General features: G+C 50.4%; 95 protein-coding genes, 3 tRNA genes and 3 pseudogenes. 30 read left to right on the top strand and 71 right to left on the bottom strand.

Annotated features, from left to right (window positions below; translation table 11 throughout):
• Nucleotides 1–69 precede the first annotated feature (69 nt).
• The 17 genes from QMN38_RS06980 to QMN38_RS06900 form a co-directional block, all read right to left on the bottom strand.
• The gene (locus QMN38_RS06980; protein WP_323604742.1) at nt 70–600 is read right to left on the bottom strand and encodes a DNA circularization N-terminal domain-containing protein; all 531 of its coding nucleotides are present in this window, start codon (nt 598–600) and stop codon (nt 70–72) included.
• A 67-nt stretch (nt 601–667) separates the two neighbouring features.
• The gene (locus QMN38_RS06975; RefSeq protein WP_323604741.1) at nt 668–2,473 is read right to left on the bottom strand and encodes a transglycosylase SLT domain-containing protein; all 1,806 of its coding nucleotides are present in this window, start codon (nt 2,471–2,473) and stop codon (nt 668–670) included.
• 141 nt (nt 2,474–2,614) lie between these two features.
• Entirely contained in the window at nt 2,615–2,893 is a 279-nt protein-coding gene (locus QMN38_RS06970; RefSeq protein WP_115601864.1) for a phage tail assembly protein, read from the bottom strand.
• Between the two features lies 1 nt (nt 2,894).
• Complete coding sequence (locus QMN38_RS06965) at nt 2,895–3,266, bottom strand: phage tail tube protein (RefSeq protein ID WP_115643072.1); 372 nt, start codon at nt 3,264–3,266, stop codon at nt 2,895–2,897.
• 3 nt (nt 3,267–3,269) lie between these two features.
• Entirely contained in the window at nt 3,270–4,772 is a 1,503-nt protein-coding gene (locus QMN38_RS06960) for a phage tail sheath subtilisin-like domain-containing protein (protein ID WP_323604740.1), read from the bottom strand.
• A complete protein-coding gene (locus tag QMN38_RS06955) occupies nt 4,769–4,966 on the bottom strand; it encodes a DUF2635 domain-containing protein (RefSeq protein ID WP_000497745.1) in 198 nt (65 codons plus the stop codon). Before QMN38_RS06955 ends, QMN38_RS06960 begins: the two co-directional genes overlap by 4 nt.
• A 3-nt stretch (nt 4,967–4,969) precedes the next feature.
• A complete protein-coding gene (locus tag QMN38_RS06950) occupies nt 4,970–5,515 on the bottom strand; it encodes a hypothetical protein (protein WP_001083242.1) in 546 nt (181 codons plus the stop codon).
• On the bottom strand, nt 5,512–5,871 hold the full coding sequence (locus tag QMN38_RS06945; protein ID WP_000537794.1) for a head-tail joining protein: 360 nt from the start codon (nt 5,869–5,871) through the stop codon (nt 5,512–5,514). Before QMN38_RS06945 ends, QMN38_RS06950 begins: the two co-directional genes overlap by 4 nt.
• 4 nt (nt 5,872–5,875) lie before the next feature.
• Nucleotides 5,876–6,256: a hypothetical protein gene (locus QMN38_RS06940; protein ID WP_001118869.1), complete on the bottom strand. Its 381-nt coding sequence runs from the start codon at nt 6,254–6,256 to the stop codon at nt 5,876–5,878.
• A gap of 1 nt (nt 6,257) precedes the next feature.
• Nucleotides 6,258–7,307, bottom strand: a complete 1,050-nt coding sequence (locus QMN38_RS06935; RefSeq protein ID WP_000427679.1) for a major capsid protein — start codon at nt 7,305–7,307, stop codon at nt 6,258–6,260.
• A 97-nt stretch (nt 7,308–7,404) separates the two neighbouring features.
• Nucleotides 7,405–7,809, bottom strand: a complete 405-nt coding sequence (locus QMN38_RS06930; protein ID WP_001472189.1) for a head decoration protein — start codon at nt 7,807–7,809, stop codon at nt 7,405–7,407.
• Entirely contained in the window at nt 7,809–8,399 is a 591-nt protein-coding gene (locus tag QMN38_RS06925; RefSeq protein ID WP_001472856.1) for a hypothetical protein, read from the bottom strand. Before QMN38_RS06925 ends, QMN38_RS06930 begins: the two co-directional genes overlap by 1 nt.
• A gap of 1 nt (nt 8,400) precedes the next feature.
• Nucleotides 8,401–9,267: a S49 family peptidase gene (locus QMN38_RS06920; protein ID WP_001052909.1), complete on the bottom strand. Its 867-nt coding sequence runs from the start codon at nt 9,265–9,267 to the stop codon at nt 8,401–8,403.
• Complete coding sequence (locus QMN38_RS06915; RefSeq protein ID WP_001045359.1) at nt 9,264–10,901, bottom strand: phage portal protein; 1,638 nt, start codon at nt 10,899–10,901, stop codon at nt 9,264–9,266. Before QMN38_RS06915 ends, QMN38_RS06920 begins: the two co-directional genes overlap by 4 nt.
• Complete coding sequence (gene gpW / locus QMN38_RS06910; protein ID WP_000483309.1) at nt 10,901–11,164, bottom strand: gpW family head-tail joining protein; 264 nt, start codon at nt 11,162–11,164, stop codon at nt 10,901–10,903. The genes QMN38_RS06915 and gpW overlap by 1 nt, the downstream gene beginning before the upstream one ends.
• 8 nt (nt 11,165–11,172) lie before the next feature.
• Nucleotides 11,173–13,296: a phage terminase large subunit family protein gene (locus QMN38_RS06905; RefSeq protein WP_151237313.1), complete on the bottom strand. Its 2,124-nt coding sequence runs from the start codon at nt 13,294–13,296 to the stop codon at nt 11,173–11,175.
• Nucleotides 13,238–13,807 (bottom strand): hypothetical protein, encoded by a 570-nt coding sequence (locus QMN38_RS06900; RefSeq protein WP_000210383.1) that lies wholly within the window; start codon nt 13,805–13,807, stop codon nt 13,238–13,240. Before QMN38_RS06900 ends, QMN38_RS06905 begins: the two co-directional genes overlap by 59 nt.
• Nucleotides 13,808–14,097: 290 nt before the next feature.
• On the opposite strand from QMN38_RS06900, the gene QMN38_RS06895 reads away from it, so the two are divergent.
• Complete coding sequence (locus QMN38_RS06895; RefSeq protein WP_032652440.1) at nt 14,098–14,601, top strand: hypothetical protein; 504 nt, start codon at nt 14,098–14,100, stop codon at nt 14,599–14,601.
• Nucleotides 14,602–14,611: 10 nt separating this feature from the next.
• Here QMN38_RS06895 and QMN38_RS06890 read toward each other — a convergent pair whose 3' ends face one another.
• Nucleotides 14,612–15,250, bottom strand: coding sequence for a hypothetical protein (locus QMN38_RS06890; RefSeq protein ID WP_072667361.1), 639 nt, complete (start codon nt 15,248–15,250; stop codon nt 14,612–14,614).
• Between the two features lie 177 nt (nt 15,251–15,427).
• Between QMN38_RS06890 and QMN38_RS06885 the strand changes: the two genes are divergently transcribed.
• A complete protein-coding gene (locus tag QMN38_RS06885) occupies nt 15,428–15,667 on the top strand; it encodes a DUF1883 domain-containing protein (protein WP_088902173.1) in 240 nt (79 codons plus the stop codon).
• Here QMN38_RS06885 and QMN38_RS06880 read toward each other — a convergent pair.
• The 8 genes and pseudogenes from QMN38_RS06880 to QMN38_RS06850 all read right to left on the bottom strand — a co-directional run bounded on the left by QMN38_RS06880 (nt 15,648) and on the right by QMN38_RS06850 (nt 18,462).
• Nucleotides 15,648–15,875 (bottom strand): hypothetical protein, encoded by a 228-nt coding sequence (locus QMN38_RS06880; protein WP_088902172.1) that lies wholly within the window; start codon nt 15,873–15,875, stop codon nt 15,648–15,650. The genes QMN38_RS06885 and QMN38_RS06880 overlap by 20 nt on opposite strands.
• A 117-nt stretch (nt 15,876–15,992) precedes the next feature.
• On the bottom strand, nt 15,993–16,157 hold the full coding sequence (locus tag QMN38_RS26970; RefSeq protein WP_213090494.1) for a YnfU family zinc-binding protein: 165 nt from the start codon (nt 16,155–16,157) through the stop codon (nt 15,993–15,995).
• 441 nt (nt 16,158–16,598) lie between these two features.
• Nucleotides 16,599–16,772, bottom strand: a complete 174-nt coding sequence (locus QMN38_RS06875) for a GnsA/GnsB family addiction module toxin (RefSeq protein WP_001100119.1) — start codon at nt 16,770–16,772, stop codon at nt 16,599–16,601.
• A gap of 204 nt (nt 16,773–16,976) precedes the next feature.
• Complete coding sequence (locus QMN38_RS06870) at nt 16,977–17,207, bottom strand: hypothetical protein (protein WP_000756041.1); 231 nt, start codon at nt 17,205–17,207, stop codon at nt 16,977–16,979.
• A 73-nt stretch (nt 17,208–17,280) separates the two neighbouring features.
• On the bottom strand, nt 17,281–17,469 hold the full coding sequence (ymcF, locus tag QMN38_RS06865) for a cold shock small protein YmcF (protein ID WP_057069020.1): 189 nt from the start codon (nt 17,467–17,469) through the stop codon (nt 17,281–17,283).
• 10 nt (nt 17,470–17,479) lie between these two features.
• Nucleotides 17,480–17,692: a cold shock protein CspG gene (gene cspG / locus QMN38_RS06860; protein ID WP_000066494.1), complete on the bottom strand. Its 213-nt coding sequence runs from the start codon at nt 17,690–17,692 to the stop codon at nt 17,480–17,482.
• A gap of 379 nt (nt 17,693–18,071) precedes the next feature.
• A pseudogene (locus QMN38_RS06855) lies at nt 18,072–18,236 on the bottom strand (DUF2514 family protein); the annotation flags it as partial.
• A gap of 28 nt (nt 18,237–18,264) precedes the next feature.
• Nucleotides 18,265–18,462, bottom strand: a complete 198-nt coding sequence (locus QMN38_RS06850) for a hypothetical protein (protein WP_024174517.1) — start codon at nt 18,460–18,462, stop codon at nt 18,265–18,267.
• A 141-nt stretch (nt 18,463–18,603) separates the two neighbouring features.
• Here QMN38_RS06850 and QMN38_RS06845 point away from each other — a divergent pair, with 141 nt between their 5' ends.
• Complete coding sequence (locus QMN38_RS06845) at nt 18,604–18,777, top strand: YnfU family zinc-binding protein (RefSeq protein WP_213083834.1); 174 nt, start codon at nt 18,604–18,606, stop codon at nt 18,775–18,777.
• Between the two features lie 75 nt (nt 18,778–18,852).
• Here the strand turns inward: QMN38_RS06845 and QMN38_RS06840 are convergent, their stop codons facing one another.
• The 6 genes from QMN38_RS06840 to QMN38_RS06815 all read right to left on the bottom strand — a co-directional run bounded on the left by QMN38_RS06840 (nt 18,853) and on the right by QMN38_RS06815 (nt 22,170).
• The gene (locus QMN38_RS06840) at nt 18,853–19,083 is read right to left on the bottom strand and encodes a hypothetical protein (protein WP_000990801.1); all 231 of its coding nucleotides are present in this window, start codon (nt 19,081–19,083) and stop codon (nt 18,853–18,855) included.
• Entirely contained in the window at nt 19,080–19,595 is a 516-nt protein-coding gene (locus QMN38_RS06835) for a DUF2514 domain-containing protein (RefSeq protein WP_142710296.1), read from the bottom strand. Before QMN38_RS06835 ends, QMN38_RS06840 begins: the two co-directional genes overlap by 4 nt.
• Complete coding sequence (locus QMN38_RS06830) at nt 19,592–20,140, bottom strand: lysozyme (RefSeq protein WP_115601849.1); 549 nt, start codon at nt 20,138–20,140, stop codon at nt 19,592–19,594. Before QMN38_RS06830 ends, QMN38_RS06835 begins: the two co-directional genes overlap by 4 nt.
• Nucleotides 20,112–20,390, bottom strand: a complete 279-nt coding sequence (locus tag QMN38_RS06825) for a phage holin (protein ID WP_016150433.1) — start codon at nt 20,388–20,390, stop codon at nt 20,112–20,114. The genes QMN38_RS06830 and QMN38_RS06825 overlap by 29 nt, the downstream gene beginning before the upstream one ends.
• A gap of 444 nt (nt 20,391–20,834) precedes the next feature.
• Nucleotides 20,835–21,332: a hypothetical protein gene (locus QMN38_RS06820; RefSeq protein WP_000423994.1), complete on the bottom strand. Its 498-nt coding sequence runs from the start codon at nt 21,330–21,332 to the stop codon at nt 20,835–20,837.
• Nucleotides 21,333–21,483: 151 nt separating this feature from the next.
• Nucleotides 21,484–22,170: a Rha family transcriptional regulator gene (locus tag QMN38_RS06815; protein WP_080100500.1), complete on the bottom strand. Its 687-nt coding sequence runs from the start codon at nt 22,168–22,170 to the stop codon at nt 21,484–21,486.
• Here QMN38_RS06815 and QMN38_RS06810 point away from each other — a divergent pair.
• The 7 genes from QMN38_RS06810 to cmoB are packed head-to-tail and all read left to right on the top strand — an operon-like array spanning nt 22,169 to nt 27,291.
• Nucleotides 22,169–22,693, top strand: coding sequence for a 3'-5' exonuclease (locus tag QMN38_RS06810; RefSeq protein ID WP_323604739.1), 525 nt, complete (start codon nt 22,169–22,171; stop codon nt 22,691–22,693). The two genes, QMN38_RS06815 and QMN38_RS06810, sit on opposite strands and share 2 nt — an antisense overlap.
• A 40-nt stretch (nt 22,694–22,733) precedes the next feature.
• Nucleotides 22,734–22,970: an excisionase family protein gene (locus QMN38_RS06805; RefSeq protein ID WP_000065198.1), complete on the top strand. Its 237-nt coding sequence runs from the start codon at nt 22,734–22,736 to the stop codon at nt 22,968–22,970.
• A gap of 58 nt (nt 22,971–23,028) precedes the next feature.
• Nucleotides 23,029–24,342, top strand: a complete 1,314-nt coding sequence (locus QMN38_RS06800; protein ID WP_323604738.1) for a tyrosine-type recombinase/integrase — start codon at nt 23,029–23,031, stop codon at nt 24,340–24,342.
• On the top strand, nt 24,321–25,094 hold the full coding sequence (locus QMN38_RS06795) for a DUF72 domain-containing protein (protein WP_323604747.1): 774 nt from the start codon (nt 24,321–24,323) through the stop codon (nt 25,092–25,094). Before QMN38_RS06800 ends, QMN38_RS06795 begins: the two co-directional genes overlap by 22 nt.
• A gap of 52 nt (nt 25,095–25,146) precedes the next feature.
• Nucleotides 25,147–25,542 (top strand): MAPEG family protein, encoded by a 396-nt coding sequence (locus QMN38_RS06790; protein WP_003833847.1) that lies wholly within the window; start codon nt 25,147–25,149, stop codon nt 25,540–25,542.
• A 40-nt stretch (nt 25,543–25,582) separates the two neighbouring features.
• Nucleotides 25,583–26,326, top strand: coding sequence for a carboxy-S-adenosyl-L-methionine synthase CmoA (gene cmoA, locus QMN38_RS06785; protein ID WP_271441785.1), 744 nt, complete (start codon nt 25,583–25,585; stop codon nt 26,324–26,326).
• Entirely contained in the window at nt 26,323–27,291 is a 969-nt protein-coding gene (gene cmoB / locus QMN38_RS06780; protein WP_271441784.1) for a tRNA 5-methoxyuridine(34)/uridine 5-oxyacetic acid(34) synthase CmoB, read from the top strand. The genes cmoA and cmoB overlap by 4 nt, the downstream gene beginning before the upstream one ends.
• Before the next feature lie 235 nt (nt 27,292–27,526).
• On the opposite strand, the gene cutC is transcribed toward cmoB, so the two are convergent.
• Both cutC and QMN38_RS06770 read right to left on the bottom strand, forming a co-directional pair.
• Nucleotides 27,527–28,273 (bottom strand): copper homeostasis protein CutC, encoded by a 747-nt coding sequence (cutC, locus tag QMN38_RS06775; RefSeq protein WP_323604737.1) that lies wholly within the window; start codon nt 28,271–28,273, stop codon nt 27,527–27,529.
• 3 nt (nt 28,274–28,276) lie between these two features.
• On the bottom strand, nt 28,277–28,843 hold the full coding sequence (locus QMN38_RS06770) for a VOC family protein (protein WP_271450080.1): 567 nt from the start codon (nt 28,841–28,843) through the stop codon (nt 28,277–28,279).
• Nucleotides 28,844–29,091: 248 nt separating this feature from the next.
• Here QMN38_RS06770 and argS point away from each other — a divergent pair, with 248 nt between their 5' ends.
• Together argS and mrdA are read left to right on the top strand one after the other, a co-directional pair.
• Nucleotides 29,092–30,825, top strand: coding sequence for an arginine--tRNA ligase (gene argS, locus QMN38_RS06765; protein ID WP_271450079.1), 1,734 nt, complete (start codon nt 29,092–29,094; stop codon nt 30,823–30,825).
• Nucleotides 30,826–31,099: 274 nt separating this feature from the next.
• Nucleotides 31,100–33,037, top strand: coding sequence for a penicillin-binding protein 2 (gene mrdA, locus QMN38_RS06760; protein WP_323604736.1), 1,938 nt, complete (start codon nt 31,100–31,102; stop codon nt 33,035–33,037).
• On the opposite strand, the gene bglB is transcribed toward mrdA, so the two are convergent.
• From bglB to tar, 10 genes are all read right to left on the bottom strand, one after another.
• Nucleotides 33,009–34,148 (bottom strand): beta-galactosidase BglB, encoded by a 1,140-nt coding sequence (gene bglB, locus QMN38_RS06755; RefSeq protein ID WP_323604735.1) that lies wholly within the window; start codon nt 34,146–34,148, stop codon nt 33,009–33,011. The two genes, mrdA and bglB, sit on opposite strands and share 29 nt — an antisense overlap.
• 327 nt (nt 34,149–34,475) lie before the next feature.
• Entirely contained in the window at nt 34,476–34,868 is a 393-nt protein-coding gene (flhE, locus tag QMN38_RS06750) for a flagellar protein FlhE (protein ID WP_271457012.1), read from the bottom strand.
• Entirely contained in the window at nt 34,868–36,946 is a 2,079-nt protein-coding gene (gene flhA / locus QMN38_RS06745; RefSeq protein WP_048211356.1) for a flagellar biosynthesis protein FlhA, read from the bottom strand. The genes flhE and flhA overlap by 1 nt, the downstream gene beginning before the upstream one ends.
• A complete protein-coding gene (gene flhB, locus QMN38_RS06740) occupies nt 36,939–38,090 on the bottom strand; it encodes a flagellar biosynthesis protein FlhB (RefSeq protein WP_271441778.1) in 1,152 nt (383 codons plus the stop codon). Before flhB ends, flhA begins: the two co-directional genes overlap by 8 nt.
• A 168-nt stretch (nt 38,091–38,258) precedes the next feature.
• Nucleotides 38,259–38,903: a protein phosphatase CheZ gene (cheZ, locus tag QMN38_RS06735; RefSeq protein WP_040232409.1), complete on the bottom strand. Its 645-nt coding sequence runs from the start codon at nt 38,901–38,903 to the stop codon at nt 38,259–38,261.
• Nucleotides 38,904–38,913: 10 nt separating this feature from the next.
• Nucleotides 38,914–39,303: a chemotaxis response regulator CheY gene (cheY, locus tag QMN38_RS06730; protein ID WP_005127682.1), complete on the bottom strand. Its 390-nt coding sequence runs from the start codon at nt 39,301–39,303 to the stop codon at nt 38,914–38,916.
• A gap of 17 nt (nt 39,304–39,320) precedes the next feature.
• Nucleotides 39,321–40,370 carry a protein-glutamate methylesterase/protein-glutamine glutaminase gene (locus QMN38_RS06725; RefSeq protein WP_005127683.1) on the bottom strand — a complete coding sequence of 350 codons (1,050 nt, stop codon included), beginning with the start codon at nt 40,368–40,370 and terminating at the stop codon, nt 39,321–39,323.
• Entirely contained in the window at nt 40,367–41,233 is an 867-nt protein-coding gene (cheR, locus tag QMN38_RS06720; RefSeq protein WP_271441777.1) for a protein-glutamate O-methyltransferase CheR, read from the bottom strand. Before cheR ends, QMN38_RS06725 begins: the two co-directional genes overlap by 4 nt.
• Before the next feature lie 19 nt (nt 41,234–41,252).
• Nucleotides 41,253–42,854, bottom strand: coding sequence for a methyl-accepting chemotaxis protein IV (tap, locus tag QMN38_RS06715; RefSeq protein WP_323604734.1), 1,602 nt, complete (start codon nt 42,852–42,854; stop codon nt 41,253–41,255).
• A gap of 43 nt (nt 42,855–42,897) precedes the next feature.
• Nucleotides 42,898–44,550, bottom strand: a complete 1,653-nt coding sequence (tar, locus tag QMN38_RS06710) for a methyl-accepting chemotaxis protein II (protein ID WP_323604733.1) — start codon at nt 44,548–44,550, stop codon at nt 42,898–42,900.
• A gap of 407 nt (nt 44,551–44,957) precedes the next feature.
• On the opposite strand from tar, the gene QMN38_RS06705 reads away from it, so the two are divergent.
• On the top strand, nt 44,958–46,217 hold the full coding sequence (locus tag QMN38_RS06705; protein WP_271442789.1) for a dicarboxylate/amino acid:cation symporter: 1,260 nt from the start codon (nt 44,958–44,960) through the stop codon (nt 46,215–46,217).
• Nucleotides 46,218–46,293: 76 nt separating this feature from the next.
• Here QMN38_RS06705 and cheW read toward each other — a convergent pair whose 3' ends face one another.
• From cheW to flhD, 6 genes are all read right to left on the bottom strand, one after another.
• Complete coding sequence (cheW, locus tag QMN38_RS06700) at nt 46,294–46,797, bottom strand: chemotaxis protein CheW (RefSeq protein ID WP_003034638.1); 504 nt, start codon at nt 46,795–46,797, stop codon at nt 46,294–46,296.
• Between the two features lie 21 nt (nt 46,798–46,818).
• Nucleotides 46,819–48,870: a chemotaxis protein CheA gene (gene cheA, locus QMN38_RS06695; protein WP_271457015.1), complete on the bottom strand. Its 2,052-nt coding sequence runs from the start codon at nt 48,868–48,870 to the stop codon at nt 46,819–46,821.
• Between the two features lie 4 nt (nt 48,871–48,874).
• Nucleotides 48,875–49,804, bottom strand: a complete 930-nt coding sequence (gene motB / locus QMN38_RS06690) for a flagellar motor protein MotB (RefSeq protein WP_271442788.1) — start codon at nt 49,802–49,804, stop codon at nt 48,875–48,877.
• On the bottom strand, nt 49,801–50,688 hold the full coding sequence (motA, locus tag QMN38_RS06685; RefSeq protein ID WP_005127691.1) for a flagellar motor stator protein MotA: 888 nt from the start codon (nt 50,686–50,688) through the stop codon (nt 49,801–49,803). The genes motB and motA overlap by 4 nt, the downstream gene beginning before the upstream one ends.
• A gap of 124 nt (nt 50,689–50,812) precedes the next feature.
• Nucleotides 50,813–51,391 carry a flagellar transcriptional regulator FlhC gene (gene flhC / locus QMN38_RS06680; RefSeq protein ID WP_005127694.1) on the bottom strand — a complete coding sequence of 193 codons (579 nt, stop codon included), beginning with the start codon at nt 51,389–51,391 and terminating at the stop codon, nt 50,813–50,815.
• A 2-nt stretch (nt 51,392–51,393) separates the two neighbouring features.
• A complete protein-coding gene (gene flhD, locus QMN38_RS06675) occupies nt 51,394–51,735 on the bottom strand; it encodes a flagellar transcriptional regulator FlhD (protein WP_040232414.1) in 342 nt (113 codons plus the stop codon).
• Between the two features lie 793 nt (nt 51,736–52,528).
• On the opposite strand from flhD, the gene uspC reads away from it, so the two are divergent.
• Nucleotides 52,529–52,957: a universal stress protein UspC gene (gene uspC, locus QMN38_RS06670; protein ID WP_271455731.1), complete on the top strand. Its 429-nt coding sequence runs from the start codon at nt 52,529–52,531 to the stop codon at nt 52,955–52,957.
• Here uspC and otsA read toward each other — a convergent pair whose 3' ends face one another.
• From otsA to QMN38_RS06640, 6 genes are all read right to left on the bottom strand, one after another.
• Nucleotides 52,958–54,379 carry an alpha,alpha-trehalose-phosphate synthase gene (gene otsA, locus QMN38_RS06665; protein ID WP_271457558.1) on the bottom strand — a complete coding sequence of 474 codons (1,422 nt, stop codon included), beginning with the start codon at nt 54,377–54,379 and terminating at the stop codon, nt 52,958–52,960.
• Nucleotides 54,354–55,157 (bottom strand): trehalose-phosphatase, encoded by an 804-nt coding sequence (gene otsB, locus QMN38_RS06660; protein WP_323604732.1) that lies wholly within the window; start codon nt 55,155–55,157, stop codon nt 54,354–54,356. Before otsB ends, otsA begins: the two co-directional genes overlap by 26 nt.
• A 175-nt stretch (nt 55,158–55,332) precedes the next feature.
• On the bottom strand, nt 55,333–56,319 hold the full coding sequence (gene araH / locus QMN38_RS06655) for an arabinose ABC transporter permease AraH (RefSeq protein WP_271450580.1): 987 nt from the start codon (nt 56,317–56,319) through the stop codon (nt 55,333–55,335).
• A 14-nt stretch (nt 56,320–56,333) separates the two neighbouring features.
• Nucleotides 56,334–57,848: an arabinose ABC transporter ATP-binding protein AraG gene (gene araG / locus QMN38_RS06650; protein ID WP_323604731.1), complete on the bottom strand. Its 1,515-nt coding sequence runs from the start codon at nt 57,846–57,848 to the stop codon at nt 56,334–56,336.
• A gap of 104 nt (nt 57,849–57,952) precedes the next feature.
• Entirely contained in the window at nt 57,953–58,942 is a 990-nt protein-coding gene (locus QMN38_RS06645; protein ID WP_005127705.1) for an arabinose ABC transporter substrate-binding protein, read from the bottom strand.
• Nucleotides 58,943–59,260: 318 nt separating this feature from the next.
• Nucleotides 59,261–59,818, bottom strand: coding sequence for a DJ-1/PfpI family protein (locus QMN38_RS06640; RefSeq protein ID WP_323604730.1), 558 nt, complete (start codon nt 59,816–59,818; stop codon nt 59,261–59,263).
• Nucleotides 59,819–60,364: 546 nt separating this feature from the next.
• Between QMN38_RS06640 and QMN38_RS06635 the strand changes: the two genes are divergently transcribed.
• Nucleotides 60,365–60,868: a non-heme ferritin-like protein gene (locus QMN38_RS06635; protein ID WP_271442707.1), complete on the top strand. Its 504-nt coding sequence runs from the start codon at nt 60,365–60,367 to the stop codon at nt 60,866–60,868.
• 80 nt (nt 60,869–60,948) lie between these two features.
• Here the strand turns inward: QMN38_RS06635 and QMN38_RS06630 are convergent, their stop codons facing one another.
• Complete coding sequence (locus tag QMN38_RS06630; RefSeq protein WP_005127709.1) at nt 60,949–61,200, bottom strand: DUF2766 family protein; 252 nt, start codon at nt 61,198–61,200, stop codon at nt 60,949–60,951.
• Between the two features lie 131 nt (nt 61,201–61,331).
• On the opposite strand from QMN38_RS06630, the gene QMN38_RS06625 reads away from it, so the two are divergent.
• Nucleotides 61,332–62,753, top strand: coding sequence for an MFS transporter (locus tag QMN38_RS06625; RefSeq protein ID WP_271450235.1), 1,422 nt, complete (start codon nt 61,332–61,334; stop codon nt 62,751–62,753).
• A gap of 38 nt (nt 62,754–62,791) precedes the next feature.
• Here the strand turns inward: QMN38_RS06625 and QMN38_RS06620 are convergent, their stop codons facing one another.
• Entirely contained in the window at nt 62,792–63,430 is a 639-nt protein-coding gene (locus tag QMN38_RS06620) for an RpiB/LacA/LacB family sugar-phosphate isomerase (protein WP_323604729.1), read from the bottom strand.
• A gap of 269 nt (nt 63,431–63,699) precedes the next feature.
• Between QMN38_RS06620 and QMN38_RS06615 the strand changes: the two genes are divergently transcribed.
• Nucleotides 63,700–64,035 (top strand): YecR-like family lipoprotein, encoded by a 336-nt coding sequence (locus QMN38_RS06615; RefSeq protein ID WP_323604728.1) that lies wholly within the window; start codon nt 63,700–63,702, stop codon nt 64,033–64,035.
• 192 nt (nt 64,036–64,227) lie between these two features.
• Nucleotides 64,228–64,725, top strand: coding sequence for a non-heme ferritin (gene ftnA / locus QMN38_RS06610; protein WP_005127719.1), 498 nt, complete (start codon nt 64,228–64,230; stop codon nt 64,723–64,725).
• A gap of 45 nt (nt 64,726–64,770) precedes the next feature.
• Here ftnA and QMN38_RS06605 read toward each other — a convergent pair whose 3' ends face one another.
• On the bottom strand, nt 64,771–65,010 hold the full coding sequence (locus tag QMN38_RS06605) for a YecH family metal-binding protein (RefSeq protein WP_005127720.1): 240 nt from the start codon (nt 65,008–65,010) through the stop codon (nt 64,771–64,773).
• A 233-nt stretch (nt 65,011–65,243) separates the two neighbouring features.
• Between QMN38_RS06605 and tyrP the strand changes: the two genes are divergently transcribed.
• Nucleotides 65,244–66,455, top strand: coding sequence for a tyrosine transporter TyrP (gene tyrP, locus QMN38_RS06600; RefSeq protein ID WP_202038372.1), 1,212 nt, complete (start codon nt 65,244–65,246; stop codon nt 66,453–66,455).
• Nucleotides 66,456–66,535: 80 nt separating this feature from the next.
• Here the strand turns inward: tyrP and QMN38_RS06595 are convergent, their stop codons facing one another.
• From QMN38_RS06595 to QMN38_RS06580, 4 genes are all read right to left on the bottom strand, one after another.
• Entirely contained in the window at nt 66,536–67,201 is a 666-nt protein-coding gene (locus QMN38_RS06595) for a YecA/YgfB family protein (protein ID WP_271450233.1), read from the bottom strand.
• Nucleotides 67,202–67,408: 207 nt separating this feature from the next.
• Nucleotides 67,409–67,690 carry a heavy-metal-associated domain-containing protein gene (locus QMN38_RS06590; RefSeq protein ID WP_271450232.1) on the bottom strand — a complete coding sequence of 94 codons (282 nt, stop codon included), beginning with the start codon at nt 67,688–67,690 and terminating at the stop codon, nt 67,409–67,411.
• A complete protein-coding gene (locus QMN38_RS06585) occupies nt 67,687–68,043 on the bottom strand; it encodes a mercuric transporter MerT family protein (protein ID WP_202038371.1) in 357 nt (118 codons plus the stop codon). The genes QMN38_RS06590 and QMN38_RS06585 overlap by 4 nt, the downstream gene beginning before the upstream one ends.
• Nucleotides 68,021–69,163 (bottom strand): transglutaminase-like domain-containing protein, encoded by a 1,143-nt coding sequence (locus tag QMN38_RS06580; protein ID WP_323604727.1) that lies wholly within the window; start codon nt 69,161–69,163, stop codon nt 68,021–68,023. Before QMN38_RS06580 ends, QMN38_RS06585 begins: the two co-directional genes overlap by 23 nt.
• A 319-nt stretch (nt 69,164–69,482) precedes the next feature.
• On the opposite strand from QMN38_RS06580, the gene QMN38_RS06575 reads away from it, so the two are divergent.
• Nucleotides 69,483–70,502 carry a patatin-like phospholipase family protein gene (locus tag QMN38_RS06575; RefSeq protein ID WP_271454226.1) on the top strand — a complete coding sequence of 340 codons (1,020 nt, stop codon included), beginning with the start codon at nt 69,483–69,485 and terminating at the stop codon, nt 70,500–70,502.
• Nucleotides 70,503–70,623: 121 nt separating this feature from the next.
• Here QMN38_RS06575 and QMN38_RS06570 read toward each other — a convergent pair whose 3' ends face one another.
• Entirely contained in the window at nt 70,624–71,094 is a 471-nt protein-coding gene (locus QMN38_RS06570; protein ID WP_323604726.1) for an SRPBCC family protein, read from the bottom strand.
• Between the two features lie 220 nt (nt 71,095–71,314).
• Between QMN38_RS06570 and QMN38_RS06565 the strand changes: the two genes are divergently transcribed.
• From QMN38_RS06565 to QMN38_RS06545, 5 genes are all read left to right on the top strand, one after another.
• Nucleotides 71,315–71,659 (top strand): hypothetical protein, encoded by a 345-nt coding sequence (locus tag QMN38_RS06565; protein WP_323604725.1) that lies wholly within the window; start codon nt 71,315–71,317, stop codon nt 71,657–71,659.
• 745 nt (nt 71,660–72,404) lie between these two features.
• Entirely contained in the window at nt 72,405–73,076 is a 672-nt protein-coding gene (locus QMN38_RS06560; protein WP_323604724.1) for an SOS response-associated peptidase, read from the top strand.
• A 263-nt stretch (nt 73,077–73,339) separates the two neighbouring features.
• Nucleotides 73,340–74,524, top strand: coding sequence for an MFS transporter (locus QMN38_RS06555; protein ID WP_239606421.1), 1,185 nt, complete (start codon nt 73,340–73,342; stop codon nt 74,522–74,524).
• Between the two features lie 26 nt (nt 74,525–74,550).
• A complete protein-coding gene (locus QMN38_RS06550; RefSeq protein WP_267449876.1) occupies nt 74,551–75,243 on the top strand; it encodes a gamma-glutamylcyclotransferase in 693 nt (230 codons plus the stop codon).
• Complete coding sequence (locus QMN38_RS06545) at nt 75,240–76,121, top strand: LysR family transcriptional regulator (protein ID WP_239606423.1); 882 nt, start codon at nt 75,240–75,242, stop codon at nt 76,119–76,121. Before QMN38_RS06550 ends, QMN38_RS06545 begins: the two co-directional genes overlap by 4 nt.
• 133 nt (nt 76,122–76,254) lie before the next feature.
• On the opposite strand, the gene QMN38_RS06540 is transcribed toward QMN38_RS06545, so the two are convergent.
• Complete coding sequence (locus QMN38_RS06540) at nt 76,255–77,127, bottom strand: LysR family transcriptional regulator (protein ID WP_073519981.1); 873 nt, start codon at nt 77,125–77,127, stop codon at nt 76,255–76,257.
• Nucleotides 77,128–77,251: 124 nt separating this feature from the next.
• Here QMN38_RS06540 and QMN38_RS06535 point away from each other — a divergent pair, with 124 nt between their 5' ends.
• The 3 genes from QMN38_RS06535 to QMN38_RS06525 are packed head-to-tail and all read left to right on the top strand — an operon-like array spanning nt 77,252 to nt 79,002.
• Nucleotides 77,252–77,959, top strand: a complete 708-nt coding sequence (locus tag QMN38_RS06535) for an AzlC family ABC transporter permease (protein WP_087050607.1) — start codon at nt 77,252–77,254, stop codon at nt 77,957–77,959.
• Nucleotides 77,956–78,264, top strand: coding sequence for an AzlD family protein (locus QMN38_RS06530; RefSeq protein ID WP_087050606.1), 309 nt, complete (start codon nt 77,956–77,958; stop codon nt 78,262–78,264). Before QMN38_RS06535 ends, QMN38_RS06530 begins: the two co-directional genes overlap by 4 nt.
• Before the next feature lie 42 nt (nt 78,265–78,306).
• Nucleotides 78,307–79,002 (top strand): alpha/beta fold hydrolase, encoded by a 696-nt coding sequence (locus QMN38_RS06525; protein WP_323604723.1) that lies wholly within the window; start codon nt 78,307–78,309, stop codon nt 79,000–79,002.
• A 60-nt stretch (nt 79,003–79,062) separates the two neighbouring features.
• Here the strand turns inward: QMN38_RS06525 and umuC are convergent, their stop codons facing one another.
• Both umuC and QMN38_RS26965 read right to left on the bottom strand, forming a co-directional pair.
• Nucleotides 79,063–79,812, bottom strand: coding sequence for a translesion error-prone DNA polymerase V subunit UmuC (gene umuC, locus QMN38_RS06520; protein WP_416348257.1), 750 nt, complete (start codon nt 79,810–79,812; stop codon nt 79,063–79,065).
• Nucleotides 79,813–79,830: 18 nt separating this feature from the next.
• Nucleotides 79,831–79,983 (bottom strand): annotated as a pseudogene (locus QMN38_RS26965) (S24 family peptidase); the annotation flags it as partial.
• Here QMN38_RS26965 and QMN38_RS06515 point away from each other — a divergent pair.
• Nucleotides 79,932–80,198, top strand: a complete 267-nt coding sequence (locus tag QMN38_RS06515) for a DinI-like family protein (RefSeq protein ID WP_323604721.1) — start codon at nt 79,932–79,934, stop codon at nt 80,196–80,198. The pseudogene QMN38_RS26965 and the gene QMN38_RS06515 overlap by 52 nt on opposite strands.
• A 361-nt stretch (nt 80,199–80,559) precedes the next feature.
• Here QMN38_RS06515 and QMN38_RS06510 read toward each other — a convergent pair whose 3' ends face one another.
• The gene (locus QMN38_RS06510) at nt 80,560–80,793 is read right to left on the bottom strand and encodes a hypothetical protein (protein WP_323604720.1); all 234 of its coding nucleotides are present in this window, start codon (nt 80,791–80,793) and stop codon (nt 80,560–80,562) included.
• 196 nt (nt 80,794–80,989) lie between these two features.
• Between QMN38_RS06510 and QMN38_RS06505 the strand changes: the two are divergent.
• Nucleotides 80,990–81,529: pseudogene (locus QMN38_RS06505) on the top strand (tyrosine-type recombinase/integrase); the annotation flags it as partial.
• A 118-nt stretch (nt 81,530–81,647) separates the two neighbouring features.
• On the opposite strand, the gene QMN38_RS06500 reads toward QMN38_RS06505, so the two are convergent.
• The 3 genes from QMN38_RS06500 to QMN38_RS06490 all read right to left on the bottom strand — a co-directional run bounded on the left by QMN38_RS06500 (nt 81,648) and on the right by QMN38_RS06490 (nt 81,947).
• Nucleotides 81,648–81,734: transfer RNA gene (locus tag QMN38_RS06500), tRNA-Leu, on the bottom strand.
• A 12-nt stretch (nt 81,735–81,746) separates the two neighbouring features.
• A tRNA-Cys gene (locus QMN38_RS06495) sits at nt 81,747–81,820 on the bottom strand.
• A gap of 51 nt (nt 81,821–81,871) precedes the next feature.
• Nucleotides 81,872–81,947 (bottom strand) — tRNA-Gly (locus tag QMN38_RS06490).
• Nucleotides 81,948–82,048 lie beyond the last annotated feature (101 nt).

Genomic DNA, 82,048 nt, shown 5'->3' with positions numbered 1-82,048 from the left:
ATGGAAACCGCCAGCCCATTCCCCGGAGGAAAACATGGTCAGGCAAAAGTGTAGCGGTATTAGGCGCAGCTATTTAGCTACAGCAGTGCTCACCAGTTTCAGGTAGTTAGTCCGGACTGAATTTCCGGCAGCAGCACTGTCCGTTATAGCAAAAACTTTCTGACCTGATTCAATGACCATCAGGGTGAATTCAAATACCCGGCCGTTTTCCATCGACCCAGAGATACGAAGACCATTTTCAGGAACAGATACCGTTAATTCACCGAGCGTTGGATGAATCAGCGTACCGCTTCCTTTTTTTTCACAGGCAGCAATGAGCGACTGACGTTGAGTGATAACATCACCACCACCGTAAACCTGACTGTTCTGGATGATAAATCCACGGAGAACAAAACGCCGGGTTCCCCGACCAAGATCCTCTATCCAGGCCGTATCCCGATAAGGGTATTCATGTACAGCCTGACGTCTGCCATGGCTACCTTCTTCCATCACCATGGCGAAAGGAACACCACGAAAGGAACTGGAGCGTATTAATCCCCGCCAGTCATCGTTGTCACCGCCCCCCATCAGTGCAGTTATTGCATTCTGGATAATTGGCATCAGGTCTCCTGAAATAAAAAAACCGCCATCTGGCGGTTAACGTATATACAATGACAGTTGAAAATGGTCAGTAAGACATGGGTAACGTTATCCGTCCCCCATCTTCGGCGCTGTATTCCCTACGCCCTCCCTTCCCGTCGATCATGGTGATCTCAAGTTTCAATTTTTGCTCAGCCATCGCACTCATGAAGGAGCGTGTAATATTATCGGTAAGGGTCTTATCTGGTCCCGAACGCTGCAACTCTGGCTGAATGATTCCGTCTCCAGAGGATTGTTCGTTCACCGGACTGTCAGGGAAAGTATCACTTTGCTGTTTTTCTTCATTGATAATTTTCTGGTAATGACCGAGCACCGCATCAGGATAAGCCCGGTTCACAGGGCCCCAGCGACTTGTGTCATATCCCCCGTGATAGTATCGAAGCGCCAAAGGAACATCGCCGCCTGACCTCAGTAAGTTTTCGGATAAAATTTGTGCTCCAGCATTAATGTTCTGGTTTGGGTCGGTCCAGTCCGTTATCCCGGTTGCTTTGAAGTTTGGTCGGATTATCTGCATTAACCCATAAGCATCAGCACTACTTGTAGCATTAGGGTTACCCCCTGATTCTTGCATCATGACAGCTTTGAGCAATCGTGGGTCAACGCCCCATTTTTTACCTGCATCACTAAAAATTGAATCATACTGCTCCCCCTGGTTATAAGGCACATAACTATTACCAGGCGCATCCCGGCGAGTAATAACTGATATATCGTCCTGCAACTGGAGTGCGTTATCCGTTGCCTGGTAGCTCGCATCGTATCGTTTACTGACGGCGTCAGTGTAAATTCCGGCATCTACTGCACCACGTTCACTTCGGGGCAGGCTGTTATAAAGCGCTTTATCGTTCTGAATGCGGCGAAGTTTAGTTGCTTCATCGCTGTTGATGATGCCAAGCGCATGAGAAAGGCCGGTAAAGTCACCGTTGGTGAACAGATCGGTAACGCCTTCAAGTCCGTCTTTAACTGAACCATCCGATAGAATGGTCTTAAGCGCCTTGTTTTTTGAACGTTGCCACAGCCCATCCCAGGAGGCGCTAAGTTCATTCATCGTGCCATTGATGTCGCTGAGCTCTTTATTAAGTTCAGGATCAATTGTTAGCCCAAACTTATCCGATTTTGCCAACAGATTTGTTAGCTTGGCCCCTTCACGCATTAATGCCAGCATTTCCGGGGTAAAAGCCATTGCATCCGCAAATGACTTTTGCTGTTCAGGACGCAATGTAGGAAACACTCTGGCTATCTCCTGCAGTGTTCTTAGTACATCAACAGATCCATCTTTATTTTTTTGTATCTGTACGCCAATCTGTGCCATTGCCCCCAGAGCCTGGCTGTTTGCTCCACTATTAGCTTCTTTTAGTGTTTTTGCTATCCCCTCAATAGAAGTTCTGGCACTTTCGCTTGCAGAGCCATTAATTTGCATTGCACCAGCAAGCCGTGAGAATTCATCAATCCGCATCCCTGCATTTTTTGCAGACACATCAAGATTGTATGCTTCCCTGGACGCTTCCCGAAAGCCATAGGCAACCTGTTTGAGTCCATAACCGGCAGCACCAACAACCCCAAGCGCACCAAGTTTACCGGAAAGTTCCCCCACCATTTTCAATGGAGGAACCATATCCCCGATAAGTTGCACGTTATCCCTGGCCGTTTTAGACAGATTTTCAAAGCGTGAAATAAAGCCATTTAGCCCATCAACTGTTTCCTGCCCACCCAACTGAAGCCCTTCCTTGGTTCTATCGAGTTTGGGTTCAAGGCCACGGATAGCTTCGTTGATACGGTCAATAACATCACTAACCTGATCATTAGCCACCAGCTCAAAATCAAAGACATTACTCATCGTCTTCAGGTTTCCTGAGTTTGTTGATCCGGGATGCCTGGGCTATCCACCATTTCAATCGGGCGCGGGTCATCCCCCACGCCCTATCTTCTGTCCATCGGAAATAGAAAGTTACATCAGCTGCCGATTCCTGCCAGGCCGTCAGGCCTTCCAGGTCAAAAAACTAAGCAGGTACTCCTCACACTTGCGAAAATCAATGAAGTCCATCGGCTGCAGAACGCTTTCACGCGTATCTGTTACGAGCGCAATTAGTAAACGCATTGCTGCGAGAGACGTAGATGCAGCCTGTTTTTCATAAAACTGCTCGGCCTGGCTGAGGGTCGGAGCTTTTAGTTCAAGCTCCGGATAGGTCATTTTTTTCGTCGTATCCTCAAGAGGCTTTACGAGAGGGATAATTTTTACACGTTCTAATTCAGCCATATCAGTTCTCCGATACTTCCCGGCCTTCCCAGCGAACATCAAACACAGCATCTTCGCTTTCCACTTCCTGAACGTTTACCGTCCAGAGCCCTTCACCAATAATCGTTTTACCATTTGCCAACTCGGCAACGATGTTGACGTTGGTTTGCTCGCTAAAACCCTGGACGTTAGTCCCGCCGCTATCACGTAAACGGGCTGAAATGTAAGGTGCTACAGGCTTTTCTTTATACCCATGAACACCATCCATCCCAGCTAAGGTAGTGCGGTTTACCTTTGACACCTGATATTTGAAAGAACCTTCAACCATTACCGTCACACCGTTAACAGTGACGTACGCGGTCCCCGCCAGGCGGTTAGAAGTATCACCTGCCATCGTTTAAGCTCCTGTTGATTCAGCGCGAGTGCGGAACTGGTTGAGTAACGCGAAAACACGTAGCTGGTTAATGAGAGTACCAGGCCACAACACATCAACGCGGTTAGGGTTTTTGGCGTTCTGCTCAACAATAATGTTTTTAGCAAATGCCTCTTTGTCTTGTGCATACCCGTTCCACACCAGCTTTCCATATTCGGCGATCTGATCAGCTTTGATAATGTTTGGGGTAACAATCGCGGCACCGGGAGCAAAGCGGGTACCATCCGCCGCCAGCTTCATTCGTCCAAACTTGCTGGTTACTGCGGTTCGAAGATACCGGGTGACAAACATCAGGCTGAAGAGCGTCTCTACTTCCAGATAGCTATCATCCGCATCGCCGTATGCATTTTTCTGATAGGTGGTTATCAGGTTTTCAATACGAACCGTACCGTCATCATCAACCGTGAAAGTAGAAATGCCGCTGTACAGCAGATTGTTACGCTCGGTCAGCTCAAAGCGATCCTGCAGTTCTGGCGCAAGCACCCCCTGAACAGCGAGCGACTGTAGCGGGCGGCCGGGGTCATTACGCAGACTCACCGCAGCTGCGCCGGTGTAAGCTGCAGACCATGCCCAGGAAGGGGACGGCGATTTATTTACGCCCAGCAGGGTCTCATGCTGGTTATTGCGCAGCTCACCTTTGGTACCGAGCTGGGCGTAAGTCCCGGTGGTGGTACCAAAGGAATGGCCATAAAGCTGCTTGTCCCATGCCCAGCGACCGCCAGTGTCTGACAGGAACTCCTTCATCACATTCAACGAGGTTGTATCGTCGTAAGGGTTGATGATGAAATCGAATGTCCGATCCTGCAGGTTTGCCAGCGCGCCGGTAATATCCGGAGCCCCGACTCCGTTAGACATAGCAGTAATCGTCAGTTCCAGGCCTGCAGGTGTGGACTCGCCTCCAGGTAAGCCGAGGAAGTTCAGGCGAATGTCGATCCCATTACCCGTAGCACCAAGATTCTTCGCGGTCAGGGTTACGGTATCCGTAGTCGCACTGGCGGTTACAGGTAGCGTGGTTTTTGCGTTAATCGCCGCGGCCAGAGAGGTGGCGATCGCTGCCACCGTATCTGTTGCTACAACGGTCAACTGAATGCGCTCACCAGCAATATAAAGGGAGATCACTCCGGTTGCCGTCGGTGCGCTGCTCACTTTAATGGTGCCAGTTGCAGCCACCATGGAATCGGAGTCTTCCTCCAGCGGCAGGATCCAGACTTCGGCTGCGGTATCATTTTTCTGATACGCCGCCATCATGGCCTGCAGAATTCCCCCTTTTCCTGTCAGCTCACCGACGGTATCCGAAGAGGAAACTCGCTGCGGAATACCAGGGGGGGTTGAGCCGGTACTGAGCATCCCACCGATAAGCAGGGTGCGCTGCGTGGCAGTGGCGTTATTCGCCATTGAGTTATCAAACTCAACGAAGAAAAGCCCTACCCGCAGGTTATCGGGAACACGAGCGAAAGGTACGGTCATTCATTTTCTCCCGCTTTTTTAGGTAATGATTGTTTCTCTGGCGCGCCCTCATCCTTTTTAGAGAGGATCACGTCCCCATCGCTCAGACGGCGACGCCAGAAAATATTGTCAGGTACTTCAGCACCCTCTTTAGGCAATGGGATGCCCTTGACGGGGCAGCGAACGCTGAGCCCGTTGTTCGGCTTAACAAACATGGATTACTCCTGAAGATTGAGGCTGATACCCGGTTTAACTGTGCCGTCTGGCATGTCGACCGCAATATCCATGCCCTCAAGGGGAACCGACTGGACAGGATAAAAATCTTCCGGCCCCTGGTAATGCTCTATGTCGATCTCGAAAAGAAGCTGCCCCATATGGGCCTCTCCTTCTGAATCAACATTGATGGTTGAACGAACTTCCGCGTATTTCTGAATATTCCGCGTCAGTTCGTAGCTGTTGATCACCGCGCGCTCCACCTGCTCGCGAAGGCTTTCAAGCGCCAGCTCTGCCCGCATGGCTCCATCATCCACTGTATCGCCGTCATACTCCTGAACGCGCCCAGTGATCCTGACAGTGGTGAGGGTGGTAAAAGCAGGGGTATTACGCCCCTGTGATTTTTTCTGTTCAAAAGGCGTCTGAACCAACAACACAGGATACATATCTGGTGAAGTTGACCAGTCGCGTGGAGAGAATACGCGGTCGCCCGCGCTGGTTGTCCCGGTTAGTGCAGTGACAACCATTTGCCGTATCGCTGCTGAATTCATCGCGGTTTTACCACATTGAGGACAAGACGAGATCCGCCATGACTGTCGGGTTCGACGTTTGACACAACAAATAACTGATTGATGATGTGACCACCGACCGTCTTTATAAATACCCGGTCAGATACAGCAGGTTGCGATTTACCCAGCTTGCGAAATTCAGCATCGCGCACACCCAACATCGGGCTGGAGGTGTTAATTTCTGAATCGCCATCAAGGTTTTCAGCAACCTGCGCATAACCACGGTCAAAAATCCCGTTAATTGTAAAAGGAGTACCGTTACGTGGACGGTACTCGTGCTCATCGCCAAAGACATCATGCAGCGGACTCAGAAGATGAGAATCCCAGTCCACGCCCATGTCATTACCCTGTCGTAACTGAAACTGATGGCTGAGAAGCAAGAACTCGCTTACGAAGCACATCAACATCAGCAATAACGCCGGACTGCAGAAGACGCTCAGCATCTTTGCCGGTTACAGGGATGCGCATATTTTCGCGGTACATCTCCCCGTCATGACGAATGCAATTCCCTTTCAACACCACATACTCCTGCGATTCAGTGTCTCCGGATTTTTCGTCACCACCATCGTCATCAACAGACAATTCGGCATCATCTGTTTTGCTCAAAGGCTGTTTTTCCTGGGTGTTATCGCCAGCATTCAGGTCGTCAACGCTCAGGCCGTCTTTGGCAGATCCTTCTGCATTCAGATCATCAGCCAGCCCGGTATTAGGTTGTTTTGCCATATCAGACCACCGTTGCGCAGAGGGATGCATTTACCCGGCTCGGAATAACCAGCGGGGAGGATTGCATCAGGATAAGACGCTGGGCTGGATCTTCTTTCACCCAGGATTTTGGCGCATAAGCCAGCGGACCGTAGTTGAAAGCCGGGTCCAGGATAACGCCAAATGCGCGGGTACCCATCAGATCGGCACCACTCATAATGACAGCGCCATCGGGGATCATAGGCTTCTCGACGTTGTCCAGCGGGTCAATAAACCAGTCGTTATATAACCAGAGGTCAAAGTTACCCCAGCGCCCTTTATAAATTGCGCCCTTCATTACCTGTGGGCCGGCGTTAATCTGGTTACCAAACGGGCTCAGCGCCGGGAATGTAATGGCGTTATCCTTGATGGTGGTATCCAGTCGGAATGCACGCCATGACTTATTCGTAAAGACCAGATCCGTGGCGACAGAGCCGGACTCTTTCAGGAAAGTAGTCTGCCAGATTTCAATGTCATCTGATGGCTGGGTATTGGTAGCGCCAGCTGCAACGGTCAGTGGCCATTTATCCGAGCCGCTAAGAGTGATGGTCAGATCCGAAGCACGCCCGAAATCCACCACCTGAGTTTCATAGCCCTCCCCGGCGACGGTTACGGTCCCAGACACCAGCGCACTCGCCGCCATCCATTCCAGACGACGGTTGATCATGTCAATCTGGTCAGTCATTTCAAACTGAAGGTTCAGCATTTCGCGCTCGGCAGCGGTATATTCCCCGCCAATACGCTCACCAATCTGGCGGCGGATAGGTTTGCGCAGGTCCGGCGCGCGCTTATCTTTGATGTATGCCGGTTTGAAGGTATTGGTCTGGTATTTACGGGATTCGACCAGCTTACCTTCCACCAGCGGGGAGACGAACGGCGCCATACGACGCAGGCCGACATCAACATCAATCGCCACTTCTTCAGTCTCGTAAGTCACGACATTCGGGAAGAAGCGATCGAGCAGCCAGTTCTGACTGGTTTTCAGGTTAGGAACAACCTGCACCAGCACGCTGGTATCAAAAATATTTTCCATATTCAGTCTCTTGATAGTGCCAGCCGCAGCTGGCAAAAAATTTAAACGAGCCAGCCCCTGCCGGTTAAAGCATTCGTCAGGAGAGCCGTGGGGGAAATCAGGAGGTGGTTACAGGTGCCTGGTCACTGTCTTTCAGGAAGATAGCCAGCGGTCGGAGCGCTTTTTTCAGGTCAGCGGTCGTCCAGGAGTTATCAAAAATAATTCGGTGCTGGTTGAATTCCCCCATCAGATACAGGCCGCCGTTCTGATCGGAAGACGATGCATCAACATCATCAACCAGAATAGCAACGGGTAACTGACTGCCATCTTCAGCCGTTTTCACACATTGCGTGTATTTCCCGCTGGCAGCCACCAGGCCCAGGACAGTACCACGCTTAAAGGCACCGCCCGTAATGATCCCGGTGTCAGTCACCAGCTGGAGCGTGCCAGCGACAAGCTGATCCGGAACAAACAGCGCGCTCTTCATGCCAGGCGCAAACGCATTCTGACCAAACTGATCCATTATTTCTCTCCTCTTGTGGAGTTGTAGAGGCCGGTCATTTTACTTACCAGCGCAGACTTTCCGGTCTCTTTCTGTCCGCTATCCGGATTAAGCCGGACCTGGTGGCTTTCCTGCATACGCTGATCGAGAGAGCGTTTACGGGATGGCTGAGATGCGGCTGCGGCCGGAGCCGAAGAGGCTAGGACATTAATTGCTGCCGCAGAACTCATCCCGGTATTGAAAGCCAGTGACGCGGCCAGTGAAGGATTCGCAGCTGCATGCTTACTGCCGAAAATACGGGCGCAGCGTTTACGCTCAGCAGCGCGTGCATTTTTTACCGCCTTACTCTCTTTGCGATCGTCGTCGCCGTCGTCTTCAGAATCATCATCTTCTGACGCATCCGGATCATCGCCGTCATCTTCAGCATCATCGTCGCGTTCGTCTTCTTCCGCGTCGTCGTCGCGCTCATCATCATCGGCATCATCTTCGCGCTCGTCCTCTTCCGCGCGACGGGCTTTCGCTTTTTTGGCTTTTTTATCCTCTTCTTCCTCAGAAGCGGAAGGGCCAAGACCAATGAGGTGAGCAAAACTAAACGTCTTTTTCTTTGCCATTTCAGGCTCCTGTTTTTTCAAGTAAGTTTTTGAACGCAGCGTCAGGAGGACACACCTCATCAGCCAGTCCAATTTCAACGCCATCAGCAGCCATAAAACAGGCGGCCTGGGTACTTTTTATAACCTTTGCGCTAATCCCCCGGTTTCTGGCAACAGTGTTCACAAACAATTCGCCCATGGTGTTAATGTCCTGCTGGATGGCGGCCAGCGCTTCATCTGACAACTCTCTCAGCGGCGAACCTTCAGCCTTGCGGGATCCATAGGTGATGATCGTAACTTTAAGACCGTCATCTTTAATCCGCTGCGTCCAGTCAAGGTGCATGGTGATCACACCCACAGAACCCACTCCGCCGGTGCGCGGAACAGAAATCCGGTCCGCTGCACTGGCAATGGCATACGCAGCGGAATAAGCGCTTTCCGTCAGAATGGCATGGATAGGCTTTTTCCCCCGGGAGCCGTAAATGACATCAACCAGATCGAAGCATCCAGCGACCTCGCCGCCGGGTGAGTCGATATCCAGGCAAATGCCCGAAATGTCGGGATCTTCCATCGCAGTAAGAAACGCCTGACGAATGCCGTCATACCCTGTCATTCCACTGTACGGACGCAGACTGCCCAGTTTTTGCACCAGCGTTCCGCATATCGGGATGACGGCGACACCCAGCACATTGTCATAACCCGGATCACTACGGGATTCACGTCCCCGGTTATCGTCATATCCGTACCAGTCATCCTCCATGGCAAGAGAAGATTCGATTTTACTGATACCAAATCGGTCCATTACGGATGCCATGATGACTTCGGCTTTACTCGGGTGCAGCGCCAGCGGGGTGTTAAATAATCGCTGGGCCAGATGGGGTAGATTCACTTTTCCTCCGGATCGGTAATGGTCTGGCTCGCAAACTGGTCAGCCTGTGCCCAGCTCGGAAGCGGTAATCCGCGTTTAAGACATGACTCAATTTCTCTCTGGCGCTGATCAAGCACTTCTTCCCAGTCTTCACCGACGTTTTCACCCACCTCAATCTCGAGGGTGGAAAGTCCGGCATCCAGACCAAGAATGGCGCCTTTTTTCTCTGCAACCGGATCCACCCAGCCGCGCCCTGGCCCCATCCAGCGCGCGCGAGAATACGCGGCTCTGGCGTCAACAAAATCAGGTGCGCCTGCGGGCAGGGGTAAATCCTCATTGTCGTGAACTTCTTCAACAAAGGCGGTGAGAATGGGCTGAGCGAAGCCGGTAGAAAAATCGTCCCGGCGGCGAGTCAGTGTTTTCCATGCCTCCAGCAACGAGGAGCGTGCAGAACTGTAGTTAACGTCAGACCAGTCCTGGGTGACCTGCTGTGGGGACAACCCTGTTCCTGAAGAAAAATTACGGAGAACAGCAGATTCGAAGACTTCAAAATTGCTGTAGGGCCGCGCCGCGTTAACCGTCGTGATTTTCTCACCAGGATAAAGAATGGGCATTCGGGCACCATTCTGAAGTGTCAGACGCCGATCGTTATGGAACTCAACACGCCCGTCCTGATAAGTGCCTAACTCCGACTCGTCATAGGTCTCGCCCAGGGCAGACTGAACCATCGCAGGGTCATAGGGTGACTCAATGTAAGCGGCGAATATGGCATTAAGAATTGCTGCCTCAAGCTCACTCTGGTCATACTTCACCAGCATTTTCAGACGCTGAATAACCGGAGTCAGGATGCCGTTACCGCGGTGCTGCGCGCCACGCTCATGATCAAAATCGTGAACCACATGCGGGCGGCCCCAGTCAGTTTCACGCGGGATACGCTGCCACGTCATGGTTTTAGCCCCGCTCCACCAGTCACCGATATGGGCCTCCCTGATGTGGTAAGCAACCGGCGCACCGTCCGCATCAATTTCAACGCCACCACGGACATTTGGCATATCGAAATTCTGCTGAGGATTACTGAGGCGGTCAGGATCGACAATCTGTACCGTGGTGGCGTAACGCCCTCTTCCGGGACCAAGCCTGTCAGTTCTGTACTGGAGAATGGCCAGAGCATCCCCGTCAATAAGCTTGTGACGAAATCCCAGGCGTAACATCTGCGACACGGTGAGTTTTCGTTCAACATCACAATACCGGCCAGGATCGTTACTCCAGGTCCGCCAGTGCCCGTCCAGTGCTTTTCCGTACTCTTCCGCCCAGGACGCATCAAACGCCTTGTTTCCGGTGATCATTCTGAGAACACGGTAATCGGGTTTCATGATGGGGCGGAAGTTGGCACCAACCGCATTATCCAGCAGACGTGTGACCGCACCGTTTGCCCAGCCGTCATTACGGACCAGATCGCGTGCGCGGGACACGATGCGATCCCGGTAAATGTTAATTTCATTGTCCGGGGACCACAGCGCGGGTTGCCAGTTCGCCAGTTGATCGCTGAAAGAGTCAGCTGCGTCATAAGGTACGCGGCTCCCCCCCACCAGCATAGAGGGACGCTGCTGTCGCAACGGCTGCCCATCAGAGCCCAGTATCTGTACTTTATTCATCAGAATCTAAACCTCGCTGGTTTCCGGGGACGAGAGATAATCCCCAGTTGCGCCTGCAGAAGTTGAATCAGGGCCAGCAGATCAGCCAGGGTGCTTTGCTGATAAGACACTGATCGCGTCCCGTCTCCCTGCGTATAGGAAAACGAAACACCGTGGCTCCCGGTTGCTAAATCAATGTACGCCTGCTGAGCTTTCGCAAGCGCATCCCTGAGCTGATCGTCAGTCATTGCGCCGGCAAGCAGGCTGGTGTTCCGGTTGAACATGATTTTCCTTATTTCGGCAGGAGTTGCGATATTCGCTTACGTTTGACCGGCGCTGGTTCTTCAATAACCGCACCCGGCAGCTCGTAATTGATTTTCTCTTCCTGTCCAACTGGCGCTGGCAGGAACTTATCCGGATCGGCTTCGAGGTTGGCGGCCCGGACGTTGAGTTTTAACCCCATATGTTTGAGACCGCACAGCGCGGCATAGCTGTAAACGAGGCAGTCAAGCGCTTCGTTAGCTCGTCCTGGTATTGCTTCCCAGATACTGTACCGCTGCCCGGAAATGACTTTGTAAACCAGTCGCTCCGCCAGCAGCTGATTGAAGTACCCGAGATCGCGATCGTCAGGAAAATGCATATAACCCGCAGCGGCGGCGCCAGGTTTGGGTGGCTCAAGATGCAGGCGACCGCGTATCACGTCTTTCGCTGAGTTAACCCCCAGAATGACAGGGCGGAAACTGGCTTTGCTTTTCGATGATGGTCGTTTGGTCGGCCAGACAGGATTGCGTTTGCCTCCCTGTGCAGACTCCCCCTTAATTGCCCAGACACGACGGCCAAGACGCTCTTTGGCGAATTCGTATACCTTCTGCGTATGGTGGCCGCCGGAGTCCATGCACGTTGCCATGATATTCAGGCCGCGCCCGTCACCACGTCGCCAGATCTGTTTCAGGTATGCATCCAGTCGCTTCCAGGGTTCTTCCGTCTCAAGGTCACCATAAATAACGTCATGCGCGACCGACCACGATTCTTCATCTCTCCCCCAGCCGGTGATCGTAATTTCGAAGCGATCGTCCTGGGTATCAACTCCAGCTGTTAACAATGCCACCCCGTCCGGAACGACGGCCGGAAATATTTCCCGGCGCGCCAGCAGAACATCAACAGGGAGCTGTTTCCCATGATTAGGTCGGTGCGGAAGCCCCATCTGGGTATTCCACCACGCCTGTTCCTTATCCGGATCGCCCTTCGCATCGATATATTTTTTCGCAATATCCGACGGCTTATCTTTTTGCCAGGGGCTGAAAAGCTTGGATGCCTGGTACCCCGCGTGGTGGTTATCGACTGCCTCCCTTCCACAGGAGGGGCAGATTGCGCGATAGACCGCATGCCGTTCCGACTCTGACCATTGCCAGACCTTTTCAACGCTGCCCTCGTCTGCCGCCCGCCAGGCAAGGTCATAATCCATCAGCGGTGAGTGCCGCTCCCCGCAGCACTCAAATGGGCGCGTCTGATGCCATCGAATAGTGTGCAGAGCTCTGAGGCGCTGTCCTTCGGACCAGCCACTACCACAGCATTCGCAATAGAGCATCGCCGATTTAGTCAGGTGTTTATCTCCCTCTTTCGGCCACTGAACGTGTTTGAAAAAGTCGGGGAACTGGCGGTGGCCACAGTGCGGGCAAACCACAGATGCCCGGCGCTGATCGGAGTCGGCGTAGCTGTCAGCAATGCGGCTCTCATCCTCCACCGTCGGCGAACAGGCGCGTACAGACAGCCAGGTCAGGCCAAATGTCGCTGTACGCTCTTCGGCCAGCGCAATTGGATCGCCTTCGCGGGTTATCGGGTACTTGTCCACTTCATCCGCCAGCAGGACACGAATCGGACGACGCGCAAGGTTATCAGGACTACCAGCACCCGCCAGCGCCAGAAATCCGCCAGTGAATGCCTTGTAAAGAATGGTTTCTTTCGAGCTTTTCTGTTTCGAATCACCGATGATTTTACGCAGTACCGGCGTCACCCTTACCAGCGGGCTAATACGCTCTTTCGAAAACTGTTCAGCGGCTTCTTCTTTCGGCTGCAGCAGCAGTATCGGACAAGGATCGAGGTGGGCAAAATAGCCAAAAAGGTTTTCCAGCAGTGCTGTCTTCATCAACTGGGTACAGCACATTACAGTGATGATATGAACCCCGGACTCCGTCGCGGCAAGCATCGGTCCGCGGGCAATTTCTACCGTCGATGTTTCCCAGTTTCCCGAAGTGCTCCCAGCCTCTTTTGCCAGCTTACGATAGTCATCTGCCCACTGCGGCACACTGATACGCGGCGGGGGTGTCCAGCCTTTGCGGACGCTTAATTCAAGACGCTCAATCTTCTGCCGGGTTAAACTCTGGCTCTCCGAGGACTGAGATGTGTTTGTGGACATGTTCAATCAGCACCTCTGTCATCCTGTCCGCCGGTACATCCAGATCAGCAGCCATTAGCGGCGCCACCCTGGACGGCCAGTTAAGCCAGGCATCACGCTGTTGGCGAAAGGCGTTGAATAAAACCTCCTCGGCTGCTGTCAGCTCAATAAGCTGGCCGCTGTCTTTTTCATACTGCAGCTTTGCCTGCAGGGCCATGTAATTCTCGCGGATACGTCCCGCTTCCTCTCTCGAAAGATCTGCCCCTTCAGTGAGCATTATCTGGCGGACAGTTTTATTGATTTCATCACCGTCATCATCGTTATCGCTAACGACGGGAGTTTTCTTTTTCTTCGCGTTCGAGGCGCGCGGGTCTTTGCCATCGCGGTTTTTCTTCAATGCCGCATCGCTGGCCTCTACGTCAATCAGGTCTCCGTCCATCACAATGAAGCGCCCGGCTTTAATCCACCGACCAATTGTTTTGCGATCCACACCTGAATGTTGTGCGTACTGACTCTGGTTCATCGTGGTCATGGGACATCACCTGGGACATTTTCTGGGGTGGGACATTCGCCTGGGACATTTTTGCCATGTCCCACCAGAATGTCCCACTGGAATAAACTGGAATAGCCAGAGCTGGCGAGGTGTCCGTAATGATCGCCAGAGGTGGGACATGGGACACAAATCTGAAAGTTGTAGCTAGGAAAACACCGCGGCGCGCAATGCCCGTGCCTTACAAAAGTCTCAGGAAGGACCCATTTTTTTAATGGCTTCGACCATTCGCTCCGACTATGATTATTCCTATTCAATACAAGGAGAATGTAATGGGTAACAATATAATCAAAATAACTTTCGTAGCCGCAGTGCTGGCATCACCAATTGCTCATGCCCAGTGGGTAACTAATACTGAAGATGACCTTTTCTCTGGTGGTAAGAAAGCAATGATGCTTGGCGAGGTTTCATCCGACAATGGCGCCATTGTGTTTGACTGCACTAAAGAAAAGCTATCGGCGGCATACGTTGAAATGGATAAAAGCACCGAATCACTATCAGAGGTACCAATGGACCTGATAATGAAGGTCGACGGGAATACCGCAGTGAAGCTCGATGCTACCCTTTCAAGACGTAATGTTCAGAGCCTCCAGATTCAATCGGATGACACGGACCAACTGAAAACAGTGCTTAAGCAGCTTCAGGGGGCGAAATCCAAAGTGTTAGTTGGTGTGCAAACAAAGGATGGCGGAAACCAGCATTCCATGTCAGCCAATGTTTCTGGATCGACAACTGCAGTAAACAGCTTCATAAAAGCTTGCGAAATTAACTTATAAGTTACTGCTTTTATTTTGCCGTCCTGATGGCTTCTGCTATCGCCTGATTTAAAGCAGACGGTAGCAGTGCGTTCGCCATGGTACGGGCCCTATCCATATACCCCAGCACTGGAGTCACAGGTAGCGCATCACCAAACCGGATCAAAAGCTTTGGAGAACGCTGTTTGCGTTTCGGTCTTCGCGTCCCGTTAGCGGAACGTTTGGCCCGTCGCTTCTTAGCTTTCATCGGCTTCTTACGCTGCCAGACAGCGTTAACGCCATCAACCTCACCTACGAATACATTTTCCTTTGCTTTAAGCTGTGAGAGCTTATTACGCGGCATGTTGCCGTATTTGTTTAGCTTAACGTTCTTGGGATTTAATAGAGCCTGGCTATTGAGCTTGTGCTCTCCGCCAAACTCGAATGGTTCCAGATAACCAGCAGCGGTATCACGGACAAAAACCTTTGCGGTCAGATTGTTCTTTCTTGCCGCCACCGAACCAACTGATTTAACGGTAAACGGCGTGGGGCTCTCCAGATGTCGTTCGAATGCCGTCTTCTGAGCCAACTCAATCTGGCGTACAACTTTTGTCATCGCCTGAGCTGTGGCAAACGGGATTTGCTTTTGCAGTTGCTTTAACTGGTTTGATAAATCCTTCAGTGTTGCCATATCAGTCACCTGTATTTACTGCCTATTCTTCAGCATTATCGATTACAGTTACTGTCTGAATATCAGGATGTTACTTATCGTTGAGTCTGGGTAAGGTAATGGCTCAGCCCGTCAGCGGTGGGACGTTGGCGTACCAGCCTTGAGAGGAGTGCTGATTGCCTCTTGATAAGGAGACTTATGCAATTTCTTCACAAACGAATGCACCTGAATGCAGGTGATGTCGTTGTTGTTGACTGCTCGCACCAGTGCAACATCCTTCTCACTACCGACAGTAACTTCAATAGTTATAAAAATAACCGGGGTTTTCATCATCATGGTGGTGGTGGTTTCTTCGAGAGACTTCCGACCCGGTTGGTTGCGCCTCAGCCTGCAGGGCCAAGAGATATCTCAGATGAGATTAGGGACATGCTTCATTAATTATTTTAGTAATATCTGCGGCTAACTTATTCAGCCAACCTGAATTAATCCGAATGCCAGCCATCACATTTGCAGATGTGGTGGCTTTTTTATTTCGCTTATGTCTTTTCATTTTTTCCCTTTTTTGTATCGCCCCTTTCAGGCCGGCCTTCGGTGTGCGCGGTGGCATATTCACTCCGATAAAAATATTGAGCATTATCGCAGGCACTCAGTAATTCCTGCTGTAATACCCGTCGTGATGACCATTAAAAAAGCCACTCGAAAGTGGCCTTTGTGATGGCAATAAAAAACCGCCCGTAGGCGGTTATATTCAGCAGGTCGCATGTTATCTGTGAATGACAAACAGCGATTTACATTTAGGGCAAAGTAACGCCTGTTGTTGGCGTACTTTCGTGGTCGAGTGTGTGGATTTATGTCCGCATATCGGGCACATGACAGTCGTATTGGCTGCAAGCCCAACACGCTGCATTGCATAATCGAAAAATGACATGGTGGTTAACCTTTCAATGAATGGGGCTTATTATACCATGCATAGCTCAATTATTAATCAATCATCATCGCATGCTTGATGCCATTTAACTTTGTCGCAGGCACTCAGTGAATGTCTGCTGTAATGCCTGCTCAGCCAAGTTGAAGCACACCGTGTTCTTTTGAATCAGAGAATGCAACAAACCCAGTGTATTCGGGGATAGTGTTCCGTCATCAGCATCAAATGCTGAAATGGTTGCGTGAAGAATCAAAAATGCTCCAAATCCCGCGCCGCTGCTGCCCCTCGATGGTCAGAATCGTCAAGGAGGACCCGTTAAAAGGTAAGCAGAAAATCTGTGGTTAGAAGTGAAGGCTTTGACAACGTTCTAAATTTTATGACAGAAATAAAAAAGCATTACCTTTCAAGATAATGCTTTTTCACTCGAACTGAGTCTTATAACAATTAGATTAATGTGATTTTAATATCATAGCTTTCAAGCCCAGTCATTTTTTCACGAGCATTAAACTGGATATCGGAAACTTCTTTTCCTGTCTTTTTTTTGAGTTCAATAATTTTTTTTGTGATGAATTCAGAAATATCCGCTTCAGTTTTTCTTTTTAAATCTTCGACGTTCATTGTTTACCTCTCTTGATCTCTAACGTATCAACGCCAGGCATGTTACATTCCCCGTAGAGCACTTGTATAAGCGCTGATATGTTTAAAAGATAGAATAGAAAGACTCAATTATCAATAGTTTGCAGTACAATCTTCATGCAAAAGAGCTCGCGACCACACAAACCACTGTACTAAAATCCGGGTCGGTCACGAAACAACCAGATCTCATTTCAAAAGCTTCGAGGCTGCCTCGAGGATCTCTTCTGAACTGACATCACGATCAGAGGCTACATAAACTATTTTATGGTCTCCTGTCAGAGATGGAAATCCCGCTGACATCACGGGTAGGTGTGCTTTTTCCCCATTGGGAAACTCACGCATTATCGTAGTAATACCTTTCATTACGGTTACAACAACTGCTGGTTCTGCATTAAAAAAAACGATGACTTTTTTCATAATTTTACCGTGATGTCTCTTACAGAGATTGTCGGTTCAGCATACAAAAAAGGCTCCATAAGGAGCCTGAAATTTATTTTCTGAATTCTAACGAAGACTGACCAGAACGAATGTACAGTGCAATATTATCAAATGTAATCATTGTTGATTTGCAAAAAATACATTTTGCTCCGAAAGGATTTTTTTCAGTAACATCAAAGTTTGACGTTCGGTACTGAGATCCGTGGCAACACGGACATCTGAAGTGAATATTATTAGTAATAACAGTTACCTTATACAGCCACGACATTAACTGCCGTGGGGCCTTTAGGTCCCTGTTCAACACTAAATTCAACTTCCTGATTCTCATTCAACGTCTTGAAATCATTACTCTGGATAGCAGAGAAGTGAACAAACACATCTTTACTACCATCTTTTGGAGTGATAAAACCAAAACCTTTTTCAGGATTAAACCATTTAACTAAACCAGTCATTTTATTAGACATAAACATTACCTTTATTGAGTAAGCCCTTGGGCAGAATGGTCCGAAAAAAAATTATCAGAGAGAAAAGCTAACAAGGAAATCTCAACAGGAACAAGGAATAAAATTATTACAGCGACTGCTTCAGATAAATTCGTTACAAACCAGACATTCATTAACGCATGATTAACCAGACATAGCAAGGTTTAGTTTTGTAAGTAAATCTCAGTGGGTTTTGATCTTAAAAATTAATTTAAATAGCTTAAATCGAAAATTATGTCATGCTGCGTAAGACCTTTATCTATCACCCTAAGTTGTCAGGGATTTTGACTCAAGGAAGAGTCGTATTTCCTTCATAGTAAAAATTCACAAATTTATCCACGAAAACCGTCAACATCTTAATTTATAGAGCTATTATTTTTCCTCTACGGTTCATTGTTAGTATTTTTACGGACTCATAAATCCGCTCACATGTCATTCCTGCTCGGTAGTTTTCATCAGCGCGTTCAGCATGGTATCGAGCTTCTTCTGCCAGGCTTCCTGGCATGTCTACGAGCATTGTGGTGTCATGGCGGATGGAAAGTTATGTTGATTCGTTAGTTATCGAGCTGTAGAACGCTATGCTCTAGCGACTCGGAATAGGCAATCAGCCCGGTGTACTCAGGGATAACCTCGCCATCATCCGCTTCGAACTCAGGGATTGTTCCGGTAGTGATGGTATATTGTGGCTGGCCATCTTCTTTTGCGAAGGCAGCCAGGTCTTCAATCTGCTTAGCTGTAAGAACTACTGTAATGCTCATTCCTCAGTTGTTAAAAAGCCCCGCTATTGCGAGGCTTGATTGATTATGGCTAACGACTACATCGTAACGGTTATAAAAGAAGCTATTAGCCAACATGTGGTGTATGGTTGTTAACCGCCCACCAGGACAATCAACATGTCGATACTCAAAGATATCAAGATGCGTACTTTACGCCATGTGAAAAGTACTTGTCCTCATTGCTCCCGCCAGTCAAAGCACAGTCTGTCGAGAATAAAAAACAATATAACGTTAATTTGCCCCTTCTGTGGAAACATCTATCTTCCATCGGAAAGCAAACCAATAAAGTAACTGATTGACTACCAAATAAAACTCATACTCTCAGAATGTGGCAAAGCAGACATAACCTTTTATTGTTGTTCTCATTTAAGAGAATGTAACACCCAGAGTGGAGAGGTTTTTTTTCTTCTCCACAATACGGCGATCAAGTTCAGCCACTGCATGCGGGCGTATGGCATCAAGAAAGGCGTTATCCTGATAGGTAGACTGGATTGTCACACCAAGTCCGGCACCACTTTCCAGTATGCTTTTCTGAAGTTGTAGTTCTTTTATATCGTTATTGAGGTAATACGCTTCACTTAGGTTTTCTGCGTTCATCTTCTAACCCTGTTGTTGTTTGACTGCCTCACTGAGTCGTAAATGCGCTCACACGTCATTCCTGCCCGGTAGCTTTCGTCAGATCGCTCAGCATAATATCGAGCTTCTTCTGCAAGGCGTCCGAGCATGTCGGCGAGCACTGCGGCGTCGGCTCCGGCTGTTTTGCTTCTGACGGCAGTGGCAAGATCTGCGGTGTGCTTTGCGGCGTCCAGGCGAGTGGCAAGCTTTGTTGCTTCGGTACGCAGCTGGTTAACAGTGGCAGACAGGCCAGCAGCAGTGGCAGCGGATTTAGCGGCTTGTGCTTGTGCATCTTTTACAGCCTCATCACGGGCAATAATACGCCCTTGTTCAATCATGCGAGCGGCGGTCTGTGCGTTCGCTGTTTGCGATGATTCTACGCTGTCACGCTCGGCCCACTTCTTTTCCCAACCGCGGCTGCTCCATACACTACCCGCGAAGAATGCAACGGCCACCAGCAACAAAATAACAATGAACTGATAGCGCAGGCTCACTGGTCTATCCCCCAGCACGTCAACGCGCTTTCCTGGTCTCGCCGTTCAACCTGACCATAGCAACCGTTCTTCTGCCCTTTGGTCAGACGACAATCGCGACCACCGTCTTTTATCCACCAGCGGATCGCTTCACAGGCACCTTCACGGTCGCCAGCATTTATTCGCTTATAGAACGTAGATGGGAAACATTTTCCGGGACCGATGTTATATGGGCAGAAAGACGCGATCCCGGCTTTCTGTGGTTCGGTCAGTGGTACTTTGATATTTCGGTCAACCCACGCCAGTGCCTTATCACGCTCAATGGCGTTTACCTGATCGCATTTCTCAGCAGACAGCTTCATGCCCTGAACTACTGGCTTACCATCAACCATCGTGGCGCCACGGCAAATAGTCCAGATGCCGGAGCCATCCTTGTATGCGGTCAGACTGTTGCCTTCTTTCTCATCCAGAAACTGATCGAGAATCACGGGCGCGGAAGCCCCCGCAAGAATTAAACCAACGACCGCTGCACTCAGTTTATTCTTCAGCTTTGGTGGCATAGCCATTGCGCCGATCCTCCCGTTCTTTCCAGCGGAAATACCAGTTCACTGCACAGGTGATAACGGTGCATGCGATACCGACAATAATTGCCCAGTCGCTCAGGCTTAACCCTGCAATTCTGTCGGCCAACATCCAGGACACCTCTTTTGCTGTTTTAGCTGTTTCGGCATATGCCTTCGCTGATACACCGCAGCCGGCAAGCGTGGTTCCTGATCCATATGAAAGTCTGCTGTAAATGGTGCTCATTCTGGTCATAGCCTCACCTCCGATTTTTCGGATGGCGCTGTGTGTGATGAAAAGGTCAGGCTTCACGGGCTGGATTTATCAACAAAGCACGTAGCGGATGATTCCCGTGAGCCTGAAATAGAAAAGGCCACGCAAATGCGCAGCCTGTAACCAGAAATCAATATTGTCTTTACATCAATTTTTCTTAAGGTTAAATTCTTCTGACAAGTTGATGAAAGACAACTTGAATATTAGCTATTTGTTCTCTGTTATGCCCGCAACCCAATGCGGGCTTTTTTTCGCCCTGCTAAAAGTTCCACCGTTGTGAGCCTTTTTGCTATGCAATAATGGATGCGTGGTGCCGGGTGTCTCCCGGTGATCCTTTGGCTGACAACCCATGCCTCACGAACATTTCACAACGGGATATAGAAAAGGCCATGCATTTGCATAGCCCTGAAAGATGTTTATGCTTTATTAATTCGCTGGAATATCTGGCATGGCGCGATCCATAGAAGAGCTAATTAACGCCTTAATAGCGTTGCATACCTGATAAAATCCACCCAGCTGAGATGAGACAGAAAAACGGGAGACGTCGTCTCCTGAGCCTACTTCAGCATAAAATGATGAGTTCTCATACCAGAGTGAGATGCTTACGCCCTGCCTGTAGCCACCTGTTAGCGGAGAATCATCAAGAGTGGTTGCAATCACGAAATTCAAGTGGTAACGGCTGTCCATATTGAGTTGGGGGATTAAGACAGGAAAGAACTTCCCCTCCTCCTCCCAAATACCAATGTCCACATAAGGCCATCTTGTTCCGTCAGAACCAGTCCACTCACGAGATGTAAGATCAAGAGAACCTGAATACTCTCGTAGTAGTTCGCTCGCCTTCTCCTGAAGTTTATCCTGTAACTTCCATTGCGCCTCGACCAGTTTAGTGCGTTTTTCTTTCAGATCCTTAAATGTTAATTCCATGCCACTCTCCAGACAACTTTTGAAAGGAATCTGCATAGTAACTCACCCTGAAAGCACATGGTTATATTTCACTTACACTGAGTGCGAAAAGCAAAAACCCCGCCGAATGGCAGGGTTCCAATGATTAGGCTGTGTGTCGAAGTGACGCTCATTACGCTGCTAAACTGTGCTGTTCTTCAATCAGCGGCTGGCGATGATTGCGATCAAATACACCCTTTAGCGCCTCTTTGCGCTGCTCAAAGTCCCAGCCCATGCCAATGAAAACTGTATTGGCCCGCTGCAACTCAGTTACGCAGTGGATCTGCTCCGGCGTCAGGTAGTCACGGATGTTCTCTTTTTTGTCGAGGTCGTGGTAAACACGAAATTTTGCCGCCGTCATACCGAGCGCGATGCGGTTAATCAAATCGGCTTCGTTGCTGAAGTGGTAAGGCTTGATTTCTTTACCCTGCACTTCACGCTCATGCTTAATGGCATCGCTCATCGGGCGATATTCCAGACGGGCGGTGTTGCGATCCATTTTTTTGCCCGCCAGAGCGCCACGCATGCGGAAGAACTCAGCAACCAGTTTCTTTTTGAACTTGCGGACAACATCGTTATTACGCATGTAGGTGATCAGTAGAGTGGTTTGCTGTTCATTCAGTAGCGCCACTCGACGCTTTTGAAGACCACCGTCAGTTTGAATGGTTCGGATTTCAAATCCGACCCTTCCAAATTCTTCAAGATCAGCCTTGTTACGGTCCACTAACTTAATGACGGTGTCATGATCACGCCCAACCCCGTCAGCAATAGCGACAGTGCTGGTTACAAGGTCGAGTTTTTTAATTTCAACTAATTGCATGGCGTTTATCGTCTCCATTGGTGCCGTGTTTTTCGATCCGCAAAGCGGTGAACTGGGTCAGGAGTTTTACACCGCCGTTAACCTTGAAAGCGCTATGGAGCAGGGAGCGGTGCCGGATGGTGACACTATTTTGTGGTGGTTAAGACAAAGCTCAGAAGCACGATCAGCAATCTGTGTTGATGATGCGATGCCGATATCATCTGCCCTATCTGAACTGAGCCATTTCATTAATCGGCATTCTGATAACCCTAAATATTTAAAAGTTTGGGGCAATGGAGCTACTTTCGACAACGTTATATTGCGCGGCGCATATGAGCGTGCCGGCCAGGTTTGCCCGTGGCAATTTTGGAATGATCACGACGTCAGAACCATCGTCACATTAGGCAGAGTTGTAGGTTTCGATCCTAAGCGTGATATGCCATTTGATGGGGTTGCACATAACGCACTGGCTGATGCCCGCCACCAGGCGAAATATGTTTCAGCGATTTGGCAGAAACTAATCCCAGCCACCAGCAACAACTAAAATTTTCCCCGGGTGCAGCCGGGATAATGGAGAAATAACTATGAGCAATATTTTCCAGTTAGCTCCCAACGATTGGGTTTGTGAAAGCGTTCTGATCGCGGTTACCGGGCTCAAACCCGGAACCATCACCCGTGCCAGAAAAGAATGCTGGATGATTGGGAGGGAGTATATCCACGTATCGCCTGACGGAAATCCCAAACCTTCCAGTGAGTGCATGTATAACAGAAAGGCTGTAGATGCCTGGGTCGCTTCAATGAAAAGCAAGCAGCCAGGGTGATTTGATGCCATGAAAAAGGTAAGCTCGTATCGCTCTTGGGCGTCTGGAGGTAACACCAATGGATAAAGTCACATATCCAACAGGCGTCGAAAACCACGGTGGCACATTACGCATCTGGTTTAATTTTAAAGGTAAGCGTGTCAGGGAAAGTCTCGGTGTCCCTGACACCGCTAAGAACAGAAAGATAGCCGGGGAACTGCGGACATCAGTATGTTTTGCCATCCGCACAGGAACCTTTGATTATGCAACCCAGTTTCCTGACTCCCCTAACCTCAAGGCTTTTGGTGTAAGTAAAAAAGACATTACAGTGAAAGAACTTGAAGAAAAATGGCTGGATCTGAAACGGATGGAAATCTGCGCGAACGCATTCAATCGCTATGAATCTGTCGCAAGGAATATGGTGCCGAGGATCGGAGGTAATCGCCTGGTGTCAGCAGTAACCAAAGAGGAATTGCTGTATCTTAGGAAAGATTTGCTAACTGGTTATCAGAGTCCGACGAAAAACAAAGCCCCGGCAAAAGGGCGAAGCGTTGTTACTGTGAACTATTACATGACGACAATGGCCGGAATGTTTCAGTTTGCTGCGGATCACGGTTACTTAGAGATGAACCCATTCGAGGGAATTAAGCCTCTGAAAAAAGCCAGGGCAGAACCAGATCCTCTGTCTCGTGATGAATTTATTCGCCTGATAGATGCATGCCGGCATCAGCAGACGAAAAACCTGTGGTCATTAGCAGTGTACACAGGAATGCGTCACGGGGAACTGGTCTCCCTGGCCTGGGAAGATATCGACCTGAAAGCGGGAACAATTACCGTCAGGCGTAATTATACGAAACTTGGTGAGTTCACTCTACCGAAAACCGAGGCAAGTACAGATCGAGTGGTGCATCTTATCCAGCCCGCAATCAGTATCCTGAAAAATCAGGCTGAAATGACAAGGCTGGGCAGGCAATATCACATTGAAGTGCAGTTACGTGAGTACGGTCGTTCGGTGACCCATGAGTGTACATTCGTCTTTAACCCTCATGTGGTCAGGCGCAGTAAGCAGGTCGGATTTATCTACCGGGTCGATTCAGTAGGCGACTCATGGGAAGCTGCACTAAAGCGCGCGGGGATCAGACACAGAAAGGCGTACCAGTCACGACATACCTATGCGTGCTGGTCATTATCTGCTGGTGCAAACCCGAGTTTTATTGCCAGTCAGATGGGGCATGCGAGCGCGCAGATGGTGTTCAATGTTTACGGTGCATGGATGGCTGACAGCAGCGCAGAGCAGATCGCAATGCTGAATCAGAAGCTGGCAGATTTTGCCCCATTGATGCCCCATAGCCACGAGAACAGTACGGGAGGATTATTAAAATCAGTAAGTTAACCCCTAACGCCCGTCATGTTAACTGCGTGGAGGGTAATACCACGCTGTACGCCTTGCCGAAAGCCGAGATTGTTGACCGCTGGTTTGCACAAACCCGCGACGATTTTCGCTTCTGTTTCAAATTCCCGGCCACCATCTCGCATCAGGCCGCACTGCGGAATTGCGATGACCTGGTACAGGAATTTTTTACGCGCATGTCACCGCTGGATGCCCGTATCGGACAATACTGGTTGCAGCTACCTGCCACGTTCGGCCCGCGTGACCTCCCTGCCCTGTGGCAATTCCTCGATGCCCTCCCTAAAACGTTTACCTACGGTGTCGAGGTTCGTCACCCGGACTTTTTTGCGAAAGGTGAATCAGAGATTCAGCTCAATCGGGGTCTGCATGAACGCGGGGTTAATCGGGTCATTTTAGACAGTCGTCCGGTCCATGCCGCGATCCCACACACGGAAGCGATACGCGATGCTCAACGTAAGAAACCGAAGGTCCCGGTCCATGCGGTAGTCACGGCAAACCACCCGATGGTCCGTTTTATCGGTAGTGATAACATGGCACAGAATCGGCAGTTCTTTGCCGCCTGGCTGGCAAAGTTGTCACTCTGGCAACAGACCTCCACGCCATATCTGTTTTTGCATACGCCGGATATCGCACAGGCTCCACAGCTTGTAGACACGCTATGGGCAGATTTACGTCGTGCCCTGCCAGAGATCGGATCAGCACCCTCGATTCCACAGCAATCTTCTCTTTTCTGAAAATGCCACCTATCATAGTCAATGCCAGCAGCCATTTTAAAAGGGAGTTTGTATGGTAAGCGCGCTTTATGCCGTCCTGGGTGCGTTATTGTTAATAAAGTTCTCCTTTGACGTCGTTCGCCTGCGCATGCAATATCGTGTTGCCTATGGTGATGGCGGCTTTAGTGAGCTGCAAAGCGCTATTCGCATTCACGGTAATGCAGTGGAATATATTCCCGTTGCATTAGTGCTGCTGCTTTTTATGGAAATGAACGGCGCTGAAACGTGGATGGTGCATATTTGCGGGCTGATGTTGATAGCCGGACGACTGATGCATTATTACGGATTCCATCACCGTCTTTTCCGCTGGCGTCGTTCCGGCATGAGCGCCACCTGGTGTTCACTGTTGCTAATGGTGCTGGCGAATCTTTGGTATATGCCCTGGGAGTTGGTTTTCTCCCTGCATTAGCGCACAATACGCCACTTTATTTTTCCCGGATTTTTACGTTATGTCTCACCGCGACACGCTTTTTTCTGCGCCTATCGCCAGTCTGGGTGACTGGACCTTTGATGAACGGGTAGCTGAAGTCTTCCCGGATATGATCCAGCGTTCCGTTCCCGGCTATTCCAATATCATTTCTATGATTGGCATGCTGGCCGAACGTTTCGTGCAACCCAACACGCAGGTCTACGATCTGGGCTGCTCTTTGGGCGCAGCGACGCTCTCGGTGCGTCGCAATATCCATCATGAGAATTGCAAAATTATCGCCGTTGATAACTCGCCGGCGATGGTTGAACGCTGTCGTCGTCATATCGATGCCTATAAAGCCCCTACGCCTGTTGACGTGGTCGAAGGCGATATTCGCAACATCACTATCGAAAACGCCTCGATGGTGGTGCTGAATTTTACCCTGCAATTCCTTGAGCCACCTGAGCGCCAGGCATTGTTGGATAAGATTTATCAGGGGTTGAACCCCGGCGGTGCGCTGGTGCTATCCGAGAAGTTCAGCTTCGAAGATGCCAAAGTTGGCGAACTGCTGTTCAACATGCACCACGACTTCAAACGCGCCAATGGCTACAGCGAACTGGAAATCAGCCAGAAGCGCAGCATGCTGGAAAACGTGATGCTAACTGACTCTGTTGAAACGCACAAAGCACGTCTGCATCAGGCAGGTTTTGAGCACAGCGAACTGTGGTTCCAGTGCTTCAACTTTGGGTCGCTGGTCGCGTTGAAATCTGAGGTTCCTGCATGACAGACTTTGGTAACTTTTATCAGCTGATTGCCAAAAACCATCTTTCCCATTGGCTGGAAACGCTCCCGGCACAAATCGCCGCCTGGCAGCGCGATCAACATGGGTTGTTTAAGCAGTGGTCGAATGCCGTGGAGTTTCTGCCGGAACTGACGCCGCATCGTCTGGATTTACTGCATAGCGTGACTGCCGAAAGCGAGGAGCCGCTCAGCGAAGGGCAGATCAAACGGATTGATACGCTGATGCGTCATCTCATGCCGTGGCGCAAAGGTCCATATTCGCTGTACGGCGTCAATATTGATACCGAATGGCGTTCCGACTGGAAGTGGGATCGCGTTCTGCCGCATTTATCCGATCTGACCGGGCGAACCATTCTCGACGTGGGCTGCGGTAGTGGCTATCACATGTGGCGCATGATTGGCGCGGGTGCTCATCTGGCTGTCGGTATCGATCCTACGCAGCTGTTCCTGTGTCAGTTTGAAGCAGTACGTAAATTGCTGGGTAACGATCAACGCGCTCACCTGCTGCCGCTGGGTATCGAACAGCTTCCGGCACTGAACGCGTTTGATACCGTATTCTCTATGGGCGTGCTTTATCACCGCCGCTCCCCACTGGAACATCTCTGGCAGTTGAAAGATCAACTGGTAAAAGACGGAGAGCTGGTGCTGGAAACACTGGTGGTCGAAGGTGATGAGAATACCGTTCTGGTACCCGGTGACCGCTACGCGCAAATGCGTAACGTCTACTTTATTCCATCCGCGCTGGCGCTAAAAAACTGGCTGGAAAAATGTGGATTTGTGGATGTCCGTATCGCCGACGTCTGTGTCACTACCACAGAAGAGCAGCGTCGCACCGAATGGATGATAACCGAATCGCTGGCCGATTTCCTCGACCCGAATGACAGCAGTAAAACACTGGAAGGTTACCCTGCACCATTACGTGCCGTGTTAATTGCACGTAAGCCATGATGGATTGCCGAATGACCGTTACATATAGCACCGTTTCTCCAAAATAGTTCAAGTTGCAGCAAGGCGGCAACGCAGCAACCCCCCGGGAGCGTAGATAACTACGTGACCGGGGTGCGCGAGGCGGCCAACGCTGCTGCGGCTTGAAATATGAAGGAGAAAAAAAGGCCCCTGTTGAATTGGCAGGGGCCTGGTACGAGCAAGCATCATATTGGGCGACATGATGCAACGGTAAAAATCAGCTGGCCTGGTGGTGCGCAATGATTGCCTTCATTTCAGCAACCGCCGCCCCGTCTACCGCATAGCGGGAATATTCATCCGCCTGCGTATCCGAAGACATCGACAACCCCGAATTGCGATACCGCATGGGTGAAGCCAGCCATACTCCGGCAGAACTGTGGACTTCCTGCACTCCAGCGTTGAGGAACAGGGATAAATTCGCGGCGCGAACCCCCGCTCCGGCCATAATGATTGGAGCATCCACCTGCGCAATAAGTTCCATTATTTTTGTTAAACCTTGCGCTGCATCTGATTTTTGCCCGGAAGTCAGCACTCTGGCGACACCCAAACCGGACAATTTATTCAGCGCATTTAATGGGTTGGCGCACATATCGAAGGCCCGATGAAACGTCACATTTAGCGGGCCCGCAGCAACCATTATTTTTTCCATGCGTGGCATATCGACATTTCCGTCCACATCGAGAACGCCGGTCACCAGTCCTGAAAAACCTAAATCTCTGACCATCGCGATATCATCAAGCATCGCGGAAAATTCACCGTCGGTGTAACAAAAATCGCCCCCACGCGGGCGGATAATGGGATTAACAGGAATAGAGACATGCTGGCGTACAGCGCGCAACACCCCCAGCGACGGCGTCAATCCCCCTTCTTTGGGCGCCGAGCACAGTTCAATACGGTCAGCACCCTGAAGCTGCGCGGTGCGTGCGCACTCCATGCTGTAACAGCAGATTTCCAGTAATGCCATCACTCACTCCTGTTGCTCGCTTGCGACAATCGCTTCAATTGACCACGGATGAAATTTGAGGGTGACGCTGCCATCACTCACCGCCAGTGTCGGATTCGGTAAACGCTCACGCTCTCCTTTTGGCGAGCTGGTTTTCACGAAAATCCCCGGCTGACTCAATCCTTCATCAGAAAGCAGCGCCAGCGCACGCGCGTTCAGTGTTTCTGGCGCACCGGGCAGAACGATTTCGATATGCTCCCACCCCTCATGCGGGTAACGTTTTTCACCCGGCCATGGCAACTCAACCACCGAAAACTGCCAGTGCGCGACACAAACCGGCTCATCCAGTTTGAACAGGCAAATCGGTCTGCCATTAATGATATTTTCCGATAGCAGCGTACCACACTGTTCAAACCCCCGACGCCAGCGTTCTGCGGTGGTATTTTGATGACAGCGCAAAGAGATATGATCGGCGTCCAGCGATGAAATATCCAGGCCCAGGCGGGTGGAAAGTTCCGTTAATGCCTGAATGAAATGCGGTAAATCTGCGGAAATATCATGCAGTTCTTCAACTGTTTGCCAGTTCGCCATAGTAAAAGCCCATATCCATGTTCAAAGCCGCTAATTTACTCTGTTGCGCAGCCCCATCCAACTGCTGATTTTGTCGGGCATGGGATGATGAATCCCACCGGGTTACCGTGTTTGCGTTTCAGGCAGTCGGCGGTACTCGCAATGCCGACGAGTGCTGACGGCAACGGGCATTTGCAGTATACTCCCGCCCTAAATTCTTAAACTGGTGCGGTGAATTTTATCCCGCTTCATAAATGTAAGGTATTCCGGTGAATATTCAGGCTCTTCTCTCAGAAAAAGTTAGTCAGGCCATGATTGCTGCAGGTGCACCTGCAGATTGCGAACCGCAGGTTCGTCAGTCAGCAAAAGTACAGTTCGGCGACTATCAGGCCAACGGCATGATGGCAGTTGCTAAAAAACTGGGTATGGCGCCGCGACAACTGGCAGAGCAGGTGCTGACTCATCTGGATCTCAGCGGGATTGCCAGCAAAGTTGAAATTGCAGGCCCAGGCTTTATCAACATTTTTCTCGATCCGGCATTCCTCGCGCAGCATGTTCAGCAGGCGCTGACTTCCGATCGCCTGGGCGTCACTCAACCGGCAAAACAAACGGTTGTTGTTGACTACTCCGCACCTAACGTGGCGAAAGAGATGCACGTGGGCCACCTGCGTTCCACCATCATCGGTGACGCCGCGGTGCGTACGCTGGAGTTTCTCGGCCATAAGGTGATCCGCGCCAACCACGTCGGCGACTGGGGTACTCAGTTCGGTATGCTGATCGCATGGCTGGAAAAACAGCAGCAGGAAAATGCCGGAGAAATGGCGCTGGCAGACCTGGAAGGTTTCTACCGCGATGCGAAAAAACACTACGACGAAGATGAAGCCTTCGCCGAGCGCGCCCGTAGCTATGTGGTGAAACTGCAGGGCGGCGACGAATATTTCCGCGAGATGTGGCGCAAGCTCGTCGACATCACTATGTCGCAGAACCAGTTAACCTATGACCGTCTGAACGTGACGCTGACCCGTGACGACGTGATGGGCGAAAGCCTGTACAACCCGATGCTACCGGGCATTGTTGCTGATCTGAAAGCCAAAGGTCTGGCTGTTGAGAGCGAAGGCGCTACCGTTGTATTCCTTGATGAGTATAAAAACAAGGAAGGTGAACCGATGGGCGTCATCATTCAGAAGAAAGATGGCGGCTATCTCTACACCACGACCGATATCGCCTGTGCGAAGTATCGTTACGAAACGCTGCATGCCGACCGCGTCCTCTATTACATTGACTCCCGTCAGCATCAGCATTTAATGCAGGCATGGACTATCGTGCGTAAAGCCGGTTATGTGCCGGACTCCGTACCGCTGGAACACCATATGTTCGGCATGATGCTGGGTAAAGACGGTAAGCCATTCAAAACTCGCGCTGGCGGTACTGTAAAACTGGCCGACCTGCTGGATGAAGCGCTGGAACGTGCGCGTCGTCTGGTGGCCGAGAAGAACCCGGACATGCCTGCTGATGAGCTGGAAAAACTGGCGAATGCCGTTGGTATCGGTGCGGTGAAATATGCGGATCTGTCGAAAAACCGTACCACCGACTATATCTTCGACTGGGACAACATGCTGGCGTTCGAAGGCAATACGGCACCGTATATGCAGTATGCCTACACCCGCGTACTGTCCGTGTTCCGTAAAGCGGATATCGACGAAAACGCGCTGGCCAGCGCACAGGTTATTATCAGTGAAGATCGCGAAGCTCAGTTGGCCGCGCGCCTGCTGCAGTTCGAAGAGACGCTGACCGTTGTCGCACGTGAAGGTACGCCGCACGTAATGTGCGCTTATCTGTACGACGTTGCAGGCCTGTTCTCTGGCTTCTACGAACACTGCCCGATCCTCAGCGCTGAGAATGAAGAGATTCGTAACAGCCGTCTGAAACTGGCGCAACTGACGGCGAAAACACTGAAACTGGGTCTGGATACGCTGGGTATCGAAACCGTAGAACGCATGTAATCGCCTCGAGTGATGTGAAAGCCCGCGCTATGTCGCGGGCTTTTTTATTATGATCTTACCAGCCCTCACAGGCGTGATAAATAAAGCATCATCAGGCGGTCAGACGCACCTTGCCGGATGGCCGCGTAAACACCTTATCCGGCCTACTGATAGCATCAATTTGTAACAACTCACAAGGAATGACACATTTCCGTTGAGGGATGGAACATTTTTTGCCTGTCATCCCGTTTACGCCTCCGTATCATTAGGCGGCGAATTAATCGGGTACGGGTCAATGACATTCAGAGATTTTGAGGCGGAAGAAAAACTTTTCCAGCGGCGTGTAATGGTGGCCTTTGGCCTGGTCGTCATCTGTTTTGGCATCCTGATTTATAACCTCTACAACTTACAAATCCGTCAACACCAGTATTACACCACCCGTTCGGATGCAAACGACATCAAAATGCTGCCCGTCGCCCCAACGCGCGGTATCATTTACGATCGCAACGGCATTCCGCTGGTACGAAATGTCACCTGGTACGACATTTCTGTTACGCCGTATAAAATCAGCGATATGGACGCCCTGCTGAAGCAACTCACGCCGATTGTTGACCTCACGCCAGATGATATTGACCAGTTTCGCCATGAACTGAAGGCCAGCAGTCGCTATCGCCCGGTAGTACTTAAAAATGCGCTGACCGATGTAGAAATTGCCCGTTTTTCTGTGAACCAGTTCCATTTCAGCGGCGTGACCATCAATAGCTACGAAGATCGCCAGTATCCTTATGGGGCGGAGCTGGCACATGTACTTGGCTACGTATCAAAAATCAACGATAGCGATCTGAAAGCACTGGATAAAAAAGGGCTGGCAGAGAACTACGCCGCCGACCACAACATCGGTAAGCAGGGCATTGAGCACTACTACGAAAATGACCTGCACGGCAAAACGGGTTATCAGGAAGTGGAAGTTGATAATCACGGGCGTATTGTACGTTTGATTAAAGACGTCCCCCCTGTCGCCGGCAAAGATATCCATCTGACGCTGGATTTACACTTACAGGAATACATTGAAAGCCTGCTGGTGGGACAACGCGCCGCGGTGCTGGTGGAAGACCCCCATGATGGTTCCGTGCTGGCAATGGTCTCAAACCCCAGCTACGATCCAAACCCGTTTGTAAAAGGCATCAGCTACCAGGATTACAACACGCTGTTGCAGGATAAAGACCTGCCATTAATTAACCGCGTCACCCAGGGGTTATATCCTCCCGCCTCAACGGTAAAACCGTACATGGCGATGTCAGCCTTATTAAACGGGGTGATCACCCCACAAACCAGCTTCTTTGGCGCCCCGACATGGACACTCCCCGGTACTGAACGGCATTACCGCGACTGGAAAAAAACAGGACACGGCATGCTGGATGTAACCAAAGCCATTGAAGAATCAGCGGATACGTTCTTCTATCAGGTGGCGTACATGATGGGGATCGACCGTATTAACAGCATGCTTAGCCAGTTTGGCTACGGCAAACCTACCGGTATCGATCTTGATGAGGAGTACAACGGTCTACTGCCAAGCCGCGACTGGAAACAACGGGTGCATAAAAAAGCCTGGTACCAGGGAGACACCATTTCGGTCGGTATCGGCCAGGGCTACTGGATTGCCACGCCAATTCAGATGGTAAAAGCGATGGTCGCACTGATTAACAACGGGAAAGTTATTGCCCCTCACCTGCTACAGGATGAAGAGAGCGGCAAAGCAATCACCCCCTATCAGGCACCGGAGGCACCCGCGCAAATAGCCTCAGCCTCATCACCGTACTGGAGTCTGGTACGCCAGGCCATGTTCGGCATGGCGAATGCACCCAACGGCACCGGGTATAAATTTTTCCATACGGCACCTTATGGCATCGCGGCCAAAAGCGGAACATCACAAGTCTTTAGCCTGAAAGAAAACCAGACTTACAATGCGAAGATGATCCCCATACGACTGCGCGACCACGTGTTCTATACCGCATTTGCGCCGTATAAGAATCCAAAAGTCGCCATCGCATTGATTCTGGAAAACGGCGGCAGCGACGGGGTTACCGCCGCGCCGGTCATGCGCCAAATCATGGATCATCTGTTTGCGCCGCAGGACAACACCGGTCAACCCGATGCCGCAGAACAACCTGGCCCAGTCAACACGGCATCAGCGGACGACACAATTAATAGTACTTACGCAAGTATTCGGTGAGGCACAGCATGGCCATGGCCTGTCCGTAAGGCATAGAGGTGAGTGGGATGTTGTGGTAGAAATCGAGATTGTGCCCCATGCCGGTGCCAAACGAGGTTTGTAGTAACTCCCCTTCCGGGGAAATGTGTTGCACAATACCTCTGATAGCTTTCTCCGCCACCCCCACATATTCCTGACCGACATAGCGTTTACGCACCGCTTTGAGAATACCGTAAGCGAATCCAGCCGTTGCAGATGCTTCCAGATATGACTGAGGATCGTCCAGTAAGGTGTGCCACAATCCGCTCTCATCCTGACATTCCGCCAGGGCTGCAATTTGCGCATTGAGAACCTGCACCAGATAACGGTGAATGGCGCTGTTTGGCGGCAAATCGATAAGTTCAAGGAAGTCAGGGATCACAATCGTAAGCCAACTATTACCTCGCGCCCAACGGGCGTTCGCGAAGTTATGCCGCCCCACATAGCTCCAGCCGTGGAACCACAGCCCCGTTTCCTTATCCATCAGATTTTGTACATGCAGCAGAAACTGATACGTGGCCTCTTCGATATACTCAGGACGATTGAGCAACCTGCCAATTTTCGCCAGCGGCAGCACCGTCATCATCAGTGTGTCATCCCACATCTGTTGATGGTTTTCTTCTGCCAGCGTGATGTGTTGCATACCGCCAAACTCAGTACGGGGCATCTGATGCATGGCCCACTCTGCCCAGGCGTCAAGCCAGGGCAGATACGCCGGATTACGTGTTTCTTCATAGCGATATGCCAACGTTAAAAACGGGGCCATCGTGTTGACGTTTTTGGTCGTCGCCCCCTCAGCAAAGCGTTCGGCAAACCAGCTATCGATAATGTCGCGCATCGTCTCATCACCGGTTTGCTGATAATACTGATACATTCCGTACAGGCCGACGCCGTGAGTCCACTCCCATCCGGCCCAGCCTTTGGTATCAATAACACGTCCGTCATCCAGTCGCAGCAAGAACTCGCCCGTTTCATCATGAATATTGACCAGGTTATGCGTCACCTTTTTAATGAGCGTTTTTAATTCATCCCTGGCAATAAAATGTTCTGGTTGACGCAACAATGGGCTGTGTTTAACCGGGTAAACAATCATTTCCTTAACCTCTGTCAGTGTCGAATTCGATGCTGCGCCTGTTCCAGTTTCGCGCGGCAGGTTTATTACGATTCAGGTAACCCTGTGTGTTGTTACCCTAAAGTGATGTGTAAACATTGGGCATCATTACCGGGCCACAGTAAAAGCTAACCGCAGGGGAAACCTTTTTGTTTCTGCCAGGTTTTTTTGCGAAATGGCAATAGCACAAAGAGTCCGACAACACAGGTCACTAATTTTATAAAACAGTGTTTCTTTTTAATCAGGATAGTCGTTCAGAACTGCGAGGTGGCCAGCAGTTTCGCCTGCTGGCCGACGTAAAGAAGGGAATTAACGGTAGTTCACAATCACCTGATTGCTCTGAACCTGCAAGGCAGGGATCAGGCGACCGCCACCAGGCACTTCCCAGACGAAGTGCATGGGTTCAATCGCAGGGACACTATTAAAGCCATTAGTGGTCCCGCTTTGCCCATCCAGTTCGACACAACGGGACTGAGAGCATAAGCGCACACGTAATCCCGCAGGCGTAGGCCCATTTAATTCATAGCGCCAGGCGACCAGCGTCATCAGGCCTGAAACGGGCTGGCTGGGAACCAAAGGCGAAGATGAAGCCGACTCCCCACGATAATTTAAGGTAATCCCCATACCGCTTGCCTGCCATGTCCCTTCCCCGGCAGCCTGTACAGCCAGCGGGAAAAACAACAGCCAAAGAAATTTACGCATTATTTACCTCCAATGGTCGCGGTCATACGGATATGGCGGTTATCGGAAAGCTCCATATTCGACAACACCACCAACTGCGGAATACTGCGCCGTAAAAAACGCGCAAGGAGAGGTCGCAGCGCATGATTCACCAGCAATACTGGCGGCGCACCCAACATTTCCTGACGAGACAGTGCTTCCTGCGTCTGCGCCAGCAACCGGTCTGCCAGACCAGGTTCAAGGCCCCCACCGCCCTGTAACGCTTGTAACAACAGGCGCTCAAGCGGTGTATCGAGTCCGATAACCTGAACTTCCTCGTTTCCCGGGAACCACTGCTGAGTAATCGCCCGTCCAAGCGCCACACGCACCACTGCGGTAAGTTCATGCGGATCATTCTGTAACGGGGCATGTTCCGCCAACGTTTCAAGAATGGTGCGCATATCACGAATAGGGACTTTTTCATCCAACAGGTTCTGCAGCACTTTGTGCAGTGTGGTCAGCGTGACCACACCCGGCACCAGATCTTCTGTCAGTTTTGGCATCTCTTGTGAAACACGATCCAACAGCTGTTGCGCCTCCTGGCGACCAAACAGCTCTGCGGCAAACTGGCCAATCAGATGGTTCAGGTGTGTGGCAACCACTGTACTGGCTTCAACAACGGTGAAGCCCTGAATTTGCGCCTGCTCTTTTAGCGCGCTTTCAATCCAGATAGCATCCAGACCAAAAGCAGGATCAACCGTTTTCTCCCCTGGCAGCGATCCGGCTGCGGTACCAGGGTTGATAGCCAACCAGCGCCCAGGGTAAGCATCACCACTACCAATCTCAACCCCTTTCATCAGAATACGATAGCGGGCAGGTTGCAGATCCATATTGTCGCGAATGTGTACCACTGGCGGCAGGAACCCCATATCCTGGGCAAATTTCTTACGAATGCTGCGAATACGCCCCAGCAATTCGCCGTCCTGTTGGAAGTCCACCATCGGAATCAGGCGATACCCAACCTCCATTCCCAGCGTGTCTTCCAGCTGTACATCACTCCACGTAGCTTCTACCACCGAGTTGTTTTCCGGCATTTTCACCGGCTGAGCTTCTTCTGGTGCTTTTTGCTCGCGTCCGCGCATCCACCAGGCCAGCCCCAGTAATGCCGCGGTAAACATCAGAAACACCAGGTTTGGCATTCCCGGTACCAACCCCAATAAACCGAGGACCGCCGCACTAAGCAGCATGACGCTTGGGTTGCTGAACAACTGGGTGACCATCTGTTCACCCACGTCCTGATCGGTACTCACGCGGGTTACGATAACCCCCGCCGCCGTTGAGATAACCAGCGCAGGGATCTGTGCTACCAGCCCGTCACCGATGGTCAGCAGGGTATAGCTTTCTGCCGCGCTGCCCATGCTCATACCGTGCTGCAACACCCCAACCAGCAAGCCGCCAACCACGTTGATGACCATAATCAGAATACCGGCGATGGCATCCCCACGAACAAATTTACTCGCACCGTCCATGGAGCCGTAAAAATCGGCTTCCTGTGTCACTTCAGAACGGCGTTTTTTGGCTTCATCTTCCCCAATCAATCCCGCATTCAGATCGGCGTCAATCGCCATCTGCTTTCCTGGCATCCCGTCCAGCACGAAGCGCGCACCCACTTCAGCGATACGTCCTGCACCTTTGGTGATAACCATAAAGTTAATGATGACGAGAATGACGAAGACCACGATACCGATGGCAAAGTTACCGCCGACCAGGAAGTGACCAAAGGCTTCCACCACCTTACCTGCCGCCGCTGCACCTGTATGTCCTTCCATCAATATGATACGCGTAGACGCGACGTTCAGTGCCAGGCGCAACAAGGTGGTGAACAGCAGAATCGTTGGGAATGCGGCGAATTCAAGCGTGCGCTGGGTGAACATCGCCACCAACAGCACCATGATCGACAGTGCAATGTTAAAGGTGAACAGTAAATCGAGGATAAAGGCCGGAAGCGGCAGCACCATCATCGACAGGATCAGCAGAATGAGGATCGGCCCGGCAAGAATTTGCCATTGCGTGGATTTCAGGTTGCCGGGCAGACGCAGCATCGCGACCAGATTAGCCATCAGTATTCTTCTCGTTCATAAAATCCAGTGCTTCAGGCACCGGAAGGTTTCCAGGTTGTGGTGGCGGCGTGCCGCCAGCCAGACGCCAGCGTTTTAGCTGCCATACCCATGCCAACACTTCGGCAACGGCGGCATACAATTGGCCAGGTATTTGCTGACCGATCTCAGCATGGCGATATAACGCACGAGCCAGAGGCGGAGCTTCTAACGTTGGGACACGGTGCTCCGCGCCAATCTCTCGAATACGCAATGCCACCAGTCCGGCCCCTTTAGCCACAACTTTTGGCGCGCTCATTTTGTTTTCGTCGTACTGCAAGGCAACCGAATAGTGCGTAGGGTTGGTCACAATAACATCCGCCTTCGGCACATCTGCCATCATGCGGCGCTGTGCGGCCGCACGCTGCATCTGGCGAATTTTGCCCTTAACGTGCGGATCACCTTCGCTTTGTTTAAACTCGTCACGGATATCCTGACGCGACATCCGCAGTTTTTTTACGTGGCTATAAATCTGGAAAAAGACGTCAAACCCCACCATCGGAATGACGCCAAGCACCACCAGCAATGCGCACATACCGACTAAATCCAGCGCATTACCCATCGCCGTAATCGGGGATTCGGCCATCAGGCGCATCATCTCTGGCCAGTTATGCCAGAGATAGAATCCCGCCACGCTACCCACCAATGTGGATTTCAATATGGCTTTAAGCAGCTCCGCCCCGGTTTGCGCCGAGAACATACGCTTAATACCCGGTAACGGATTCAGCTTTGAGAATTTGGGTTGCAGCGATTTACCACTGAAGATCAAGCCGCCAAGCATCACCGGGGAGATCAATGCCACCAGCACAACCCCGGTAATCAGCGGCAACAACGCAATCATGGCGTCTTTAATCAACAGAATGATTTGGCTCAGGATCAGGTTAGGGTCATTGACCATACTGTGGTCAAAGCGTAATCCAGTTGACAGCATGCCTGCCAACCTACGGGCGAGCGACTCCCCACCAATCCAGATAATGCACACGCCCACCAGCAAAATAAGCAGTGAGGTTAGCTCCTTGGATCGGGGTATCTGCCCTTCTTCCCGTGCTTTTTCAAGTCGGTGGGGTGTGGGGGCTTCTGTTTTGTCGTCGTCGCTTTCTTCTGCCACGCATCAGACCCTGGATAGAGATATAGGCGTGAATGATGCCAGAACAGCCATACAACAATGGGGAGAGTAAGCGGTAAAAAAGACGGGATTTATGGCTTTAACGCCAATTGCCGATGAATAACATGTAAGCCGGATGAGAAGTTTCCTCCCGCATCCGGCAAATACACATCAGAAACCGAGGCTATCCAGCAGGTCGTCAACCTGATCCTGGCTTGCCACTACGCCGGCTTTTGAAGTGTCAACCTGCGGACCATTCAGCAAACTTTCGTTCTCGCGTTTTGGTCGGGCGCCCTGCTCCGGAATGTTTTCCAGCAGCACCATCAGCAGTTGACGTTCAATCTCCTGGATAACATCCATCATGCGCTTGATAACCTGACCGGTAAGATCCTGGAAATCCTGCGCCATCATGATGTCCAGCAATTGGGCATTGGTAAAGCTGGTATGACCGGGGACATCACCAAGAAACTGGCGGGTATCAGTGACCAGTTCACGGGCATCGGACAGTTCAATCGGATTTTCGAACCATTCATCCCAGCGTTTGGTCAGGTCTTTTGCCCCTTTTTCCATGGCATCCTGGTGTGGCTGTGAAGCTTCTACGCTGTTCAGTGCGCGCTCTGCCGCCTGTGCAGTCATTTGTACAACATAGTCCAGGCGATCGCGCGCGTCGGGAATGGCTTCCGCCGCTTCGGCAATGGCCTGATCCAGCCCCAGTTCACGCAGGCTGTCGCGCAGCATTCGGGTTAAACTACCGATGCGCGCAATGATGTCCCCTGCTGAGTGTTCGTCAACAGGTTTAATTTGTGGTTGCATCATCATCACATCCTCACATGCCCAGTTTCTCAAAGATCTTATTGAGTTTTTCTTCCAGCGTCGCCGCGGTGAACGGTTTTACAACATAACCACTGGCACCCGCTTGTGCTGCCGCGATAATGTTTTCTTTCTTCGCTTCTGCCGTCACCATCAGCACTGGCAGAGCAGACATGCTGCCATCAGCACGAATGGTTTTCAGCAGTTCAAGACCGTCCATGTTAGGCATGTTCCAGTCGGAAATAACAAACCCGAATCCCCCTGCCTGCAGTTTGTTCAACGCGTCAACACCATCTTCAGCTTCTTCAACGTTGTTGAACCCCAGTTCCTTCAGCAGGTTACGCACAATGCGACGCATGGTGGAAAAGTCATCCACAACCAAAAACCTAAGCTCTTTATCCGCCATAAAAATAAACTCCTGATTCAAATACGTATTGCCTGTCCGGCACTGATTTTCGCCAGCATTTGCTGGCTTACCTGGCTAAGATCGACCACTTCGCTTACGCCACCCATATTGATGGCCTCGCGCGGCATGCCGAACACCACACAACTTGCTTCGTTTTGCGCAATGGTCCAGGCACCAGCCTGGTTCATCGCTAACATTCCGGCGGCCCCATCGTTGCCCATACCGGTCAGGATCACCCCGACGGCATTGCGCCCCGCATGTTTCGCCACCGAATGAAACAGCACATCCACTGAAGGCCGATGCCGGTTAACCGGCGGACCATCATGAATTTTGATCTGATAGTTCGCCCCGCTACGCGCCAGTTCCATATGCTTGTCGCCAGGGGCGATATACGCATGCCCTGGAAGCACGCGCTCTCCGTCTTCTGCCTCTTTCACGGTTATCTGACACAGTTTGTTCAGACGTTCGGCGAACGAACGGGTAAATCCTGGCGGCATATGCTGGGTAATAAGAATACCGGGACTTGAAAGCGGCAATGGCTGGAGTACATGACGAATTGCCTCTGTTCCTCCGGTTGATGCACCGATGACCAGCAGTTTTTCCGAACTGAGTAACGGCCCCGCCTTCAAGGTCGCTGGCGCTGCCGTGGGTTTGTGGGCGGCCAGTTTTGCGCGCGATGCAGTGCGGATTTTCTCCGCAATCATCTCGCTATACGCCAGCATTCCTTCGCGGATCCCCAGTTGAGGTTTGGTAACAAAGTCAATCGCCCCCAGTTCCAGGGCTCGCAGCGTGACCTCAGAACCTTTGCCAGTCAGTGAAGAGACCATCACCACGGGCATCGGACGCAGACGCATCAGTTTTTCAAGAAAATCGAGGCCGTCCATGCGCGGCATTTCAACATCCAGCGTCAGAACGTCGGGATTAAATTTTTTGATGAGATCCCGCGCAACCAAAGGATCAGGCGCTGTCGCAACCATCTCCATATCGCTGTGGCTGTTAATAATCTCGGTCATGATTTGACGCATCAATGCAGAATCATCAACCGACAATACCCTGATTTTACTCATGCTTTATCCTTACCTAGCGCATACACCGTCTGCCCGCGCAGGCTAAACTCGCGCACGAGGTTGCTAAAGTTTTCTGAATGACCGGCAAACAGCAGTCCGTCAGGTTTAAGGAGTGGAACAAAACGGTGCAAAATGTCCTGCTGAGTCGTTTTGTCAAAATAGATCATGACGTTACGACAGAATATGGCGTCGAACGGGCCTGGCACATTGTATTTTTTGTCCAGTAAGTTCACGCTGGAAAATTCAACATGGCTTGCCAGTTCTTGCCGTACACGTACCAGCCCTTCATGAGGTCCGGTACCGCGCATGAAATAGCGTTGCAGCTGCTGTGGCGACAACGTTTTTAGCTCGTCAAGGCGGTAAATACCGCTTCTTGCCTTTTCCAACACCTCAGTATCAATGTCGCTCGCAAAAACACGCCAGCGACCCGGTGCCATACCCAGGGTATCGGCCAACGTAATTGCAATACTGTAAGGTTCTTCTCCGGTAGACGCTGCCGCGCTCCAGACGCGATATTCACCGCTGCGTCGACGGGCGTGGTCAGACAGCACCGGAAAGTGATGCCCTTCGCGAAAAAAAGCGGTCAGGTTGGTGGTCAGGGAGTTAATAAAAGCCTGCCACTCAGCACTGTTCTGGTTGGCTTCCAGCATGCTGAGATAGCGACCAAAATCATCCAGTCCCAAGGTACGCAACCGGCGAACCAGGCGGTTATAGACCATGTCCCGCTTGTGGTCAGCCAGCACGATCCCCGCGCGCTGATAGATTAATTGACATATCCGACGAAAATGCGCGTCAGACAGCGCGAGGCGCTGTGTCATCTGTAACAATAATGACGTTTGCCCGGAGGGCAGAGATGATGTCATAGCGCCTTCTCAATCACATTCAGGATACAACGGGCACAACCTGCGGTTGCGCCAATTCTTGTTGTGTTACGGTTTGCTCTTCAAGCTTAAAAAACGCGACACAGGCGGAAAGATTATCTGCCTGGGTAGCTAACTGCTCAGTGGCGGCTGCCGCTTCTTCCACCAGCCCGGCGTTCTGCTGTGTGACAGAATCCATCTGGCTGACGGCTTGCGCCACCTGCTCAATGCCTCTGCGTTGTTCATCGGAGGCCGAGGCAATCTCCCCCATGATGTCGTTAACCCGGGTAACCGAGCTAACAATCTCTGTCATCGTGCGCGCCGCCATATCCACCAGTTGCGATCCCTGATGAACGCGGGTGACGGACTCTTCGATCAGCCCTTTAATTTCTTTCGCGGCCTGCGCGCTACGGCTTGCCAGATTGCGGACCTCTCCGGCGACCACGGCGAAACCGCGCCCCTGTTCACCGGCACGGGCAGCTTCTACCGCGGCGTTTAACGCCAGGATGTTGGTCTGGAAGGCAATGCTGTCAATCACACTGGTGATGTCACCTATCTTCTGCGAGCTGGCAGAAATCTCATGCATAGTGCTGGCAACCTTAACCGTCTGTTCCCCTCCTTTATGCGCTGTATCGGCCGCACTTTTGGCAATGCCTGAAGCTTGTCGCGCGTTATCCGCATTTTGCCCCACGGTGGCGGTAAGCTGTTCCATACTGGCTGCCGTTTGCGCCAGCGATGCCGCCTGCTGTTCAGTTCGCGAGGACAGATCGTTATTACCCATCGCGATTTCCGAGATCCCGGCATGCATTGCCGAGCTCCCCTGGCGTACCTCACTGACAGTCTCACGCAGTGCCTGTTGCATCGCTTTCAGGCTGGCAAAAATGGCTGAAATCTCATTACGGCCATATACCGCTATCGGTCGCGCCAGATTACCCGCCGCAATGCTGTCGAAATGGCTACCGATGATAGCCAGTGGCTGTACAATCATTTTTCGCGACCAGTACAGCGCTGCAGTCGTTAACAGTGCCGCCAGTACCAGCATGGTGGCGAAAATCACCCCGGACATATGGTAACTACGCTGGCTGTGGTCCTCTGCTTTTTGCAATACCTGGTTGATGTTGTTCTGCCACGCCGTAAAGTTTGCATCAAAGGCATCCTGTGAAGCCTGTACCGGCGCGGTCAAAAAATCCGACAACTGGTTATTTTCCAGCCAGGTTGCCTGGTGAACCAGATCGCTATGCCATTGACTGAAACTTTTCGCGGTTGCGCTTTGCAGCGCCTTCCCCTCTTCTGCCGTCTCTGTCGTCGCCATAAAGCGTTTAAACATCGATTCGGACTGGGCCAGGCTGTCCTGTGCAATCACCATCAGCGCTTTGATATCCTCTGGCGGATAGCTCAAAGCCGTCAGCGTTCCTGCTTTATTAAGGGCAGTACTGGCCTGTAATAACACAGCGCGGGTTTGCGCCAGCGCAGCGCGTTGCTGATTACTCTGTTCGACCTGGTTCAGGTTCTGAAAACCATCCCTAAATGCCCAGAAGGACAAGCCATTACTGCCAATCTGCAAAACACCACAGAGAATTAAAATCAAAAACAGCGTGGTCGAAATTCGAATACGATTAAACATCAACGCTCCCATCAGGCGGCGCAGGCCGCGGTTTAGCTGTCAGTCAAAATGTTTCCCAATGCGTATCTTGTTCGGTAGCGAGCTGGCGCGGTTGTGACGCCGGAGTCGATGTTGCAGGTAGTCGCGTCTTTGATGATGAAGGACGTGACGCGAGGCGGAATGTCGATACCGACTGGGTCAGGCGACTGGCCTGCTCCTCGAGTGCGGCAGCGGCAGCGGCCGACTCCTGCACCAGCGAGGCGTTCTGTTGCGTAACCCGGTCCATTTCAGACACAGCGAGCGCAACCTGATCTATCCCTCGACTTTGTTCATCGGATGCCGAGGCGATTTCCCCCATGATGTCGGTCACACGCGTGACCGCATTAACGATGTCATGCATGGTTTCCCCGGCGCTTTCTACCAATACAGAACCGGTATCAACCCGCGATACAGAATCTTCAATTAGCGCTTTAATCTCTTTTGCTGCCTGCGCACTGCGGCTTGCCAGGTTTCGCACTTCACCGGCAACGACGGCAAAACCACGGCCTTGTTCACCTGCACGCGCAGCTTCTACCGCCGCATTCAGCGCAAGAATGTTTGTCTGGAATGCAATGCCATCAATAACGCTAATGATGTCGGCAATTTTCTTCGAACTATCGGCGATTTCGTGCATGGTATTCACCACGCTATCAACCACTTTGCCGCCATGTTGTGCGGTGTCGGAGGCGCTTTTCGCCAGTTGAGAGGCCTGACGCGCATTGTCCGCATTTTGCTTCACGGTAGCCGTCAACTGTTCCATGCTGGCTGCTGTTTCTTCCAGCGCGGAAGCCTGTTGTTCGGTACGGGATGAAAGATCGGTGTTACCGCTGGCAATTTCACTGGTACCGGAATAAATCGCATCCGAACCTTCGCGCACCAGGGTTACTGTTTCGGTCAGCGAACGCTGCATATGATCGACCGTGCTGGCCAGTTCACCAATTTCATTACGGCCGCTTACAGCCAGAGTTGCGGTTAAGTTACCGCTGGCAATTTCACGGATATGCGCAATGACGCGGGACAAAGGGCTCAGCAAGGCATGACGGATGCCATACCACACCACCACCAGAATCAGTACCAGCACGACAGCCAGAATGCCGAGTTGCCATTGGGCAAAATGGTAATCGCTTGCGCTTTGATCGAAGGCCTGTCGGTAGAGTTTCTCGCTAACATCTGCATATTTACCTAACGCTTCACCGAGGGCGTTTTGCATGCCCTGAGTTGGTTGTGCAAAATATGCATCCATGTTGCCGTTTTCAAGGAACTGGACGAGCTCCACCAGGGCTGCATGGTACTGCTGATATTTTTCATCGACGTTGTCGCTGGCATCCGTCATATCAGGCAACGGCGTGATTTTTTTGAAATTAGCGTAATGCTTTTCGGCTTGCGCCAGCGACGTTTTCGCATTCTTAAGCAGATCGTTCTTCGCGCTGCTCTGCTGGTTGGACGCATCCATCATCATGCGCGCAGAGGAACGACTCAAATTGATGCGTGTTTGCAGCATCAGGTCCCATGTCGAGGTGAGTTCACTTTGCTGCTGTCGTAGATCGTTAGAAATAACAAAACTTTGCTGATTCTGCTGCAATGAAGAAAACAACAGACCACCGGAAACAAGCTGTAGCAGTGCGAAAACCCCCAGCACCATCATCAGCATTGTGACAACGCGGATACGGTTAAACATAAGGCACCTTCCTGAAAACGAGTTATCAACATTATCGGCATTCACTGAGATAACTTTACGTTTGCAAAAAGGAAATCCAGCAGGAAAGCAAGGCCCGGCGGGAGAAGGGAAAAACTGAGGAATAGAAACCACAACTCATTTACATAAAAACATCATAATTATCATGCAAATAACATTTTCAACCACCCTGTTTGACCACTATTTGTATTCCCCCCCTCCCTTTTCCTGTGATACCGATCACATAACCATCCGCCGAATACCACAACAAAACGGATAAAAAATTAAAAAAAGTTGTATCTGCCTGGGCTTTAATTCAATTTATATGATGAATACTTCGTTACCACTTAATAAGTATAAAAAATGAGTAACTGATTAATAAATGTTAAATCCTTACTGAGGGCTTTTTAGTGGCAAATGCAAACAAACTCACGCTCTTTATCGTGATCTTCATGCTGGCGGGGATCCTGTCGGGTGCGGTGATCCACACCTATGCCTCCCCCGGCGTCGTTACCGCCTGGGCTGATAATATTACGCTGCTCACCGACATCTTTTTGCGGCTGATAAAAATGGTCATCGCACCGTTAGTCTTCAGCACTCTGACCGTCGGAATCATGCGTCTGGGAGAAACCTCCACCATCGGGCGCGTTGGCGGCAAAGCGATGATCTGGTTTATCAGCTCGTCCGTGCTGTCTATTTTGGTTGGCCTGTTTGTTGTCTCACTTGAACAACCCGGGAGCGGGCTGAACCTGGCCATTCCACTGGAAGCTACTGACACCGGACTTGCCGTCGGCGGCATGAGCCTGAAAGGTTTTCTGTCTCATACCATTCCTACCAGTATTGCCGAAGCGATGGCGAATAATGAGATCCTACAAATTGTCGTGTTCTCAATGTTCTTCGGTATTGGTGGGGCATCGTTGGGAGAGAAATTTAACGCGCCGCTGGTCGCCGCACTGGATGTGGTTTCACACATTATGTTGAAAGTGACGGGCTATGTTATGTACGTCGCGCCGCTGGCAATTTTCGCCGCTATCTCTTCCGTTATCTCCACGCAGGGCCTGGGTATTCTGCTCAACTACGCGTCATTTATTGGCGGCTACTACGTCGCTATTCTGCTGACCTGCCTGGTCCTGTTGGCAGTGGGCTATCTGGTGCTGAAGAAAGAGGTGTTCCGCCTGGTCAGTATGCTCAAAGATCCGGTGTTGGTCGCCTTCACTACCAGCAGTTCGGAAGCGGCCTACCCTAAAACGCTGGAGCAATTAACCAAATTTGGCTGCTCACGTAACATCGTGTCGTTCGTACTGCCGATTGGCTATTCATTCAACCTGGTCGGTTCGATGGTGTACTGCTCGTTCGCCTCCATGTTTATCGCACAGGCTTATAACATCCACCTTTCCTTCGCGGAAATTACCGTGCTGATGCTGACATTGATGCTGGCGTCAAAAGGGATTGCTGGCGTACCGCGTTCAGCGCTGGTGGTGCTGGCGGCCACCATTCCAAGCTTTAATATTCCTGTTGCAGGGATCCTGTTACTGATGGGCATCGACCATTTCCTTGATATGGGGCGCTCAGCGATTAACGTATTGGGTAACGGAATTGCGACAGCGATGCTGGCGCAGAAGGAAGGGTTACTGGAAGCTGAACCTGAGCTGATTGAACGAGAAGCGTAAGGGGGAAGTCTGCCGTACGCGCTACGCTTATCCGGCCTGCAACAATAATCGTTGTAGGCCGGATTCGGTATGGCGATTACGCGACGTGACTGGCAGCAATATCTAACAGCGCCATTTCTTCGCTGTTCAGCAGTTTCTCAATATTCACCAGAATCAGCATCCGGTCACCCAACGCCCCCAGCCCGGTCAGATATTCCGTAGACAAGGTAACAGCAAATTCAGGCGCAGGACGGATTTGATCCGTCGTCAGCGACAGCACGTCGGATACACCATCAACAACGATTCCCACCACACGCTGACCCAGATTCAGGACAATCACGACGGTGTTTTCATTGTAATCCACATCGCTCTGGCTGAACTTCACACGCAGATCAACGATCGGCACAATCACGCCGCGCAGGTTAGTCACACCTTTAATAAAGGCTGGCGTATTGGCAATACGCGTAACTTGATCGTAGCCGCGGATTTCCTGCACTTTCAGGATATCGATACCGTACTCTTCATCCCCCAACGTAAACACGAGGAATTCCTGACCTGACGGTTCGCCGGCCAGTTTAGTTACATTACTCATACCGGTCATATTCTTCCCTTTCTTACTCAATCAGGCGGCTGTGATTGCCACACGTTGTTCGCGGTTTAACCCCTGCAATGCAGAGACATCGACAATCAGCGCGACGCTACCGTCGCCGAGGATCGTTGCTGCGGAAATGCCTGGCACTTTGCGGTAGTTGCTTTCCAGGTTTTTTACCACTACCTGATGTTGACCAATTAACTGATCGACCAGCAACGCGTAGCGACGCCCTGCACTTTGTAAAATCACTACAATACCCTGAGTTGCTTCAGTTTTTGCACCTTCAACCTCAAAGACTTTCCACAACTCAACCAGCGGTAAATACTCACCACGCACTTCCAGAACACGCTCTCCCCCGGCCAGCGGATGGAGATCTTCTTCCCGAGGTTGCAGAGACTCCATTACCGCATTCAGCGGCAGGATAAACACTTCATCGGCTACACGAACAGACATACCATCAAGGATAGCCAGCGTCAGCGGCAACAAAATACGGATGGTTGTGCCCTGGCCCTGTTTCGACTGGATCTCAACGTGCCCGCCCATCTCCTGGATATTTCGCTTCACCACGTCCATACCGACACCACGCCCGGAAACATCCGTTACCTGCTCGGCGGTTGAGAATCCCGGGGCGAAGATCAGCATGCCAACTTCGTCATCGCTCATGTTTTCGTGGATTGGCATCCCCTGGGAAATCGCTTTCGCCAGGATACGTTCGCGGTTCAGACCCGCGCCATCATCGGTCACTTCGATACAAATATTCCCGCCCTGGTGTTCGGCAGAGAGTGTCAGATTACCAATCGGACTTTTCCCGGATTCGATGCGTTTTTCCGGCAGTTCAATGCCGTGATCGAGACTGTTACGCACCAGGTGCGTCAACGGATCGATAATACGTTCGATCAGACTCTTATCCAGTTCGGTGGAGCTACCGACCTGGGTCAGTTCAACCTGTTTACCCAATTTACCCGCCAGATCGCGCACCAGGCGCGGGAAGCGGCTAAAAACATATTCCATCGGCATCATACGAATTGACATCACCGATTCCTGCAGATCGCGGGCGTTACGTTGTAACTGCCCCATGCTGGTGATGAGATCGCCATGATTTACCGGATCCAGTTCGTTCGAACGCTGAGCCAGCATTGACTGTGTGATGACCAGTTCACCCACCAGGTTAATCAGTTGATCGACCTTCTCAACCGCCACGCGGATACTGGTCGATTCACTGGCCCGCGCAGGTTTCTCACGCTCTGCTCGTCCATGCGGTGCTTCGTTGGCGGTCGCTTTGACCACCGGCGCAGGTGCTGGTGCAGCAACCGGCAGTGGCTGTGGTTCGACGACATCAGCAACAGCTGGCGTTTCTGCAGTAGTCGGCGCAGCAGTGATGGTTTCGAACTCAATCTGATCCGCTTCAATGACGAAGCAGAGCACAGCAATAATGTCATCTTCGGCGAGGCTACCGTCGATCGTAGCCGACAGCGTGTCAGCACCTTTGACCACATCGCTCAAGGTCGCCAGATTCCCCAGTTCCTCTTCCAGTAAATCGACTTCACTGGCTTTAAGGCGCGAGAGAATGATCCGCTTTTTGACCTCTTCAGCGGCAGGGGCGGCTTGTGCAACCACCTCGTCTTGTATCGCCGTGCTATCAACAACGCTCAATTTGGCGCTATTGACCACCGCGGGCGCGGTTTCACCTTTTGCTTCGAGCGCTAACTGTCGTAACGCATTACAAATGTACTCAAAGCTGGCGGCATCCGGCTCCTCTGAGTTTTTATAGGCGTCGAGCTGTTCCTGCATAATATCTTTCGTTTCCAAAAACAGGTTGATAATGTCGGCATTGAGCTGCATCTCGCCACGCCGCGCTTCATCCAGCAGGTTTTCCATCAGATGGGTCGTTTCCTGCAAAATGGTAAAGCCGAAAGTGCCCGCCCCGCCTTTAATCGAGTGCGCTGCACGAAAAATGGCATTCAGCTGTTCGGAGTCCGGGGCTTCAGGCACCAGATCCAGCAGGTGTTGCTCCATGTCAGCCAACAGTTCGTCAGCTTCATCAAAAAATGTCTGATAAAAATCGCTAATATCCATGCTCACGCTATCACCTCGGATTGGCTGGTGGCGATGTGGGAACGCTTGCCGGCGGCACCGCCGCGGGCTGTTGTAAGACACTTACCGGCTCATTCTGGCTTTCAGCGTTTTCATGCAAAATGGCCTCTTCGGCCTGCTTATTCAGAACCAGCAGGCTTATACGGCGGTTGATGGCGTCCTCGGGACCGCGATCGCTCAGACGCATCGTGGCGGCCATACCTACCACCCGTAATACTTTTCCATCATCCAGTCCACCGCTGACCAACTCGCGACGCGATGCATTGGCGCGATCGGCTGACAGTTCCCAGTTGCTATATCCCTTCTCACCGTTGGCATAGGGATAATCATCTGTATGACCAGAAAGACTGATACGGTTTGGGATCCCGTTCAGTACGGGCGCAATCGCCCGCAAAATATCACGCATGTAAGGTTCAACCTCTGCGCTTCCGGTTTTAAACATCGGGCGGTTCTGACTGTCGATAATCTGTATCCGCAGCCCTTCCTGGACTAAATCAATTTTCAGATGTGGGCGCAGTGCGCGTAGCTTAGGGTCGGATTCAATCAGCTGATCGAGATCGCCACGTAGCTTGCTCAGGCGGCTTTGCTCCATACGCTTTCTCAGGTCATCAATGTTGGGCTGCTTGTTTACTTCCCCCTGCTGCTGGGTGTAATCATCACCCCCACCGGGAATTGGGCTTTGGCTGTTCGAGATCCGATTTCCCCCCGTCACCGCAGTAGCCAGCGGTGTACGGAAATATTCGGCAATTTGAATCAGTTCTTTAGGGCTGGAGATGGAAATAAGCCACATCACCAGAAAGAAGGCCATCATCGCGGTCATAAAATCGGCGTAGGCAATTTTCCACGAACCATGCGCCCCACCACCGTGATTTTTATGTTTACGTCGCTTTACGACGATAATGGGATGGGCCTGATTTTTCATGCGTCCTCGGTCGTCTGCTGCGCTGCTGGATTTCTCACTGCACGAACATGCTCTTCCAGTTCGATAAACGAAGGACGCTCGCTGGAATACAACGTCTTACGACCAAACTCAACCGCAATCGGTGGCGCGTAGCCATTCAGATTGGAGAGCAGAGTGATCTTCACACACTGCATCATCTTGGTTGTTTCAGCGCTTTTCTGTCGCAGGACGCTGGCGAGTGGGGAAATAAATCCATAGGCCAGTAAAATACCGAGGAATGTCCCTACCATGGCATGTGCAATCAGAGCACCCAGTTCAGCCGCCGGACGATCGGCAGAAGCCAGCGCATGCACAACCCCCATCACCGCAGCCACGATCCCGAACGCTGGCAATGAGTCACCGACCATCGCAAGACTGTTAGCCGGAACTTCGGCCTCACTTTCATGCGTCTCAATCTCTTCGTCCATCAGCGCTTCAATTTCAAACGTATTCATGTTGCCGCTGATAATCAGACGCAGGTAATCGACAATAAAATCAAGCATCACTGCATCCGCAAGAATACGCGGATAGCTGGCGAAAATTTCACTCTCTTTTGGATTTTCGATATCGCGTTCAAGCGAGAACATGCCTTGCTGACGTGACTTAGCCATCAGGCGGTAGAGTAACGCCAGCAGGTCCATATACATGGCTTTGGTATATTTCGAACGCCGAAAAAGCAACGGGATCGCTTTCATCGTCCCTTTGATGGCTTTACCGTTGTTGCCAACAATGAATGCCCCGATACCTGCGCCACCGATGATCACCAGCTCAGCCGGTTGATAGAGTGCCCCAAGGTGTCCGCCGGTCATCATGTAACCGCCGAAAACTGTACCAATAACAACCAGGTAACCTAATAAGATAAGCACGACATCATCCTTTCGCAATTGACTATGACAGGATGCGCAGTTGGGCAGTTAACTCATGGTCAGGACAAAAAAAAGCAGCGGTAATCGCTTACCGCTGCTGGAGTGTTTATCCACACCGTATCAGTTAAACAGCCTGTTCGATCTGTTCATCCAGCAGTTGTGGAATAATATCGGCAGCATTCTGGGAAAGTTTACGTCTTTTTACGGCTCGCGATGGCGGCTGACATAAACTGCAGGCAAAGCTGCCTGCGGGTTGGTGCGCGTGGGTAATAAAATTTCCGCCGCAGCAGTTACAGGCGGACAATTCAAGCAAACCACTGTCAACAAAACGGACAAGGGTCCACGCACGAGTAAGCGCCAACAATGGCCCTTCTTCTGGCTGCGGGCACTGCTCAAGATATAACCGATACGCCTTAATCACAGCATCCACGCCGCTACACAAACCGGTTTTAAGTAGAAATTGCCATGCATTACAAAACATCGATGCATGAATATTTTGTTCCCACGTCATAAACCAGTCGGTGGAAAACGGAAGCATCCCTTTTGGCGGAGGACTACCGCGTAATTCTTTGTACAGCTTGATGAGTCGGCCACGGCTTAATTGCGTTTCGCTTTCCAGCATTTGCAAACGGGCGCCCAATGTGATTAATTCCATCGCTAACTGGATATCACGCGCTTCCTGAACAATGCTTTTTTCGCTCATCATCAAGCCCTTTTCTTACGCGCTGCGTCATCAATGTCGTTAAGCAGGCGTGTTGAAAGCATGATACCGGTATGAATTTGCTGAAGATCGTCAACGCGGGAATCTTGCGTCAAACGCGTTACAGTCTGATGATCGTCGAAACGGAAATGGCATACCAGTTGATTGGTTTCAGCCAATTTGACCATTTGAGGAAGTGTTAATGTTGCCAATGTATCCGCCATCTCTTCGCTGATACCCAAGCGGAACATTGCAGATGCTTTGTCCTGAACGATCAAACGCTGTGCAAGCAATAAATACGACAAATTGATGTCATAAATGTGTTTCAGCAACTCGGATGTATGCATTATTTGCATCCATAATAACCAACATTATTTTCATGCGGCAGAACCGCACCCCGTGATGTCGCCGGGAAGGCCCGGTAAAAAAAAGCAAAAGGTCAAATACATAGCAACGTGATGGCGCTTACGCGTTGTCTAAACATTCCTTTCTTAGAATGCCGCGTCCCTTACAAGCTCACATCATTTCTTACAAATGTCTAAGATTTTTCCTAATTCGACGCAACTCTACCCGCCACCCGTTACACATACAACGTAGCCATGCTGCGAATTTAAAGAATATGTGACGCAGATCACATAATCAAGCTAAACACTTAACATAAATCCATCAGCCCAGCTTTTACTTTGGCTATTTTTTAAACCATCGTTATCTCATTCAATTCCAGCCATACGAATAATCTTGCAATAAAAGCGAATAGTATTCTGTTCACGCACGTTAATATCACGCACTGAAATAGCGAGCTGGATCACAGATTTAATATGAAATACCTTTTCAATTAAATCCTTAACAAACAATAACTTAAATATTAAGACTGATTAATTAATACCGGGCTGTGATAACCGTTTAAATGTTAATGGATGTGTACTTTTTATTAACAGATTGTTTTTATTAGAGAGGAGTTTAACTTAAATCAACCGAACGAATTTACAGCTTATATGAAGTGATTATTCTATTTATAAGAATAATTAATGAATAATCATGATGACATTCACACAATTACCATACGAAACGTAGCACTATGGTGGTATACGATTAAAACTGAAGAGTTCTCTCATAATTCATGAAAAAAAGGAGCGAGTTATGAGCTATGCGCACATTCTTGTCGCTGTTGCCGCTACCCCCGAAAGCCACCAGCTGTTAGCAAAGGCGGTTTCAATCGCTCGCCCTGTCAACGCCCGCATTAGTCTGATAACCCTGGTCTCAGATCCCGAACTGTATAACCAGTTTGCCGCCCCAATGCTGGAAGATCTGCGTGAAGTGATGCAAGAAGAAACCCAGAATTTTATCGATCAGTTAAGCAAAGAAGCGCAGTACCCTATTGAGCACACGTTTATTACCTATGGCGCATTGAACGAACACATTCTGGATGTATGCCGCAAGCACGCGGTTGATCTGGTGATTTATGGCAACCATAACCACAGTTTCTTTTCGCGAGCGTCCTGCTCAGCGAAAAGCGTTGTCAGCGCAAGCCAGGTTGATGTGTTGCTGGTGCCGCTTGCGGGCGATTAATCACCCCAGTTTGCTGCAGGCTGTCTGCGAGTCAGGCGACAGATTTTCCGTATGACGCGATGCGACGTTCTTCAGATCGCAAATGAATCTCGCCTGCCAGTTATTGATATCATTTTTAACGATAGTCTGCAGCATTGCGGCATGACGTGAAATACGTTCGGCAAGTGGCATCGTCAGAGCCTGGTTTAATGCGCCTGCGACATCATCCCGATCATAAGGGTTTACAATGAGTGCAGAAGTCAGCTCATTCGCTGCTCCGGCAAACTGCGACAGCACCAGGACACCAGGATTGGCAGGGTCTTGTGCGGCGATATACTCCTTTGCTACCAGATTCATGCCATCGCGCAGTGGCGTCACCAGTCCGACATCAGAGTAGCGAAAGACCTTCATCAGTAATTTACGGTCAAAATACTGATTCAGGTAGTACAGCGGTGTCCAGCCCAGTTGCCCGTATTTACCATTGATCCGCCCGGCCTCGGTCTCTAACTGGTGACGAATATCCTGATAAGCCTGAACTTCCTCACGCGAAGTCGGTGCTATCTGCGTATAACGAATCTTACCGTGATGCTGTGGAAACTGTTCCAACAGCGCCTCATAGGCCTGAAAACGTTCCGGCAGGCCTTTGGAGTAATCCAGCCGCTCAACAGAAAAGATATTTTTCACATTTTTAAGTTCTGCTTTTAACTGTGCCAGTTTCGGCGGTAGCGGTCCTGATGCTTGCCGTGCTATCTCCTCAGGTGCAATACCAATAGGATAAACTTCCGTGCGGAACGCTTTCCCCCAGGCCAGATGCTGTTTCTCACTGAGCGTAGTTACCTGAGTTTGCGCCGCCAGACAGTCAAGAAAGGCCTGGCGATCGTTGTCGGTTTGAAAGCCCAATAAATCAAAGTCACACAGTTGCTCAAGTAGCGCCTGATGTGGCGGCAACGCATTGAAAATTTCGGGTGTTGGAAAAGGAATATGCAGAAAAAAACCGATGCGATTATTCACACCACGTTTGCGTAGCTCGCAGGCAAAAGGTAACAAGTGATAATCGTGAACCCAGATAATATCGTCATCACTAAGCAGTGGCAGCAGCTTATCAACCAGTAAGGCATTAACCCGCTGGTAGCCTTCCCAGGCACTACGCTGAAACTGTACCAGGTCCAGTCGATAATGGAACGCAGGCCACAACACGGCATTCGAAAACTGGCAATAATACTCTTCGTAATCCTGTTCGCTCAGATTAAACGATGCCCAGGTGATGTTGCCACGGGTAACTTTTTTTAATGGCTGCTCCCCATTGCCTGTATCACCGCTCCAGCCGAACCACAGGCCGCCAGCAGCCTTCAGTGCGCCCAGCACACCTACAGCAAGACCGCCAGCGCTGCCTTTGTCATCCGGTGAGGCAATGCGGTTAGATACTACGACTAAACGACTCATAGCCACCTCTCCTGTCATTCGTTGCGTCTTGTTCCTGCTGCGGACAGTTGATTTGTTCCAGCCAATGCCAGACGTCTCTGACGGCAGCCAGACGCCATGTAGCCTGAGTCTCCCCGCTTCCCACTTTTACCGAGATACCGCCGGCGCGATTGACCACAGCAAAACCTGTTTCATCGGTCAGATCATCACCCACAAAAACAGGTGTCCGTCCGACAAACGGTGCTTCCTGCAGAAATGCCGCAATTGCGTCTCCTTTATTGGTGTCCTGAGATTTGATTTCCACAACACACTTTCCGGGCTGTAATGCCAGTTGTGGCCAGATATGGGTAATACGTTCAGCCAACGCCAGCAGAGCGGCCTCATGTTCAGGCGCCTGCCGGTAGTGCAGAGCAAAAGCCATGCCTTTTGTTTCAAGCGTTGTCCCCGGTAATGTCGCCAGCGCCGCATGCAATAACGCCCCCGCTTCGCGCTCAACCGCCGCAGGCAAATGCACAATATGGGTTTGACCATTGATGTCACGGCGTTCTGCCCCATGCACCCCGGCGAGCGGGAAACGATATGGGGTGGTGAGTGCGTCAAGCTCTGCCATTGAGCGCCCTGAAATCAATGCCAGAGCACCCGCATTTTGCGTGGCCAGGCGATGTAATAACTGCAGAATTGTCTGTGGAACTACAACCTGATCAGGATGCGGTTTGATTTCAGCCAGTGTTCCATCGAGATCGAAAAAATAAGCACAATTTGTGGGATGCTCAGGGGGTAAGGTTAGCGATGCTGTCACCCGATTCTCCTCCTCGTCATGGTCTGTACGCCGCGCGGATCGCGCCGTATATAGGATGTATGACGGGTATAAGTATAGACAGTGTGACCGTGCTCGCCATTTAGAAAAACAATCGCCAGCCGGGTAGCGGCTGGCGATATGCAGAAGCTAGACTAAAAAGTTGGGATTTGAATCATCAAACAGTACGCTTAGCTTTTTGTTTGTAGCGGTCGAAGATCACTGCCGCCAGCAGGATCAAACCTCGCACCACATACTGTGCGAATGGCGAGATATTCAGCAGGTTCATCGCATTCTCGACCGTCCCCAAAATTAACACCCCTGCGACGACATATGAGATTTTTCCGATGCCGCCTTTGAGCGAAACGCCGCCTAACACACAGGCAGAAATCACGATCAGCTCATAACCAATAGAGGTCATCGGTTGGCCGCTGGTCATACGTGATGCCAGGATAATCCCCGCAACGGCGGATACCAGACCGGAAAGAATGAAGATAATAATCTTCGTGCGAACGACCGGCACCCCAGCCAGACGTGCAGCTTCCTCATTGCCCCCAATCGCCAACGTATTGCGACCAAACGTGGTTTTATTCAACAGCAGGCCAAAAACAATAAAGCAGCCCACGGTTAACCAGATCGGTGCAGGCAGCCCTAACCAGTTGGCATAGCCAAGCGTAAAGAAGCGTTCGTCTTCGATACCCACTGCTTTACCGTCAGAGATAATGTAGGCCAGACCGCGAACAATTTGCATGGTAGCGAGCGTCGTGATCAGCGCGTTAATTTTTAAACGCGCAATCACGAAACCATTCACCAGACCGCACAGAACACCGAGCAACAACCCAGCCGCCACGCCAATCCACAGGCTTTCGGTCATATTAATGACCACTGCAGTCGTCACCCCTGCGCAAGCAATAACGGACGCTACCGAGAGATCAAAATCGCCGGATGCCAGGCAAAATAACATCCCGCACGCCACCATACCCGACATAGATACCGCCAGACCCAGCCCCTTCATATTGATGAAAGTCGCAAAGTTCGGCACAAAAATAGCGCAAACCAGGAACAACACGGCAAATACCACCAGCATCCCGTATTGATCCCAAATTCGGCCAAAATTTAACGCCGACTTCGCAGCGCCTGAACCCGATGTAGAAACGGAAGACATCATATTCTCCTTATTCAGGCGACTGCCTGGCTGACTTTAGGCATAGCAAGGCTCAGCGCCTGGCGTTCATCCGCCTGTTCATGAAGTAATTCACCTGCGATCTCACCTTCTCTCATCACCACAATGCGGTCGGCGACGCCAAGAACTTCCGGCAGGTCACTGGAGGCAAACAGCACGGCAACACCGCGCGCAGCCAGGGCATAAATCACGTTATAAATTTCATGTTTCGCGCCAACATCAATGCCGCGGGTGGGCTCATCCAACAAAATTACTTTCATCTCTTCCGATAACCAACGCCCCAGAATAGCCTTTTGCTGATTACCGCCAGAGAGGTTCATGATCAGTTGCTCTGCACCCGGCGTTTTGATGTTAAGTGAGCGGATATGATGGTCAGCATTGGTCTCTTCCCAACCGTTGTTGATCAGACATCCCCCCATGACATGTTTACGGCGCGCACTAATATTGATGTTGTTGCGTACCGAATGGACCGGGATGATCCCTTCGGCTTTGCGATCCTCCGGACACAGCATCATGCCTGCTTCAATGGCGTGACTGGGTTTGCGGATATCTATCGCTTGTCCGTCAATAAACACCTGGCCTTGTGTGATGCGTGTCCCGCCAAACAGACCTTTCATTAATTCGCTACGTCCGGCACCCACCAGGCCGAACAGTCCGACGATTTCACCACTACGCACCGATAAGCTGATCGGAGTGCGCACGCCTGGGGCTTTTACCTCATGCAGGCGCAGACGCTCCGCACCGTAAGGTCTGGCCTTCCAGCCGTAGATGTCCCCAAGATCACGCCCCACCATCGCCTGGACCAGTGCGTCGTGATCAACCTGCTGCATGTCCGTAAACGTTTTGACGTACTGGCCATCCTTAAACACGGTTATGGCATCGCTCAGCGCGAAAATCTCCTCCATACGGTGCGAAACGTACAGAATGATGCGGCCCTCGTTGCGTAGCTCACGAATCACGCGAAACAGATTGTCAATCTCCCTGGCGGAAAGAGAGCTGGTGGGTTCATCAAAAGCGATAATTTTGGCGTTACGCGCCAGCGCCTTAGCAATCTCCACCATTTGCCACTGACCGATGGAGAGATATTTCAATGGAGTATCAGGATCGATATCCATCCCCAGATGTTTTAACTGCAGGCCCGCTTCGTAGTTCAACAGCGAGCGGTTCACAATCCCACCCTTATGCGGAAGCTGCCCTAAGTAAATGTTCTCGGCGACGGTCATTTCCGGCACCAGATGCAGTTCCTGGTAAATAATGGCGACACCGGCGTTCAGCGCAGTGGTTGTGTCCGCAAACGAAACCTCCTGTCCGTGGATCGCTATAGATCCCGTGGTTGGCGCGTAGTTTCCGCTGAGAATTTTTAATAATGTTGATTTCCCGGCGCCATTTTCACCCATCAGTGCATGCACCTGCCCGGCATAACAGTCGAAACTGATATCCGTTAGCGCTTTTACGCCAGGGAAGGTTTTGCCAATGCCGCGAAATGAGAGATACGGGGTAGACTGTTGCATAACGTCTCCGTGGATCTAAACGGTTGCCGGATGGCGGCGTAGCCTTATCCAGCCTACAAAGGGCGTTTTTGTAGGCCGGATAAGATCGTTTTACGGCAGTTGCGTTATTTGCCGCCTAAGCCTTTTTTCGCCAGTTCTTCTTTGAAGTTGTCGCGAGTAATCAGCACCACATCGGTAACTTCAGTAAACACCGGCGGTTCTGCGCCTTTGGTGACCCAGTTGTAGAGCATTTCGCTGGATTTATAACCGTGAACGTCCGGGCTAGGCAGCAGTGAACCGTAGAATCCGGTGGCTTCCGCTTTGGAGAGTTCGCTAATGGCATCAACACCGTTAATACCGATACCAATAACGTTTGCTGCTTTAAACCCCTGCCCTTCGGTAGCACGCACGCCACCCAGCACAGTGTTGTCGTTCATCCCGACAATCAGCCAGTGTTTAACTTCAGGATGTTGAACCAGCATGGAGTTTGCGGCGTCGAATGCGCCAGGGATATCATTTGATTTGGTTGGGACCTGGTAGATCTGTTTTTCCGGGAAGCCTGCAGCTTTAAGCGCTTCCATCGAACCCGATGTACGACGGCGCGCGGTATCCAGTTCGTTGGCGGTAATCGCCATTACAGCGGAAGATTTCACATCCCAGCCACGTTTCTGCATCTCTTTGTACAGTTCCTGGCCCTGGCGTTCACCAATTTTGGTTGCTGCCATCATCACCAATGGCACGGTATCCATAGGCTTACCTTTCGCATTGGCGAACTGATCGTCAACCGCGATGACTTTCATGTCATAGCCACGCGCTTTTGCCATAATAGCAGGCCCGAGTTTCGGGTCCGGCGTACAAATTACAAATCCTTTTGCACCACTTGCCGCCAGGCTGTCGATAGCATTCAGGGTTTTCTCTCCGTCTGGAACGGCGATTTTAATAACTTCAAACCCAAGGTCTTTACCGGCTTTATCTGCAAACTTCCACTCCGTCTGGAACCAGGGTTCTTCCGGTTGTTTGACCAGAAAACCGAGCTTCATGGATTCAGCGATAGCGGATTGTGACATAATGGCGGCCAGACCGATGGCCGCCAGCGCTTTAGTGAATTTGTGCATGGTTAACTCCAGCTTTAACGTTCTTTTATGTAGGGTAAAATCAAACGATTTTTTGTAATCCGGACGTAAAACAAAGCATTACCTTTTACTGATAAGATCAATGCCAGTGCTGAGAGTAGTTTTAGCGGGAAATTGATTCTCCATAAGAGAGCGGCATCACACCCTAGAATTACAGTAGTTGCGTACATAAATTCAGCGGGAAATGACATAAAAAAACACAATTTTCAGAATAGGAAAAATAAGAAATAGCAGATTAATCCATAACCTCAGCCAGTGAATCCTTGTTCCCGAATATCGAAACATCCGGGAGTCCAATGATTACCAGGGGTAATAAATATGGTCAGCGTGATCGCGAACAGGAATATCGTCTTCTAACAGACGTGCAGAAAGCGTAAACGCAAAATCAAAAATATGGCCCAGTCCTTTGCCACTGATAAGATTTCCATCTTCAACAACAGGCGCGTCGACATACTCGCCGTCGGTGATGGTTTGCCACAGCTCACCTGAACACACGTAGCGCCGGCCTTTCAGTAACCCATTACCCGCCAGCACCCGCGCGGCTGCCGAACAAACCGGGCAAATCAGTTTTCCTGTATCGTCATGGCGAGAGATAAACTGGACAACTGCAGCACTGGCGGCAAGATTTACGCTACCCTGTGGTCCCCCTGGCAACACGATCGCATCGTAGAAAGCATCCCGACGGGCCTCCAGCGTACTGTCGGTCACCATTGGCACGTCATGATAGCTCACCACCGCACGGGACTCTGCGCAGGCCAGCGTCTCAACCTCAATTTGCAGGCGACGTAGAATATCAATAGTCACAATGGCTTCAGCCTCTTCAAAACCGGGTGCCAGCAACACCGCCACTTTTTTCATATACAACTCCTCGATTAATCCACCGATATCCAACAACAAATGCCGAATAATTCATTCCGTTAAATTTATTAAAACTGATCTGGCGCAAGAAATTAGGTTGAAGATAATTTTCAGACACATCACTTCACCGGATAATTCCCATCAAAACCAACAGTGATAATCACCAGACGTCATAGAATAGCGTGGCATGAAATTTAATTTTGAGACTTGAAACAGCATTTCATTATCTTTATTTTACATAAATACATTATAAATCATCTAATTACATTCACACCCATTATATACACAAATGGCATAGCCAAGAATATTGCTATACCAATATGTAAAAAAACATAAATAGGCCATTTTAAGGATTTTCTTAATGCCAAGCACGCGCTATGCTGATTCACGATCGGAAGCGAATATAATTCGTGATCATCTAAAGGACCGGCGGAACGGATTTTTTCTGCTAACAGTATTACTCGTACGTAGATGTGAAGTGCAACGGCAGCCCGTTGTACTGGCGTTGGTGACGTACTTCTCCTTTCTGGAAATAAGGATATTGATATGGCTGCAGTTGGAATTGTTCACAAACTCAACACGCAAATGAACCTTGAGTTTTACGCATCGAATCTCTACCTTCACCTCAGTGAATGGTGCTACGAACACAGCCTGACAGGCACCGCGACGTTTCTGCGCACTCAGGCGCAGGGTAACGTGACGCAAATGATGCGTATGTTTAATTTTATGAAAAGCGCAGGGGCTAACCCCATCGTCAAGGCTATCGATGTTCCCGGTGATGAGCTAACTTCGCTTGAAGAACTGTTTCAGAAAACGCTGGAAGATTATCAACAGCGTTCGCGTACGCTGTCGCGTCTGACGGATGAAGCCGAAGCATTGAACGACGCGCCAACCGTTGATTTTCTTCATGATCTGGAAAAAGAACAGCAGCAGGATGGCGTGCTGTTACAAACGATTCTTGATGAAGTTCGTAGCGCTAAACGCGCTGGATTGTGTATGGCGCAAACGGATAAGCATTTGCTAAACGTCGTAAACTACCAACATCACTGATACCCGATCGCGACAAATCTGCGCCTCCCGTCCTGAGAGGCGCAAAAAAACCTTTCTAAAACCTGAAACAACGGTTTATTTTAGTGAGACTCATTCTGCGGGGTGAATTTCAGCTCGATCAACGCAACCGCTTTTTGAATTGCGCGCATCGTAACGGGATCAGCCCCCGCGGGATGGCTGGAAAAGTCGATGCTTTTCAGTTGACTGGACATTTTTTCCCGAACTTCTACCGGGGCAATAACATCAATAACATCCAGGATTTGCTTGATAACCAACTGGCAGGCAACAACGTCCGAGAGCAGTTCCTGATCGGCATTCAGTGTTTGGGACATAGTGAGCTCCTTATAGAAAGGTCGTCATAGTACCCATTCAGCGCTCGAAACGGTAGCGGCGAAAGCAGTACAGCCGCGCTGAAAATAAAAAAACAGCTCCAGTTAATTTCGTTTGAGATGGCAAGCACAACATGAGTGAACATTTAGCGGTTGAAAATAAGCGGGGTCTTTCTCCGGCTGCACTACTGGTCGCCGGGGCCTTCTTTATGGAGTTCATCGATGGCACGGTGATTGCGACGGCCCTGCCCGATATGGCAAAAAGTTTCGGCGTGCAGGCCGTTGATCTGAACATCGGCATCAGTGCTTATCTGATTACGCTGGCGGTTCTCATCCCTGCCAGTGGCTGGATTGCCGATCGTTTTGGTGCCCGAAAAGTGTTTACCCTGGCACTGGCGATCTTTACCTTCGCCTCAGTCTTATGCGGACTCGCCACCAGCATTGAAGGCTTTGTGGCAATGCGCATTTTACAGGGTGTCGGGGGGGCACTGATGGTGCCGGTCGGCCGCCTCGCCGTTCTGCGTACCACGCCTAAACATCAGTTGATCACCGCGATCGCCACCCTGACCTGGCCTGCCTTAGTGGCCCCCATAATTGGCCCCCCCTTGGGCGGATTTATTACCAGTTATGCCAACTGGCGCTGGATCTTCTTTATTAATGTGCCACTGGGGTTGCTGGCGATAGCGCTGGCGCTGCGTTTTATCCCGGATATTCATGATGACGAACGTCGCCCGTTCGATTTTCCCGGTTTTATTGCCACATCGGTCGCGATGGTCAGTCTGGTATATGCGATGGAACTGCTGGGAACCCAACAGCCGCAGGGCTGGTTAACTGCGGGACTTCTGGTACTTGGAATCGCCACGTTCCTGTTTGCCCTGCGTCATTTTCGCCAAACCGCGTGGCCGATGATTCGTCTGGATGCCATGCGCGTTCCTACATTTCGTGTCACGATGTACGGCGGTTCTCTGTTTCGTGCTTCTATCAGTGCGGTACCCTTTCTGTTGCCACTGATGTTTCAGGTTGGTTTTGGTATGAATGCTTTTCATGCCGGTTCCTTGGTATTGGCCGTGTTTGTTGGCAACCTGACGATTAAACCCGCGACTACCCCGTTAATACGCTGGTTAGGCTTTAAAAAGCTGCTGCTGATAAACGGCGCGCTTAATGTGCTGGCGCTATTGGCCTGTGCGCTGATCACGCCGCAAACTCCCGTATGGGTAATTTTACTGGTGCTGTATCTGGGCGGCGTTTTTCGCTCAATTCAGTTTACCGGTGTCAGCACGTTGGCATTTGCGGATGTTCCTGCATCACAGATGAGCTATGCAAATACGCTGTTTAGTACAGCGACGCAACTGGCTGTTGGATTAGGGATTTCGTTGGCGGCTATCGGGATCCGCATCGGGGATCAAGTGAGTGAATGGTGGTCACTGGGGGCGATACCCGGCATCAGTTTCCGGCTGGCATTCGTCGCTATCGCCATGATTTGCCTGATAGGAATGGTTGATACGCTGCGGCTTACCCGCGATGCAGGAAGCGCTGTATCAAATAAACGTCGATAAGCCCGATAGTTCAGTTCACACTATCGGGCCAACCGGGTTTAGCCAATAACTTCACGGACAAAGGCTTCAATCGCTTTGTCCTGGCAGTTTTCAAAGAAACACTGCTGGAAACGTGGACCTGAAACGGCGGTTTTCACCAGTTCAGGATCGATAGCGCGCAGGGTATCAAGATAATTTTCTTTTACTACTGCCGCTTTCACCTGGTTCAAAATCCCCGCATTACGCACCTGCGGCTCTTTCCGCTCCGGCGGATAACCTTCACCATTACGACCGGTAAACGCTTTTTCAAACATATACCGGACGTTCAGTTCAGCCCCCCAGCCAAACCCTTTTGCAAAGGCCAGCGAGAGTGCATTACCGTTGTTGATCTGCGCAAACAGGAACGCATCCGCGGGATCAAGGCAGTAGCCGCACACCACACCGGGGTGAATATTCAGTGACATCATGGCTCCCTGACCCGTACCGCAGCCCGTGACAACGAAATCAACCGCTTTTGAATTGAGCAGAATGCTGGCCATGATGCCCAGATGGATGTAAGTCAGATGGTGATCATTTTCGTCGCTCATCCCGACGTTGAACACAGGAAAACCTTTTTCATCCGCGACAGACTTAAGCTCATGGTGAATGATCGCGTTTTTGCTTGCCTGGCTGTTTTCCATCATCAATGCAATTTTCATTGTGTACTCTCCTGAATGCGCCGCGGGGGGCCCGCCGTAAGTCATGACATTTCAGTCACATTACTATTTAGTAAATCAGCTTTCAAATTTTATGAAATTAAGTTTCATAAAATATCGAGATGCTCACGGTTTTTGCGCCAGCCTTCAGATTTGACTCATAAACAGGGTGTCGTTGTGATTAATCGCAGGTGATCTTCTGGCTATTCAGGCCATTGATTAGCCGTGATGTATGTCAGGATAGCGTATCACCGATTTTTCAGAGCGATTTCATGAAGACCTTTATTCTTGCCCTCTTACCGCTCATGCTGACGGGATGCACCATCACTAAGCAGGCTCAGGTCAGCGAAGCCAGCAACATTACCGGCGTGGTTCGTCTGACTTACAACCAGGCCATGCTACAAACAGCACGTACCGACGACTATGTTGCTCAGGGAACTGCGACAAAAGAATGTCAGCGCATGGGCTATGCCAGTGCAGTCGGATTTGGCCAGCCAGTTGCGACCTGCAGCGTTTATGCCGGTTCTCTGTGTTTGAATACCAAAATCACGCTGTCCTGGCAGTGTCACGGTGTTGCCGTACCACAAACTTCCACTTTCCATTATTAATCATTCCGACCAGCACACCTGCTGGTCATCTATTCTATTTTTATTTATATCATCAATTTAATAGCGTTAATGCGTTTTATTCCCATTCGCATTTTTAATAAATAACTTTATTATTTTACCTTTTGCAAATAATTAAATAACAAATTATAGTGGCACCACATCAATATATAATAACGTTCGTGGAGCAGAACCATGCTGAAAACAGAAATGATCGATAAACTGAATGAGCAAATGAATCTTGAATTATATTCATCCCTGCTCTACCAACAGATGAGTGCGTGGTGCAGCTATCACAGCTTCGAAGGTGCGGCCGCGTTTCTGCGTCGTCACGCCCAGGAAGAAATGACGCATATGCAGCGTTTGTTCGATTACCTGACGGATACCGGCAGCCTGCCGCGTATTAATACTGTTTCTTCACCGTTTGCAGAATATGCCTCCCTGGATGAACTGTTCCGTGTAACCTATGAGCACGAACAATTGATCACCCAGAAAATTAATGAACTGGCGCATGCGGCAATGACCCACCAGGATTATCCGACCTTTAATTTCCTGCAATGGTATGTTGCTGAGCAGCATGAAGAAGAGAAATTATTTAAATCTGTCATCGATAAGTTATCGCTGGCCGGTAAAAGTGGCGAAGGTCTTTATTTCATCGATAAAGAACTGGCAACCCTTGATACACAGAATTAATGTTGTTGGGTAACGGTGGCAGTTTGCCACCGTTATTCGAGAATCTTAGTGGCGGCAGATCTTGCTTTCATGCGTAGAGAAGCCGTCTTCTTTGGCAATAAACTTCCCCTTCGCCGCTAAAAACGCGACCAACTCGCCCGCCGTCATGCCTTCTGCTGAACAGGTGTGAAAGCGTGCCTGCTCACCAAACCGCGCGGTAATCGCCGCCTCAAGGCTGGCATGTGAATACTGCTCACCAGATTCAATCATCATGTTGAGCACTTCGTGACCGTGAATAGATTCCATACTACCTCCTCAATAAAGCCCGTAGCCTAATGTGAACCGCACAACGCTGCTTTGCGCTAACGCAGGTTTATGCGGGCAGAGAGCAGATAAATATCATTTTTAATACATCTTAAGCCTCAGCATCTGTAAATATTAATATACAGCACTTGTAACGGTGATTTGACGAAAATAGCGTTATGCCTTAACCTGCGCCGCAGATATAACCGTTGATTATCTCTGGGACAGAGGAAAGCGTGAAAAACAGAACCCTGGGTAGTATTTTTATCGTGGCGGGAACCACGATTGGTGCCGGTATGTTGGCAATGCCGCTGGCGGCGGCAGGCGTGGGGTTTAGCGTCACGCTGGTATTGTTGGTTGGGCTATGGGCCCTGATGTGCTACACCGCGCTGTTGCTGCTTGAAGTGTACCAGCATGTACCGGCAGACACCGGGCTTGGCACACTGGCAAAACGCTATCTTGGCCGATACGGGCAGTGGGTAACGGGCTTTAGCATGATGTTCTTGATGTATGCCCTGACCGCCGCCTACATCAGTGGTGCAGGCGAGCTATTGGCCTCCAGCATCAGTGACTGGACCGGAACCAGCATCTCGCCCACCACAGGCGTATTGCTGTTCACCTTTGTTGCCGGTGGCGTGGTGTGCGTCGGGACCTCACTGGTTGATTTGTTCAATCGTCTGTTGTTTAGCGCCAAAATCATCTTCCTGGTGGCAATGCTCGCGCTGTTGATGCCGCATATTCATAAGGTGAACCTGCTTACCCTGCCTCTTCAACAAGGCCTGGCACTCTCCGCGATCCCGGTTATTTTTACCTCATTTGGTTTTCACGGTAGCGTACCCAGCATCGTCAGCTACATGAACGGCAACATCCGTAAACTGCGCTGGGTGTTTATCAGCGGTAGCGCCATCCCGTTAGTGGCCTATATTTTCTGGCAACTGGCCACGCTCGGTAGCATTAACTCGTCAACGTTTATGGGACTTTTAGCCAATCACGCTGGCTTAAACGGTTTGTTACAGGCATTACGTGAAGTCGTGGCTTCACCGCACGTCGAACTGGCCGTGCATCTGTTTGCCGACCTCGCACTGGCCACCTCTTTCCTCGGTGTGGCACTGGGGTTATTTGATTACCTGGCAGATCTCTTTCAGCGCCGTAATACTGTGGCCGGCAGAATGCAAACTGGTGTCGTGACGTTCCTGCCACCGCTGGCATTTGCTCTTTTCTATCCGCGAGGTTTTGTCATGGCGCTGGGATATGCAGGCGTTGCCCTGGCCGTTTTGGCTCTGTTGATCCCTTCCATGCTGGCCTGGCGGAGCAGAAAACACAACCCGCAGGCAAACTACCGCGTAATGGGTGGCACGCCGGCGCTGGCGCTGGTCTTTATTTGCGGCATCGTGGTAATAGCAGTGCAGTTTTCTATTGCCGCAGGGCTGCTGCCTGAAGTGGGTTAACGAAGATTTTGCCTGATGGCGCTACGCTTATCAGGCCTACTATTGGCTCTGTAAAGTAAAGGGGCTTACGCCCCTTTTACTTAATGCAGGCAGCACTGTTTATATTTTTTACCGCTGCCGCACGGGCATGGGTCGTTGCGCCCCACTTTGGCATCAACTTTTACCGGGACGTTAACCGGTGTTTCCTGCGGATGTGCCATCCAGTAAGCATGCAGATCCAGAGCCGCCAGACGAATGGCATCCACGCTCTCTTCAAATGCCTCTGGTGTCAGTTTCTCCACCACTTCGAAGTTTTCTTCTGTCCCGTGTAACGCAATAGCATCAAGAGCGGGTTTCAGTGAATCAGGTAGCGTTGACCAATCCGACAACGCGACGCCTCGCATATAGCCAAAACACCACTCTTCTACGATAGTCAGCTCATGTTCTTCAATTTCACGCAGGCCGAACAGCGGTTCAAACTGCTCTGGGAACTCATCCAGACGATCGGCCGTATCCGCCATATGCTGGAACGCCAGATTCATGAAACGCGCCATTTCTTTTTCGGAGGACCAGCGCGGAACATACTGCGCACCACCCCAGATAGCGACCAGCCACTGCTCCGGCTCGATCTCATACGGTGAACTGAGCACCGCCGTCAGTAAGCCATCCAGCTCTGACACATCCAGAATAGACTTGTCCGTATTGTACTTAGTCAGCACATCATCCAGCCATTCCAGTTCGCTCTCGTTTAGTGGTCCCGTTTTCATAACGCTTTTCCTTAGTAAAAATTCTTGCCTGTGATTATCTTACATGGCTGGTGGGATAACAGATCCAAATGGGCATGAGCGGCTTACAGGTACCGCCAATTCAGGTTAACAGGAAACGAGGGGAATTCCGGTAGTTAACGCACAAAAGGGAGCATCAGCCGCCGGGCATCATACGCGGAAAACAGAACAAAACCACCCGAAGGTGGTTTATTGTGGCTCAATACGGTTCAACGTTGCGGTATACCCCGTTTTCGCCACCGCGTTAAGGAGCGTATCGGTAGAAAATCCCTCCGGGACGATAGCCTCTGCCTGCCGGGTTTTGAGCGAAGATTTGGCTTTAATCACCCCATCCGTTTCACGTAGCGCCTGATTAACCGAAATGACACATAGCGAGCAGGTCATATTTTGTATATCCAGCACCACTTTCTGATTGGCAGCCTGAGTCCACAATGGCAACAGTAGACATGCGATTAACGTAACAATCTTCACTCAAACACCTCATAAAACCAGGCCACGATCGTGGGGTAAAACAGCACGGGCAGAATCAGCGCCAACGCACACCAGTACAGAACGCGCGCTTGCTTCAGGGACAGCCATCCGGAACACCATAGTTTTTTAGAAAAGTAGAGTCGCCAGAAAACGCGTAACAATAACCCTAAGGACAGCAACATCAGGGGAATGCGCAGAAACTCAAACTGAGTGAACACGGCAAAGCTCGCCGCCGAAATACCAAACAGCAGATATAGCAGCGGTCCCACGCAACATAAGCCAGCCGTGACGGCAGCCGCGGCGGCCGTCAGTAGGGTCAATCCCGCCCCTTTAGCGTTGTTCTGTTGCGACATAGCGGTAAGAGAACGCTTTCGGGTCATAGAAATTGATGGGGTCACCATCGACTTCAGCATACGGATAACCAAAGTTGTTCATCGCGCCCTGCTCTGTAGCCGGGTACAGTTCAAAGTCACGACCATAGTTGAAGCCAACCCAGTTCATTTCCCAGTTGCCAAACAGATAGGTATTCACCGCCTGGACGTCCGCATCCTGATGTGTTTTTTTCTCTGCCAGACGCATTTTGGTCACATCGGCCGGATCACACGGTAGCCAGCCGTAGCCAGCCAGGTAGAACTCCGCGCGGCAGTGCTGCCCCCCACTTACATCGGCAACACCTGCACTGTCGGCTTTGCCAAAAGCACTTTTTGAGTAACGCTCCAGCTTGTTTGCTTTCCCAAGACGAATCCCGAACAATTCACGTGCAGGAATGCCGCTGGCTCGGGCCAGGGCGACAAAAACAGAGCTCATGTCGGTGCATTTGCCCTTGAGCTTCCCGCTTTTTAAAATCTCCGCGACATCCCCGGTTCCGCAGCCGATAACGTCATTATCACGCTCCATATGACTGCTCACCCACTCGTAAATCAGGCGAGCTTTTTTCAGCGGGTCTTGTTCATTACCGGTAATTTTACGCGCTGTTTCCAGGACCAGCCCATCAATCGGGGTGTGCGTTGTTGGTAACAAATATGGTTTTGCATCCAGCGGGTAAGTAATCTGTTCCGGTGCTTGCCAGTTTTTTAACGCGTCATGCTGCAGCGGTTCCCAATCGGCTGTCTCAATGTCGATATCAACCTTGATCAGCAGCTCTCCCTGCGAGTCAGGCCAACTGGCAAACAACGTTTTTGCGCCATAGACATTGTTGGTTGTGACATACGCCTGCTTATAATTGCCGCTAAAAGCAAGATTTATCATTTGCTGGAATGCGGTATCGACCGGCAAAGGGATCCACAACTTCACGACACCACTTGAACCCTTTGGTGGGTTGAGCTTATACGTTTGCGATAGCACAAAGCGCCGACGTGCCACCGGCATGATTGAAGGCTCAGCAGCCTGAACCGTCCGGCTAACAACCGAAGGGCCGACTAAACCGGCGGCGGAAAGGAGAACGCTATTTTTGAGAAATCGTCGACGTTGCATTGCTGTCTGTCCATGTTATGAGAGTTGAGCGGCGGCGGAATAAAAAACCGTAGGCGATCATCACAGCAGACAGACGCTGACATAAAAAGGCGAGTCGATGGAGGTTATTCATCAATAACAGACCTGTTAACTGTGAATGAAATAAGAAACTATGTGGCCGTCATTAAGCCACTTACCGGCGAGAAAGTACAGTAATGACGACATGAAGATCCCTCATTCTTATTAAGGAAACACCGCCGAAAACCTGTCTATATTTAAACGCAGGCACTTCACATATAGTCTCCCGCTTTCATGTTTCATACACTGAGAGGAAGTCAAAATGGCGATGAGAATACTGTCTATTGATGGCGGTGGCATCAGAGGCATCCTGCCAGGTATGCTATTAGTCGCACTGGAAAAGAAGTTACAAGATAGAGCAAAAAAACCGACAGCAAGAATCGCTGATTACTTCGATTTAGTCGCAGGCACCAGTACTGGCGCCATCCTCTGTTCTGCCTATGTGTGTCCCGACGCGACAGGAAACCCCAAATTTTCCGCTCAGGAAGCCGTCAACTTCTATCTTCAGGACGGCGATGAGATTTTTGACGTCGGCATTTGGAAAACCATCAGCTCATTAGGCGGTGTAAGTGATGAAAAATACTCGGCAACGGAACTGGAACGAGTATTAAAAACAGCCTTCGGTGATACAAAACTGAGTGAATTATTAAAACCAACCTGCTTTGTTGCTTATGATGTCAGCAGTCGTCTTCCGGTGATCTTCAAACAACACTCTGCCGTAGCCAAAAAACGGGATTTTCTGGTCCGAGATGTTTTACGTGGTACCTCCGCAGCACCAACGTACTTCGAAGCAGCGCGTATTTACTCACTTCCCCCATTACCGCAAAAGTATGTCCTGGTCGATGGTGGTGTCGTGGCAAACGATCCAGCACTGTGTGCTTATTCCGAGGCGATTAAGTTTTCAAACGTCGCTGGCATCAAAGACATGATCATTGTCTCTCTGGGTACCGGTAAAAAGCTGCAGGGTTATTCATATTCAGAGGTTAAAGACTGGGGACCCTTTGGCTGGGCGAAACCTGCTATCGATATCGCGCTCGAAGGTGGCCCGCAGATGACTGCCTACTATTTACAACAAATCGCCTCAACGGTAAAAAACGCGAAATATTACAGGCTTCAACCCGAATTATATGGTGCCGATCCAACGCTGGATAACGCATCGCGTGAGAATTTAGAACTGCTGCATAACGCAGGACTGCAAAATGCCGCGGCATTCGACAACACGTTAAATGAAATTGCCGCATTGTTAGTTAACAACGGCGGGATTTTTAACTTTCAGGGATAAAACTGCCTCTGAGAACAGAGGACTAAGAACCTATTCCAGCAGACGTCATTGGCGCAAACAGTTTGAGCACTGCCCGCGTCGAAATGGCAAGCAAAATAGCCCTAATGGGATAGGCTCTGAATCAGGATATATACACATGGGTGCCAAGTTTACGGGCTAATCCCTTCGCCCCCTCGCGCATTACCGTATCGTGGTTCCAACGAAATACCGGTGCCGCCAGTGGGGCAAGTATATTCATCCAGCGAATCGTGGTTCGTACATTCCAGTCGTACCTGACAATAGTTTCCCTACCGGTATCAATAAAAGACCATACCCCACGCCCTTCAACCTCGCCGCTGGCAGCACCTTCAAGAAGAGAGTACTGCGAAATACTTAATACATTAATATCAAAGGTTAAACGATACGGAAGCACGCCCTTCCAGGTGTAACGATGTAACGCTCCGACCCCCTGTATATCGCCTTTTTTGATCTCAACAACACGCTCAAGGCTGCTCCACCATTCTGGCCACTGATCCGGGTGAGAGAAAACATCCCAGACATCCTGCAGTGAAGCCTCAACCCGCCAGAGTGTGGAAAACTGATAGTCAGCCATCGCCTTCTCTCTCCCCTATGGGGTGAAAAATCTGCGGCACCTGCCTGTGCTACGAACAGGCATAATCACCTGTGAGCTGTTTTTATTATAGTGCTTAATTACACCGGCCAGGCCCCCCAGAATCACCGCCTCAGCTGCAAGAAAATGGTTGTTTAGCGCCCGGATAAGAGCGTCATCAAACGCTATACTTTAATAGCCATATTATTTGTGAGTATTTATCATGAAACTGCCACAGGTATTTTCATGCGCCGTCCTTGCACTACTGCTGTTGGCATCTTCATCTGTTGCAGCCGGTACATTGCAAAGTCAGGCTCAAAGAGAGCAAGAGTTGAGTGCTGCGTTAGCTACCGGCAATGGCGTTATCGTGATTGGCGGAGCAGATGATTTTGCGTTTACGTTCAGAGCCCGTAACCGGATCCACAGACCCTTTGCGATTCAGGATGGCATTAACGATCCCCTCATAATGAGCGGTTTTCAGAACCACAACGATAACCCCGCCCGTGATGGGTTCATGAACAACCCGGCCCGGGGAGGGTTTATGCTGAACACGCCTATACGCCGATAAACGAATGGGCTAAATCATGTTGGTGAATTGGGCATTTTAGCGGTTTGGCTTTACTGGAGGGGTATTGCGACACAAGCTACTTGCTGTCAGTAAATCTCAGGCACAAAAAAACCACCCGTAGGTGGTTTCACGACACTGCTTATTGCTTTGATTATTCTATTCTTTCCCATGGTACCCGGAGTGGGACTTGAACCCACACAGCGCGAACGCCGAGGGATTTTAAATCGTGCGTGTTATCCTGATTTATCAATCAGTTGCATTATTTTTTCGCCAATAGTTCATTAAATTGAACTCTGAATATTCAAAAGGTTACTACTAAGATTAAACCTCAATGGTGAACACATTTACCCCGTTCAGTTTTCAACTCCTGTCAAAACCCCGACATCAACTCATGAACGAGGTTAACTCTATTATTTGAACTTAATCCTAAATTCATAGCGAAAAGTTGGGCCTTTTCCTCGTTATGCTCATACCCATTTCGTTCAAGAAACTCACGATATTGTGTCCTTCTGCTACTTGCTGCCTGAGTCTGATACAAAACATCTGCATAACGGTTTTGGTCTTTCCTTGGCATTCTATTCCTCCTGTTATAATTCCAAATATGAAGTATGTTCATTTTGTTTAATATGATTTGGTCCCACTGATGCCATTTACTATCTGCATCGGTGTTCAGGTGTAGGGTTCAAATCGTTTCGTGCAGGACGATTTCCTATACTTTCAGTCTTACATGTGACTAGAGGTTTCTATGTGTGGACGCTTTTCACAGTCAATGACGCGTGAAGACTATCTTGCCCTACTCGCTGATGAATCAGAACGCGACATTCCATACGATCCAGAACCCATTGGAAGATTCAACGTAGCGCCAGGGACAAAAGTTCTGCTTCTGAGCGAACGTGATGAGCAGTTGCATCTTGATCCAGTTATCTGGGGGTATACCCCCGGTTGGTGGGATAAACCGCCTCTCATTAACGCACGGTCTGAAACTGCCGCCACCAGCAGAATGCTTAAACCACTCTGGCAGTATGGTCGCGCAATTTGCTTTGCTGATGGCTGGTTTGAGTGGAAAAAGGAAGGCGACAAGAAACACCCCTTCTTTATTCACAGGGCAGACGGTCAACCAATATTTATGGCTGCGATCGGCAGCACACCATTCGAACGAGGAGATGAAGCTAAAGGTTTCCTGATAGTGACAACTGCGGCCGACAAAGGGCTGGTAGATATTCACGACAGGCGACCACTGGTACTGTCACCAGAAGCCGCGCGCGAATGGATGAGGCAGGATGCTGGAGGGAAAGAAGCTGCGGAAATTGCTGTCGACGGTTCCGTGCCGGCTGATAAATTTATATGGCACGCCGTTACGCGTGCCGTTGGGAATGTTGGGAATCAAGGACCAGAGTTAATAGAAACTATATGTTGATGCACGAAGAGATAGTGAGAGAATGTCAGCTTTGAGCGAAGAGCAGACTAAACCCGGCCAACTGACTCTTAACGGGGCCGCAGAAATTTTGCATCTGAGCTTTCGAAGCCCCTCCCCTGAAGACAGAAAATTTCTGTGTGCTGTGGAGACATTATATCTTTGCCTTAGGTATAAATAATTTTATTCCACATGAAATTTACATTATTTTATTTATCTGCTTGTCTAAATCAGACTGCACTCCTTACTTAAATCAGGAGGCAGTCATGCCATTTGTTATTTATGTTTTCACTATCAGTGCCTTTGCGCTCGGACTCGCGGAATTTGTCCCCATTGGGCTGACCGACGTCATGGCTCAGGGGTTGGGGGTGGGTGTGGAGCAGACCGGTGCAGCGGTTACGACCTATGCACTGGGGGCAACGTTCGCGGCACCCGTACTGTCTGCGCTGACCGCAAGCTGGAACCGGAAGAATGTGATGCTTACCACTGCCGTTGTATTTACCGCCGGTAGTCTGGCGGCCGCGTTTGCCGCCACATTACCTCAGCTACTGTTGGCGCGGTTCATTGCCGGTCTGGGACACGGCCTGTTTCTGGCTGCGGCATCCAGTACCGCTGCTCGTCTGGCTGGACCAGGTAAAGCAGGTAGAGCGGTGGCTGTGGTATTTGGTGGCTTTACTCTGGCGATGGCAATCGGCGTGCCGCTAAGTACATGGCTGGGAGGCGTGGTCTCATGGCGTCCAGTTCTCGGCGCTATTGCCGCTTTCGGCGCGCTCGGATTCCTTGGACTGTTGTTCGGTATGAAAGACCCCGTACGCAGCGTCCCCGGCGAACATAGTGGTTCAGCAATGCAGAATATTAGCATGCTGTTTAACCGTAAGTTACTGGCCGGCGCGCTGGTTACGGTGCTGGCGTATGCAGGCTCGTTTACGGCTTACACCTTTATCGCACCTATTCTGATGCAGGTGACAGGCGTAACCGGAGCAACGGTGAGTCTGTTTATGCTGGTTTATGGTATTACCGCTGCGGTAGGCAACATTCTGGGTGGAAAACTTACCGACAGCATGGGGGTGAATCGTGCCAATATACTCATTATTAGCGGCATTGTTATTGTCGTGCTGGGTATGTGGCTGCTGGCTTCCTCACCAGCGAGCATGGGTATTCTGGTTGCGCTGCTGGGTATGCTGACATTTGCCGCAGTGCCGGCACTGCAGGCCCGTCTGATTGGTGTCGCTGAGCAACATGCTCCTCATGCGCATGGCGTTGCTGCCGGCCTGAATATCGCGGGCTTCAACTCCGGTATCGCGCTGGGTTCAGTACTGGGCGGTCTTACCATCACACACGCCGGTATTGTGTATACCGGTATCAGCGGTGCGATTGTTTCTCTGCTCGGCCTACTGTTGCTGCTTGCACAAATCAGTCGCCGTCACAGCAGTAAATTTCAGCAGGCTTAAATCCTGTGCCAGGAAAGGGAGGTAATATGCTTACCCGTGAAGATATGCTCAATGGCGCATTTGTCAGAGCGCATGAAACGCTGCTCCCGGCACACATGCGCTGGGACGCTGAAAAAATACGGGCATCAATGTACTCCACTCTGGAGGAGCGCCCGATAGGCGCTCCTGTGTGGATATTTGCCTACGGGTCATTGATGTGGAATCCCGCGCTGGCGATTGAAGAAATGCAACGGGCCCGTCTGAAAGGATGGCAGCGCAGTTTCTGTATCCGGCTGATATCCGGACGAGCCACCCCTGATATCCCCGGCAGAATGTTATCTCTTGACGAGGGTGGAATAACCGAAGGTATGGCGTTCAGACTGCCGGAATCGACTCTGATACATGAGTTGGAGATGGTCTGGACGCGAGAGATGATTACCGGTCTGTACCGTCCTGTCTGGGCTGAAATTTCGCTCGGAAACGGTGAGGAAATTCAGGCGCTAGCTTTCGTATCAGACAGATTGCATCCGCATTATGAACAGGACAATCTTACAGCGACCGTAGCGTCGAGCATCGCATCTGCCCGCGGAGACATTGGCACGAATGCAGATTATGTATGGAAACTGCAGGCCACTCTGGGTGCGTTGGGAATACGGGATGATTACGTGAGTGAACTGGCCCTTGCTCTGCATGAGGCTCCCTGTAACGATAAACTTCATCAGCGAGGCGCTTCACTATGAGCCATCTGAGCCACCTGCGAACGTTTCTTGAGGCCTATCGCTCTGGCTCCTTTTCAAAGGCGGCAGAGCTACTGGGCATCACTCAGCCCGCAGCGTCACTACATATCCAATCTCTTGAGACTCTGGTTGGTAAGCGTCTGTTCATCAGGCAGGCCAGAGGCGTGACGGCGACCGAAGCTGCGGATGAGCTTGCCCGCTCCGTTTCACCCTTCATTGACGGTCTGGAAGAAAAGCTATCGTCTTTCCGGTCAGGCCCTGTGCGCGGGGGAACAATTAATCTGGCAGGACCGCCGGATTTTATTCATTCCCGGCTTGGGGCTGTAATGGCTCCATTAATGAAGGAGGGGTATCGCCTGCGCTTTCATACCGGCAATAAACAACGTATTTATTCCCTTTTGCATGACGGGAGCGCCGATCTCGCAGTTACCGCATCTATGCCTGATAACCGTCTGTACGGCTATGCACATCTCCTGACTGAACGCATGCTCCTTGTTCATGCTCCCGCTATGTCAGAGGTCATAGGATCAGAACCTGGTGCTGAAACGCTTGCCTCATTACCGCTGATTGCTTATGACGAAGAGTTGCCACTGATTAGAGCGCTCTGGGCCTCCATGTTTCAGAAAGCCCCTGAGATGCAGGCTGCATTCACCATTCCGGATTTACGTATTATCCGCGACCTGGTCTGCGACGGACATGGATGGACGGTGTTACCGGATTATCACTGTGACAATGACCTGAAAAGCGGGCGTCTGATTTCAGTTACACCTGCAGATCTCGCCCCGACTAATCATCTTTATCTGGTTTGGAACAAAAGGACGGCTAATAACAGCCGAACCGCCTATGTTCGGGATTACATTCTTAAAGCGTTTCCGCGTTGATGTCTGAGGCGAATGATTGACGACGCGTATCATAAGTTACGTATATCCGCTCCTGGCATAAAGCGGACTAAGAAGCTGAGCTGAAGGTCCGCTGTGAGCGAGGAGCGGACGTTGAGGCACCTAATAAATCGTCTTAACTTTCAACTTTTCTGACCCGTAATGTCCTGAGGAGCAAATCGTACAAACTATCCACTGCAGGAGAACCCTGGGAAGTATGGCTTCTGAACAATGAGACTTCCATGGGTTCAAGAGGCCCCAAAAGATGTTCACTGCCAAGAATTTGCAGATGAGGTGGCACGCTGCACTGGGTCAGAACGGCAACAGCCAGGCCACTTTCTACAGCTGTAATCTGTCCCGACAGACTGGAGCTGTTATACACCACCTTATATCTCCGCCCCTGCAGTGCTAGTGCGTTGATAGCACTACGTTTAGCAAGGCTTGTACTTTCATAAACCGCAATGGGTAATGGATCGCGCCGCCAGACCTCAAACTGTGGAGAACCCACCCACACCATCGGTTCATAAAACAGTAACGCGCCCTGGTTGGGTTGCTCCCGGGAGACCAGGGCCAAATCGAGATCGCCGCTCTCAACGCGAGGAATGAGTGACGTTGATTGCTCGCAGCTCAGTTCGATCTCGACTGACCCAAAGTTAGGGGCAAATCTCTTCAGCGCAGGGGTAAGGTATTTTGCTGCATAGTCATCAGGAACTCCCAGACGAATACGCCCTGTTAACTCCTTACCGTGAAATGCGGCCTGTGTTTCAGCATGAAGGTCGAGCATCCTTCTGGCATACCCCAGCAGTTTTTGTCCTTCAGACGTGAGTTGATGTTGACGAGGGCCGCGAAGTAAAAGCTGACACCCTAATGCAGATTCCAGCTTTTTAAGTTGCATGCTGACCGCAGATTGTGAGCGATGGACTTCAGGTGCCGCAGCCGAAAGCGATCCCGCATCCACTACCGCGACAAAACATTTAAGCCAGTCCATCTGGAGGTCTTGATGATGCACCTTTGAGCCTTGCATTCGATAATCAAATATTAATATCAATTATTATGCGTTTTTATCGATTCCACAACACTGTCATAGTGGCCCCCTGTTTGCTTTCACTGTTATGAAATTCATGAGGTCCCGGATGACGCATCACCAGCCCGATTTGTCTCAACTTAATCATTCGCTGATATGGGATGGTTTTCGGCAGCTTATCCCGGTTTCACTCTTTGTCGCTATTTTTGGTGCCGCCTTTGGCCTGGCCGCATCGCAGAAAGGAGTGGACCCGACGTCGGCGACAATGATGAGTTTGCTGGTTTTTGCCGGTTATGCTCAGTTCGCCACCTTAGAGCTTTGGACCGATCAGGTTCCTGTATTAACCCTTATCGCCACCGTTTTTGCCATTAATGCCAGGCATCTGTTAATGGGGGCCACTTTATACCCGTGGTTGCGCGCGTTAACACCCGCTAAACGCTACGGGATCATGATGGTCGTTTCCGATGCTAACTGGGCCATGTCCATACAGGCATTCAGCAGGGGAAGCGCGGGGTTGGGATTACTCTTTGGTGGCGGTCTTGCGTTATGGCTTTTTTGGGGAGCAGGGACCCTGGCAGGACTGTATTTTGGGAGCGTTATCCAGGATCCCAAAAGCGTTGGTCTTGATATGGTCATGGGGTGTTTTCTCCTTTCTATGGTGTTCGAAGGGGAAAGAAACCTGAGGATGTTGATTATCTGGGCCGCAGCGGCCAGTGCCTCGCTGATAGCGTATAAATGGTTACCAGAAAATAGTCATGTGATCGCTGGAGCCCTCGCCGGAGGTATTACTGGAATTATCATGAGAGAGAAAAAATGAGTATTGAGACGGTAGGCACAGGACCTCTTATTATTATTTTTATTATGGCGTTGGTCACACTCGTTACCCGATGGGGTGGTGTCTGGATTATGTCCTTTGTGCCTTTTAATCACCGAATAAAAGCCTTTATTCAGGGGATGTCAGGCTCCGTTCTCGTGGCGATTTTAGCCCCCGTTGCCCTCACAGGCGACAAAGGCGCTCAGATGGCATTATTGACCACGGCCGTCGTGATGCTGGTTTATAAAAGACCTTTAATAGCTATCACCCTTGGGATTGTCGTTTCAGCCTTGGTCAGATATTTTTAAACCGTTCCTGAGCTAATCCTTCGATACATTTAAGCGAGTGCTATGAGCCTAATGCCACGAACGATCGTTTTAATTCCCGGGTATATGCTGAATGAAATGCTCTGGCATGAATTTGAAACATACCTGCCGGCAAACTGTATTGTTCATCATGCTTCCGTAACCGGAGGACTAACCCTCCATGATATCGCGCAGCATATGAGTACCTGTCTGCCTGACAAATTTACGTTGATAGGTTTTTCACTGGGAGGGTACATTGCCCGGCAGTTTGCTGCAGATTTTTCGGATCGTGTGGAGTCCCTGGTACTGATTGCCAGTTCGTTACGGGAGGATACGCCATTAGAGGCGGAATCAAAGCGGCAAAGCGTGCAGTCATTGTCACCCGCAACGTTTAAGGGGCTGAGCAGCAATGCTATTGCCCGGTCACTGCACCCCCTAAACGCATCAGATCGGGATATGATTTCAACTATCCAGCAAATGGGACGTTGTCTCGGATTTGAAGCCTTCATTACGCAATCGACCTTAACCCGACAAGGTATTCCTTCAGTAACGATAGGTTGTCCCACTCTGGTTATTGCCAGTGAAAATGACGCCATCCGTTCCATGCAGGAGGCGGAGGAACTGGTCGATGCCATACCTGGTGCATCGTTGAGAACCATCAAGGATTGCGGTCATATGATCCCGCTCGAACAACCTGAGGCGTTGGCGAGAACCATTACTGAATGGATCTCAGTCGGGTAAATTACTGCAGTGGGTAAGGTCTGCTATTGGCACCGAGCGGACGAAGGTATCTGATGAAACTCATCTGACACTAAGAAGATCAGAATACCTGGTGGTGTAACGTGGTGAAAGCATTTCTCTCTTCATTGCCCACTGCTGTTGGATACCCTGTCCGGCGAAATAAAGTGCCCCTCTGCCTTCCTTTGCATTCAGATGGTCGAGAACTTCCATCAGTTTCTCGCTGCCACGACGTGGTGCATTATCATCGAACAAATTCAACTGGGCTATGCCCTGACTGAAGAAGTCTCCCAGCATAACCCCCGCTTTCTGATATCGATGTCCGTCTTTCCATATTGCATCCAGGCTTCGCGTCGCTGCTGCAATAATGTCCCGGCTGTCCTGTGTCGGGGTGAGCAGTTTCACTGATGCTCTGTTACCGTAGTACTGTTCGTTCAGCGCAAAGGGTGACGTTTTGACAAAGGTCGATATGAAGCGGCAATACTGATGCTCGCCACGTAACTTTTCTGCGGCGCGCGACGCATAACTGCAGATGGCCTGCCGCATAGCGTCATAATCGGTAATGCGCTCCCCGAATGACCGGGAACAGACAATTTCCTGCTTTACTGGCGCAAACTCCTCCAGTTCAAGACAGGGTTCTCCACGAAGCTCGCGCACTGTTCTCTCCAGGACAACATTGAAGTGCTTACGGATAAAACGGATGTCAGTATCTGCCAGATCAAGAACCTTTTTGATCCCCATAGCCTCCAGCTTCTTGCCAATTCTAAACGTCACAACGCCAAAGATATCCAGCGTATCTTCGCTGTTTATCATAATGGGTGCATAAGCACTGTTTTCAGGAACAAGCATAACTGCCGGGTTTAACTGCAGACGTTTAACAGTAAACTCGCCATCAATGGCAGCAATAACAATGTCCCCATGTACAGGCTTTTTTGATCGATCAACGATCCGCAAATCGCCATTACCGATACCCGCACCGATCATGGAATTTTGATGGGCTTCCCGGTGCAAAAGGCATCATTCCGGGCGAACTGAGTAAGAAGGCTCACCGGATTTACCCGGATGCTGATGTCCGGGTAAATCCGATGATGACACCGCCGGCGATCAACACTGATACCAGCAAATATGAGAAAGAACAGATAAGCAGGACGGTACAGGAAATGTTTGAAGAAGCTGAAATGTGGCTGGAGAACGAGTGACGAGTATGGAGAACATCATCATTTCTGGTACCAGGATTTACTTTCCTCCGGATAACCAATCGCCATCGCCATCTTCAGATTTGCTTACGTTCACCGTAGTGCGTAACATCGATACGATTAAAGAATATTTGTTATTGAGTCACCGCGATGGTCGGTGAGGGATAGCTTAATCTGCATTTTATAAAGAACCTACTCATGCCATAGCATCAGCAACGAAAATTGTACATAACGTTGTATAATGGCTTATCGTCGCCAGGTTTTAGACTGGTACAATCCGTTGTAACTGGCAATCATTCAATACTCGAACGATCGCCAGTTTGCTGTCGCTCCTCTTGCATAGCAGAGGTGCAGTACATTTGATTCAGGCACAAACCTTTTGCCGACGCAGTAACCTGATACCCAATAGGATAGGTCCAAGAAACGCAAAAGAAATAACCAAAATAATCAATTCAGGAAGCCAGAATGCAGAAATTAATATTAGTGTCATAACTTCCCAGTTGCGCAATTTCCCAGGTTCTTCGTACATTCTCAAAACATATAATGTCGAAAAAACACATAAAGCAAATAAAATATAGCTGATGATAATTAAAAACATACATAATCCTTTACACATAAGTCAATAACTGTGCTCACAGTTCAGAGTCAGTCAGCCCCAAAATATACAGCATATTCCTATTGCCAGACAACCCCTTATATGGTAGTTGCAGCAATTGATCTTCTCCCTGAAAACACTGCCCAAGCTCAGCGCGAAGCGAAGAGATTTAAATACCCTACAACTACATTAGGTGAGTATCAGGCAGTTCAAAGATGGCGATCAGGAGTTGGTTTTTCTGTATGAGGAACAAATTGTCCGATTGCTTGCAGCATGCGACCAGTCTGCAAACAAAGATTTAGGGATTATCGTTCGAATTTGTCTGGCGACCGGTGCACGATGGAGCGAGGCTCACGACTTAAAGTAATCTTCAAATCCGTCCTGGCCGTCTGACGTTTACGCAGACCAAATGCAAGAAGAACCGCACGGTGCCAATTTCACAACAACTACAGACGATGCTCCCTAAAAAGCGGGGAGCCCTCTTCTCACCTACATACGAGATTTTTAAGGCAGCTCTTGTACGCGCAGGTATAGAACTACCGAAACGACAGCGTACCCATAAACTACGTCATACATTCACGGGTCACTTCATGATACCAGGTGGGAGAATTTTGGTGTTACGGCAAATTCTTGGGCATAGCACTATCATGATGACAATGAGGTATACGCATTTTCCCCAAACCACCTTGATGTTGCGGTAGCACTCAACCCGTTCGATAATCGCCAAGAATCAAAATAGACAAACAGGAAGAATATGCTGTCATTTTGCTGCCACTGGTAAATGACAAAAACAAAAAAACCACCCGTAGGTGGTTTCACGACACTGCTTATTGCTTTGATTATTCTATTCTTTCCCATGGTACCCGGAGTGGGACTTGAACCCACACAGCGCGAACGCCGAGGGATTTTAAATCCCTTGTGTCTACCGATTCCACCATCCGGGCTCGGGAAGAAATTGGAGGCGCGTTCCGGAGTCGAACCGGACTAGACGGATTTGCAATCCGCTACATAACCGCTTTGCTAACGCGCCGAAATCTTCTGGCTTTCAGCCAAACATCCGCAAATGCCGATGTTTTAAATTTGGAGCGGGAAACGAGACTCGAACTCGCGACCCCGACCTTGGCAAGGTCGTGCTCTACCAACTGAGCTATTCCCGCATCACCAAGTAACTTTGTTAATCACTTGATTTTGTTATCGTCTGGCAATCAGTGCTGCCGTTCGATGCGTTGCATTCTACTTACCTGACGCAATGAGTCAA

This window comes from Citrobacter sp. R-1.5.2, assembly GCF_035064245.1.
Classification (GTDB): domain Bacteria; phylum Pseudomonadota; class Gammaproteobacteria; order Enterobacterales; family Enterobacteriaceae; genus Citrobacter.
Note: the sequence above shows the minus strand (reverse complement) of the source record. Positions and strands in the feature narration are given on the sequence as shown.

Excerpts from the sequence above, each read along its gene's own strand:
- QMN38_RS06980 (WP_323604742.1), bottom strand. The coding sequence starts at position 600 with ATGCCAATTATCCAGAATGCAATAACTGCACTGATGGGGGGCGGTGAC.
- QMN38_RS06975 (WP_323604741.1), bottom strand. The coding sequence starts at position 2,473 with ATGAGTAATGTCTTTGATTTTGAGCTGGTGGCTAATGATCAGGTTAGT.
- QMN38_RS06970 (WP_115601864.1), bottom strand. The coding sequence starts at position 2,893 with ATGGCTGAATTAGAACGTGTAAAAATTATCCCTCTCGTAAAGCCTCTT.
- QMN38_RS06965 (WP_115643072.1), bottom strand. The coding sequence starts at position 3,266 with ATGGCAGGTGATACTTCTAACCGCCTGGCGGGGACCGCGTACGTCACT.
- QMN38_RS06960 (WP_323604740.1), bottom strand. The coding sequence starts at position 4,772 with ATGACCGTACCTTTCGCTCGTGTTCCCGATAACCTGCGGGTAGGGCTT.
- QMN38_RS06955 (WP_000497745.1), bottom strand. The coding sequence starts at position 4,966 with ATGTTTGTTAAGCCGAACAACGGGCTCAGCGTTCGCTGCCCCGTCAAG.
- QMN38_RS06950 (WP_001083242.1), bottom strand. The coding sequence starts at position 5,515 with ATGAATTCAGCAGCGATACGGCAAATGGTTGTCACTGCACTAACCGGG.
- QMN38_RS06945 (WP_000537794.1), bottom strand. The coding sequence starts at position 5,871 with ATGGGCGTGGACTGGGATTCTCATCTTCTGAGTCCGCTGCATGATGTC.
- QMN38_RS06940 (WP_001118869.1), bottom strand. The coding sequence starts at position 6,256 with ATGGCAAAACAACCTAATACCGGGCTGGCTGATGATCTGAATGCAGAA.
- QMN38_RS06935 (WP_000427679.1), bottom strand. The coding sequence starts at position 7,307 with ATGGAAAATATTTTTGATACCAGCGTGCTGGTGCAGGTTGTTCCTAAC.
- QMN38_RS06930 (WP_001472189.1), bottom strand. The coding sequence starts at position 7,809 with ATGGATCAGTTTGGTCAGAATGCGTTTGCGCCTGGCATGAAGAGCGCG.
- QMN38_RS06925 (WP_001472856.1), bottom strand. The coding sequence starts at position 8,399 with ATGGCAAAGAAAAAGACGTTTAGTTTTGCTCACCTCATTGGTCTTGGC.
- QMN38_RS06915 (WP_001045359.1), bottom strand. The coding sequence starts at position 10,901 with ATGAATAAAGTACAGATACTGGGCTCTGATGGGCAGCCGTTGCGACAG.
- gpW (WP_000483309.1), bottom strand. The coding sequence starts at position 11,164 with ATGTTCAACCGGAACACCAGCCTGCTTGCCGGCGCAATGACTGACGAT.
- QMN38_RS06905 (WP_151237313.1), bottom strand. The coding sequence starts at position 13,296 with ATGTCCACAAACACATCTCAGTCCTCGGAGAGCCAGAGTTTAACCCGG.
- QMN38_RS06900 (WP_000210383.1), bottom strand. The coding sequence starts at position 13,807 with ATGACCACGATGAACCAGAGTCAGTACGCACAACATTCAGGTGTGGAT.
- QMN38_RS06895 (WP_032652440.1), top strand. The coding sequence starts at position 14,098 with ATGGGTAACAATATAATCAAAATAACTTTCGTAGCCGCAGTGCTGGCA.
- QMN38_RS06890 (WP_072667361.1), bottom strand. The coding sequence starts at position 15,250 with ATGGCAACACTGAAGGATTTATCAAACCAGTTAAAGCAACTGCAAAAG.
- QMN38_RS06885 (WP_088902173.1), top strand. The coding sequence starts at position 15,428 with ATGCAATTTCTTCACAAACGAATGCACCTGAATGCAGGTGATGTCGTT.
- QMN38_RS26970 (WP_213090494.1), bottom strand. The coding sequence starts at position 16,157 with ATGTCATTTTTCGATTATGCAATGCAGCGTGTTGGGCTTGCAGCCAAT.
- QMN38_RS06875 (WP_001100119.1), bottom strand. The coding sequence starts at position 16,772 with ATGAACGTCGAAGATTTAAAAAGAAAAACTGAAGCGGATATTTCTGAA.
- QMN38_RS06870 (WP_000756041.1), bottom strand. The coding sequence starts at position 17,207 with ATGAAAAAAGTCATCGTTTTTTTTAATGCAGAACCAGCAGTTGTTGTA.
- cspG (WP_000066494.1), bottom strand. The coding sequence starts at position 17,692 with ATGTCTAATAAAATGACTGGTTTAGTTAAATGGTTTAATCCTGAAAAA.
- QMN38_RS06845 (WP_213083834.1), top strand. The coding sequence starts at position 18,604 with ATGTCGATACTCAAAGATATCAAGATGCGTACTTTACGCCATGTGAAA.
- QMN38_RS06840 (WP_000990801.1), bottom strand. The coding sequence starts at position 19,083 with ATGAACGCAGAAAACCTAAGTGAAGCGTATTACCTCAATAACGATATA.
- QMN38_RS06830 (WP_115601849.1), bottom strand. The coding sequence starts at position 20,140 with ATGGCTATGCCACCAAAGCTGAAGAATAAACTGAGTGCAGCGGTCGTT.
- QMN38_RS06825 (WP_016150433.1), bottom strand. The coding sequence starts at position 20,390 with ATGACCAGAATGAGCACCATTTACAGCAGACTTTCATATGGATCAGGA.
- QMN38_RS06820 (WP_000423994.1), bottom strand. The coding sequence starts at position 21,332 with ATGGAATTAACATTTAAGGATCTGAAAGAAAAACGCACTAAACTGGTC.
- QMN38_RS06810 (WP_323604739.1), top strand. The coding sequence starts at position 22,169 with ATGGCGTTTATCGTCTCCATTGGTGCCGTGTTTTTCGATCCGCAAAGC.
- QMN38_RS06815 (WP_080100500.1), bottom strand. The coding sequence starts at position 22,170 with ATGCAATTAGTTGAAATTAAAAAACTCGACCTTGTAACCAGCACTGTC.
- QMN38_RS06805 (WP_000065198.1), top strand. The coding sequence starts at position 22,734 with ATGAGCAATATTTTCCAGTTAGCTCCCAACGATTGGGTTTGTGAAAGC.
- QMN38_RS06800 (WP_323604738.1), top strand. The coding sequence starts at position 23,029 with ATGGATAAAGTCACATATCCAACAGGCGTCGAAAACCACGGTGGCACA.
- QMN38_RS06790 (WP_003833847.1), top strand. The coding sequence starts at position 25,147 with ATGGTAAGCGCGCTTTATGCCGTCCTGGGTGCGTTATTGTTAATAAAG.
- cmoA (WP_271441785.1), top strand. The coding sequence starts at position 25,583 with ATGTCTCACCGCGACACGCTTTTTTCTGCGCCTATCGCCAGTCTGGGT.
- cmoB (WP_271441784.1), top strand. The coding sequence starts at position 26,323 with ATGACAGACTTTGGTAACTTTTATCAGCTGATTGCCAAAAACCATCTT.
- cutC (WP_323604737.1), bottom strand. The coding sequence starts at position 28,273 with ATGGCATTACTGGAAATCTGCTGTTACAGCATGGAGTGCGCACGCACC.
- QMN38_RS06770 (WP_271450080.1), bottom strand. The coding sequence starts at position 28,843 with ATGGCGAACTGGCAAACAGTTGAAGAACTGCATGATATTTCCGCAGAT.
- mrdA (WP_323604736.1), top strand. The coding sequence starts at position 31,100 with ATGACATTCAGAGATTTTGAGGCGGAAGAAAAACTTTTCCAGCGGCGT.
- bglB (WP_323604735.1), bottom strand. The coding sequence starts at position 34,148 with ATGATTGTTTACCCGGTTAAACACAGCCCATTGTTGCGTCAACCAGAA.
- flhE (WP_271457012.1), bottom strand. The coding sequence starts at position 34,868 with ATGCGTAAATTTCTTTGGCTGTTGTTTTTCCCGCTGGCTGTACAGGCT.
- flhA (WP_048211356.1), bottom strand. The coding sequence starts at position 36,946 with ATGGCTAATCTGGTCGCGATGCTGCGTCTGCCCGGCAACCTGAAATCC.
- cheZ (WP_040232409.1), bottom strand. The coding sequence starts at position 38,903 with ATGATGCAACCACAAATTAAACCTGTTGACGAACACTCAGCAGGGGAC.
- cheY (WP_005127682.1), bottom strand. The coding sequence starts at position 39,303 with ATGGCGGATAAAGAGCTTAGGTTTTTGGTTGTGGATGACTTTTCCACC.
- QMN38_RS06725 (WP_005127683.1), bottom strand. The coding sequence starts at position 40,370 with ATGAGTAAAATCAGGGTATTGTCGGTTGATGATTCTGCATTGATGCGT.
- cheR (WP_271441777.1), bottom strand. The coding sequence starts at position 41,233 with ATGACATCATCTCTGCCCTCCGGGCAAACGTCATTATTGTTACAGATG.
- tap (WP_323604734.1), bottom strand. The coding sequence starts at position 42,854 with ATGTTTAATCGTATTCGAATTTCGACCACGCTGTTTTTGATTTTAATT.
- tar (WP_323604733.1), bottom strand. The coding sequence starts at position 44,550 with ATGTTTAACCGTATCCGCGTTGTCACAATGCTGATGATGGTGCTGGGG.
- cheW (WP_003034638.1), bottom strand. The coding sequence starts at position 46,797 with ATGACCGGTATGAGTAATGTAACTAAACTGGCCGGCGAACCGTCAGGT.
- motB (WP_271442788.1), bottom strand. The coding sequence starts at position 49,804 with ATGAAAAATCAGGCCCATCCCATTATCGTCGTAAAGCGACGTAAACAT.
- flhC (WP_005127694.1), bottom strand. The coding sequence starts at position 51,391 with ATGAGCGAAAAAAGCATTGTTCAGGAAGCGCGTGATATCCAGTTAGCG.
- flhD (WP_040232414.1), bottom strand. The coding sequence starts at position 51,735 with ATGCATACATCCGAGTTGCTGAAACACATTTATGACATCAATTTGTCG.
- uspC (WP_271455731.1), top strand. The coding sequence starts at position 52,529 with ATGAGCTATGCGCACATTCTTGTCGCTGTTGCCGCTACCCCCGAAAGC.
- otsA (WP_271457558.1), bottom strand. The coding sequence starts at position 54,379 with ATGAGTCGTTTAGTCGTAGTATCTAACCGCATTGCCTCACCGGATGAC.
- araH (WP_271450580.1), bottom strand. The coding sequence starts at position 56,319 with ATGTCTTCCGTTTCTACATCGGGTTCAGGCGCTGCGAAGTCGGCGTTA.
- araG (WP_323604731.1), bottom strand. The coding sequence starts at position 57,848 with ATGCAACAGTCTACCCCGTATCTCTCATTTCGCGGCATTGGCAAAACC.
- QMN38_RS06645 (WP_005127705.1), bottom strand. The coding sequence starts at position 58,942 with ATGCACAAATTCACTAAAGCGCTGGCGGCCATCGGTCTGGCCGCCATT.
- QMN38_RS06640 (WP_323604730.1), bottom strand. The coding sequence starts at position 59,818 with ATGAAAAAAGTGGCGGTGTTGCTGGCACCCGGTTTTGAAGAGGCTGAA.
- QMN38_RS06635 (WP_271442707.1), top strand. The coding sequence starts at position 60,365 with ATGGCTGCAGTTGGAATTGTTCACAAACTCAACACGCAAATGAACCTT.
- QMN38_RS06630 (WP_005127709.1), bottom strand. The coding sequence starts at position 61,200 with ATGTCCCAAACACTGAATGCCGATCAGGAACTGCTCTCGGACGTTGTT.
- QMN38_RS06625 (WP_271450235.1), top strand. The coding sequence starts at position 61,332 with ATGAGTGAACATTTAGCGGTTGAAAATAAGCGGGGTCTTTCTCCGGCT.
- QMN38_RS06620 (WP_323604729.1), bottom strand. The coding sequence starts at position 63,430 with ATGAAAATTGCATTGATGATGGAAAACAGCCAGGCAAGCAAAAACGCG.
- QMN38_RS06615 (WP_323604728.1), top strand. The coding sequence starts at position 63,700 with ATGAAGACCTTTATTCTTGCCCTCTTACCGCTCATGCTGACGGGATGC.
- ftnA (WP_005127719.1), top strand. The coding sequence starts at position 64,228 with ATGCTGAAAACAGAAATGATCGATAAACTGAATGAGCAAATGAATCTT.
- QMN38_RS06605 (WP_005127720.1), bottom strand. The coding sequence starts at position 65,010 with ATGGAATCTATTCACGGTCACGAAGTGCTCAACATGATGATTGAATCT.
- QMN38_RS06595 (WP_271450233.1), bottom strand. The coding sequence starts at position 67,201 with ATGAAAACGGGACCACTAAACGAGAGCGAACTGGAATGGCTGGATGAT.
- QMN38_RS06585 (WP_202038371.1), bottom strand. The coding sequence starts at position 68,043 with ATGTCGCAACAGAACAACGCTAAAGGGGCGGGATTGACCCTACTGACG.
- QMN38_RS06580 (WP_323604727.1), bottom strand. The coding sequence starts at position 69,163 with ATGCAACGTCGACGATTTCTCAAAAATAGCGTTCTCCTTTCCGCCGCC.
- QMN38_RS06575 (WP_271454226.1), top strand. The coding sequence starts at position 69,483 with ATGGCGATGAGAATACTGTCTATTGATGGCGGTGGCATCAGAGGCATC.
- QMN38_RS06570 (WP_323604726.1), bottom strand. The coding sequence starts at position 71,094 with ATGGCTGACTATCAGTTTTCCACACTCTGGCGGGTTGAGGCTTCACTG.
- QMN38_RS06565 (WP_323604725.1), top strand. The coding sequence starts at position 71,315 with ATGAAACTGCCACAGGTATTTTCATGCGCCGTCCTTGCACTACTGCTG.
- QMN38_RS06560 (WP_323604724.1), top strand. The coding sequence starts at position 72,405 with ATGTGTGGACGCTTTTCACAGTCAATGACGCGTGAAGACTATCTTGCC.
- QMN38_RS06555 (WP_239606421.1), top strand. The coding sequence starts at position 73,340 with ATGCCATTTGTTATTTATGTTTTCACTATCAGTGCCTTTGCGCTCGGA.
- QMN38_RS06550 (WP_267449876.1), top strand. The coding sequence starts at position 74,551 with ATGCTTACCCGTGAAGATATGCTCAATGGCGCATTTGTCAGAGCGCAT.
- QMN38_RS06545 (WP_239606423.1), top strand. The coding sequence starts at position 75,240 with ATGAGCCATCTGAGCCACCTGCGAACGTTTCTTGAGGCCTATCGCTCT.
- QMN38_RS06535 (WP_087050607.1), top strand. The coding sequence starts at position 77,252 with ATGACGCATCACCAGCCCGATTTGTCTCAACTTAATCATTCGCTGATA.
- QMN38_RS06530 (WP_087050606.1), top strand. The coding sequence starts at position 77,956 with ATGAGTATTGAGACGGTAGGCACAGGACCTCTTATTATTATTTTTATT.
- QMN38_RS06525 (WP_323604723.1), top strand. The coding sequence starts at position 78,307 with ATGAGCCTAATGCCACGAACGATCGTTTTAATTCCCGGGTATATGCTG.
- umuC (WP_416348257.1), bottom strand. The coding sequence starts at position 79,812 with ATGATAAACAGCGAAGATACGCTGGATATCTTTGGCGTTGTGACGTTT.
- QMN38_RS06510 (WP_323604720.1), bottom strand. The coding sequence starts at position 80,793 with ATGTTTTTAATTATCATCAGCTATATTTTATTTGCTTTATGTGTTTTT.